Consider the following 113675-nt stretch of genomic DNA (forward strand, 5'->3'; position numbering starts at 1 on the left):
TGCGTCTTTCTCCGATCCGATCAGCCCGGCGCGTTTCTTCCACGCCTGCGGGGTCACCAGCGTCACCGGCAGCATCATGGCCGCGGCCACACCCTCCACAACCCCGGCCGCGTGCCCGAAGGTGTAGACGCTCGACACACCCTGCTTCGGCATCGCATGCACCTGCTCAATGAAGACGTGGCCGGTGTCGAAGTCCTGAAGGAAGCGGGCCACTGCTGCGGCGTCTACCCGCGTTGACTGGCCGACCTTGAGGGTCGGCATGCGGATCCACTCGACAGGCAACGGCTGGGCGGCGCTTTGCAGCACGACCAAAGCACCCGAGCAGCCCGGATCGATACCAATGACGTAGCTCATGCGTTGCTCCTATCGCGGATGTGCTGCTCAATGCCCGGCAAGCGGACCACCTGCCCGCCGGCGCGGATGAACTCTTCGACGCTCTGCGCGCGCGCGCGGGGCGCCATAGGGGCCGGCCTGGTAACGACAGGAGCCGAGGCCTTGCGCACCGCGATCACGGCCTGAGCTGTGGCCTTCGCCCGCCGCTGCACGCGCGCCGCAGCGGCCTGACGCTGGCGCTCCTTCACAACCTTGCGCCTCGCGCGCGCGTCGGTCCGCTGCTGTTTCTCCAGCGCCATCCGCTCCAGCCGGGCGGACTTGCGCAGTGCTTCGTCGATCCGGCGCTGTTCCTGAGTGCGCCCGCCCTGAGCCCAGTGCCGAGCGTTCATGTAATCGCGCTTCTGCTTGGCCCTGGCTGCGATCACAGCTTTGTCGGTCGGCGCGATACGCGGGTTTGGATCGGCAACGAACGAATACGCCGTGCGCCGCCCGGTACCGGTGCGATCCAGGTATCCCGCGTCAGCGTTGTCCTTCATCGCGCTGTAGTACGCCCGGCGCCGTTTCGCGCCAGCGGGCACACCCATCGCATCGAGGATCACCTGCGGCGTGTGGGCGCCTGGATTGGCCTTGAGCCATTCGCGAATGCGTGCGGGATAGGCCTTCATGCCTGCACCGCCGTTGCGTCGCCAAGCTCCGCGGCTGCACGCTCCAACGCCGCACGCGCCGCGTCGCGGTCCACCACTTCCGGCACCTTCGCGGGCGGCGGCAGCGCCGTGGCGGCCGGCTCCGGCACCTCGCCGCCGCGCATGACGTGCTCACGTGCCAGCTCGTACGCCTCACGCACCATCCGGTCAGCGTCACTCGCGCTGGCGCCGCGGTAACGGTATCCGTCCAGCTTAAAGCCCACCAGCACAGTGAAGCCGCTGCGGTCGCCGCCATTGCGCAGCTCGTTGGACACCTGCGCCAGGCTCGGCACGCCCAGGCAGCGCGCGCGAAACTCGGGCAGCGTCGGCGGCCACGGATCCGCGGAGGCAATGCACGCCGCAATACCGGCGCCCAGCCGCTCAGCCGTCAAGCCAGCGAGCGCTTTCGCCCAAGTGTTGCCCGCGCCCTTCGATGCGTCAGCGCCGTACTCGCGCGTCCACTTCAACCCGTAGATCTCAGACATGCGAGTCCAAACGGTGGAAATCAGCGTCAAGGAAATCGGCGCCGGCGCCGCTGGTCCGCTCGCGTTCGATGGCTTCGAGCGAAAGGCGGAGGGTGCGCTCGGAAGCGCTCTCGCGAGGGATTGCATGGGCGGATGCTCCGGAGGTGATGGTGTTGGCGCCGGTGGCGCGCTGGCGGCGAGCCGCGGTGATCAGGTAGCCGGCCGGCTTGTCCGGGTAGACGTCGGACAGCTCGAGCAGGTGCTGGGCGGTGACGCCTTCAGCCGCTGCGGCGATCAGGTCGGGGTGCTGGCTGGTGGTGCGCAGGCCTGGCCGGTTGAGCGACAGGGCTGCTCGGTTCAACGCTGCTGCGATGGAACCTGCCTGTGTTCCACACACACCCTGCGCAGCACCAACGAAGCCTTCGACGATGTGTGGTGTGTGGTTATTGCTCTTGGTTGCTTTTGGTTGCTCTTGGTTCGGGTGCAAAAGCTTTGCACCCTTTTCAGCACCGTTTTGCACCCTTTCGGACGCTGTTTTGCACCCTTTTGCTCCGCGTTTTGCACCCTTCAACGGTGCAAAATCTGCACCCTTTCCCGTGGAACATTGACCGCCACCCAAGGGTGCAATATCTGCACCCTTCATCCATTCGGGATTGATGCGGTACTGGCGGGTCTTGCCGCCCTCTTTGAATCCGTTGCTTCGACCGCCGAGCCCGTCATTTATGAGGATCAGCCAACCCGAAGCCTCCATGCGGCGCAGCTGGTACTGCACGGAGCGCTCTGACTGCCGCGTCTTCGCTGCAAGAAGTGCGATCGATGGATAGATGTGCGTGCCGTCGTCGTGCGCGTGGTCTGCCAGCGCAAGCGCGAGCAACATCTCGCCGCCACCGGTCGGATAGCGCTCGAAAACCATGCCGGTCACCTTGGCGCTCATAGGCTGATCACCACACCGCCGAGCGCATGGCCCACTCGATGGTCTGCAAGCTGCCGATCCTGCTCGCGCAGCGACTCACCGCGCACGCGGCCCAGCGCTTCATCAATCATCGAAGCGGCGACCGCATCGCTGACATGCGCAGCGGCCGCAATCTCGGCCGCGTTGCAGCCCTGCTTCAGGAGATTCCACACCTGACGTCTCGACATGTTTCGCACCGGCTCTTGATGACGGCGCGCATCATGCAAAACACCCTTGGTTGCTGGTACGGCCAGCTGCTGGGGATAACTTGTGGACTTCATTTCCGGCCGCCCTGCTGCGTTTCCAGCTCTTCGGCGCGCGCTTCCCAATACGCGATCCGCTGATCGAGGTGCTTTAGGCGCACTGCGAGCTGGTCGCGCTTGAAGAAGCTCACTGTCGCGGCACGTTGACAGCTCACGGATTCGCGGATGCAGCGCGTGGTTTCCACCATGGAACGCAGGGACTCAAGCGGCGACAGCTCTTTGCCTCTTAGCCCTTCCGGCGTCATCTGGTTCAACTGCTGCACCAGCGGATGCTTGGATGCCCAGGACATCACTGCACCCCTGCTTGCGCGGCAGCGCGCGCGTGCTGGGCGACCTGTGCCAACTGCGCCTGCGCGTCGCCACAGGCGGCAGCAATCTCGGCAGCCTCGTTGGCGGTGATGCGGCCGTCGTCGATCGCCTCGCCGATGATCTGCGACAGCTTGCCCTTGGCAGACGATGCCGAAAGCAGAGCGGCCAGCATCGAGCCGCTTGTCGGTGCCTCAGTGCGCGTCAGCGTGTAGCCGTGTTCGGCGGCCAGCGCGTGCAGGATCCGGTCATCGCCGGTGACGCCCATGATCTGGCTGGCCTCGGCCAGCGTCAGGTGGTGCGTGCTGGTGTTCGGGTTGACCTTGCTACGCAGCACCGCGTCGGACATGGCGCGCTCGCGGCCGTCGTCCTTCGTGGTGATCAAGCGCGTTGCAAGTGCAACGCTGCCGCCCGGATAGGAGTGAACGGTGTGGTATGCGGCGTCGGTGATGTTCATCGGGTTTCTGCCTGAACGTGGTTTCGAGTGACGGCGGCCGGCAACATCACGGCCATGGAGAACAACTGCGCGGGAAATGCGCCGGCCGAGGCCGGCGGGGTCAAGGAGGGTCGGAACGCATTACGCCGTAGACCTCCATCAACTCGTCTCGATCTGCACGATTCGGTCTGCGTCCAGATCGGACGGAGCCTTGGGTGCGTTGATCGGCGGCGGCTCGACCAGCGCCAGGACGGCGGGCAGCGCGGGCAGGTGCTCGTCCTCGCCCCAGGCGTCGACCTGGTCGCGTGGCAGCTTCAGCAACACGGCCAGGCCTGCGTCGTTCGCAAGGCCGAGCTTTGCGCGCAGCGAGCGTTTGGTGATGCCCGCGCTGACCTGTTTGACGCTATCGCCCTGCTCACAAGCGGCCGGAGCTGGGTTGGGGCCAAAGATGTCGGGTCTCAGCTCGTGCTTGCTGATTCCGGTCACCGACTCGATCAATCGAACGCGCTCAACCGGAATGCGGCCGCGCGATTTCCATTCGCTGATGGATGCCGATCGAATGCCCAATTGGTTCGCCAGGTTCTGCTGCGAACCTGCGGCGACGATTGCTTTCTGCAAGGGGGTTTGGCTGTCCATGCGGACCATATTAGGTCTGCCCTAATAAACAAGCAACAGGGCAAACCTAATATTTCTGAAGGCATCATTTAGGCTATGCCTAAGAGACCCCCCGACAAGGACGCGCCGGACTTTGGCCGCCGCCTGGTAGAGCTGCTTTCGAGCCACAACGTGCCCCGGCGCGGGGCTGGCGCTTACCTGCAGCGCCAGTACAAGGTGTCGAACGTGACCGCCAATGACTGGCTGAACGGCAAGTTCCGCCCGGAGATAGACACGGCGAGGCGCATCGCGGCTGATCATGGCGTGAGCTTCGACCAGCTGTACTTTGGCGATCGCAGCCAGCCGGACGTCGACGATGACTATGCGGACGTGACCGGCTGGTCGCAGGCCGCCGGCCTGGGCGCGGGCGCGGAGGCGCAGGAGTACGCCGAGACCCACAGCCTCAAGTTCAAGAAGACCAGCCTTCGCCGCCGCGGCATCCTCGGCCGCGACCTGGCCGTCTACTACGGCAAAGGCGATTCCATGGAGCCGACGATCCAGGACGGCGACGCCATCTTGTTCGATACCTCGGACACCCGCCCTGTCGATGGCACCCTGTACGTCATTCAGGTCGACGGCATGGCCAACCCCGAGTACTACGTCAAACGCGCCCTCGTGCTCGAGGCCGGCGTCTACTTCCAAAGCGACAACCCGTCAGGCGACCACCAGTGGCGCAAGCCCAAGCCCATGGCCTCCAAGAAGCACCCGATCACTATCATCGGCCGAGTCCACTGGGTGGGCGGCTGGCGAGATTGACTGTTCCGCCCACCTGTTTCGGCTGGCAGCGAGGCCTCAAGGAACCTAGCATTTGGCCGATACAGCTGGTGATCCCAGAGTTGGCGCGTCAGTTTGTGACGCGTTTTGACAACTTGTTAATTCGACAAATCGTGTAACGAAAGTTCATTTCGTTTTATCGAAACATCTGTACACTGCGCGACATGTCAACTCTGGTTGACACCCAGGACCCATGGGATGGAGTCCTAGCCGTCACAAAAATTAGAAGGGATACCTCATGGCTAATGCTCAGGTAATCGACTTTTCCGCCCGGCAGCAGAGCGACGCTCTCGATGGGCAGTTCCTCACTTTGATCGACTCTGATATGGCGGGCAACCCCCACCATGTCCGCCCCCTGTCTGCTGCTCTTTTGCAGGAGTTGCAGGCTTTCTGCGACGAGGCTGAGATCTGCCACGAGCACGAGCTTCTCCAAGGCTAAGGAATAGCGCATGGCTCAGGATGAGTTGACCCAAATTAATGGCTGGGCGCTTTACAGCTTCGACTTGTTTGCTGATCGCCTTAGGGGGTTGCTCGAGGAAGCTAAGCGCGTTCGTTCTGCAGATCCGGATGGCTACCGGTCACATCCGGTCGTCAAGCTGGTGGTTTGCGTCAACAAGGCCATAACCCAGGTGGTGCCGGCCAATCCTATGCACAACGATTTCCTTCAGGGGAACACCCTGGGTAAGGATCTGAGGCATTGGCGGCGCGTGAAGAAGCATATCCCCGAGCGGTACCGCCTGTTCTTCCAGTTCAGGTCATATGCTCCGCAGACAGTGATCTATGCTTGGCTAAATGACGACTTCACCCTGCGAAAAGAAGGCGCGAAGACAGATTGCTATGCCGTTTTCAAGGCAATGGTTGAAAACGGCACGGTTCCCAATAGCTTCGAATCCCTGCGCAGCGCCTCAAAGGCGCTGCAATCAGCGTCCTGACTCGACAACGACCCCGCCCCGGCGGGGTTTTTGCTTTGTGGGGTCTGGTGCTTCTTGGCTAGAGCACTGGCTCGATCGTGGCCTCGCCCTCCAGCCTGGTGTGGATCCGGTAGGAGCGCACTTGGCCCGCTTCAACAAAGATCTCTGCGCTATGGCTGCGCGCCACCTGACGACTCTCGCTGTTTGCCCCGCAAAGCCCTTTCCCACCCACCGATCGCGACGTGATGACGTGCCGGCCAGCGCTCAGTGAGATCACGGCTCGCTCGCCTGTCTCGAAGTGAGCGGCTGGCTTGCCGTCGACGTAGAGCCCCAGATAGCAGCCCGCGCCGACCAGACCCACGTCACGCGTCACCGCGATCGATCCGGTAGGAGCGGCCTGTGCGCCGAAGTCGAACAGCCGATCTGAAGGTACGGCACTGACCTGATCCGGGCGTGGTTGCTTGGTGGGCTGCACGCAGCCGGATAGCGTTCCTACTGCCAGGGCAGCCGCGATTGTCAAAACCTTGCGCATAGCTGGTTCCTCTTCTTGGCTTGGGCGCTGCCTGTTAGCGGATCTTTCGTACGCGTGTGGAGCCACATTCAGTGCATCTCCACCCACCAAACTTGATCGCCGAAAGCACCCAGATGATTAGCCAGAAGCCCGCTGTCACGACCGACATGAGCAGGTGCAGGATGTGGTTTGTCCCCTTCCTAAAGACAACAACCGACTTCTCGCAGTTGTCGCAGTAACCACCCTTTTTGTCCTCAGCCATCGCACTTCCTGTCGTCTGCCCGGCGGCAAGGGGCCGCATCCCTCCAGCTAACGAGATAGTAACAAACAGCGGAATCTTGGTACGAATGAACCACTTCATAAAATATTAGGTTGAACCTATTGACGGCATATTAGGTTTGACCTAATTTAATCCCGTCGCCCCAGTAACACGGCATTCCGCCGCGGGGCACGGAGACTCAGATGCGCGCCGTCACCGCTCGCCTCACCTGCCTGGCACTCGCCGCCGCACTGGCCGCAGGCTGCGCCGTCACCGGCCAGCCCGCCGCAGAGCCCACCACCGCCACCGGTGAGGGCATCCCCGAACAGCTGTCGATCACCTCGCCGCGCTTCTGCGCCGCGCTGTCCGTCTACGAGCTGGCCACCGTTGACGACTGGAGCCTGCGCGCAGGCATCGCCCGCGCCGCCCTCAATGGTTTCGCCACCGCCGGCCGCGTGCCGGACTGCGCCGAGGGCGTGGCCGCTGCCCTCACCGGTGGCGACTTCACCCCACGCCGCTGGCAGGAAGCGCTCGACGCCGTGGACGCAGTGGATGCCGGCGACTACGCCCTGCCCGACTCCTGCGCCCGCGCCAACGCGGTGATGCCGGCCGATGCCGCTGCCTTCCCGGCCACCGCGCATGCGCAGTGCGTCATGCATGGCCTGGCCTTCGTCGAGGTGCAGCCGTGAGCGCGTCCGTCGATGTTCTGGAGGTGCTGGATCGCGCCAACGGTCAGGCAAGGATGGTCGCTGGATTGGCCGGCGATCCGAAGGCCCGGGAGCTGCTGCAGGATCTCGCCTCTGCCCGGGACGCTGTGGCCGACCTTCTCGATGCAGCGCGACGCTGCGCAGATGGCACAGGAGATCTGGCCGACCTTCGCACCGCGCTGGCCCGCGCAGGCGGTGCCGCATGAGCGCATCGGTTGATGTGCTGTCGGTGCTGGTCCAGGCAGGCCAGCGCGAGGCAGACGCCGGCCAGGCCAGCATCGCCCAGATGGCGGCACACGCAGCGGTGGCCGACCTGTTCGAGAAAGGCCGCCAGCTCTCCGCCGACCTTGAGCACGCCATCGCGATCGCCAACGTCAGCAGCCCCGACGCCGTGCACGTCCGCCACCCCATCCGCGTGGCGTTCGACGAATTCGACGAGGCGCTGCGCGCCGCCGGGGGTGCCGCATGAGCCGCCAGTCCTACCGCCACACGGTGAAGGGCTTCCACTACGACGTGGACCTGCGCTGGAACGGCACCAGCAATAGCTGGCTGCTGCAGTCGCTCGTGCGCGGCGTGCCGTCCGTGTCGATTGTCATCGGCCGCACCCACGGTATCGACTTCGTGGCGCCCGAACCGGACGTCGCCAAGGGTTATTACATCTACGTGCGCGGCGCCTTCATCGACTTGCCGGAAGAAAGCTGGCGGGAACTGAAGTGCTGGTATGAGGCGATCGCCGATGCCGTCGCGCCGGTGCTGCCGGCCGAGGACCTGCCGCGCAACCTCCCGCCGATCGCGCCGCCGCTGGCGCCCTACGCACAGCGTGCGCACGCATGAGCACCACGCAGACCCCGGCACAGCGCGCGGCGATTGAGCGCGCCAAGAAGCCCGGCGCCCACCCGTGGCGCATCTGGCAAGGCACCGCCAGCCAGGAGCGCGCCGTCGCGCGCCGCGCCGAAACCATCGTCCCCTACACCACCAGGTTGATCACGAAGTGAACACCCCTCATGGCTTGGAACAGGACGCACCCATGGCTATTGGCTGCCTGCCCTTCCAGTGTGCCGCCCTTTATCGATGGTTACTCAGATCGTGCGCCGGCAGTGATCGGTCCAGCCTTCTGAAGTCAAATTTTAATTTTGGGCTTCGTTCCCGGACCCCAGTTTGGTCCGTTGGAGTGGGCGACTACTTGATACGCGTCAACGAGGTCTTTGGACGTGCATTCAAGACTGCCAGACGCGTAGTTGTCGTCGGCAAGAGTGCTCAATATTTCGTCTGTCTTCCCTTCAACCCCCGGCACTTGGTCGCTCGAAGCAACTGCATCTGGAGCTGGCTCAAATTCAACTTCCGCCTCCCGGCTAGCCAGTCGGAAAAGCTCATTTTTCCCTTCGAACGTAATCCCGAATTGCTGGTCATTATCGATGGATTGCCATGCAAGCCCCTCGGCTCCAAGGCTCTTCATAGCCGTCGGGCCCGGATAAAGACCTCGTGCCAATTTTCCAAGACTTACCATGCGCACGATTTCATCCGAGCTCAACCGCATGCGATCTCTCCAAGTGGGCGTGACGGCCAAAGCTGGACCAATACCAAAGGAACCACAAGTCCTAGATTGCGCCAACTAATAGGCGCACTGCTTTGCGGGCGGTCACATAGCCGTCCACCTGCTCACCGCTTTAGCGCGATTGCCCTCCTCGGCCGCGGCCTCGACGCCATCGTGCAGCACGACCTCGCCGGCATGGCGCCGGACATCACCGCCGCCGCGCGCCTCCACCGCTACGAGAACGCCCGGCAGCTGCGTCGCGCCCTCCTCTCGCCCGAAGCCCGCGAGATCGAACAGCTCCGCGAGCAGTTCGGCCGCCACTACCAGACCGCCTGGCGCAACGGCCAGCGCCCAGACCTCACACAGCTGCCGCAGCACTTCGCGGCGATCGACAAGGAGCAATCCCATGCGTGACCTCACGCCCGCGGAACTGCATGTCCTGCGCCACTCGCTGGGCACCGGCGAGGACGGACGCAACCCGAGCTACCGAAACCACTTCGTCACCGGCGCTGGCAGCAGTGACCACCCCACGTGCATGCAACTGGTCGACCTCGGCCTCATGCAGCGACGCAACGGCGGCGCCCTCTCTGGTGGCGACGACATCTTCACCGTGACCGCCGAGGGACGTGTGGCGGCGCGCCCCGCTCCAGCCGCCCCGCTGACAGCCGGTCAGCGCCGTTATCGAGCATTCCTGGCTGCGGACTCGGGCCTGACCTTCGGGCAGTGGCTGACGAGCCGAGGACCCGCCCATGCGTGAGCGCCCCATCCGCCTCAAAGCACACGAGGTGCGCGCCATCCTGTCCGGCGCGAAGACGCAGACCCGGCGCGCGGTGAAACCGCGATATTCGTGGCAGCTCGAGGAGCGCGACGACGGCTCACTATGGCCGTGGTATCCCGATTACGTCACAGGCGGTGAGTGGGATGGCTGGGTGCCCTGCCCCTTCGGCCAGCCCGGCGACCGGCTGTGGGTTCGGGAGACGACCCACGTAGACCGCACCACCAGCGATTCTGCAGAGCTCGCGCGCTACAGCGCTGATCAGGAGCCGGTCTGTTACCCGACTGGAACGGGCAACGGCTACGACGGCGCCTGGCAGCTCTGGTGGTACACCCGCGACACCTGCCCAAACATCCACATGCCGCGCTCCGCATGCCGCTTGCTGCTGGAGATCACCGACGTGCGCGTCGAGCGGCTGCATGCAATCAGCGAGGCCGATGCGCTGGCCGAGGGCGTGGCCCCAAGCAGCGTCGAAGGGTTCGCGAATGCCCGCGTGGAGCGACCGGCCGGCTTCGCCTTCCGCGACATCTGGACCAGCACCGGCGGCGACTGGGACGCCAACCCCTGGGTGTGGGTCATCGGCTTCAAGCAGGTGACGCCATGAGCTGGGCTGTCGGTTATTCCGCGCGGTGGAAGCGGGACGTCGGCTACGGCGTGCCGGCGACGTGCGACCACCCTGGCTGCACTGCAGAGATAGATCGCGGCCTGGGCCACATCTGCGGCGGTGAGCCCGACGGCGGCACGCACGGGTGCGGCCTCTTCTTCTGCGCGGAGCACAGACAGTTCGCCAACAGCCGCCGCAGCAACGCCGAGCTCTGCATCGCCTGCCTCTATATGCATCGCGATCCCTTCAAGCCCACGCCCGACGTCGACGAGTGGCTGCGCTGGAAGCTCACCGACCCCAGCTGGGCGCCGTGGCGCGCCGAGCACCCCGACGAAGTTACGCAGATGCGCGAGCGCATCGCCCTCTCCGAATCCAATTAGGACCGCCCATGTTCTTTCGCAACCTCACCATGTTCCGCTTCCCCGCCTCCCTCGACCTCTCCGCCGTCGAGGAGCTGCTGCCGCAGTGCGCCCTCAAGCCGGTCGGCCCGCTGGAGATGTCATCGCGAGGCTTCATCTCGCCCTTCGGCCGCGAGGAGACCGAGCAGCTGTCACACCGGATCGGCGACTTCCTGTGGCTGGCCGTCGGCGGCCAGGACAAGATGCTGCCCGGCGCCGTCATCAACGACGCGCTCGAGCAGAAGTGCGCGCAGATCGAGAAGGCAACAGGTGGCCGTGTCGGCGGCCGCTCGCGCAAGCGCCTCAAGGACGACATCATCCACGAGCTGCTGCCTAAGGCCTTCGTGCGCAACTCGCGCACCGACGTGATCCTCGACCTCGCCCACGGCGTGGCCATCGTCAACACGTCCAGCCGCAAGGTCGGCGAAAGCGTGGTGTCGGAGATCCGCGGCATGCTCGGCAGCTTCCCGGCCCTGCCCCTCAACGCCGAGGTCGCGCCGCGCGCCGTGCTCACCGGCTGGATTGCCGGCGAGCCGCTGCCGGCATCGCTGAGCATCGGCGAGGAGGCCGAGCTGCGCGACCCGATCGAGGGCGGCGCCATCGTGAAGTGCCAGCACCAAGAGCTGCGCGGTGATGAGATCGAGAAACACCTGGAGGCCGGCAAGCAGGTCACCAGGCTGGCGCTGGTGCTGGACGACAACCAGTCGTTCGTCCTGGGCGAGGATCTGGTGGTGCGCAAGTTCAAGCTGCTGGACGACGCCATGGATCAACTGGAGACCGCAGAGGGCGATGGCGCGCGCGCCGAGCTGGATGCGCGCTTCGCCTTGCAGTCGGCCGAGATACGCCGCCTGTTCCTGGTGCTCGAGCAGGCGCTGCGCCTGTCGAAGGTGGAGGGCTAAGCGATGAACGAACAATTCGGCAATTCCGGACAGTTGCAGTCGGCGGTCGCGCGTATGGAGCGTGGCTACGTCGCTGGAATCGACGAAGAGTGGCGTGACGACCTGCGCGTCGTGCTTGATGCCTTGCACACCCGCCAGTTGGTGGATCGGGGGTTTGTTGATCTGCTTGTGAGCGTCATCAACGATGTGCAGAACGAGCTCGGATTCACAGACGAAGAGAAAGAATGCTCAAATGGAAGTGCTGAAATCGTTATCGCCATTCGTGAGTTGAAAGACGCCGCCCGCCAGCCGGTGGGGCAGGAGCCTTTCGGCCATATATTCCGAGTTGTGAGCAGCGACCCCGATAGTCAAAGCGCGCAGCGTGAATGGTCTGGCCCCGGCTGTGTGTTTAAGTTCGGGCCCGCTCCCGCTGAATCAGCGCAGTTGCCGCTGCGAAGCCAGATACAATATTTGGACCTCTACACCGCCCCGCCCCCGCCTGCTGCTGTGCCGGTGGATGATGAGGGTTGGAGTGGATGGGCGACGCAGTACCCAGGAAAGGCCCCGGTATTGCGCGGCGCCCGCGAGATTGCTGAGCTGAATTACTACCCCGAAGAGGGCCAGCGTTTGCTGTTCCTCACCAGCGCCACCCCGCCCGCGCCTGCTGCTGTGCCGGTGGAGCTAGAGACAATCGGCGAATTGATCCGCACGCAGAACAACCGGAGCACCGATGCGCCGATTTTCATCGTGCAGCAGAAGCGCATGTATGCCGCTGACCCTGAGTGCGACCACGACCGCATGGTGTGGGTGGATGGGGATGGCGAGGCCTGCGCGGAGGATGCAGCACGCCTGGATGCCGAGTTTGCCGAGACCGGGGAAACCCCTGATGGCTGGCGCCGCGCGGCCGAGGCGCACTACTGGGATTTTGTCACCGCCTGCTTCACCGAACAGGGCTGCAAGGACTTCATTGCGCGCGACGGCCATAACTTGTGCGAACCGCGAATCTACGCCGCCGGCAGCTATCGCAACAGTGAGTGGCGGCAGGTTCGCTCGTTCCTTGCAGACCTCGCCACCCACCCCCAGCCGGCAGCGGCGAAGGAGCAGCGCAATGGCTAAGCCGACCATCCGCACGTCCACCTCTGCACTAGTGCAGGTGACCGTCGAGGTCCGTGCCGGATCCTGGGGAGACGGTTGCGACCTGGCGCAGGTCTACCGGCAGGCATCGGAAAGCGCCATAGGCAAGTTGCGTCGCGCGCTGCAGAACGAGAACGTGCGCATCGTGGGCGTGGCGTCCATCAAGGCGATCACGACCAACACAGAGGTGCGTAATGGCTGACGGCTCCCGCTCCCTGCCCCGCCAATCGCGCAACAACGGCTTGGCCGTGGGCGGCCGTCCCATCCGTGTGCCGGTGGGCAAGGCCACCGTGCGCCAGCTCCTGAAGCGACATCTGTTGGAAGAGGGAAAACGCATCCAGGATCTGGCCGCGCCGTGGCAGTGCTGCGTACAGAACGTCTACGACCGCTTCTGCAAGGGCGGCGCCATTGCCCCGGGCCACATCGATGCGGCTATCGCGTTCCTGCGGCTGGACGAGTTCGACGCGGCCGAGCTGCGGCTGCTCGGCGCGCGCGAGGCCGGCTGGAACATCGACACGCAATACCTGCTCCCGGAGAAAACACGATGAGCGAGCTGTGCCTATCTCGCGATGAGGTAGCCGACTTGTGTCGCACGCCCCAGCGCGCGCGCCAGATCGCGTTCTTGCGGCAGAACGGCATTCGGCACTATCTCGACGCGCACGGGCGACCCGTGGTGCTGCGGTCAGCGATTGACCCAGCAGCGTCGAAGTCCGCCGGCGCCGCTGCCGCACCATGGAAATCGAACAAGGTAGCCTGACGTGGGAAGACGACCAACGAAGCCCGGCGCCGTGCCGCGGCTGCGCGCGCGCCGGCAGAAGTCCGGCGTCGTGCACTACTACTACGACTTGGGCGGCCGGCCGCGCAAGGAAACGCCGCTGGGCAGCGATTACGGCCTGGCTATCAAACAGTGGGCAGAACTTGAGCAGGCAAATCGGATTCCTACCGAGGCAGCGGTTACGTTCCGGCAGGTGGCCGATCGCTACCGCGTCGAGGTGATCCCCACGAAGGGCGAGAAGACCCAGCGCGTCAACATCAATGAGCTCGGCCGCCTGCTCGCCTTCTTCGACGATCCGCCAGTTGCTTTCGAGACGATCCGGCCGCTGCACGTGCGCCAGTACATGGATTGGCGCAAGACAGCCAAGATCGCTGCCAACCGTGAGAAGGCGCTGCTGTCGCATATCTGGAACTGGGCACGCAACAAGGGATACACCGACCTGCCCAACCCGTGCGCCGGCGTCAGCCGCAACCGCGAGAAGGGCCGAGACGTGTACATCGACGACGAGCTCTACTCGAAGGTGTACGACGCCGCCGACCAGGTGCTGAAGGACGCAATGGACCTGGCCTACCTCACGGGCCAGCGGCCATCGGACGTGTATGTCATGGATGAGCGGAACCTGCAGGGCGGCGTGCTGCGTGTTCGCCAGTCGAAGACCCGGGCCATGGTCGACATGACGGTATCGGGCGAGCTGGAGAAGCTGATCACCGCGATCATGGAGCGCAAGCGCAGACACTCCGTGCGCAGTACGCGTCTGCTGGTGGACAGCAACGGGATGCCGATCGGCCGGGACGCTCTCAGGTATCGATTCGATCAGGCGCGGCTCGCGGCCGGCATCGTCAAGGCCGATTTTCAGTTCCGGGATCTGCGCGCCAAGGCGGGCACGGACAAGGCAGATTCGAGCGGTGACATGCGGCAAGCGCAGTCTCAGCTGGGCCACAAGAACATCACAATGACGGAGCACTATGTGCGAAAGCGCCGCGGCGCGCGCACCACACCAACGCGATAATTGCGGAGCGGATGCCGGATTGCGGAGCGTGGTAGATGCCGGAAAGGCTTGCTGTATATGGTGGGCCGTGATGGATTCGAACCATCGACCAAAAGATTAAAAGTCTTCTGCTCTACCGACTGAGCTAACGGCCCACTGACCCGACTGCGCGTCGGGGTGCGCATTCTACCCTACACGGGCGTCAAGACGAAATCGTGTAATGCGTGGGGTCCTGAACGCCGGCATCGGCGAAGCCGGCTGCGCGCAGCCGGCAGGCGTCGCAGTGGCCGCAGGCGCGGCCGGCGGCGTCGGCGCGGTAACAGGACACGGTCAGGCCGAAGTCCACGCCCAGGCGCACGCCTTCGCGCACGATGTCGGCCTTGCTGAGGAACTGCAGCGGCGCGTGCACGCGCAGCCCGGCGCCCTCCACGCCGGCCTTGGTGGCGAGGTTGGCCAGCACTTCGAAGGCGCGTACGAACTCGGGGCGGCAGTCGGGATAGCCGGAGTAATCCACCGCATTGACGCCGCAGAACAGGTCGTTGGCGCCGACCACTTCGGCCCAGCCCAGCGCCAGCGACAGCATGATGGTGTTGCGGGCCGGTACATAGGTGACCGGAATGCCATCGCCGCCTGCGTCCGGCACCTCGATGTCGTCGGTGAGCGCCGAGCCGCCGATGCTGCGCAGATCCACGTCGACCACTTTGTGCGCGACCACGCCCTGCGCTGCGGCAACGCGTGCGGCGGCATCCAGCTCGGAGGTATGACGTTGACCGTAGCGCACGCTCAGCGCGTACACGGCAAAACCCTGCTCCTGCGCAAGCGCAATGACGGCGGCGGAGTCCATGCCTCCGGACAACAGAACGACAGCTTTTTTCATTTCAGGAAGGCATCGACAACATCAAGACGCAAAGGCTAGCAGGGTCGGCGCCAGGCCGCGACGGCGTCGTCCATTCGGCGTGCACATCGGCACGCGAGGTGCCGGCTGTTTGCCGCCCTTAGCGGCCCGGCTCGTCGTCCCAGAGGATCTTGTGCAGCTGCATCTGAAAGCGCACCGGCAGGCGATCGGCGACGATCCAGTCGGCCAGCTCCCGAGGCGTGACCTCGCCCTTGCTGGGCGAAAACCACACCGTGCAGCGGCGGTCCAGCGCATGCGCGGCGACAATCTCGCGCGACCACTCGTAATCTGCGCGGCTGCAGATCACGAACTTGATCTGGTCGCGTGCGGTCAGCAATGCCAGGTTGTCCCAGCGGTTGCGCTGTGCTTCGCCGGAGGCGGGGGTCTTGATGTCGACCACACGCGAGACGCGCGCATCGACCTCGGAGACATCCAGTGCGCCGGAGGTTTCCAGCGAGACATCGAAACCGGCATCGCAGAGCTTCTGCAGCAGTACCAGGCAGCGCTTTTGCGCCAGCGGCTCACCGCCGGTCACGCAGACGTGCCGCACGCCATGGCTGGTGACTTCGGCCACGATCGCGTCGATGTCATGCCACTGGCCGCCATGGAAGGCGTAGGCGGTGTCGCAGTAGGTGCACCGCAACGGGCAGCCGGTCAGGCGCACGAACACGGTGGGCCAGCCAGCCGCCTCGGCTTCGCCTTGCAGGGACAGGAAAATTTCGGTGATCTTCAATCGCGGCAATGGCGACTGGACGATCTCGCTGGGGACGGCGGCGGCGTTCATGGGCAAAGTATGCGCCGCGCCAACGGGCGGCGGCGCGCGGGCTCAGCGCAGTTGCTGGCCTAGGCGGATGGACTGCAAGCGTTCCTGGGCCACACGTGCTGCATCGGAGCCGGGATACTGCGAGACGACCTGCTGCAAGGTTTGCTGGGCTTCGTTGTTCTTGCCTTCGCCGTACTGCGACAGGCCGAGCTTCAACAGACCGCCAGCGGCCTTGTCATGCGTGGGATAGCGGCTGACGAGATCGCGGAACTGCGCCTCGGCAAGCTGGAAATTGCGTGTGGCGTAATAACTCTCACCAAGCCAATACAGCGCATTGGGGGTGTAGACACCATTGGGATAGAGCTCGAGAAAGCTCAGGAACAGCTGCGACGCGTCGTCGTACTTGCCGTTCTTCAATGCATCGAACGCGACGTTGTAGGCGGTGCGCTCATCGTTGCTGATGGCCAGCGTACCTGCATCGCCATGCACGGACGGCGGCTTCTCGGAAGTGGCCGCCGCTGCAGGCCGCGCGGCCGGAGCCGGGGCGGGTGTGACGCTGCCGGTGGGCGATGGCAATGGCGGGGTTGCGCCACCTGCACCTTCCAGCCGATTCAGGCGTCCGTCCAGATCCAGATACTGATCCTTGGACTGCTGCTTGAGTTGCTCGTTGTCGTGCTGCAGCTGCTCCACGGTCGCTCGCAAGCCCTGCAGGTCCGAACGCGCCTGCTGCAGCTGATTGAGGAGATCGTTGTTGGCCTGACTGTTGGCCTGCTGCTGCTCGAGCACCGCCACACGATCAGCGAGACTGGCTCGCTGGGCGTATGCCGGCGCGGCGACCACAAGGGCCGCCGCGACGAACAGAGATGTCACTCGAAAGCGCATCGTTTCTTACTGAGCCGTGTACACGATTTCAACGCGACGGTTCTGCGACCAGCAGCTTTCGCTGGTTTCGGTGCAGACCGGACGCTCTTCACCGTAGCTGACGACGGTCAGCTGGCTGGCCGAGCCACCGGCAGCCTGCAGCGACGACGACACAGCGTTGCCGCGGCGCTCGCCCAGGCCCATGTTGTACTCGCGCGAACCGCGCTCGTCAGCATTGCCCTGCAGGGTGATGCGCGAGGAAGGACGGTCGCGCAGGTACTTGGCGTGGCACGCCATGATGGCCTGGAATTCCGGCTTCAGGGAGTCCTGGTCCAGATCGAAGTAGACCACGCGCTGGCGCAGGCAGGCATCGGTATCCAGGTCGCCCGGGCCGTACAGGCCGGAGGTGGACGGGCCGGTGGGAACGGAAGAACCGGCGGTGGTATCGGTTGCGGGAGGCGGAGTTTCCTTCACCTTCTTCGAGCAACCAGCCAGCACGGCAACGGACAGCAGGGAGACAAGCAAGACGCGGGTGGACTTGTTCATGGGATACCTATGGAGGCTCTGGGCCAATGAGTGGTTTAACGCAGCGAAATATTAACATTAATGCGCGGTTCGGTAAGGCCCCCAAGCGGGTTCTCTCACATCACCATCGGCCAGAACCAGACGCTGGCGGACCCGAGCGTCGGCGGATACGGCGTAAAGCACACCCCGGCCACCCTCACGTGCGGCGTACAACACCATGCTGGCGTTGGGCGCGAAGCTCGGCGATTCGTCCAGCGAACCCGGCGACAGCGTGCTCCAGCTAGGCGAACCCAGGCTGCGATCCATCATCGCAATGCGGTAGCTGTTGCCGCTGCCCTGCGCAACGGCAATCTTCTTGCCGTCGAACGAGACACTGGCGGTCGCGTTGTAATTGCCCTGAAAGGTCACGCGGTTGGCGCTGCCACCGCTGGCAGCCACCTGGTAGATCTGCGGACGGCCGCCACGATCGGAGGTGAAATAGATGCTGCCGCCATCCGGCGCCCAGGTCGGCTCGGTGTCGATGCCGAAGTGGTTGGTCAGCTGGGTCAGCTGCTTGCTGCCCAGGTCCATCACGTAGATCTCGGGGTTGCCGCTGCGCGACAGCGCCAGGGCAAGCCGGCGACCGTCCGGCGAGAACGACGGTGCACCGTTGATGCCGCGGAAGCTGGACACCAGCTCACGTGCGCCGGTGGCGATGTCCTGCAGGTAGATCGAGGAATTGCCGCGCTCGAAGCTCACATAGGCCAGCTTCTTGCCGTCCGGGCTCCAGTTCGGCGACAGCAAGGGCTCGGCCGAGCGCACGATGGTCTGCGGGTTGTAGCCGTCCGAATCGGCGACCATCAGCGCATAACGCATCGCGCCGCCCTTGCCGCTGGCGGTCACGTAGGCGATCCGGGTCCAGAACGCGCCACGCACGCCGGTGATTTTTTCGTAGATCGCATCGGCCATCTGGTGCGAGACGTCGCGCATCGCATTGGCGCGCGCGGTCATCGCCAGACCGAGCATGCGCTCGCCCTTGGCCACGTCGAACAATTCGTACTCGACGCGGTACGCGCCCTCGCCCGCATCCATCACGCGGCCGACGACGATGTAGTTCTGCTTGAGGGTGCGCCAGGTCTGGAACTGCACCTCCGTGCCGCGGGTCGGCTTTTCGACGATCTGCGCAACTGGCAACGTGCGGAATTGCCCGGAGCGATCCAGGTCGGCACCGACGACGGCCGACACATCCGTCTGCGGCGCGGTGCCCGAGCCTTGGTAGGGCATGGGGACAACGGTGATCGGCGTCGCCGAGGCGCTACCGCCCACGATGTCGATGGTGAGCCCTTGCTGTTGCGCGAGTGCGCTCAGCGGCAACAACAGGGCGGTCAGGGCAGCTAGCCAACGCAGCGGTTTTTTCATGGACGGCTCGGATCGGGCAGGAAAAGTGTGCAAGGGATACCAATCAGCGAGTGAACATACTCGCAATCATGAACGAGACAACGTGAAAATGGGGCGAGCGGTCGAGCGGCCGGGCAACTCGGCCAGGCCCGGAGCCGGTCGGGCGCTGCCCTGCCGCAATCGAAGCCGGCATGGGGAGAGAGCGCATCGCCCGATTGTCATCGGACGCCTCGCCCGCCCCGCTGCAGCGCTCGCACGCTGCCGCAGCGCAATCCATCACCGCACTACTGATCCTGCGCAGTGAACACGAAGGTCAGATTGCGCTGGAACACCGACTCGAAGCCGCGATACGGCAATGGCTGTGCGCTCAACACCGCAGCCTCGATCGAACGCTGGCCGGCCTCGTCGTACGGGCAACCCGGCGCGACCTTGGCCTCCATCACGCTGCCACCGGGCAGCTGACGGATGTTGATGGTGCACTTCTGCCCCGGCGGCACCGATGGCGGGCGCACCCACTGCGCCAGCACCTTTTGCTGGATCGCGGCGGCGTACTTGGCCGACAGGTCGGTACTGGTGCCGCCCTGGCCTGCCGTGGGCTGCGCGCTGGTCGCCGCAGCGGCAGAGGCCTGCTGGGCGCGCGCGGCGGCGACCTGGCGCAGCTTCTGTTCGGCCAGCGCGGCTTCCTTGGTGGCCTGTTCGCGCTGCCGGCGGATGTCGGCGATCTTCTTCTGGCGCTCGGCGTCTGCAGCCTGCTCGGCAGCGGCCTGCTTCTTCTTGGCGTCGGCTTCTTCCTGCTGCTTGGCCAGGCGCAGCTTCTGCTCGGCCTCTTCCTGGCGCTTGCGCTCGGTCAGGTCGATCTGCTCCTGGCGACGCTTGGCTTCCTGTTCCGCCTTGGCCTTTTCAGCGGAAATGGCCAATGCATCGACCTTGTCCTGGTCGACCTTGTCCGGCTGGGCCACGCGCTCCTGCGCCTGCGCCTGCTGCGGGGTGGGCGCATCCTGCGGGTGCGGCTCGGGAATCGGCTGCGGTGGCGGCACGCTGTCTTCCGGGGCGGGCTCGGGCAACGGTGCCGGCGGCGGCGGCGCTTCCACCGGGGTGGCCTTCAGCGCCTGGCGGGCGACACGCGCCTCGGCGGCGGAGACGTCCAGCGAGGCTTCCATGCTCGGGTCGCCCGCGGCCGGTTCGACCGAGCGTTCGGGCGACCACAGCCAGCCGGCAATGAACACCAGCGCGACCAGAATATGCACGACCAAGGCCAGCATGACCGGTCGCAGCCAGCCCTCCTCGCGCGCGCCCTGGGTGGGGAGTGCGTCAGCGTGCATCGCTGCCTGCGGTGCCGCCGGAGTCGGAGATCAGGCCGACCTTCTCGACCTTGGCCTGCTTGAGCACGTCGATGGCATCCATGATCTTTTGATACGGCGCGGCGCGATCGCCGGCCACGACCACGCGCGCATCCTTGTCCTGCGCCACGATGGCAGCCAGTTGCGCCTGCAGCGCATTGACGTCCATTGCCTGCGGCTTGCCCTTGGGCAATTGCAGGGCCAGCTGACCATCGGCGGCGACCACCACCACCACCGGGTCCTGCTTGCTCTCCAGCGCTTTGGCGCGCGAGCTGGGCAGGCTGACGTCGGTGCTCAGGGTCAACAGCGGCGCGGTCACCATGAAGATGATCAGCAGCACCAGCATCACGTCGATGTACGGCACGACGTTGATGTCGGATTTGAGCTTGCGCTTCTTGCGGCGGGAAATACCGGAGATCATCGCGAAACGTTCCTAATTAATCCTCGGCGCCGGGCGGCAGCGGAGTCGCGCGGCGCCCGGGTGAGGGACAGCCGCGCATGACGCTGTGCATCGACGCGACTGGCTCGCCCGGCCACGTCCCGCATCAAATCGTGCGGGTGCATGCCGGGAGCGCGCATCACTCGTCCGCGCCAGCCTGGCGCTGCAGGATGGAGCTGAACTCGTCGGCGAAGGTTTCGTAACGCACCGACAGCCGTTCCACGCGGGTGGTGAAGCGGTTGTAGGCCCACACCGCCGGAATCGCCACGAACAGGCCGATGGCGGTGGCGAACAGCGCTTCGGAAATACCGGGTGCGACCGCAGCGATACCGGCCTGCTCGCCGCTGCTGACCATGTCGTGCATGGTCACCATGATGCCGAACACGGTGCCGACCAGGCCGACGTATGGCGCGGTGGAACCGATGTTGGCCAGCAATTCGAGATTGCGCTCCAGCTGATCGACCTCACGGGTGAAGGCGGTGCGCATGGCGCGCTGTGCACCTTCGAGCTGCACCCGCGCATCCAGGCGACGGCGATCGCGCAGCCGCGAGAACTCGCGGAACCCGCTTTCGAACATCGATTCCAACCCACCGACGGTGCGGTTGCGGTCGGTCGCCGAGGCGTACAGCTTGGCCAGATCCGCGCCGGACCAGAAGCGGTTTTCGAACTCGTCGGCCTCGCGGTTGGCCTGCTTGAACGCACGCGCCTTGCGGAAAATGATCACCCAGCTGATGAACGAGCCGATCAGCAGCAACAGCACGATGATCTTGACCGGGATGCTGGCCCGCAGGATCAGGTCCACATAGTTGATGCTGCTGTTGTGCGCCGCCGTGGCAGTTTGCGCCGCGGCCGCGGTGACTTCCTGCGGTAGTGCTTCCACTACCGTGTCCTGCAGGGCCAGGAGCAATGCAATCGACATCCGTTCGTTCCTCAGTAATCGGAATCTGGGGTTTCTAGAGCTTTCAACACGTCGTACAGCGCATCGTCCATGCCGCGCGGGCGAAAGTCGCTGGTGCCGAGTGCGGCGATGCGCACCTCGGCAGTCAACAGCACTTCGCCCTCGCGACGGACAGACTGCGCAAACAGCAGGCTGGCCCGCCTGCATTTCAGCAGGACCGCCGACACTGACAGCGCGTCGTCGAGCCGGGCCGGCTTGAGGAAATCCAGTTGCATCGAGCGGACCGCAAACACCAGACCGTGGTCCTGGCGCATCAGATCCTGCCCGTAGCCGGCCGCGCGCATCCACTCTGTGCGCGCACGTTCCATGAAGGCAACGTAGCGCGCGTGGTAGACCACCCCGCCGGCGTCGGTATCTTCCCAGTACACGCGTGTCGGCCAACTGAATACAGGCGGGGATTGGGGATTCGGGAATCGTGATTCGGTGGTCATGGGCACGGAATGTCGGTCGGGACGGCCCGGGTGGGCGACCAATGGAGCACCATCAGAACAGGTCTCCCGGCTCGCCGATGCCCGGGGCACGATCGCGTGGCGGCTTCAGGCCCAGGTGCAGGTAGGCCTTGGTGGTGACCATGCGGCCGCGCGCGGTGCGGATCAGAAAACCCTGCTGGATCAGATAGGGCTCGATCACGTCTTCCAGCGTGCCGCGCTCTTCCGACAGCGAAGCGGCCAGGGATTCCACGCCCACCGGGCCGCCGTCGAAATGTTCGACGATGGTGCGCAGCATGCGGCGGTCGAGCTCGTCAAAGCCCTCCGGATCCACTTTCAGCATCTGCATGGCGGCCTGCGCCACCGGCAGATCAATGTGCCCCGCCGCCTTGACCTGCGCAAAGTCGCGCACGCGGCGCAGCAGCCGGTTGGCGATACGCGGGGTGCCACGCGCGCGACGCGCGATCTCGGCCGCACCTTCGGGCGTGCAGTCGATCCCCAGGATCGCGGCCGAGCGGATCACGATGCGGGTGAGCTCTGCGGGCGAATAGAACTCCAGCCGCTGCACGATGCCGAAGCGGTCGCGCAGCGGCGCGGTCAGCAGGCCGGCACGGGTGGTGGCGCCGATCAGCGTGAACGGCGGCAAATCGATCTTGATCGAGCGTGCGGCCGGGCCGTCGCCGATCATGATGTCGATCTGGAAGTCTTCCATCGCCGGGTACAGCACTTCTTCCACCACCGGCGAGAGGCGATGGATCTCATCGATGAACAGCACATCGTGCGGTTGCAGGTTGGTCAGCAGCGCGGCCAGATCGCCGGCCTTTTCGATCACCGGTCCGGAGGTGGAGCGCAGATTGACGCCCAACTCGTTGGCGATGACGTGGCTGAGCGTGGTCTTGCCCAGGCCGGGCGGGCCGAAGATCAGCACGTGATCCATCGCTTCGCCGCGCGCCTTGGCGGCCTGGATGTAGATCTCCATCTGCTCGCGCACCGGCTGCTGGCCGAGATAATCAGCCAGGCGCTTGGGGCGGATGCTCGCATCGGCGGCATCGTCTTCGCGGGTGGCGCTGCTGGCGATGATGCGCTGTTCGGTCATCCCGCCATCTTCGCATGCCGCGCGCGGATGGCCCAGGGTCTAGAAATCAAGCTCGGCCTGCCGCAGCACGCTGAAGAACGCATCGAAGCTCGGCGCGCGCCAGGTGGGCACCAGTTGCTCCCAAAGCTCGAAATAGACCACCTCCGGCTCGCATTGCGGGCCGTGTGCGCGGTAGTCCAGGCACAACAGGCTATCCACGTTGTGGCACGACAGCACCAGGACCTGATCCAGACCGGCATGCAGGCACGCCGCAGCACGGAAGTCGTCCGGGTCTTCGAACGCAGCAGCCAGATCCAGCACGCTGCCGATGCTCGCCAACGGCGTCAGGTAGCGATCCACCAGCACGCACTCCCAATCCACGTAATGCTCGGACGGAAAACGGGTACGCGGCACCCAGCACCAGCCGGTATCTCCGCCGTCCTGGACACTGTAGAGACGCTTGAACAATGCCGGCAGGCGCACGCCCAGGCGTGCTTCGGCGGCAGCGAAGGCATCGGCGTCCGCCGCGGCTCTGCCGTCGTTCCGGTTCCCGGCGCCGCTCCAGAACGTGGTCAACGCGGGCGGCTGCGGCTGCCACTGCACCACCTCTGCGTCGTGCCTGGCCTGCAACGCGGGCGACCAGTAGTGGACATCGACCAACTGCGCCAGCAGCTCGTCCACGTTGGCGTACACCGCCAGCCGGCGATTGTCGCCTGCATCGACGTAGACCAGGGTGGGCTCGGCATCCGATGCCGAATAGTCCAGGCACAGCGCCCGGCTTGGCGAACGGTCATCGGCGGCGATGACGATCAGATGGCGATCATCGCCGCCGGCAGCAAGACCGGCAAACGCGTCGTCGCGGTACTCCTCGCGGGCACGGACCTCGGCGAAAGAAAACAGCTCCGCGCTGCCCAGCAGGCGCGCACGCGGGATCAGCCATTCGGCCTTGAGCCAGTTGTCCGGCTCCGCAAGCGACTGACCACGCGCCATCTGCACCGCGCCGCCGTCGTAGCGTGCGTACAACTCGCACAGCCAGGCTGGCAGGCGGACACCGAGCCGCGCTTGCGCCGCAGCGATCGCTGCATCGGTGGCCGGCACGCGCCCGAGGTTGAGCGCTTCATCCCAGAAGGTATCCAGGCTCGGCGAGCGCCCGTAGACCATCCACTTGAGCGCGGCCACGCTCAGATCTCCACTTGCGCGCCCAACTCGACCAGGCGGTTACCGGGGATGCGGAAGAAGCCGGTCGCCGGAGCGGCATTGCGATGCATCAGCGCAAACAGCTTGTCGCGCCAGATCGGCATGCCGCGGTTGGCGCTTGCCACGATGGTCTCGCGGCTGGCGAAGAAGGTGGTGTCCATCGGGTCGAAATGGATGCCGCCCTGGTCGCAGGAACGCATCAGCGCCAGCGGCACGTCGGGCGTTTCCATGAAGCCGAAGCGCACGTAGACGCGGTAGAACTCGTCGCCGATCGACTCGATCTGCAGGCGCTTGTCCACCGGCGCGTAGGGGATCGGCAAGGTATCGACGTTGAGGAAGATGTTGCGTTCGTGCAGCACCTTGTTGTGCTTGAGGTTGTGCATCAACGCATGCGGCACCACCATCGGGTCGGCGGTCAGGAACACCGCCATGCCCGGCACGCGCGCCGGCGGTGCCAGCATCAGACCCGGCAGGAAGCTGTCGATGCGGATGCCGTCCTTGCGGATTTCCTCGCGCAGCAGCGCGCGGCCGCGGCGCCAGGTACGCATCAGGGTAAACACCACGATGCCCAGCGCCAGCGGGAACCACGCGCCCTGCAGCAACTTGGCGCCGTTGGCGATCACGAACGCCAGCTCGATGATGAAGAACACCACGCACAACGGCAGCACCCAGTTGCGCCAGCGCGGCCACAGCGAGCGCGCCACCAGCGCCAGCAACAAGGTGTCGATCAGCATGGTCATCGACACCGAGATGCCGTAGGCCACGGCCAGATTGGTGGAGCTGCGGAAGATCAGCACCAGCGCGATCACCATCACCATCAACAGCCAGTTGATGCCGGGCACGTAGATCTGGCCGATGGTGGTGCGCGAGGTGTGCTTGATCAGCATGCGCGGGATGTAGCCCAGCTGCATGGCCTGGCGGGCCACCGAATAGGCGCCGGTAATGACTGCCTGCGACGCGATCACCGCCGCCAGCGTGGCCAGGATGATCATCGGATACAGCGCCCAGCCCGGCACCGCCTCGAAGAACGGGTTCTTCAGCGCGGAGGGGTGGTTGAGCACCAGCGCGCCCTGCCCCAGGTAGTTGAGCAGCAGCATCGGCAGCACGAAGAAATACCAGCCATGGCGGATCGGCTTGGCGCCGAAATGGCCCATGTCCGCGTACAGCGCCTCGCCGCCGGTCACCGCCAGCACTACCGCGCCGAGGATGAACACCCCGTGCCAGCCGTGCTCGATGAAGAAGCGGATCGCCCACCATGGATTGAAGGCCTTCATCACCTCCGGCGCATCAACGATGTTCCAGGCACCGATCGCTCCCAGCGACAGGAACCACAGACAGGTGATCGGGCCAAACACCTTGCCGACCTTTTCGGTGCCGAAGCGCTGCACCATGAACACGATCAGCAATACCACCACGGTGATCGGCACGATGAAGGGGTGCAGGCTGGGCGCGGCGATTTCCAGGCCTTCCACCGCGCCCATCACCGAGATGGCCGGCGTGATCACGCCGTCGCCGAAGAACAGCGAAGCGCCGAAGATGCCGAGGATGCCCACCACATACGCCGAGCGCGAGCCCTGCTTGAGGGTGCGCTGGGTCAGCGCCATCAACGCCATGATGCCGCCTTCGCCCTCGTTGTCGGCCCGCATGATGATGGTGACGTACTTGAGCGTGACGGTGATCATCAGCGCCCAGAACGCCAGCGACAGCACGCCCAGCACGGTGTCGTGATCGCTGGTCAACCCGTAGTGCGGCGAGAACGCCTCCTTGAGGGTGTACAGCGGACTGGTGCCGATATCGCCGAAGACGACGCCGATGGCGCCGACGACCAAGGCCATATGGCTGTTGGCAGGCGCGTGGCCGTGGCCAGCTGCGGGAGTGGAGGTCTGTGACATGAGGGGGCAGGGTATCGCCGAAGGACGTGAAGAATGAGAAAGGCCGAGCCCGCTTAACGCAGCGCGGCCTGGAGTGCCTTGCGAATGACCGTAGCGACTTCGTCGCCTTCTGCCCCGGCCTCGCGTGCCATGCGCGCGGCCTCGGCCGGCTTGTAACCCAGTTGCTGCAAGGCGACGGTGGCTTCGGATACCGCATCCGGACCCAACTGGCCGGTGATCGGCGCGCCACTGCTGAAGTCGGCCGCCCGGTCGCGCAGCTCCACCACCATGCGCTCGGCGGTCTTCTTGCCGATACCCGGAATGCGCGTGAGCGCGGTGATGTCGCCACTGGTGATCAGGCGGGCGAATTCATCCACACTGACCCCGGACAGCACCGCCAGCGCGATCTTGGCGCCGATGCCGGTGACCTTTTGCACGTCGCGGAACAGCCGCCGCTCGCCCTCGCGCAGGAAGCCGTACAGCGCAACGCTGTCTTCCTTCTGCGCGTAATGGGTGAACAGGATGACGTCGCGGCCGACATCGGGCAGGTCGTAGAAGGTGCTCATCGGCGCCTCCAGCTCGTACCCCACCCCGCCCACGTCGATCACCAGCCACGGCGGCTGCTTGTAGGCCAGGATCCCGCGCAGACGGCCGATCATTGGGCACCGCCGGGGCGGTGCCGGGAATGGGGAATCGGGAATGGGGAATCGCAAGAGCGCTCGCTGCCCTGGACTCTGCTATTCCCGATTCCCGATTCCCGATTCCCGATACTCATTTCTTGCGGCTCCAGGCCTGTTGGGTATTGACGCCCAGGCGCTGCGCGGTGGCGCGCACGTGGGCGTGGGTGATGGCGACCGCCAGTGCATCGGCGGCGTCGGCCTGCAGCTTGCCTTTCAGGTTGAGCATGATGCCGACCATGTGCTGCACCTGCACCTTGTCCGCCCCACCCTTGCCGACCAGCGCGAGCTTGATTTCGGTGGCAGCGTACTCGTGCACCGGCAGATCGCGCATGACGACCGCGCAAATCGCCGCGCCGCGCGCGTGGCCGAGCTTGAGCGCCGAATCGGCGCTCTTGCCCATGAAGACCTTTTCGATCGCCACTTCGTCCGGCTGGTAGGTCTCGATCAACTCGCCCAGCCCGTGCAGCAGGCGCTTGAGTCGCTGGGCAAAATCGCCCTCGCCCAGCAGCAGCAGCGGTGCGTGATGCACATGCCGGCTGCGACCGCCCTCGTCGACGTCGATGATGCCGACCCCGGTGCGCTGGGAGCCGGGATCGATGCCCAGGATGCGGGTCATTGAAAGGCCGGGAATGGGGAGTCGGGAATCGGGAATGGGTAGAGCTGCCTACTGGCGTGCCCGGCGCTGCCGAGCAATGCAGGGTGCAGCTTTTTCGATTCCCGATTCTCCATTCCCGATTCCCGGCGCTTCAAGCGCCGAGACTCGACTGATCGACGTTCGAATACACGTCCTGGACATCGTCCAGGTCTTCGAGCATGTCGAGCAGCTTGCGGACCTGCACGGCGGTGTCGCCGTCGACGGCGATGTCGTTTTCGGCACGGAAGGTGATTTCGGCGTGGGCCGGTTCCAGGCCGGCGGCGGTCAGGGCGTCCTTGACCTGGGCGAAGGCATCCGGGGCGGTCAGCACGTCGATGGCGCCGTCTTCCGGGTACACCACCACGTCGTCGGCGCCGGCTTCGATGGCCGCGTCGGTGAGGGTGTCTTCATCGCTACCGGCGGCAAAGCTGAGCACGCCCAGGCGCTTGAACATGAAAGCCACCGAGCCCTCGGTGCCCATGTTGCCGCCGCATTTGCTGAAGGCATGGCGCACGTCGGCCACGGTACGCACGCGGTTGTCGGTCAGGCAGTCCACGATCACCGCCACGCCGCCGGGCGCGTAGCCCTCGTAGCGGATTTCTTCGTATTCCACGCCTTCCAGCTCGCCGGTGGACTTCTTGATGGCGCGTTCGATCACGTCCTTGGACATGTTCGCCGACAGGCCCTTGTCCATGGCCGTGCGCAGGCGCGGATTGTTGGACGGATCGCCGCCGCCGGCGCGCGCGGCAACGCTGATCTCGCGGATGATCTTGGTGAACATCTTGCCGCGTTTGGCGTCGGAGGCGTTCTTGCGGCCTTCGATCGAGGGGCCTCTACCCATGAGTGGTTCCGGACTGGCTTGGATGACAGGGCGCGGATTTTACCTGATTGCTTGCACTCACCGGGGCCGCACCATCCGCCAGCGGATGTTCAAACCGCAAATCGGCCGTTGCGCAGGAACACCAGCGCCTGCCGGGCGGCCTCGGGCGAGCGCAACAGCCCGCTGTGGCTGGCTTGCACCACGCAGTGGTCGCGCAGCCCGGGCAGGCGGGTTTCGGCCAGCGCCACCGTGCCGTCCGAGTCGCCGTCCGAGTCGCCGTCCAGCGGCGCCAGCCAGCGACCGACGCCGCGCGGCACGCACCCGGCCACCTGGCCGATCTCCGCCTGCCCGTCCCAGCGCGCAAACCCTTGCTGCAGCAGGGTGGCACTGCGGCCCATCGCCCAGACGCCGCCGCGCCGCGCCAGTCCGCGCGCGGCGGCACTGCCGCACAGGGGCGAGCCCAGGCAGACCACGCGGCGCACCGGCAGGTCGGGGGTCTCGCACAAGGCCTGCAAGGCCATCAGCCCACCCAGGCTGTGGCAGACCAGCAGTTGCGCGCGGCTGGCGCGCAGGCGTTCGACCAGGCGCGGCACCGCCTGCGCCGGCCCGCCGAGCACGCTGGCATAGCCGAACAACGCGGGCGCCAGCCCGGCGGCGCGCATCCGGCGCGCGAGCGGCAACAGCCAGTGCGCGGTATTCCAGATGCCATGCACCAGCAGCACGTCGGCCGTGGCGGCGACCGCGCGCTTGCGCAGACGGCGCCGGGGCATGACCGGGATGGCGGACGATGGGCTGGACAAAGGCGTGGTTACCAGGAGGAGAGGCGGAGGTCAGGCGCGTGTCTTATGCGCGCACGGCATGCCGGAGAGTGGCTGGTGCCGATAGCGCGCATGCGCTGTGCCGATCTTGCGGCAAGCGCCGCGCACCACGGGCACACCGCCGCATCACGTCGTGCGGGCGCCGGGCTTAGTCGGCCGCAGCAATCGGCTTGCGGCGCAGGATGAACTCCCGATCGACGATCTTGCCGACCGGGAAGTCGTATTCGCCGACCTTTTCGAAGCCGTAGCGGGCATAGAAGCGCTGCGCGCCGAAATTCTCCGACCACACACCGATCCACAGCGTGCGTGGGCCGTTGCGTTCGAGCCATTCCAATGTGGTTTCGAACAGCCGGCTGCCCCAGCCGCTGCTTTGGTAGTCCTTCAACAGGTACAGGCGCTTGAGTTCCCCGTCGCCGGGGCGGACCTCAGCGTGCGGAAGGCCGCACGGGCCGGCAGCGGCGTGGCCGACCAGCAGGTTGTCCAGCTCCAGCAGCCAGATCGCGTACTCCGGATGCGCCAGCACGATGCGCGCGCGCTCCACCGCATAGGTCTCTTCCAGAAAGCCACGCAGGTCTTCTTCCGGATACAGATGCCCGAAGGTTTCGGTAAAGGTCTGCGCGGCCAGAAGCGACAGCGCTTCGGCATCGTCCGGCGTGGCGCGGCGGATGCGGGTCATGCGGGACTCTCGTGCCGGGTGGACGTGGCAGCTTCTCGCATGCGACGGCGGTTCTGCAAGATCGGGATTGGGGATTGGGGATTGGGGATTGGGGATTGGGGGAATCGGGAATCGGGAAAGCATCCGCGCTGCGTGGATTCTCCTGTGGGCAGGAGTCGGCATGGGCGCTGACGGGTTCGACCACGCACGCACGACCGGTTCCGCATGGCACCGCGCAGGAAAGATGAACACTGCGAGGTCTGGCTAGCTGCTGGCGGAGCTGGGCGCGCTTGGGACGGACCTACGGGACGCACCGCCGCCGGTGATCGGCGGCGGTTGGACGGCGGTAACCCGTGCCCTGGCACTGACGGTTCCACCAAAACACGCAGCGCTGGCCGTCTTGTACAAGCGCTGGCCGTCTTGTACAGATGACCACGCACACCGCATGGCCATCTGCCGGCGCAGGTCAGACCTGCTTGGGGCGCACCTGCACGTGTACTTCGGCCAGTTGATCGGCGGCGATCGGCGACGGGGCGTCGGTCATCAAATCCTGCGCGCCGGTGGTCTTGGGGAACGGGATCACGTCGCGGATCGAGTCGGTGCCGGCCATCAGCGCGGCGATCCGGTCGATGCCGAAGGCGATGCCGCCATGCGGCGGTGCGCCGTAGTTCAACGCATCCAGCAGGAAGCCGAACTTGGCGCGCGCTTCTTCTGCGCCGATGCCCAGCAACTCGAACACCGCGCTCTGCATGTCCGGGCGGTGGATACGGATCGAACCGCCGCCGATTTCATTGCCGTTGAGCACCATGTCGTAACCGCGCGATACCGCGGTGCGGGCGTTGGCGCGCAGGTCGGCGATGTCGTCCACCGCCGGCGCGGTAAAGGGATGATGCAGGGCCACGTAGCGCTGCGCCTCCTCGTCCCATTCGAACATCGGGAAGTCGGTGACCCACAGCGGCGCCCAGCCATCAGCGATCAGCTTGAAGTCCTTGCCGGCCTTCAGGCGCAGCGCGCCCATGAAATCGGACACCTTGTTGTAGCCGCCGGCACCGAAGAACACGATGTCGCCGTTGCCTGCACCCACGTGCTTGAGCAGCGCGGCAAAGGCTTCTTCGCTGAAGAACTTGGCGATCGGCGAGCTGACTTCGCCGGTCTCCGACAACTTGATGTAGGCCAGGCCCTTGGCGCCGTACTTGGCGGCGTGCGCTGCGTACTCGTCGATCTGCTTGCGGCTCAGCGTTGCGCCACCGGGGATGCGCAACGCGGCCACGCGGCCATCGGCATCGTCGGCGGCGGCGGTGAACACCGGGAATTCGCTGGTCTTGACCAGTTCGGCCACGTCGACCAGTTCCAGCGCGATACGCAGGTCCGGCTTGTCCGACCCATAGCGACGCATCGCCTCGGCCCAGGTCATGCGCGGGAACTGCGCGGCCAGCTGGACATCGACCACTTCCTTGAAGATGGCGCGGATCATGTCTTCGACAAAATCCTGCACGTCGCGCTCGCGCACGAAGGCAAATTCCATGTCGAGCTGGGTGAATTCCAGCTGGCGATCGGCGCGCAGCGCTTCGTCGCGGAAGCAGCGCGCGATCTGGTAGTAGCGGTCGAAGCCGGCCACCATCAGGATCTGCTTGAACAGCTGCGGGCTCTGCGGCAAGGCGTAGAACTCGCCCGGATGCATGCGCGCCGGCACCAGGAAGTCGCGCGCGCCTTCCGGGGTGGCCTTGGTCAGGATCGGGGTTTCGATGTCCTGGAAATCGCGTGCGTCCAGATGCCGGCGCAACGCCTGCACCAGCTTGATGCGGGTGCGCTGCATGCGCTGCATTTCCGGACGGCGCAAATCGAGATAGCGATACTTCAGGCGGGTTTCTTCGCCCGGGTTCTCGTGCGCATGGAACGGCAGCGGCGCGGCCTTGTTGAGGATGCTGATGCGGGTGGCGATCACTTCGACCTTGCCGCTGCGCAGTTTGTCGTTGACCGCATGCCGCGCACGCACCACGCCTTCGACCTGCAGCACGTCTTCGTAGCCCAGGCTGGCGGCCACCGGGAACACCTCGGCGTTCTCCGGCTCCACCGTCACCTGCACGATGCCCTCGTGGTCGCGCAGGTCGATGAAGCACACGCCGCCCAGGTTGCGGGCCACGTCGGTCCAGCCGGCGAGAGTGACGGTTTGGCCGATCAAGGTCTCGTCGACCAGGCCGCAGAAGTGGGTACGCATCGAAAGCTCCGCTGAAAACCCGACGCAGGCAGCGCCGGAAAGCCGGATATTCTGGGGCCGGCGGCCGGCAGGAGCAAATGCGGCGACGGTCACCGGCGCTTAAGTCAGCGCCCGGCTGAATAGGCGCCATGCCCCTCCCGTCACCAAGGACGTCACGATGCTGCGCACCGCCCTGCTGATCTCCGGCTTCAGTCTTGCCGCCCTCGCGGGCGCCCTGGCCAGCCACCCCGCCGCCGCGCAGGACCGCGGTTTCAACGGCCCCAGCATCACCTGCTCCAGCAACGACAACCGCCGCCGCGAGTGCGACACCCCGTTCCGTGGGCGCGCGGCCCTGGTGGAAAACATCTCCGGCACGCGTTGCATCGAAGGTCGCAACTGGGGCAGCGACCGCGGCCGGGTCTGGGTGGACAACGGCTGCCGTGGCCGCTTTGTCGAGGCGCGCGGCGGCTGGGGCGGTGGTGGCTGGAATGGCGGCGACGACCGCCCCGGCAATGCAGCCGCCGGCACCGTGCGTTGCGAAAGCCGCGACCAGCGCCAGGCCATCTGCAACACCGGCTGGCGGCGCGCGACGATCGTGCGCCAGCTCTCCGGCACGCCCTGCGTGGAGGGCCGCAACTGGCACCAGGAAAATGGCCGGATCTGGGTGGACGACGGCTGCCGCGCCGACTTTGCGCAGGCCCGTGGTGGTGGCTGGGATCGCGATAACGGCTACGGCGGCCGCGACGATCGCCCGCGTGGCGACTATTCGGTGACCTGCAGCAGCGACGACCGCCGCCTGCGCACCTGCGATTGGGACGTACGCGCAGGCCGCCCGGTATTGACCCGCCAGTTGTCGGACACCCGTTGCGAGGAAGGCCGCACCTGGGGATTCGACCCGCGCCGCTCGGCAGTCTGGGTCAACGACGGCTGCCGCGCACGGTTCGACGCGCGCTGAGCCGGTTCGACGCCTGGCCGCGCTGTCGCCGGGCCCCAGGCGCGCTGCCATGCACAGACACTCAGCACCGCGTTGCCGCACCACGGACATCTGCCCGGTCACGCGGCCGGGCAGCTGCACAAGGCCGCGACGAAACCGGCGCGCAGCTGCGCCAACGATCGCCAGCTCCTGATCATCTGGCGCAAACTGGCCTGCTGTCGATTCGCGGCGCCCGACGCTGGAAAGGCATCGCCTGAGTCTCCGCCAGATAGGTTGGGGCACATGCCGTGCTCACTCTCTGCCCAGCCCCAGCCATCGGGCCACGGGCCGGACCGGCGACTGCCGCACCCAGTCTTTCTCACACCGCGTGGCGCCGCATCCAGCGAACGGGCCGCTGGTGTCGCGGGGTGGAAACCCGGCCATCGCAGCGGGCGCCCGGCGCGCAGTGCTCAGCCACCCCACGGCGCGGGCGGCATTGCGACCGGCCGGGTGAGATCGAATGCCTCCCGAAACAGCCGCCCATCCGGACGACTGAGCTCGTACGCCACGCGCCGGCCTGGCTCGACCTCGATGGTCAAGGCGTTCTTCGACGAGGCCGTGCCACCCGATCGCTTGCACACTGCAATCGAGTCGGCATCCACCGGGAATTCCTGACGGCTGGCGCTGCTTGCACGCGTGCTGTCGCCACCGTAGCTGGACAGTGCATCTGCGTTGCCGTCGGCATGCCGATGGTCGTGCCTGAGCCGCACGAAGCCGGCGGACGGGGCAGCCGCCATGTGCGCGCCTGGTTGTCGCCCACATGGAAGGGCACCCGCAATCCGCGCACCGGCCCCTCGTTACCGCGCATGCATCATCAATGTCTTGCCGGCAAACAGACCAGGCGTTGCCGATGCGGGCGCATCGACCAGCACGCAACCGGCGAAGACCTGCCCGTAGGAGGCGGCGAGCGCGGCCGGAAAGCGATCGGCCGGAGTTCCCGCTTGGCGCGCAGGAACTCCGTCGCGGTGGCGCAGCCGCTAAACGCAGCGATCTTTAGCTACGGCCAGCGACGCAATTCCAGGCTGGCGACACGGCCAGGCCTGGCGGTGCTCACGCCTTGTCGGATGCCGGCTTGGCGGCGGCTGGTACGGCCGGCTTGCCGTCACTGGCGGCCGCGAGCTTGGCGTCGCCGCTGCTGCTGGTTTCGGTGAGGTTCTTTTTCCTTTCTCCGGCCGACTTGAAATCGGTTTCGTACCAACCGCTGCCCGACAACCGGAACGACGGTGCGGTGACCTGGCGCTTGATGGCGTTGGCGCTGCAGGCGGGGCAGCTCTCCGGCACCGGGTCGGACATTTTCAGCAGCCGATCGAACTGGTGATCGCAGGCGGTGCACTGGAAGGCATAGATAGGCATGGCACATCAAAAGGAAGGAACGCGAGGGCACAGATTCTAGAGCCAGTTCCACGCCGGCGCGCAGCATTGCGCGCCATCGGGTGAAACAGGCCACTGCAATCAAGCTGGTACAATTGCAAACGTGACCGACGCGCCTTTCTCCCCACGAGGGCCGCATACGTGTTGCGGTTGACTGCGCTGTTGCTCGGCGTGGCCTTGCTGCTGACCGGCAGCGGGCTGCTGGGCACCCTGCTCGCCGTACGCGGTGGCCAAGCCGGCTTCGATGCACGCGCATTGGGGTTGATCATGTCCGGCTACTTCGCCGGCTTCTTTCTGGGCACGTTCTTCGCACCGCCGCTGATCCGCCGGATCGGGCATATCCGCGCGTTCGCGTTTTACGCCGCACTGGCCGCGATCGCGGTGCTGCTACATCCGATCTGGCTCAACCCGTGGGGCTGGGGCCTGCTGCGGCTCGTCACCGGCGCTGCGCTGGTCGGCCTGTACACGGTGATCGAAAGCTGGCTCAACGCCGAGCCGAACGCGCGCCGCCGCAGCCGGGTGTTTTCGGTCTACATGGCGATCAACCTGTCGGCATTGGCCCTGGGCCAGGTGTTGCTCAGCGCCGGCGATGCCACCGCGCCGGCGATGTTCACGCTCACCGCGATCCTGATCTGCGCGGCGGTGATGCCGGTGGTGACCACGCGGCTGATTCCGCCGGAGGTACCGCACGTGTCGCGGCTGCGGCTGGTGACGCTGTATGCGCTGGCGCCGGTGGCGACGATTGGCGCCGGCCTTTCCGGCCTGGCGATGGGCGCGTTCTGGGGCCTGCTGCCGGTGTACGCCAACCGCATCGGGCTGAATGCCGACGGCGTGGCGATGTTCATGCTCACCGCCATCGTGGGCGGTGCGGTACTGCAGTGGCCGATCGGGCGCATCAGCGATGGCCACGACCGTCGCATCGGCCTGGTCGCGGTCAGTGTGCTGGCCGCCGGCATCGCCATCGCCGCCGCGCTGCCGATGGTGCAGGCGCAGACGCAGGTGCTGTTCCTGCTGTTCTTCGTGTATGGCGGACTGGCGTTTTCGCTGTATCCGTTCGCAGTGGCGCACATGCTCGATTACCTGCCGCGCGAGGAGTTGCTGTCCGGCTGCAGCAGCCTGCTGCTGGTACACGGCGTAGGCGCGGCAATCGGCCCGGCGCTGGCGGGCGGAGCCATGCAGAAGTTCGGCCCGGCTGCGTTGCCGGTCTATTTCGCGGTGATGTTGCTGGCGCTGGCCGGCTTCACGCTGGCGCGCCTGCTGCGCTTCGAGCGCCTGCGCACCCACCCCATTGCATTCCGTCCGATGCTGCGCACCACCCCCTCGGCGCTGGAACTGATGCCGGAAACCGATTCACCCTCCCCTCCCCAAAAGGAAGCACATTGATCGATCAAACACGACTCTCGAACACCTCATCCCTGACCCACCCCCGCCCGGATCCGGCCGTGATCCTGGCCACCGACCTGGACGGCACCTTCCTGGCCGGCTCCGCCGAACACCGTCACCAGTTGTATCGCCTGGTCGACCAGCATCCCGAGATCCGCCTGATCTTCATCACCGGGCGCGGACTCGAAGCGGTGATGCCCCTGCTCACCGACCCCACCATTCCCCGACCCGACTATGTGGTATGCGACGTCGGCGCCACCGTGGTGGACGGGCACACGCTGCAACCGCTGCAGCCCCTGCAATCGATGATCGACGCGCATTGGCCCGGCGAGCAGGTGGTGGCGCAGGCGATGCGCGCATTCCCGCAGCTGCAGCGCCAGGACGTGCCGCAGGAACGCCGCTGTTCGTATTTCTGCGACCCGGCCACGCTGGCGCCGCTGCGCGCGCAGATCGAGCAGGCCGCACGCGCGCTGGGCTGCGATGTGCTGTATTCGGCCGACCGCTATCTGGACATCCTGCCGCCGGACACCGACAAGGGCCGCACCCTGGGCGCACTGGCGCGCCAGCTGGACCTGCCGCGCCAGCGCATCCTGGTGGCCGGCGACACCCTCAACGACCTGTCCATGTATCTGGCCGGTTTTCGCGGCGTCTGCGTGGGAGACTCGGAAGCGGCGTTGACGCAGGCAACCGCCCACCTGGACGCCACCTATCACGCCACTGCGCCCGGCTGTGGCGGCATCCTGGAGGCGATTGCGCACTTCGGCCTGCTTGCCGACGACGACCCGCATGTGCCGGCAGCGCAGGTCCCGCGCAAGGGCGGCGCGGACCTGGTGATGGTCTACCACCGGCTGCCGTATGACGAAGTGGTCGAACACGGCGAGCTGGTACGCCGCGCGCCGCGCTCGCCCAACGGCATCATTCCCTCGCTGCTGAGCTTCTTCCAAGGCGGCCAACGCGGATCGTGGGTGGCCTGGAGCGTGGACGACCCCAAGCGCAGGCCCTTCCAGACCCATACCGAAGTGGATGCGCAGCGCTACCCCACCCTCACCGCCGCGCGCGTGCCGCTGAGCAAGAACGAGGTGGATATCTTCTACAAGCGCTTTTCCAAGGAAGCGTTCTGGCCGATGCTGCATGCGTTCTGGGAACGCGCGCGCTTCCGCGAGGACGACTGGCAGGTGTTTCTCGGCGTCAACCGCAAGTTTGCGCAAGCCACTTCGGCCGAGGCCGCGCAGGGCGCCACGGTGTGGATCCACGACTACAACCTGTGGATGGTGCCGGCGTACCTGCGGGAGTTGCGCCCGGATCTGAAGATCGCCTTCTTCCATCACACCTACTTCCCGTCGGCCGACGTGTTCAACGTGGTCCCGTGGCGACGCGAGATCATCGGCAGCCTGATGTGCTGCGACTACATCGGCTTCCATATTCCACGGCAGGTGGAGAACTTCGTCGACGTGGTGCGTGGGGTGATGCCGGTGGAGCGCCTGGCGCAGGAAAGCTGCGCGCCGCGCTTTCTGACCTACGGCTGTGCGGTGGGCCTGGACACCATGACGACCTGCCTGCGCGTGGCAGATCGCGATGTCGCGCTGGGCGCGCATCCGGTGGGCACCGACCTGCGCCGCATCCGCGCGGCGCTGGGCAAACCGGACGTGCGCAACGATATCTTCAAGCTGCGCCGCGAGATCGGTGCGCGCAAGCTGGTGTTGTCGGTGGAGCGGCTGGATTACACCAAGGGCACGCTGGCAAAGCTGGAAGCGTTCGAGCGCCTGCTCGACAGCCAGCCACAGCTGCTTGGCAAGGTTACCTTGCTGATGGTGTGCGTGCCGGCCGCACGCGAGATGACGGTTTATCGCACCTTGCAGACGCAGATCGAGCAGGCGGTGGGCCGCATCAACGGACGGTTCTCGCGGCTGGACTGGACCCCGGTGCGCTTCTTCGCCCAGGCGCTGCCATTCGAGCAGGTAGTGGCGCATTACGCCGCGGCGCAGCTGATGTGGATCACTCCGCTGCGCGATGGGCTGAACCTGGTGGCCAAGGAATTCGTCGCGGTGCAAGGCATCGAAGGCGGCAGCGGCGTGCTGGTGCTGAGCGAATTTGCCGGTGCTGCGGCAGAACTCAAAGGCGCGGTGCTGACCAACCCGCACGACCCAGCCGATCTGGCGGCCGGCCTGTTGCAGGGGCTCTCGATGCCCGACGACGAGGCGGCCGGGCGCCTGCGCCAGCTGTACGACAGCGTGGAGTACTACACCATCGATCACTGGGGGCGCGACTTCCTGGCGGCGGTGGCACGCAGCCGTGGCGCGCATGCGCGCCTGCCGGTGGCAGCAGCCAGCGCAGTGGCCGAGCCGGTCGACTAGCCACGCGCCGTTACGCGTTCGGCAATACGCGTAGTCACACGCAAACGCCTGGGCTCTCCGGGCGTTTGTGTACTTTAGGACAAGCGTGACGCTGGCCCATCGACGGCGCGGTCATGATCACGCAACGCAAGCGCGGCAGGCTGGGCGCTCTTCATCCTGCCCATGGATCGCAATGAATTCGTTGTCCTGCTCGCGCGCGCGGCGCCCGGCCACGCTGGTCCTGCTGCTGATTCCGATCGCCCTGCCCGCCTACGCGCAGCAGAGACCAGACGGCGCAGCGCCCTCGGCGCCGGTTGCCGACGGCAATGGCCAAGATGCACAGGTCTCCACGCTGGGTCAGGTGCAGGTGGTCGGCCAGGCGATGACGTACTCCAAGACGACCGTGAGCAAGGAAATGCTCGACCGCCAGTTCGTACTGGGCAGCGTCAACGACGCGCTCAACGAACTCCCGGGCGTCGTGGTCACCGAAGCCGATGCGTTCGGCTCGTCGGATTGGGGCACGCAGATCAGCATGCGTGGATTTGTCAGCAACCGCGATACCCAGCAGATCGGCACCACCGTCGACGGCGTGCCCAACGGTGGCTCGGCCTATGGCGGCGGCTCCAAGGCCAATCGTTTCATCGACATGCCGGATCTGGAAACGGTGGAAGTGAGCCAGGGCACCGCCGATATCGCCTCGCGCTCGAACGAAGCGTTGGGCGGCACCCTGAACTACCTCACCGGCGAGCCGCTGGAAGAGCAGCGCGTGCGCGTGATCGGCGGCATCGGCGACAACCAGGCGCGCAAGTACTACGCGCGCTACGACACCGGCCTGCTCGGCGGCAATACGCGCGCCTGGGTCAGCGGCTCGTCGGCGCGCAACGATGACTGGATCGACGGTAGCGGCCACACCAGCCGCGATCATCTGGCCGGCAAGTTCGTCAGTGCGTTGAACAAGTGGACGCTCAGCGGCTATGCGTCCTACGACGATGCCGACGAATCCGAATACACCAGCGTGACGCCGGAGCAGTTCGCGCGCGATCCGGAACACGATCTGCTGACCGGCACGCTCACCGGCATTCCGTATCTGGACCAGAACTATCGCTCAGGCTCGCGCGCGCTGCGCAAGAACACCTTCGGCTATCTGCGCGGCGCCTTCGATGGCGGCAATGGGTTCAAGACCACGCTGACCGGCTATGCGCACCGCATGCAGGGCCGTGGCGACTGGATTCCGCCGTATCTGGTGGATGTCAGAAACGATGGCGCCGGCGCAGCGGAATCCGAAGCGCGTGGCGGCAACACCGTGTATGCCGGCAGCGACCTGGGCAAGCTGTATTACCTCACGCCCGGCGGCGCGGCCGCGACGATGCTGGCCGGCTGCGCCGGCAGCGATGCGGTGCCGGCCGAATCCAATCCGGCCTGCTATCCGGCAGGCTCGGTACCGGTGCAGTCGTATCGCCATAGCCACTACGACAACCACCGCGCCGGCGCGATGGCCGATGTGGAATGGCGCGCCGATCTCGGCGCCATCGACAATACCGTGCGCGCCGGCGCCTGGCTGGAGCGCTATGACCGCAGCGTCACCCGCGACTGGCATCGCCTGCTCAACGTCGGCACCAACATCGGCTTCGATCATCAGCCGTACTGGGTGCAGTTCAAGGACGACTACCAGACCGACGAGCAGATGTATTACGTCGAGGATGTGATGCGCTACGGCGCATTCGCCTGGCGCGTGGGCGTCAAGCAGTTCTTCGTCGACCAGACCCGCGACCGCCGCATCGGCGACTCGCAGCATGTGGAATCGGATTCGCATTCAGACCCATTGCTGTCGGCCGGCCTGACCTGGACCACCCCGGTGCAAGGCCTGGAAGCCTTTGCCGGGTATTCGCAGAACTTCGCGGCGATTCCCTCCGGCGTCCTGGGCGAAACCGACCCGGTCGCACTCAGCCGCGTGCAACCGGAGACCGCCGATAACGTCGAACTGGGCCTGCGCATCAGCCGCTGGCCATTGACCGGCAGCGTGACCTTGTACGACATCCGCTTCGACAACCGCATCGTGTATGTGCCTGCCAACTTCGTCAGCGGCATCGACTATCTGGGCGAGACCGACGGCGTGTACGAAAACTTCGGCGGCGTGCATGCGCGCGGCGTGGAGGCGGCGCTGGGCTACGGCTGGGACAATGGCTGGCGCATCAATGGCGCCTACACCTACAACAAGGCCGATTACCTGGGCAGCGGCGATGCCGCGCGCGACACCGCCCTGGACATCACTCCCGGCGCGCAGGTGATCGGCCAGCCGCGCAACACTCTGGTGGTCTCGGCCGACTGGCGCGGGCACGCCTGGCGCTTCGGTGTGTCCGGTCGTTATCTGGGCAAGCGCTATCTGGATGCATCCAACCGCGCCGCGCTCGATGGCGTGACCACCTTCAACGCCAATCTGGGCGTGGAGCTGTCGCAACTGTCGTCGCAGCTCAAGGGCCTGCAGCTGGCGCTCAATGTCAGCAACCTCACCGACAAGCGGTATCTGGAAGGGGTGGACGGCAGCGATAGCGCGTTCATCGCCGCACCGCGCACGTTGGGGCTGACGCTGACGCTGGATCTGTAACGGCGACCTGCCATGCTATGCGACGCCCGCAGCGCACACCGGTGCGGGCATCCCTTTCGATGCGATGCGAGCACCCATGATCGACCTGCCCCGCCGCCGTTTGCTGCAAGCCGGCCTCACCAGCGGCGCGGCCGCACTCTCGCCCAGCATCGCACGTGCCGCAGCCATCGCACCGGACCGGCGCAGCGGTACGCTGGAGGATCTGCAGCATGTGGTGATCCTGATGCAGGAAAACCGCGCGTTCGATCATTACTTCGGTGCGCTGCCCGGCGTGCGCGGGTTTGGCGATCGCTTTCCGATTCCGGCCCCGCCGCTGCCGGGCGCGCCCTCGCGCACGGTGTGGCTGCAGCCCAGCGAAGACGGCACGCAGTGGCTCACCCCGTTTGCGCTGGATACCGCCGCGCAATTCGGCTTCATGCGCGTCAAGGGCACGCCGCATAGCTGGCCCGATGCACAGCAGGCCTGGGACCAGGGCCGGCTCGGGCACTGGGCGGCGGCCAAACACAATCATGCGCTGGGCTACTACGGACGCGCGGATATTCCCTTCCAGTACGCGCTCGCCGATGCGTTCACCCTCTGCGATGCGTACCACGCCTCGATCCAGACCGGCACCAATTCCAATCGCGTGTTCCTGTGGACCGGCGGCAACGATCCGCAGGCGCGTAACGGCGGGCCGGTGATCGGCAACTCGCACGACAACTTTCCGGAACTGGGCGGCTTTGCCGAGCCGTATCGCTGGACCACCTATGTCGAACAGCTGCAGCGCGCAGGCGTGTCCTGGCAGATCTATCAGGACATGGCCGACAACTTCACCGACAACCCGCTGGCCGGGTTCGAAGCGTTTCGGCAGGCCTACCGCAATGCGCCTGGCCACGATGCGCAGTTACGCGCGCGTGGCATCAGCACGCGGGGCGTTGAGCAACTGCGCGCGGACGTGATAGCCGGTCGGCTGCCATCGGTAAGTTTCGTCATCGCCGATGCGGCCGGCAGCGAACATCCGGATCCCTCCAGTCCGGCGCAGGGCGCGGCCTACACCGCACGCGTGCTGGATGCGCTGACCGCCGATCCAAAGGTATGGAGCCGCACTGCATTGCTGCTGATGTTCGACGAGAACGATGGCTTTTTCGACCACATGCCGCCGCCGGCACCGCCATCGCCGGACCCGCGCGCCGCAGGCGGGTTTGCCGGCGCCTCCAGCATCCCCACCGACGACGATTACCATTGCCACCCGGCACCGGGCGAGCAGAAAGCGGATCTGCCCGAACTGCGCGGCCGTCCCTACGGCCTTGGTCCGCGCGTGCCGCTGTATGTGGTTTCGCCGTGGAGCCGTGGCGGCTGGGTGGATTCGCAGGTGTACGACCACACCTCGGTGTTGCGCCTGCTGGAACGCCGGTTTGGCGTGCCCGCGCCGGAGATCACGCCATGGCGGCGTGCAGTGTGTGGCGACCTGACCAATGCGTTCGACTTCCGCAACGCCGATGCACGCCCATTCGTCGCCGCGTTGCCCGATGTGGGCGATGCGGCAATGCGTGCAGCAGCCTTGCGGGAGCACACGCTGCCGCCGCTGCCGGCCACCTTGCAGCCGCCCGCGCAACCGTTCGGCGTGCGCCGTTCGCGCGCCGTGCCGTACCGCCCGAGCGTGCAACTGGCGCATGTGCCCGAGCGTGGCGAGGTGCGGCTACGCATGACAAACAGCAGCGCGACGGCAGTACTGCATGTCTACGACCGCTACGACTTGGCGGCGATCCCGCGCCGCTACACGGTGGGCAACGGCGCCACACTGGACGGCGACTGGACCACCTACGACGGCCGTTACGATCTGTGGCTGGTCGGCCCCAACGGATTCCATCGTCACTACCGTGGCGACCTGAGCGCCCCGTTACTGGTGGCTGAGATCGCACAAGATCCGAACGACGCCACATCCGTGTTGCTATCGCTGCACAATGGCGGCGGCGCTGCCGTGCAGGCGGAGCTAAAACCGGGTGCCTATGCAGCCGCGCAGCCGCACGAGCGCCTCAGCATTGCGCCCGGTGCGACCGAGCAGCGCCGTTGGAAAGCGGCAGGAACCGGCGGCTGGTACGACCTGTGGGTGCACCACGACGGCGCGGCCCAGCGCCTGGCTGGTCGTATCGAAACCGGCGCCGACAGCGTCAGCGATCCCGCCATGGGTGGGCCGGCGCGACTGCAGCAGGACAGACCTGTCGTGATCCGCGCGCTGGGTTGAGTGACCGTGCCAGGTTGAATGTTGCTCCTGGCCAGCGACAACCATCGCTTTGCATCACCGCCACTGCGTGGGAGAAAGTCGCAAACTCCGTCACCGCGCCTGCCGAATCGACATGCGCCGCTATCGCCACGTGTCGCTTCGGCAGGCTCACCTTCCAAACGATTCCCGCACCGCGACCGCCACCGCCTTCAACGCCGCATCGCGTGCAGCGTCGTCGACCTTGGCACCATTCAAGTACGTGGTCAGCAACAGTGGCGGCCGGCCCTTCGGCGGCCAGAGGATGGCGATGTCGTTGCGGGTATCGGTGCCGTTGCTACCGGTCTTGTCGCCGATCTTCCAGTCGGCCGTGAGCCCCGCACGCAGGCAGTCGTCGCCGGTGCGGTTGTCGATCATCCAGTCGGTCAGCTGCGTGCGCGAGGCAGGCTGCAGGGCATCGCCAAGCAGCAGCGTACGCAGCGTCGACGCCATGGCCACCGGGGTGGTGGTGTCGCGCGGCTCGCCAGGGGCGAACCCGTTCATCTCCGGCTCGTAGCGGTCACTGCGGGTCTTGGCATCGCCGATGCTGCGCAGGAAGGCGGTCACGCCGGGCGGGCCGCCGACCAGCGGGAACAACAGGTTGGCGGCAGGGTTGTCGCTGTAGATCATCGTGGCCCGGCACAGTTCGCCGACACTCAGCGCGCCACCGACATGGCGCTCGGTGACCGGCGCATGCGACAGCATGTCCGAGGCACGGATGTTGACCGGTTGCGCCAACGACAGCTTGCCCCGGTCCACTTGCTGCAATACCGCGGCAGCCAATACAAATTTGAAGGTGCTGCACATCGGAAAGCGCTCGTTCTCGCGCTGCCCGAGGCGCCAGCCGGGGGCGCTGCCGAGCAGGCTGATGCCCAGGCGACCACCGGTACCACGTTCGATGTCCGCCCATTGTGCCCGCAGCATGTCGTCTATATTCACCGCCGGACTGAGCGCCAGTGCGGGTCTGGACGCCGCAAACAGCATGCCCGCGCCGCTTGCGTACAGGAACTCTCGCCGATTCAACATGTGTTTGCCTCCTTGAGGGAGCCCGCAGTATCGATGCGCACGGCGCAACCGACCATCGCGATGTTTCGATCACAGGCATGAATTGAACTAATCTCTCACGATGCCCCGCCCCCGCCTCCCGCTCAATGCCCTGCGCGCTTTCGAAGCGGCCGCGCGCCATCAAAACCTAACCCGTGCGGCGAACCAGCTGTGCGTGAGCCAGGCCGCGCTCAGCCACCAGATCAAGGCGCTGGAGCAACAGCTGGGCACCAGCCTGTTCCACCGCCTGCCACGCGGGGTGGCGCTGACCGACGAGGGCGCGGCGTTGGCACCGGTGCTGGGCGAGGCCTTCGACCGCATCGCCGCCACCCTGGAGCGCTTCGCCGACGGGCGCTATCGCGAGGTGCTCAACGTCGGCGTGGTGGGCACCTTCGCCACCGGCTGGCTGCTGCCGCGATTGCCGGCCTTTCATGCCGCGCATCCGGATATCGAATTGCGCCTGTCCACCCACAACAACCGGGTCGACCTGGCCGGCGAAGGGCTGGACCTGGCGATCCGGTTCGGCGATGGCGACTGGCAGGGCCAGATCGCGCATGCGCTGATGGAGGCGCCGTTTGCGCCGGTGTGCGCGCCCAGCATGGCGCGCGGCCTGCGCACGCCGGCCGATCTGGCGCAGCTGCCGTTATTGCGCTCCTACCGCCTGGACGAATGGCCGCAATGGTTTCGCGCGGCAGGCGTGGCCGAGGTTGCCGCGCGCGGGACGATGTTCGATTCGTCGTTGACGCTGGCCAGCGCGGCGGCGGCCGGTGCCGGCGTGGCGTTGTTGCCGTTGCCGATGTTTCGCCAGGATCTCGACGCAGGGCGGCTGGTGTGCCCCTTCCCGATACAGATCGATGCCGGACGCTATTGGCTCACCCGGCTGCGCTCGCGCCCGGAAGGCGATGCCGATGCGCGACTGCGCGACTGGCTGGTAGCGGAGCAACAGCGCTCCGGCTAAACGAGCGCGTTGCTGCGCTCAGCGGCGCGCGGACGCCTCGATCCCCTGCACCGCCATGCGGCGAAACGCCTCGTAGTGCGCCTGATCGGCGAACCAGTGCGGGGCGAACAGCTCGAACAAGCGGTCGTTGTGATACAGCAGCAGCACCCGCTCGTTCTCGCGGTAGCGGATGTAATCGGACCAGGGCCGGCGCAGTCGCCCGTCCGCCCAGGTGATTTCCAGCCCGGTCTCGTCCCATGCGAAGGTGTAGGTATGCCGCAGCGCGGCCTGCTGGGCGTGCAGGCGCCTGATCTTTCGTGGCAAGCCCCAGAGGTGCAGCACCGCCAGGCCGATCAAGCCGCCGCCCCCGGCGCCGATCAGCATCGGGCCGATGATTTCGCCGGCCCCGATCAGTTGAAGCAACCCCGCACCGATCAACAGCAGGACCACCAGGATCACGATCAACAGCTTGGCCGTCTGTCGCGCATGCAGGCGCTGCGCGGCCAGATGGTCTTCCAGACTGATGGTGGCGCTGATCATGTTCGCTACCTCCTTGTGCTCGGCCCGACGCGCATCGTAACGCCTGCGCGTTACGCGCCGTCGATCAACTCCATCCACGCAGCTTCCGCTGCAGCCAGCTGCTGCGCCGTCGCCTCGCGGTCGCGACCCAGCACCGCCATCTTGTCGGTGTCGGCATAGTTCCCCGGGTTGGCCAGCTGGCGGTCGAGCTCTGCCAGCGCGGCTTCCAGTTCGCCGACGCGCTTTTCGGCGCTGGCCAGCTTGTGCGGGTTGACGGCCTTTTTCGGCGGCAGCGGCTTGGTCGGCGGTGGCGGGGTCGGTGCCACTTCGGCCATCTTCTGCTTGGTGCCCTGCGCGGCCGGGCGGCTGCGCAACCAGGCGGCGTATTCGTCCAGATCGCCATCGAACGGCTCGACCACGCCATCGGCGACGCGCCAGAAACTGTCGCAGACCAGGCCGATCAGATGGCGATCGTGCGAAACCATCACGATGGCGCCTTCGAAGTCGCTCAGCGCCTCGGCCAGCGCCTCGCGCATTTCCAGGTCCAGGTGGTTGGTGGGTTCGTCGAGCAGCAGCACGTTCGGCTGCTGCCAGGCGATCAACGCCAATGCCAGGCGCGCGCGCTCGCCACCGGAGAAGCCGTCCACCACTTCGAATGCGCGGTCGCCGGCGAAATTCCATTTGCCCAGGAAATCGCGGAACGCCTGATTGGAACCGTCCGGCGACAGATCGCGGAAGTGATCCATCGGCGACTGGCCCTCGTGCAACGATTCCACCGTGTGCTGGGCGAAATAGCCGATCCGCAGGTCCGGATGCGCACTGCGCTCGCCAGACAGCGGCGCCAGCTCGCCCACCAACGTCTTGACCAGGGTGGACTTACCCGCGCCATTGGGACCCAACAACCCGATGCGGTCGCCTGCTTCCAGGCCGAAACCGACATCGTGCAGGATGACCGTGGCAGCGTCGCCCCCATCCGCCCTTCGTGCACCTTCCCCCGCACGCGGGGGAAGGGTGGTCGGAGCCGGATAGCCGGCCTGTAGATGATTCAACCGGATCAGCGAAAACGGCAGCCTGTTGGGCTGGGCGAACTGGATGCGGAACTCGCGCTCGGCGCGCACTGCCTCGGTGCCGGCCATCTTGGCCAGGCGCTTCATGCGGCTCTGCGCCTGGGTGGCCTTGCTGGCCTGCGCCTTGAAGCGGTCGATGAAGCTCTGCAGATGCGCGCGCTCGGCCTGTTCCTTGTCGTGCGCAATCTGCTGCTGGCGCAGGTGCTCGATGCGCTGGCGCTCGAAATCGGTATAGCCGCCGACATACAGCTTGGCGGTGCCGCCGTGCAGATGCAGCGTATGCGTGGCCACGTTGTCGAGGAACTCGCGGTCATGCGAAATCAGCAGCAAGGTACCCGGGTACTTGAGCAGCCACTGCTCCAGCCACAGCACCGCGTCCATGTCCAAGTGGTTGGTCGGTTCGTCCAGCAGCAGCAGGTCGCTGGGCATCATCAGCGCGCGCGCCAGGTTCAGGCGCACCCGCCAGCCGCCGGAGAACGAGGACACCGCGCGGTGGTGGGTGTCAGCCGGGAAGCCCAGGCCATGCAGCAACTTGCCGGCACGCGCCTCGGCATCGTAGGCGCCGAGTTCGGCCATCTTCTGGTGCGCGTTGGCGACCGCTTCCCAGTCCTCGCGCGCGGTGGCCGCGGCCTCTTCCTGCAGGATCGCCGAGACCTCGATGTCGCCGCCGAGCACGAACGACAGCGCCGGATCGGGCAGCGACGGGGTTTCCTGCGAGACGCTGGCGGTGCGCACCTTGCCGGGTAGATCCACGTCGCCCTTGTCGGCTTCCAGCTCGCCCTTCACCGCGGCGAACAGGCTGGACTTACCGGTACCGTTGCGACCCACCACGCCGACGCGGTAGCCGGCATGCATGGTCAGGTCGACGTTGGACAACAGCAGACGCTCGCCGCGTCGCATGGAGAAGTTGCGCAGGGAAATCATTGATGGACAGTCCGATAGAACGAAAAGGAATGAGCAGATGAGCAGCATTCCTGCGACGCCATTCTAGCGTTAACGAATAATTAGCGCCTTCAGGTTGGACGACACGTGCGCTTCGCACGGCCGTGATCGCCACCCGCCCAGTCTAGTTGGCCCCGCTCGGGCTGCCGTTTTCGGAGTTGTCATGAACATCCCCCTGTCTTCGCTTGCGACCGCCGTGGTCGCTGCACTGCTTGCCTCTCCCGCCCTGGCGCAGGATGCGGCGCCCGTCACCGCCAATACCCTGGATACGGTGATCGTCACCGGCACCCGCGTGTCCGACCGCACCGTGGCTGAATCGCAGTCGCCGATCGACATCATCAGCGCCGAGTCGCTGCAGGCTACCGGCACCCCGGAACTGGCCACCGCCCTGGCGCGCGCGCTGCCCTCGCTGAACTTCCCGCGCCCGGCGCTGAGCGATGGCACCAGCGCGATCCGCCCGGCCCAGCTGCGTGGCCTGTCGCCGGACCAGGTACTGGTGCTGGTCAACGGCAAGCGCCGCCACACCTCCTCGCTGCTCAACCTCAACGGCACGATCGGCCGTGGCGCCGCAGCGGTGGACCTGAACACCATTCCGGTGGCGGCGATCGCGCGCGTGGAAGTACTGCGCGACGGCGCCTCGGCGCAGTACGGGTCCGATGCCATCGCCGGCGTGGTCAACATCGTGCTCAAGGGCGCGGAAAAGGGCGGCAGCCTGCAGGCCGGCTTCGGCCAGTATTCGGCCGGCGACGGCAGCAACTACGAGCTGTCCGGCGACACCGGCGTGGCCTATGGTGGCGACCGCGGCTGGCTGCATGTGGCCGCCCAGCTCAACCAGCAGGACCCCACCGACCGTGCGCGCGGCTATGCCGGCGCGCCCAGTGCCTCGCAGCCGGCCGTCGGCCAGAAGGCGTTCAAGATCGGCGACCCCGACGTCAACGCGCAGGCCGCCTCGCTCAACACCGAATACCAGTTCAGCGACAGCATCACCGGCTACGCGTTCGCCACCGCCAGCAACCGCGACATCACCTCGTTCGCGTTCTTCCGCGCGCCGGGCAGCAGCCAGAACCTCCTGTCGATCTACCCGCAGGGCTTTTTGCCGGAGATCCAGAGCTATGCCAAGGACCGCTCGCTAGTGGCCGGCGTGCGCGGCTCCACCGCCAGCGGCTGGGACTGGGATGCCAGCTACAACTACGGCTACAACAAGATCGATTTCCACACCCGCAACACGCTCAACGTCAGCCTGGGCCCGACCTCGCCGACCTCCTTCTACGACGGCGCGCTGGAGACCACGCAGAACATCGTCAACCTGGACGTCAAGCGCGGCTTCGACTGGGGCCTTGCATATCCGGTGACGGTGGCCTTCGGCGCCGAATACCGCAACGAGAAGTGGAACCAGTCGCCGGGCGAAGTGGGCTCCTACTTCCAGGCCGGCACGCTGGCCGGCGGCGCGCAGGGCTACGGCGGATTCGCCCCCAGCGTATCGGGCCAGTATTCGCGCAACAGCTACGCGCTGTACGCCGACCTGGAAGCCGACTTCACCGACAAGTTCTCCGCCGGCCTGGCCGGCCGTTACGAAGACTATGACGACTTCGGCAGCCAGGCCTCGGGCAAGTTGTCAGGCCGCTATGCGTTCACCGACAAGATCGCGCTGCGTGGCACGGTAGCCTCGGGCTTCCGTGCGCCGTCGCTGGCGCAGCAGTATTTCCAGTCCACCAGCACCACCTTCCTGGCCGGCAACCCCAATCCGTTCGAGATCCGCACCTTCCCGGCCGACAGCAACGTGGCGCGCGCCTTCGGTGCCGAACCGCTGGATGCGGAAACCTCGCTGTCCTACAGCCTGGGCCTGGTGCTGCAGCCGACCGATGCGCTCTACCTCACCATCGATGCCTACCAGATCGACGTGGACGACCGCATCGTACTGTCGTCCAACCTCACCGGCACCGGCGTGCGCAGCCTGCTGGAAGCACAGGGCATCTTCGGCATCAACGGCGGGCGCTACTTCACCAATGCGGTGGATACGCGCACGCGCGGCGTGGACGTGGTCGGCAGCTACCGCTGGCAGCTCGCCGCCAGCAGCGTGGACCTGACCGCCGGCTACAACTATTCGGAAACCGAAGTGCGCAGCGTGGCGGACAACCCGGCGGCGCTGTCGGCCAACGGGCTGAGCCTGGAGCGCATCGACCGCACCGAACGCGGCCGCATCGAAGAAGGCTTCCCGCGCGACAAGTTCCTGATCAACGGCAGCTGGAATTCCGATCACTGGACGCTTGCGCTGGGCGCCACGCGCTACGGCAAGTACAGCACGCGCCCGGCGGCGGCGATCAACGACCAGACCTTCGGCGCCAAGTGGGTGGTGGATGCATCGGCCAGCTACAAGGTGGACCGTTGGACGCTGACGCTGGGCGCGGACAACCTGCTGGACGAGTATCCGGACGAAAACAACTTCGCCAACTCCACCAGTGGCCAGTTTCCGTACAGCAATCTGTCGCCGTTCGGCTTCAACGGTGCCTATGTCTACGGTCGTATCAACTACCGTTGGTAAATGCAGCCGACGCCGCTAGCTGCGGCCGACACGGGATCGCGACTGCACGCTGATGGCGTGCAGCGCTGCAGCGTCGATCTCTAATAGCGGCTGACAAAACGTAGCGAACAGTTGTCAGGTGGGGGACGGCGCGGAGGAACCGGAATGTAGCGAGTGGTACATGCCGCACCGAGCACCGGCCGCGCCCGCCTGGCGGTGAACACAGTCGTTTTTGTCAGCCACTCCAGGTTCGATTACACGCCCCGACCGGTCCGGGGCGTGTGCGTTGTTGCGACTGCACGGTTGCAACAGACGCGCAAGCAGGCGCAACCGCTCGGCCAGTAGCGCTCTCGATGCGTGATCCATGCAGGACGCGCACTGCACATGTGCCACGTGCCTGCCATGAAGCGGTGGTGCGCAGGCCTGGCTGCCAGGCTTCCGCTCGCAGTGAAACGCAACGCAACGCGATGACGAGGCATACGCCCGGCTCGTGCTATGACCGGTGCTCCTGTCCTTGCCGGAGTACGCCAATGGAAGCATCGCAGCTGAGTCGGGGCCGCCTGATCGATCACCTGCATCTGGTGGTGCACGACCTGCCGGCAAGCAGACGCTTTTATCAGGCCGTGCTCGAGGTCCTTGGCATTCCCATCGGCGGCGAAGGCGATGGCTACTTCTGGGCCGACGAACTGTTCGTCTCCGACCGCGACACGGTGGCGCAAGGCGTGTTGACCGGCCGCCATCATCTGGCCTTTCAGGCGCACGACGCTGCGATGGTGCAGGCGTTTCATCGTGCCGCGCTGGCCAATGGCGGGCGCGACAATGGCGCGCCTGGGTTGCGGCCCTATCACCCGGGTTATTACGCTGCATTCGTCCTCGACCCGGATGGCAACAACATCGAGGCGGTCTTCCACGGTCCTGCGCAACGCAGCGCCGATGCGGTGCAGATCATCTATTGATGCACAAGTTTCATAACAGGTATCGATGCCCAAAATGGGGCGTCGTAATCCGTTATGCAGCGTGGGGAACTGCAATCGACGCCTCACTTTGGTGCACGATGACAACGTTGGCATGAGCATATGCTCGATGACGGTTGCATGCGCAACGTAACCAAAATTTGACATGTGGTTACGCGTGGTTAATGGTTGAGAACGCACCGCAGCTGCCGCAACGGACGCGGCCTGGGAGGGGGCCCACTGCGTGCATCCGTTCCCCACTCGGAGTTGTTACCGCATGAATTGCAAGTCCAGTCCACTCGCAGTCGCTGTTGTTGTTGCCTTGTCGTTTTCCGCTTCAACCGCAGTTGCGCAGTCGCAAGCTCCCACCCAGAAAACCCTCGACACGCTGATCGTGACCGGTACGCGCGTGGCCGACCGCACCGTGGCCGAATCGGCATCGCCGATCGACATCATCTCGCCACAGGCACTGGAATCGACCGGCACCACCGAGTTGGCTACCGCGCTGTCCCGCGCGATCCCCTCGCTCAATTTCCCCCGCCCCGCCATCTCCGACGGCTCGGACGCGGTGCGCCCTGCGCAGCTGCGCGGCCTGTCGCCCGATCAGGTGCTGGTGCTGGTCAACGGCAAGCGCTATCACAGCACCGCGCTGATCAACCTCAACGACACCCAGGGCCGCGGCTCGTCGCCGGCCGATCTCAACACCATTCCGATCGCGGCGGTGGAGCGCATCGAAGTGCTGCGCGACGGTGCATCGGCGCAATACGGCTCGGATGCGATTGCCGGCGTGATCAACATCGTGCTCAAGGGCAGCGGCGAAGGCGGCAGCGTCAATGGCCGCTACGGCAAGTACAGCGCCGGCGACGGCGAGCAGTATCAGCTGTCCGGCGATGCCGGCTTCAGCTTCGCCGGCACCGGCAAGGTGCATCTGGCTGCACAGGCCGGACACTCGGACCAGACCAACCGCGCATTGCCGTTTGGCGGCCGCGTGGAGCAGCGTTACGGCGACCCGGAGATCGACCAGGGCGCGATCTCGTTCAACGGCGAATACAGCCCCACCGATTACCTGACCTTCTACTCGTTCGGCATGGTCAGCCGCCGCGAGGTGCTGTCCAACGGCTATTTCCGCTTTGCCGGCGACACCCGCAACCGCCCGGAAATCTATCCGGACGGCTTCCTGCCGCAGATCTACAACGTCAGCAAGGACGTGTCCTGGGTCGGTGGCTTGAAGACCTCCACCGAAGGCGGCTTGAACATCGATCTGAGCTACAACTACGGCCAGAACAATCTCACCTTCGATGTGCGCAACAGCTTGAACAACAGCCTGGGGCTGGCCAGCCCCACCGACTTCCACGCCGGTACGCTGGAAGTGACCCAGAACGTGCTAAACGCCGACTTCACCAAGACGCTCGACTGGGGCCTGGCGTATCCGGTCACGCTGGCCTTCGGTGCGGAATGGCGCGGCGAGAAGTTCAACCAGTCGCCCGGCGACGCGGCGTCCTCGGCCAACGGCGGCATTCCGTCGGCGGCCGGTACGCTGATCCCGGGCGCACAGGTATTTCCGGGCTTCAAGCTCTCCGATGCCGGTTACTACAACCGCAACAGCCACTCGGCCTATGTGGACCTGGAAGCGGATCTGACCGAAAAATTCTCCGCAGGCCTGGCCGGGCGCTACGAGAAGTACAGCGACTTCGGCGACACCGCCACTGGCAAGCTGTCGTTGCGTTATGCGTTCACCGACAAGATCGCAGTGCGTGCCACCGCCTCCACCGGCTTCCGCGCACCGTCGTTGCAGCAGCAGAACTTCCAGTCGATCGCCACGCAGTTCCTCAACGTGGCCCAGCCCAACGGCACGACCTCCGCGATTCCGTTCGAGATCGGCACCTTCCGCACCGACAACCCGGCCGCCATCGCACTGGGCGCCGAGCCGTTGAAGGCCGAGGAATCCAACAACTACGGGCTTGGCGTGGTGCTGCAGCCGGTCGAAAACCTGTACATCACGGTCGATGCGTATCGCATCGATATCGACGACCGCATCGTGCTGTCGGAGAACCTGACCTCTGACCGAGTCCGCGGCTACCTGCAGGCCAATGGTTTTCCCGGTATCGGCGGCGGGCGCTACTTCACCAATGCGGTGGATACCAAGACCCAGGGCGTGGATGCAGTCGGTACCTATCGCTGGAACCTGGACGGCGGCAGCGTCGAGCTGACCTCCGGCTACAACTACAACAAGACCGAGGTGGAACGGGTCGCCGACAACCCCGCCGCGCTGGAAGCGATCGCCCCGGGCACCGTGCGCATCGGCCGCGCGGAGCTGGGCCGGATCACCGAAGGCACGCCGCGCGACAAGTTCTTCCTGGGTGGTACCTGGTCGCCGGGCAACTGGTCGTTCACCGGCACCGCCACGCGCTGGGGCGAGTTCACCACCTTCGGCACCAACGCCGGCAGCGACCAGACCTATGCGGCCAAGTGGACGCTGGATCTGGCCGCGTCCTACAAGCTGGGTGCGTGGAACTTCACCGTCGGCGGCGACAATGTGCTCAACGAATATCCGGACCGCCAGCAAGCGGGCCTGGGCACGCGCAACTACCTGCCGTACAGCAGCGCCTCGCCGTTCGGTTTCAACGGTGCGCTGGTGTATGCCAACGTGAACTACAAGTGGTAGTCGCGGGCGCCGGCCGGTAGCGATCGGCGCTCGTCCTGTAAGGCGACGCAGCACAATGCGTTGCCGACCACTGCGTTGTGCGCCCGCACTCTCGCCAACGGGAGTGCGGGCGCTCAGCCCTTGGTTTCGCCGCTTTCGCAAGGACGCCCGGCAAGGATGCACAACGCGCTGCATGGCGCGTTGCAGATCGCCGGCATTGCCGCGGCTGCCGCTTTGCAGCTGCAAAGACCCGGCATGCATGCGCGATCACCCCACGCAGTTGTCTTCCCCCGCTTACACGCACTTCACCGCTGCGTCCTTCATCCCCTTTGAGCCTCGATTCCCATGCACACCTCCAACGCACTCTCGCTGGCGATTTCAGTCGCACTCACCGTCTGTTCCTTCGCTGCCAGTGCGCAGTCGCAACCGACCCAGCCGCAGAAAACCCTGGACACCCTGATCGTCACCGGTACGCGCGTCAGCGACCGCACCGTGGCCGAATCCGAATCGCCGATCGACATCATCACCGAGCAATCGCTGCAGGCCACCGGCGCCACCGACATCGCCACTGCGCTGGGCAAGCTGCTGCCGTCGCTGAATTTCCCGCGTCCGGCCATCTCCGACGGCAATGACGCCGCACGCCCGGCCACGCTGCGCGGGCTGTCGCCGGACGCGGTGCTGGTGCTGGTCGATGGCAAGCGCTACCACACCTCTTCGCTGATCAACTACAACCCGTACGTGGGTCGCGGCTCGGCGCCGGCCGATCTGAACTCGCTGCCGATGTCGGCGATCGCGCGGATCGAAGTGCTGCGCGATGGCGCCTCGGCCCAATACGGCTCAGATGCGATCGCCGGCGTGGTCAATATCGTGCTCAAGCACGGCGCCGCTGCGGGCAGCAACAGCATCTCGGTCAACGGCGGCATCATGGACAAGGGCGATGGCGAGCAGAACGGCATCGACGGGTCGGTCGGCCTGGCCTTCGGCGGCAGCGGCGGAGACACCGCGCCGGGCTGGGTGCGGCTGTCGTGGAACTACCAGAACACCATGAGCACCAATCGCGGCGAAAACACCAACCGCGCCACCACCGTGCCCGGCACACCCAATCCGGGCGGGGTGCCGTACCAGCGCCACGGCGACCCGGCGTCCAACTTCTATCAGGGCCTGGCCGCATTCGGCTACGAGTTCTCGCCCAATGTGGAGCTGTACGGCCACCTGAGCATGAGCCGTCGCGAAGTCACCTCCAACGGCTACTACCGCGCCGCCGACAACACCGCGCGCAATGTGCAGGCGATCTATCCCAACGGCTTCCTGCCGCAGATCTACAACCCCACCAACGACCGCTCGGCCGTGTTGGGCCTAAAGGGCAGCACCGAAAGCGAGTGGAACTGGGACGTGTCGGCCACCTATGGCAAGAACGACATGACCTTCAACATCCTCAACAGCATCAACACCAATCTGTACTACAGCACCGGCAGCTCGCCGACCGACTTCAACTCCGGCGGCTTCGAGACCGAGCAGGGCACGGTCAATGTCGACATCAACAAGTCCTTCGACTGGGGCCTGGCGTATCCGGTCAATGTGGCTTTCGGCGCCGAGCACCGCCAGGACCGCTATGAGATCACCGCCGGCTCGCCGGCCTCGTACTTCTTCGATCCCAACACCATCAATCCCGACACCGGCGCGCCCTACCCCGGCGGCGCGCAGGTGTTCTCCGGCCTGGAGCCGTCGGTTGCCGGCCGGTTCGGCCGTCATAGCAACGCGGTCTACGCCAACCTGGAAGCGGACATCACCGACAAGCTCTCCGGCGGCATCGCCGGGCGCTTCGAAAACTACAGCGATGCCGGCTCCACGCGCTCGGGCAAGCTGTCGGCGCGTTACGCCTTCACCGATACGTTCGCGTTGCGCGGCACCATCTCCAACGGCTTCCGCGCCCCGTCGCTGGCGCAGCAGAACTACGCCTCGGTGGTGACGCTGATCCAGGACGGCGAGCTGGTGCAGGTCGGTACCTACCGCACCTCCGACCCCGTAGCCGTCGCCTTGGGCGCGCGCCCGCTGAGCCCGGAGAAATCCACCAACTACGGCCTGGGCGGCGTGTGGCAGCCCACTGCCAACTTCACCTCCAGCCTGGACGTCTACCAGATCCGCATCTGGGACCAGATCCTGTATTCGGACCAGTTGCAGCTGGCGCAGCCGATCGGCCAGGTGGCGGCGGTGCAGTTCTTCGTCAACGGCGCCACCAGCCGCACCCGTGGCGTTGACTGGATCAACAGCTACCTCGCCGATCTGGGCAGCTACGGCAAGCTCAACCTCAGCGCCAGCGCCAACTACAATAAGACCACCATCCTGGAGTTGTCCAACCCCAACTTCGGCCGCGCCAGCCAGGGCCTGCTCACCGATGCCACCCCGCGCACCAAGTACATGGCCGCTGCGGACTGGTCGATCGGCGGATTTGCGCTGAACTTCAACGCAACCCGCTACGGATCGATCAAGCGCATCAGCGACCCGGCCGATGGCAGCCAGGACCAGACCTACGACGCGCGCTGGCTGTTGAACCTGGCCGCCAGCCAGACCTGGGACGCGTTCACCTTCACCGTGGGTGCGGACAACATCACCAACCAGTACCCGACCAAGGCGCAGCTGACCACCGCCTACGACGACCGCGCCGGCGGCCTGCAGTATTCGTCGTTGTCGCCGTTCGGCTTCAACGGCCGCTACTGGTATGGCCGGGTGACCTACCGGTTCTGATGGCCCAGGTGCGTTGACTGGTGGGCGCCTGCGCTGATCGAAGACGAGGATCAGCGCAGGCGTGGTGCAGGTAGCGTCGCTCGGCCGGCGCTGCCTGTTGCCGTGTTTGCGACGATGCGTGTCTGGGTCTTGGCCGTGTGGCGCATGCAGGGCGACATCCGTCGCATCACCAGGACGCCGGCAAGGCATCCACGCCGCGTAGATTGGCGCGGTCGTTCCAGGTCAGCGTCTCACGCTGCTCCAGGCGCAATGCCGGCAGCTGTTCCAGCAGTGCGGCAAGCGCTGCCTCCATCTCGATCAAGGCCAGCCGGTTGCCCAGGCAGTGGTGGATCCCACCGCCGAACGACAGCGCGCGGCCCTGCTGCCGGCGGATATCCAGTACCTGCGGGTCGTTGAATTGCACCGGGTCGTGATTGGCCGCACCCAGCATCAGATACACCATCTCGCCTTCGTGCAACACGCTCCCGGCGATCTCGAAATCCTGCAAGACCGTGCGCGTGGCCATCTGCACCGAGCTGTCGTAGCGCAGGCATTCGAGCACCGCATTCGGCAGCAACGCTGGGTTCCCCTGCAGCAGCGCCAACTGCTCGGGATGCCGATGCAGGGCGACCAGGGCATTGCAGATCATGTTGGAAGTGGTTTCGTGGCCGGCGAAGAACAGCAGGATCACATTGGAGACGATCTCATCGCTGCTCAGCCGGTGACCTTCGTCTTCTGCGCGGATGAAGCGGGAGATCAGATCGTCGCCGTCGCTGCTTCGACGCGCTTCGATCACGGCATGGAAATAGCGTTCCAGCTGTAGGTACGCCGCGCTGGTGGCCTCCAGCTCCTCGCGCGTCATCATCGGGTCGAACACCTTGGCCAGCGCGCTGGTCGCAGCGCCGACCGTGGTGGCATCGGCAGGGTCGATGTCCAGCATGCGGCAGATGATGCGGATGGGCAGCGGAAAGGCGAAGTCACGCAGCACATCGCAGTGCCCGTGTGCGCGAAAGGTCGCAATCAACGCCGCCGCGGTGTCGCTGGCCACCTGGCGCATGGACTCCATCTGCCGCGCACCGAATGCCTGGGTCATCAGCCCGCGCAGGCGCGTGTGCATCGGCGGATTGACCAGCAGGAACATGCGGCTCATGCCTTGAAACAGCGGCATCTCCACGGCGGCCTCGCCGTAGCGCAAACGGATGCTCTGCAGATAGTCGCGGCCGACGCGCCGGTCGCTGAGCAGGCTGTCGACCACTGCGTAGTGGCCGCTCATCAAGCGACGTTCTGCAACCTCCACCAGCGGCCCCTCGGCGCGCAGGCGTGCGTAGGTCGGATACGGATCCTGGCGAAACTGTTCTGTTGCGAAGTCGCTGAGGCGCATGACCGGGGCTCGTGGGCTTGATCGCGGGATGCGCGATGGGGGCGTAGGGAAAAAGTGCCGACCGCTTGCATGAAGCGACGCCCGAATTGTCGGTTGTCGTCGCGCACCCGCCTTGCGCAGGCGCGAAGCCTTGTCGTCAAACGACAAGCGCTCTGCATCGGCGTAGCTGCGTCAGCGGCTGCGCAGGCCGATGACAGTGCGTCACCGCTTGCGTTCTCGCCTGCGCACCGGTACGCGCATCGCGCAGTGCGAAAAACGAGCGCAGCCATGTGGCGCTTCATCGCGTGCGCTGCAGCGGGAAACAGCAGATGGCGTACACACGCAGACCGTCGCCAGCGCCGGTCACTCGGGAACATGCAGCACGGCATGGCCATGCAGCGGTGCGCCTCTCCAATGCCATTTCGCCCTGCAGCGCCGTCGCAGTGTGCCGTCGATGGCAGCCACTTGGGCTGCCATGCCGCGGGATGTCGCAACCGTCCAAGTCTGTCGGTCGGCATTGCTGACGCATCGCGGCGACCTGCGCGCAACCGCTTACGGCTTGCCCAACATGCCTGCATGCGCTGCGTGTCGCATCGCGTTAATCATGCGCTGTGTACTATGGGCGTCCGGCCAACCGGACCGCCTTGCGGCCCTGTTCCCCCGCGCCGGATTCCAGCACTTCATTCGCGATGCCCGCAGGCGCTGCCCGGCGCAGTTCGCTTGGCTGGTCACGCCGTTTCATCACCTCGGACACTCACACAACGGATTGGAATGCACCACGACACCAGCCTCATCGACATCATCGCCGTCGGCCTCGCGGTCGCCTTCATCCTTGGCACGCTCGCGCAGAAGGTGAAGCTCTCGCCGCTGGTCGGCTACTTGTTGGCTGGCGTGTGCGTTGGGCCGTTTACACCGGGATTCGTGGCCGATCAGACCATGGCCAATCAGCTGTCCGAGCTGGGTGTGATGTTGCTGATGTTCGGGGTGGGCCTGCACTTCTCGCTCGAAGACCTGATGGAAGTGAAGTGGATCGCGGTGCCCGGTGCGCTGGCGCAGATCGTGGTGGCGACGCTGCTCGGCTGGGCATTGGCCTGGAGCATGGGCTGGCCGTTGATTCATGGCCTGGTGTTCGGGCTGGCACTGTCGGTGGCCAGTACCGTGGTGCTGTTGCGCGCCCTGGAAGAACGTCGCTTGCTGGACACCCAGCGCGGCCGTATCGCAGTGGGCTGGCTGATCGTCGAAGACCTGGTGATGGTGTTGGCCCTGGTGTTGCTGCCGGCGCTGGCGGATGCGCTCGGTACCGGTACGCCAACCGCGCATGCAGGCGAGTCCAGCTCGTTACTGGCAGCGCTCGGGCTGACCTTGCTGAAGATGGTGGCGTTTGTCGCCGCGATGCTGGTGATCGGCCGGCGGGTGATCCCGTGGTCGCTGGAAAAAGTGGCCGCCACCGGCTCGCGCGAGCTGTTCACCCTGGCCGTGCTCGGCATCGCACTCGGTGTGGCCTTCGTGTCGGCCACCCTGTTCGGCGTGTCGTTTGCACTGGGTGCGTTCTTTGCCGGCATGCTGCTCAAGGAATCGGAACTCAGCCACAAGGCCGCCAGCGACTCGCTGCCATTGCGCGATGCGTTTGCGGTGCTGTTCTTCGTGTCGGTGGGCATGTTGTTCGACCCGATGATCCTGATCGCGCATCCGTGGCAGGTGCTGGCCACCTTCCTGACCATCACCTTGGGCAAGTCGCTGGCGGCGTTTGTGATCGTGCGCGCATTCGGCCACCCCACCGGGACGGCGCTGACCATTTCCACCAGCCTGGCGCAGATTGGTGAATTTTCTTTTATCCTGGCCGGGCTGGGCGTCCAGTTGGCGATCCTGCCGGAGACCGGGCGCGATCTGATCCTGGCTGGCGCGTTGTTGTCGATCGTGGCCAACCCGTTCCTGTTCTCGTGGCTGGACCGTTGGCAGGCCCGGCAGGCGCAGGACGCACCGGCCGCCGTGGAGCCGGAACTGCCGCCTGGCCCGCCATTGCCGGCGGATGGGCATGCCATCGTCATCGGCTACGGCCGCGTGGGCAGCGCGCTGGCGCAGCTGCTGCGCAGCCGCGGCGTCCCGGTGCTGGTGATCGACGATAACGGCGACCACGTGGCCAAGGCGCATGCGGCCGGCATCCCGGGCATACGCGGCAGTGCGGCGGCAGACCGGGTGCTGGCCGAGGCACGGCCCGAGCACGCCAAGATCGCGATCCTGGCGATCCCGCAACCGCTGGAGGCCGGCGAAGCGCTGGCCAAGCTACGCGCGATCAATCCGTCGCTGACCCTGCTGGCGCGCGCGCATAGCGATACCGAGGTCAAACATCTGCTCGAACACGGCGCCGACGGCGCGGTACTGGCCGAGCGTGAACTGGCCTACTCGCTGGCCGAAATGGTGATGTCCACGCCGCCGTACCGTGCGTTGAACGTGCCGGCGTCGTAATCGCAAGGCGGGGTGACGCAGCGCTGCACGACACGAAAACCCGCCGGCAGCGCCTGCGGGTTTTTTGTTGCCCGCAGGTGGTGCAGAGGGCAGCGGCTCGCAGCCGTGCAGTGATCAAACTGCGACCAGGGCACGGAAAACTGCCCACTAAACCCACTTGATAATCATTCCCATCCGGAGCAGGATGAGCGCCCGTTTCCTTGGCGGCCTCATCCATGGCGTTTGCGGTTGGCGTTCTCAATGCGTTGCCCAGCGTGCAGTTGTGCGAGCTGCTGGGCCGCATCGGCTACGGCTTTGTGGTGCTCGATCTGGAACACGCGCTGCGCGCGCCGGACGAACTGGAACACGCCATCCGCGCCTGCGAGCTGTCCGGCTGCGAGGCCTGGGTGCGGGTGCCGGAGGTGGACGAAAAACTGATCGGCCGGGTGCTGGATGCCGGCGCGCGCGGCATCGTGGTGCCGCGTGCCGAATCGGCGCAGCAGATCGCGCGTGCCGTCGCCGCCGCGCGCTTCCCACCGCTTGGTCGGCGCGGGATCACCGGTGGCCGCGTCACCGGCTTCGGCAACCTCGATCTGCCCAGCTACATCGCCCAGGCCAATCGCGATATCCGCATCGTGCCAATGATCGAAAGCGATGCCGGCGTCGCTGCGCTACCCGAGATTCTCGCTGAACCGGGCGTGGCCCTGGTGATGGAAGGCGCGCTGGACCTGGCGCTGGATCTGGGCCTGGGCCCGCAGCCCACCCATGCGCAGGTGTGGGAGTCGCTGCTGCAACTGCACGCGCACTGCCGCGCCGCCGATGTGCCGTTCTGCCCCAATCCACGCACCGATGCGCAACGCGCGTACTGGCTGCAACAACCGGATCTGCGCTGGCTGCTCGCCGGCGAAGACCGCGCCCTGATTCAACGCGCGCTGCGCGGCCATCTGGCCAGCTTCGACGCGCCCGCCCCCCTACCCGCCTGCAGGAGCACGCCGTAGATGTCGCCGATCCGTTTGCACACCCTGACCCTCGCCATTGCTGCGGCCTGTTGCGGCCTGTCGCAGGTGGCGCTTGCCAGCGATCCTCCGGCTGACACTGAGACCACTGTCGCCGAGGGCGATACACCGATCCGTGCGCTGGATGCGATCCAGGTGCAGGGCAGCCTGCTCGGGCGTTCCAAACCCGACGATGTGCAGCGTTATGCCGGTAGCCGCCAGGTGATCGATCGCGAGCAGCTGCGCACTGGCGGCAACCGCTCGCTCGACGATGCGCTGCAACGTGTGCCGGGTATCAAGATCTTCGACGAAACCGGCACCGGCGCGTTGCCGCAGCTCATGTTGCGCGGCCTGTACGAAAGCCGCAGCGGCCGCGTACAGGTGCTCGAAGACGGCATCCCGCTGGCGCTGGCCCCCTATGGGCAGACCAGCCTGTCGTTATTCCCGGTAGGGCTGAACCAGATCGATCGCATCGACATCGTGCGCGGCGGCGCGGCCGTGCAATACGGGCCGAACAACGTGGGCGGGGTGATCAATCTGGTCAGCAAGGAGATTCCCAGCGACTGGAGCACCACGCTGGCGCACAAGGTCACCGCCGGCGGCCAGGGCCAGTTCCTGCAGGACAGCGCGCTGAGCAGCGGTGGCTATCTCACCGACAACTTCGGCATGCAGGTCGATGCCAATCGCACCTGGGGCGAGTACTGGCGCGCGCACAGCGATACCGACATCAGCAATCTGCGCATGCGTGCGGAGTGGTGGCTGGACGACACCAAGCTGCTCAAGGCCAGCGTGCAGCGGTATCTGGTGGACATGGATCTGGCCGGCGCGCTCAGCCCGGACGATTACCGGCGCGACCCGCGTCAGTCCACGCGCCCGCTGGATACCTTCAACGGCCGTACCACGCGTGCATCGCTGAGCTATGAGCAGTTGTTTGGAGACTGGGGCCCGCTGAAGGATGTCCGGTTGTCTTGGACCAATTTCAGCGCGCGCAGCAGCCGCAACTTCATCGTCGGCATGCGCCAGGCCGCCACCGAAACCTGGCGTTCGGATCTGCCGCCGCAACTGCGCCAGACCGCACCGCGCGACTTCCGCGTGGTAGGCAGCGAGCCACGCCTGACCTGGAGCATGGGCGATGCCGGCGGGGTGCGTCAGCAGTGGACCGCCGGCGTGCGCGCGGTGCGCGAGGACATCGATTTTCTGGTGGGCAATCTGCGCCTGCGCGATGGCCTGTTCACCAGCGTGCGCGATTGGCAGTTCGAAGACCGCGCACTGGCCGCCTACGTCAGCAATGCGATCACCTTGCCGGACGAGCGCATCACCATCACCCCCGGGTTGCGCTACGAGCGCCTGGATTCGCGCTATTTCAACCGTACCACCGGAATGAGCACGCTCAACCAGACGCGCGATGTGCTGCCCGGCCTGACGGTCGGCTTCCAGGCCAACGCGCAATGGTTCTTCTATGCGGACGGGCAGCGCTCGATGCGCGCGCCGCAGGTCACCCAGATCATCTTCGGCAACAATCTGGATGCCGAGCTGGCGTGGAATTACGAAGCCGGCACGCGCTACCAACCCAACGACCGTACCCGCATCCAGGTCGGTGGCTACCTGATCGACTTCGATCAGCAGATCCAGCTGGACAACACCACCCGCGTGTTCCGCAATCTGGGCAAGACCCGTCATCAAGGTGGCGAGGTGGAGCTGCAATGGAGCCCGGAACAGCTGCGTGCGCTGACCCTCAACGCGGGCTACGCGTATCTGGATGCCAGCCAGGAATCAGGCGCGTTCCGCGGCTTCCGCGTACCGTACACCTCGCGCAATCAGATCACCCTGGGCGGCAACTACGCGCTCGGTCATACCACTATCGCGCTCTCCGGCTACTACTTCAGCAAGGCCTTCAGCGATGCGGCCAACACCGTGCAGGAGAACGCCATCGCCTCGGTGGGCCAGTTGCCGGCCTACATGGTCTGGAACACCCAGGTGAGTCATACCTTGTTCGAACGCGATGGACAAAAATTCAGCGCATCGCTGGCGATCAACAATCTGTTCGACCGGCAGTACTGGTTCCGCGGCGTGGACACCAGCCCGTGGGGCCGCCAGGCCGCACCCGGACGGACCTTCACTGCAGGCCTGGAGTACACGTTCTAAGCGCGTTTCGCGTTTGGCGGTAGCAACCAGCAATGCAACCAGTGCAATCGGGATTGCTCGCCACCACCACGCGCACCCGATCAAGGCTTGCACCGTTTTCCCAGCGTCATGCTGCACGGAGCAGCAGCGCCACACGACCGATGGACAGGGGCATCGGTCGCCCACGGCGGCAACGGCGCTCACGCCGTTGCCGGCGCCGGAACCACTGCGTGCATGAGGCACGCATCAGCGCCGCAGCACGCGGCATTGCGATCGATGCATCGCAGGCCACCCAACGCCGATCGCGGCGCCAGGCAGCCCGTTTCAGTACCGGTTTTCCCACCGCCCTGTCGAACGAGAGCTGCCATGACTGCGACATCCGCTGCACCGTTGGTGATCCTCACCCATGTCTGCCACCCGGCCATCACCGACGGCTTCCTGCCGGCCGCGCACGCGCAAGGCGTCCCGGTGTGGCTGCTGACCGACCATCGCCTCGATCACCTTGCCTACTTCCACAACCATCCGGCGCATGCGCCACAGCGGGTGATCGAATGCGACGTGTTCAATCCGCTGGGGGTGCTCGATGCGCTGCACGACACCGGCGTGCAACCGCGTGCGGTGTTCAGCAACAGCGATCATCTGCAGACCAGCACTGCGCTGGTCGCCGCGGGTCTTGGCCTGCCCGGCAAGGATTGGCAGGTCTGCTACGCGGCCAAGAACAAGGCGGCGATGCGTCAGCGCCTGCGCGCGCGCGCACTGCCATCGCCGTGGTTCTGCACGCTGGCGCCGGGCGCTGCATTGCCAGCAGACATTCCGTGGCCGGTGGTGGCCAAACCGCGCGAGGGCGTGGCCAGTCTGGACGTGCGCCACTGCGCCGATGACGCGCAGTTGCAGGCCTATCTGCACGATCTATGGCAGCGCAACCCACAGCGCACCGTGCTGCTGGAAGGCATGTTGCACGGCCCGCTGTTCACCGTGGAAACCCTTGGCGACGGCAACACGCTGCACGCCATCGGTGGCTTCAAGGTGCGGCTGTCGCCGCCGCCGCACTTCGTCGAATGCGAGGCGCAGTGGGATGCGCAGGTGCATACCCCGGTGATTGCACAGGCCCTGCAGCAGCTGCGCGCCTTCGGTGTCGGGTTCGGGCTGTGCCATAGCGAATTCGTCCTCACCGCCGACGGCCCGGTGCTGGTGGAGATCAACTATCGCAGCATCGGCGACCGCCGCGAATTCCTGCTCGATGGCATGTTCGGCGGGCAATGGTTTTCCGCTGCGCTGGCGCCGCACCTGGGCCAGCCGTTGCCGCAGCTGCGCAGCGACCGCGCGCATGCGCTGCTGCGCTACTACGTGGCCGAGCGCGACGGCGAGCTGGTCACCGCCAGCGAAGACCGCCGTCATCACGACGCGCACAGCGATGTGCACTACCGGCGCATGCGTGCACCGGGCGAGCGCATCCAGCTGAGCCATTCCAACAAGGATTACCTGGGCGTGTTGAGCGCCGTGGCCAGCGATGCGCAGACGCTGCAACAGGCCGTGGTGCATGCCGAAGCGGGCCTGCACTGGCGCATCGACAGCGCACAGGTGCGCGCATGAGCAGCGCCGCCGATCGGCGCTACATCGCCACCCGCATCATCGATGCCTGCCTGCGCGAGGACCTGCGCGCGATCGTCAGCCGTGGCACGCCAGCCACGCCCGACCCCGGCGTGTTGGCCGCGTGGACCGACCCCAGCCCGGTGGAAGGCTGGTGGCGCATCGCGCATCTGCCGAACGGAACGCTGTGGCTGCCGATCCATCGACACGGCGTGCTGCAGGACATCAGCGCCTGCGGCGATCGCTGGATCGTGCAGACCGCCGACGCTGCGCGGGTCGAACACGGCGCGCGTGCGTGGCTGCAACGCATGGGTGCCGAGCTGGATGCGCAGACCCGGCAACTGCATCGCGCCTATGCCGACGAAGCCGAGTGCGCCGCCGCGCACCGCGGTCTTGCGCAACAGGCGTATGCCGCGCAGGCACCGGCCTTGGCGCATGCGCTACAGCACGAAGAGGCGGCCGAGCGCGCATACCGCTGCGACCAGCTGGCCAGCTACCGCGATCATCCGTTCTACCCCACTGCACGCGCAAAGGCAGGGCTGGAAGCAGACGAACTGCGCCACTATGCACCGGAATTTGCGCCCACCTTCGCGCTGCGTTGGCTGGCGATTCCGCGCACACTGGCCAGTTGCACCAGCGCGCCGCCGGACGCGTTATGGCCGGACTTGGCCACCCTGGGGCTGCCGCCCGCGCTCGCCACCACGCACATCGCCTGGCCGGTGCATCCGCTGGTCTGGGAACGCCTGGAGCAACCGGGCTTTGCGCTTCCACCCGGCACGCTGCGTGCACCGCAGGCCTGGCTGGAAGTCCGCCCCACCTTGTCGGTGCGCACGCTGGTGCCGCTGCGGCATCCGCACCTGCATCTCAAGCTGCCGATCCCGATGCGCACGCTGGGCGCATTGAACCTGCGCCTGATCAAACCCTCCACGTTGTACGACGGGCACTGGCTGGAGCGCGCGCTACGCCGTATCGACGCGCACGATGCCGCATTGCAAGGACGTTGCGTGTTCGTGGACGAGTCGCATGGCGGGCATGTCGGCGACACCCGGCACCTGGCCTATCTGGTGCGACGCTATCCCCCGCTGGATGACACCACGCTGGTCCCGGTGGCCGCGCTGTGCGCGCCGATGCCCGATGGCCGGCCGATGGCACTGCATCTGGCCGAACGGTTCGCGCACGGCGACCTGCAGGCCTGGTGGCGCGAGTACACCGAGCTGCTGCTCGCGGTGCATCTGCGGCTGTGGCTGCGTTACGGCATTGCGCTGGAAGCCAATCAGCAGAACAGCGTGCTGATCTATGCGCACGGTCGGCCCGCGCGCTTGTTGATGAAGGACAACGACGCCGCGCGGATCGCCATGCCGCAGTTGCGTGCGCAGCTGCCGGATATCGACGCGCTGGGCGCGCTGCAGGACACGCGGATCGCGGTGGACGATACGCACGCGCTGGCGCAGATGTTCTGCACCATCGTGCTGCAACTGGATCTGCAGGCGGTGCTGGACGGCCTGGCCGACTGGCAGCCGGCCTTGCGCGCGCCGCTGGCGGCGCAACTGCAGGAGCAGCTTGCGCAGACGCTGGCAGCGCTGTATGCCGATGGCATCGATACCACGCCCGCGCGGCGCCTGCTGGCCGCGCCGCGGTTGCCGGTGAAGTACCTGCTCAGCGCCGGCAGCCTGCTCAGCAAGCAGCTCACCGGCGCCACCGACATCAACAAGTTCTACGGCGACAGTGCGCCCAACCCTTTCGGCGAGGCCTTCGCTGGCGCGGAACACATGCCGCGTCGGCGAGCGGATGGCCAGCGATGAAGCGCGTCCTGGGCCCGGTGCTGGCCGCGCATTACCTGGCCGCCTTCACCGCATTGGGCATGCCGTTGTTTCTGCCGCAGGTACTGGCCGAGCTGGCGCCTTCGGCAGCGGTTGGCTGGAGCGGCGTGTTGTACGTGTTGCCGACGCTGTGCACCGCGTTGACGGCGGGCACCTGGGGGCGATTGGCCGATCGCTATGGACGCAAACGCTCGTTGCTGCGCGCGCAACTGGGGCTGGCGCTGGGCTTTGCGATTGCCGGCTTTGCACCGTCGCTGAGCTGGCTGGTGCTCGGCCTGATCGTGCAAGGTACCTGCGGCGGCTCGCTGGCGGCGGCCAACGCGTATCTGGCCAGCCAACCGCAGGCCGGCCCGCTGGGGCGCGCGCTGGACTGGACGCAGTATTCGGCGCGGCTGGCGATGGTCAGCGCACCGGCGTTGCTGGGGCTGGCGCTTACCCTGGGCCCGGCGCAATCGCTTTACCGCGCGCTCGCACTCCTGCCATTGCTGGCCTTCGCGTTGACGTGGCGGTTGCCGGCGGATCAGCCCATCAGACGTCCAGGCCCGAAAGCGCAATCGTCGTCGGGCACCGAACCTGCAATACGTCCACCGGCCTCCACCGCATCGTTGTGGCCGGCCTTGTTGATCGCGCAGTTTCTGTTCTGCTTTGCGATGGTGGTGACGTTTCCGTATTTCATTCCCTACGCACTCGAACGCGGTGCCGGTCACGACGCGCTGGCCGGCCTGCTCTACAGCCTGCCGCATCTGGTCTACCTGGTGGTATTGCCGTGGTGGCGGCGCGGCGCTGGCGAGGCGTGGCTCATCCCGGGGTTGCTGCTGTTTGCGCTGGCCTGCCTGTGGCAGGCGCTGTTGCACGACGCCATCGGGCTGGCGGTGGCGCGGCTGTTGTTCGGCGTCGGCATGTTGTTGGGTCTGCGCGGGCTCAATCGCAGCCTGGCCCTGGTCGCCAGCGGCCACGGTGCCGGCCGCCTGTTCGGCGGTTTCGATGCCTGCGGGAAGTGGGCCGGTGTGGCCGCTGGCGCCGCCGCCGGTGCGCTGGCCCAGGCGGCCGGCCCCGCACTCCCTTTCCTGGCCGCCGCCGTCGCTGCGGCTGGCGCTGCGCTCACCGTTGCGGTGCGCTTTCCCTCGAGGAGAACTGCCGATGTCGCTGCACACGATGCATGACCCCTGGTACGACAGCATGGCCGACGCGCAGGCCTGCAGTTGCTGGTTGAACTGCTACCTGCGCGAGTTCGCCATCCCGCAACGCGCAGTCGATTTCGATTACCGCGGGCTGGATCGCCCCGGGCCGCGCGTGGCCGAGCAGCGTTGGCTGCGCATCGATCTCGGCGATAGCGGCGCGATCTGCGTGCGCATCGCCTACGCAGACTGCTTGGGGCGTTGCCGCTTCGCCTCCACGCCGTTTCTCAAAGGCGCCGGGCAAGCGTGGCAGGCGCTCGATGCGCATGCGCTGGCGCGCTGCCTGTTGCAGTCGCTGGGCAGCACGCAGGCGGTCAACCCGGAGTTGCTTGCGCAAAGCGCCAACAGCGTGGCGATTACCGCGGCGATCCTGCGCAAGGCGCAGCGCAGCGCAGCCATCGGCGATGCGATGATCGATGCCGAGCAATCGATGCTGTGGGGTCATGCCCTGCACCCCACACCGAAGAGCCGCGAAGGCATCGCGCTCGAGCACGTACTCGCCTGCGCACCGGAAGCGCGTGCGGCGTTTCAGCTGTTCTGGTTCCGCATCGACCCACGGCTGCTGCGCGTGCAAGGCAAGGACGTGCGCGCCAGCCTGAGGCAGCTGTCCGGCAGCGACGATCTCTACCCCTGCCATCCGTGGGAGGCGCAACGCCTGCTCGACGATCCGCTGCTGCGTACCTTGCAGGCGCGCGGTTGGATCACGCCGGTCGGCCTGCGCGGCGATGCACTGCGGCCCACCTCATCGGTGCGGACGCTGTACCACCCGCAGCTGGATTACTTTCTCAAATGTTCCGTGCATGTGCGGCTGACCAATTGCGTCCGCAAGAATGCCTGGTACGAACTGGAAAGTGCGGTGGCGCTCACCGACCTGCTGGCGCCGAGCTGGCAGGCACTGGCAGCGCAGGTCCCTGGCTTCGACGTGATGCTGGAGCCGGCGGCCACCTCGCTGGACGTCGCGCAGGTCGACCGCGCCCTGCACGATGCCGATCCGCAGGCAGCACGCGCATTGTCCGAAAGCTTCGGCATCCTGTATCGCACGACCATTCCTGCCACGCAACGCGCACGTTGGCAGCCACAGGTGGCCGCCGCCCTGTTTACCTGCGATGCACAGGGTAACAGCGTCTGCGCCCAGCGATTGCAGAGGCTGGGCAGCGCGCAGCTGGACCGCCACACGGCCACGTTGCGGTGGTTCCGCGCCTATGCGGGCCTGTTGCTGGATGGGGTGTGGAGCGCGCTGTTCCAGCATGGCATCGCGCTGGAGCCGCATCTGCAGAACACCGTGATCGGCTTTGCCGACGGCTGGCCGACGCGCGTATGGATCCGCGATCTGGAAGGCACCAAATTGCTGGCCCACCACTGGCCGGAAGCTCGCCTGCGCGGCGTGGGCGAACGTGCGCGGCAATCGCTGTACTACACGCCGGAACAGGGCTGGAACCGCGTCGCCTACTGCGCCCTGGTGAACAACCTGGCCGAAGCCATCTTCCATCTGACCGAAGGCGACGGCGTGCTGGAAATGCGGCTGTGGCAGTGCGTGGGCGAGCTCGCCGCCGGTTGGCAACAACGCCACGGCGCACAACCGGCGCTGCAGGGCCTGATCGACGGCGCCCCGCTGCCGGGCAAGAACAATCTCGGTACGCGCCTGCTGCAACGGGCCGATCGTCAATCCGACTACACGCCATTGCCCAACCCGATTGCGCACATCGCCACGGCACGACAGGTGGCCGCATGAGCCTGCGTATCGACACCGCCGCGGTCATCCACGCGTTGCCGCAGCTGCGTGCGGGCAGCGATGGCCCGCTCTGTGCGTATCTCTACGATCTGGAGGCACTGCGCGCGCATGCGGCATGGATGCGCGCGCAGCTACCGGCGCAGTGCGAGCTGTTCTATGCGGCCAAAGCCAATGCAGAACCGCAGATCCTGCAGACGCTTGCGCCGCACGTGGATGGCTTTGAAGCAGCCTCCGGCGGCGAACTGGCCTGGCTGCATGCGCAGCAACCGCAGGCAGCGCTGCTGTTCGGCGGGCCGGGAAAACTCGACAGCGAGCTGTCCCAGGCCGCCGCGCTGCCCGACTGCACCGTGCACGTGGAAAGCATCGGCGAGCTGCAACGGCTGGCCACCATTGCGGCACACGCGGGCCGCCGCGTCCCGGTGTTCTTGCGCATGAACATCGCCGTGCCCGGCGCACAGAGCACGCGATTGATGATGGGCGGGCAGCCCTCGCCGTTCGGTCTGGACCCGCAGGACCTGGACGCTGCCATGCAGCTGCTGCGGGCCAGCCCGTCGCTGCGGCTGGAGGGATTTCATTTCCATCTGATGTCGCATCAACGCGATGCCGGTGCGCAGCTGCATCTGGTTGCCGCATACCTGCGCACCGTCCAGCAATGGCGGCAGACCTATGCGCTTGGGCCGCTGCGGGTAAACGCGGGCGGTGGCTTCGGCGTGGACTATCTGGCGCCACAGTCCTCGTTCGACTGGGCCGGCTTCTGCGCCGGGTTGCCAGCGCTGCTGCGCGAGCACGGCAGTGCGTTGCGCCTGCGGCTGGAGCCCGGCCGCTACGTCAGCGCCAGCTGCGGCTGGTACCTGATGGAGGTGCTGGATATCAAGCGCAGCCACGGCCAGTGGTTCGCGATCGCACGCGGCGGCACCCACCATTTCCGCACCCCGGCCGCGCAGGCCCACGACCACCCCTTCCGCGTGCTGCGCGGCAACCGCGCTCCGGTGATCAGCGACACGCCGGTGACGCTGGTCGGCCAGTTATGCACCCCCAAGGACGTGCTGGCGCGCAACCAGCCCGTCGCCGCATTGGCAGCAGGCGACTGCCTCGCCTTCCCGCTGGCCGGTGCGTACGCATGGAATATTTCGCACCAGCAGTTTTTGATGCATCCGCCGCCGCAGAAGATGTTTTTGCCGGTGATCGACTGAGGACGACCTCACGAAGGCATCGATAGTGCGCTTGCAGCTGTTCCACGCGCAGGCAACAGCTTGCACAACCGCTCCGCACGCTCGCAGATCAGCCGCGCGCGGCGCGGCATGCGTACCCTCAACCACGCGTTTCGATCGCCACTACCGGCACCCGGATATCGGCGCGCAGGATCGCTTCGGGCGTTTCTTCCGGGTCGTCCAGATACAGGTAATGCAGCGGTGCATCGCGCAGCACATAACCGCTGTCGGGCAGCCAGGCGGCCAGCAGCTGGTCCAGCGCATCTTCCAGCCCGGCATACGAACCGACATGGCGCAGGACGGCGTGCGGCCCGCCATCCAGACGACGCAGCTGCAAGGGCGCTGCGGGCGTGACCGCCGCGTCGAAGCCCACGCCGCATTCGAACAGATGCCCGTGCGCGGGAACGTCACGGTGATCGCTCAGCGGCAATCCCACCAGGCACTGCAGGCTGTCGACGATGCCGGTGTGCGCCGCCCAGGCTACGATCCGGCCGAAGCCGCGATCCAGATCGTCGAACGCGCCGCGCTTGTGCAGCACCACCAGTTCGAACGGCTCCAGCGTCTGCACGCTGACCTGCAGCGGCGCTGACGGACGCTGTGCCCCGGCTGCCGGCGCAGATAACTGCTGCAACTTGCTGGCCCGCAATGCCGGTGTCGAGCGCAAGACGGTGGGACTGGCCTGCAGCGCGCTGCGGCAGGCACGCGCCAGCGCCTGTGGCGTCTGGTAACCGACCGCGAGTGCAACCGCAGTCACCGACGCATCTGCGCTGCCCAACAAATGCAGGGCCTGGCTCAACCGCAAGCGTGCAACGGTCTGGCCCACGGTCTCACCGGTCAGGGCGCGGTAGACCCGATGAAAGTGATACGGCGATTGATGCGCGATGGCGGCCAACTCGGCCAGATCCAGCAAGGCGGCGCCGTTGCGAATGCTGGCCTGCAGATGCGCAATGACGCGCTCCACGCCCCGTTGCCAACTGGTGACTGCTGGGTCTGCTGCATGCATGGTCTTGGCTCCCTGGTGACGGCATCAGCATCGCCTGCATCGGCTGCCGGCGCGGTCCCGATCTTGCGCAATGGTGCATCCACTGCAAGGCGTGCGACTCAGCCCGGCCACACCGCCAACGTCACCAGCAGCGCAGCTTCGGTCAGTTCCACCAGTGCGCCGCAGGTATCGCCCGTCATTCCGTCCAGGCGCTGCATGCAGGCGCGGCGCCATAGAACGAACACCACTGCGGCACTGCCGAGGCAGGCAGCCGCGATCGTGGTGCCGGCAGCCATGCAGACCACGACCGCCAGTAACAACGCCAGCCACAGGCCCCCACGCGGTGCGGCGACCAGCGCGCTGCCGATGCCGGCGGGGCGCACATATGGCGTGGTCAAAAAGGCCGCCACCACCGCGGCGCGTGCCAGCAAGGGCGCCAGCCACAACGCACCCGCTGCATGCGGCAGCAGCGTGGCCAATGCAGCGCATTTGAGCAGCAACACCAGCACCAGCGCAGTCACCGCCATCGGGCCGCTGCTGGGGTCTTGCATGATCGCCAGCGTGCGTGCGCGGTCGCCCATGCCGCCGACCCAGGCGTCGGTCGTGTCGGCCAGCCCATCCAGGTGCAGGGCGCCGGTCAGCCAGGTCCATGCGCTCAGCAGCACTGCCGCGCCAAGCAGTGGCGCCACATCGCGCAGGCACCATGCCAGGCCACACAGTAGCGCACCGAGCAGCAGGCCGACCGCCGGATACCACGGCAGCGAACGCGCCTGCGCGCCCGGCCGGGCGAACACCGCGCCGGGCACCGGAATGCGGGTCAGGAAGCCGATCGCCGCGAGCAGCCCATCGATCATCCGGCGTCGCGTGCCGACTGCGGCTCCGACGGCAGCGCCGCGGCGACGCCGTTGGCCGGCGGCCAGGCCAGCGGATGCAGCGAGGCATGCGGCACCGCCAGTTCGGTCATGCGGGCAAATCCCTTGCCGGCCACCATGCAGCGCAGCGCGCGGATCGCACCGCCGTGGGTGACCACCAGGACACGTCGGTCCGGATGGGCGCCAACGATAGCGTCGAGCGCGGCCGACAGGCGCGCGCAGAAATCGGCAAACGGCTCGGCCTGCGGCGGCGGGTAGCGCAGCGGGTCGGCCCAGAAGCGACCGAGCGCCTCGCCTTCATCGCGATCGATCTCGGCCACCGGCACGCCCTGCCAGCGGCCGAAGTGATATTCGCGCAGCCGTGCGTCCAGCTGCAGCGGCAACCCACGCGCGCCGGCCAGTTCGGTGGCGAAGGCCGCGCAGCGCTGCAAGCTGGACGACGCCACCACGTCCCATTCGCCTGCGGCGGTGGCTGCGCGCAATTGCTGCCAACCCAACGCGGTGAGCGGGTCGTCGAGCTGGCCGCGGTAGCTGCGCTGGCCGGTGTCGCCATGCCGCAACAAGCTGATCTGCGCGCTCATGCGTCCGACACCCCGGCTTCGGCAAAGGTGGCCATGCCGTTGTGCAACGCGCAGGCGCTGCGCAACAAGGGAATCGCCACCGCCGCGCCGCTGGCTTCGCCCAGGCGCAGGTCCAGTTGCAGCAGCGGCTCGGCATCCAGGGCGCGCAACAACGCGGCGTGGCCGCGCTCCTGCGAGCGGTGCCCGAACAACAGCCATTCGCGCACGCCGGGATTCAGGCGGGTGGCCACCAGCGCTGCAGCGGTGGTGATGAAGCCATCCACCAGCACCGGAATGCCGGCCTGCGCGGCGGCGATATACGCGCCGACCAGGGCGGCGATCTCGAACCCGCCGAGCCGGCGCAGCCGTTCCAGCGGGGTGGCGGCATCGGCATGCAAGGCCAGCGCGCGGCTGATCACCGTCGCCTTGTGCGCGATGCCCTCGGCGTCCAGCCCGGTGCCGGCGCCGGCCATCGCCTGCGGAAACTGCGACAACAGCGCGCAGCCCAGTGCGGCGGCGGCGGTGGTGTTGCCGATGCCCATCTCGCCGCCGACGAACAGCTGCGTGTCGCAACTCCTGGCCTGCGCGATGCTCTGCGCGCCGGCGGCCAGTGCGTCGCGCAACTGGCCGGGCGTCATCGCCGGCTGTTCGCAGATGTTGGCGCTGGACGGGGCGATCCAGGCGCGACGCACGCGCGGCAGATCGCCGGGGTCGTTGACCACGCCCAGGTTCACCACTTCCAGCCGCGCGCCCAGTTCGCGCGCCAGCACTGCGATGGCCGCACCGCCGCGTGCGAAGTTGCGCACCATCTCACCGGTGACCGCCTGCGGGAACGCCGACACGCCTTCGGCGGCGACGCCATGATCGGCGGCATACACCGCAATCCAGACGCGCTGCACTGTCGGCTGCTCATTGCGTTGCCAGGCCGCCAACTGCACGGCCAGCTGCTCCAGCCGGCCCAACGCGCCGGGGGGTTTGGTCAGTTGTTCCTGCCGTGCCAGCGCAGCCGCGCGCACGCGCGCATCCGGCACCGCGCATGCGGCAAAGATCCAGTCGCTACTCACAGCCGTTCTCCCTTCAGCACCATCGGCAAACCTGCCACGACAAACACCACACGCTCGCACTGTAGCGCCAATGCCTGATGCAGCCGGCCGGCCTCGTCCACAAACCGACGCGTGAGTTCGCCCAACGGCACGATGCCCTGCCCCACCTCGTTGCTGACCAGCACGACCTGCCCGGGCAACTGCGGCAGCGTTGCGAGCAGTGCGTCGCGTTCGCGCGCAAATGCACCCGCATCCGGGTGGCCGAGCAGGTTGCTCAGCCACAGCGTCAGGCAATCGACCAACACGCAGCGATCGGGCGCGGCCTGCGCCTGCAGCGTGGCGGCCAGCGCGACGGGTTCTTCCACGCAGTGCCAGTGCGGCGGGCGCTGGCTGCGGTGATGCGCGATACGCTGGCGCATCTCGTCATCGAATGCCTGCGCGGTGGCCACATAGTGCACCTGCCCGGCCGCGTCGGCGGCCAGGCGTTCGGCCAGTGCGCTCTTGCCCGAGCGCGCGCCCCCCAGGATCAACTGCCGCATGCCGGCTCCTTGCTGGTGAGCCGCAGCAGCGCAGCGGTATCCAGATGCGTGTGCACCGCATCGGCAAGACGGTCGAATGTGGCCTCGCGCAACGCCGCCAGATCCAGCGGCGTTGCCTGCGCCAGGCCGGCCCATGCAAGCAGCGCGGCCAGTGCCTGCGGGTGATCGAAGATGCCGTGCAGATAGGTGCCCAGCACCTGCCCGTCGTCGGACATGGCGCCATCGCTGCGGCCATCGTCCAGCTGCAGCAGCGGCCGCGCCAGGGCATCGCCGGTGCTGATGCCGCAGTGGATTTCATAGCCGACGGCCACCGCATCGCCCAGCGCCAGGCGCCCGTGCACGCGATGCAACTGCTTGTGCGGATGCAGCTGCGTTTCCAGCGCCAGCCAGCCCAACCCGGTACTGCTGCCGGCAGGGCCTTCGATGCCGTCGGGGTCGTGGATCTGCTCGCCCAGCATCTGCAGGCCGCCGCAGATCCCGAGCAGCTTGCCGCCGTAACGCAGATGACGTGCGATGGCGGTGTCCCAGCCGTGCGTGCGCAGCCACTGCAGATCCTGGCGCGTCGCCTTGCTGCCCGGCAGCACGATCAGCTCGCAGGCCGGCGGTGTCTGGCCCGGGCCGACCAGGCGCACATCGACCTGCGGATGCGCCCGCAAGGCATCGACATCGGTGTGATTGCTGATCCGCGGCAGCACCGGCACCACCACGCGCAGCTGCGCCTGCGGCTTGTGCAGCGCCTGCCGCGGCAGCGCGTCTTCGGCTTCCAGCTGCAGGCCATGCAGATACGGCAACACACCGAGCACCGGCTTGCCGGTCTCGCGTTCCAGCCAGTCCAGGCCCGGTTGCAACAACGCCAGATCGCCACGAAACCGGTTGATCACAAACCCGGCGATCCGTGCGCGTTCGCTCTCCGACAGCAAGGCCAAGGTACCGACCAGATGCGCGAACACGCCGCCGCGGTCGATGTCGGCGATCAGGATCACCGCGCAATCCACCGCCTCGGCATAGCCCATGTTGGCGATATCGTTGGCGCGCAGGTTGATCTCCGCCGGGCTGCCGGCGCCTTCCACCAGCACGACATCGAAACGCTCGACCAGCCGTGCGTGCGAGGCCAGCACCGCAGTGCGCGCAGTGGCCTTGTAGGCGTGATAGCCCACCGCATCCAGCGTGGCGACCGGGTGACCATGCACGATCACCTGCGCCCCGGTGTCGCTGGCGGGCTTGAGCAACACGGGGTTGAAATCGACCTGCGGCTCCAGCCCGCAGGCCTGCGCCTGCACCGCCTGCGCGCGGCCGATCTCGCCACCGTCGACGGTGACGGCCGAGTTCAGCGCCATGTTCTGCGGCTTGAACGGCGCCACTGCCACGCCCTGGCGATGCAGCCAGCGGCACAGCGCGGCCACCAGCGTGCTCTTGCCGGCGTCGGAGGTACAGCCCTGCACCATCAACACGCGTGCGCTCATGCCACCACCTCGCCCAACGCGACATCCAGGCGCGCTTCGGCGGTCGCATCGGGCGGCAGACCGAAGCGCAGACTGGCCGGGGTATCGAACAGGCGGGTCAGGATGCCGCGATGTGCCAGCGCTGCATGCAACGCCGCCGCATCGTCGCGCCGACACCACTGGAAAAACGCAGTGCCTGCGGTGGGTGCAATCGCATGGCGGCGCAACAGCTGCGCAAGCCGTTGCGATGCCGCGTGCAGGCGTTCGCGCGCCTGCGCGTGCCACTGGGTATCTGCCAATGCCTGCTGCAGCGCCCAGCGGGTGGGGCCGCTCACGGCCCATGGCCCCAACTGCTCGCGCAGCGCGTCCAGCAGCTGCGGCTGCGCGCAGACGAACCCGGCCCGCGCACCGGCCATACCGAAGAACTTGCCGACCGAACGCAGCACGATCAAGCCCGGCTGTGGCGTCTGCGCGCACACGCTATCGGAGGGCGTGACATCCATGAAGGCTTCGTCGATCACCAACCAACCGCCGCGTGCCGCAAGACGCGCATGCAGCTGCAACAGGACTTCGCGATCGAACCTGTCTGCACCCGGGTTATTGGGATGGATCAGCACCACCACGTCGAAGGTGTCCGCCGCCTGCAACAACGGGCCCGCCGGCAGCGGCACGACGGTATGGCCGGCACGTCGCCACGCGTGCGCGTGTTCGGCATAGCCAGGCGCCAGCACGCCCACACGGCTGCGGCTGCGCAACAGCGGCAAGGCCTGAATCGCCGCCTGCGAACCGGCGACCGGCAAGACGTGCGGCGCGCCGTAATAGGCCGCAGCGCTGTCGGCCAGACCATCGTCGTCTTCCGGCAGGCGCTGCCACACCTGCCCGGGGATGGCAGGCACCGGCCAGGCGAACGGGCTCACCCCGGTGGACAGATCCAGCCAGTGCGGCAGCGCAATGCCGTAGGCCTGCGCGGCGCGGCGCAAGCGGCCTCCGTGTTCAAGCATGAGCGGCTCCAGATGATGCTGCGTGACTGCACGCAGGTTGCCGATGGTCGGCGCAGCGCCTGCGCGCGAAGGGGGTGCGGCCCGTCATGGGATCGGCAGCGCCAATGCCAGTGCGCCGAGCAGTACCCACAGCAGCACCCCGGCACGTACCAGCACCAGCGCGCGACGCACGCTACCGGCGCTGGCCGGCAGGCCCTCGCCCAGCGGCGGCCGTATCTGCCAGTGGCCGTGGTACGGCGCCGGCCCACCCAGCTGCACCTGCAGCGCGCCGGCACCGGCCGCCATCACCGGACCGGCGTTGGGGCTCTTCCAGCCGCGTCCCTGCCGCCAGGCGCAGCGCATGCCGGCACGGCTGTGGCCGAGCAGCGCATAGGTCGCGGCGGTGCAGCGCGCGGGCAGCCAATTGAGCACATCGTCGATGCGCGCAGCAGCCCAGCCGAAGTTGGCGTAGCGCGGCGTGCGATAGCCCCACATCGCATCCAGCGTATTGGACAGTCGATACAGCACCGCACCCGGCGCGCCAAGCAGCACGCCCCAGAACAGCGCGGCGAACACCGCATCGCTGCCGTTTTCCAGCACCGACTCGGTAGCCGCGGCGGCGACCTGGGTGGCATCGAGCGCAGCGGTGTCGCGGCTGACGATGCGACCCACGGCCAGGCGCGCCGCTGCCAGGTCGTCGGCCTGCAACGCGTCGATCACCGGCTGCGCATGCTCGCCCAGGCTGCGCAATCCCAGTGCCAGATACAACAGCACGGCGGCAAAGGCGGTTGCCGCCCATACCGACCACCACCACAGCAGTGTTTGCAGCGCTGCGGCCAGGAGCGTCCATGGCACCACCGTCGCGCACCATGCGTACATTCCTGCGCCGCGATGATCGCGGTACAGGCGCGCTTCCACGCGCTGCGCCCACTGGCCGAACAGCACCAACGGGTGCGCGCGTCGCGGCTCGCCCAGCAGCAGGTCCAGCAGCACGGCGGCAACGGCAATCACCAGCGTCATGGCACGCAGCCCTGGATCATTGCAGGCAACACGCCGATGCAATTGCAAGCCCTGGCAGGTGAGTGGCCATGCCTACAACTCGATACCGAGCTGCGCCTTGATGCCGGCGTCGAAGGCATGCTTGATCAGGCGCATCTCGGTGACGGTGTCGGCGACGTCGATCAACCCGGCCGGCGCACCGCGCCCGGTGATCACCACATGCTGCCCCGGCGGACGCGCGGCCACTGCCGCAAGCACCTCATCCAGCGCGATGTAATCCTTGACCAGGGCAATATTGAGTTCGTCCAGCAGCACGAAGTCGTAGCGCGGATCGGCCAGCATGCCGCGCGCCAGTTGCCAGGCCGCCTGTGCAGCGGCGATATCGCGTGCGCGGTCCTGGGTTTCCCAGGTAAAGCCTTCGCCCATCACGTGATAGTCGAGCAGGTCCGGAAAGCGGCGGAAGAAGGCTTCTTCGCCGGTGGAAAAGGTGCCCTTGATGAATTGCACCACGCCGCAGTACAGGCCATGTCCGAGCGAGCGCGCCAGCATGCCGAAGCCGGACGAGCTCTTGCCCTTGCCGTTGCCGGTATTGACCAGCAGCACGCCGCGATCGATGACCGCCCGCGCGATGCGCCGGTCCACCAGTTCCTTCTTGCGCTGCGCGCGTTCCCGGTAATGCGCGTCGTCGTGTTCGGGGGGGCTCATGCACGTGCTCCGATCGGTGGACGCGCGGCGATGCCACGCAGTGCTGCCAGCAGCACGAAGGCGATGCCGACATAGCCTGACAGCGTGCCGAGTGCATGCGGATAATAGTCGGGCACGCGAGCGACAAAACCGCTCAGCGTGGCCAGCGGATAACGGCCGGAGAGGAAGTAGAAGCCGCCCTTGGAGAGCAGATACGCCAGGCTGCCGCTGAGCAGTACGGCGCACAGCAGGCGGGCCGCATCGCGCCAGGCGTCGGCATGCAACTGCAGGGCGTACACGCGCCCACCCAGCCACAGGACCGCATACGCCAACGCCAGCGCCCAGTAGGCCGGCGACAGGCACCAATCGCTGATGCTGCCAGAGACCAGCCCAATCAGATCCAGCGCAGATGCCACCCCGAACAGCAGCGGCAGCATCCATCGCGGGCGCAGCAAGGCCCCGGCCAGAAAGAACACCGCCCAGGATGCGCTGGGCAATGCATCCACGCTGGCGAAATGCTCGCCGCGGGTGCACACCATCAGCAACACCAACGCGCTACCGCAGGCCCATGCTGCAGCGCCTTGCAGTGGCGCACGCGCCGGCGTGCCGGTTCGCCGCGCAACCGTCACGACAGCTCCAGCGGGGCCGACAGCGGCGCCGCAGCGCGCGCGGTACGCCAGCGCACCACGCACCACGCAGCGGCAAGCGCAACCGCCAGATACAGCGCGGTGGTGCGCACGAACAATGGACCCCACTGCGCTACGCGCTGCAGATACTGCGCCCAATGCGGCTCGGCATAGCGCCCGCCCCACCAGTAGAACGCGCCATTGGAGATCAGGAACGACACCACCGCGGCCAGGCTGCCCAGCCCCCACGCAAGGCACAGCGACCTGGCGTCCGGGCGCAGGCGCGCGTGATACGCACGGCCGGCGTACCACAGCACCCCGTAGGCCAGCGGCAGCGCCGCATAGGCGGCGGTGATGCAGAAGTCGCTGACGCCGGCCAGCGTGACCGCGGCCCAATCGATGGCCACCGACACCCCCAGCAGGGCGACGAAGAACGCGTGCCGTCGCACTGCCAGACCGCCCAGAAAGAACACCGCCATCGATGCATCCGGCAGATGCAGCCAGTCGCTGACGTGATGGAAGCGGGTAGCGGTCATCACCAGCATCAAGGCGATGAAGACCGTGCGTTGGGCCGGACGGGAGAGTGGGGTCATCGGTGTTCCCTTGAAGACAGACGCAGACGCGCTAGCAATGGAGACAGTTAACCGGGTCGATGCTGCAGTGTACGAGTAGCGCATGACTGCCGATGTTGCCGGGCCGCTGGCAGCACCGCTGCAGCGGTCTGCTCACTGGTGCTCCAGGACAACCCATTGCCGCCGGTACGGGGAACTGCGCGATGTTGCGGCCGGCCGCCACCGGCGGCGTGCATCCCACCATCGCACAGTTCATCGGCTACCTCCGCGTTACTGCGCCGCCTGGTAGCGGAAGGTCAGCAGATAATTGCGCCCCGGCTGCGCGTACCAGCGTGCGGTCTCGTACTGGCGGTCGAAGACGTTGTTGGCGGTGAACTGCACCTTCCAGTCTGCGGTCATCACATAGCTCACGCGCAGATCCAGCAGGCCATAGCCGGCCAGCCGCTCGGTGTTGGCAAGATCGTCGTAACGCTTGCCGGAACCGAACAGGCTGGCCCCGACACCGAAGGCGCCGAAACTGCGGTCGGCATCGATGCGCCCGCTCTGCCGCGCCCGGCGCGGCAACCAGTTGCCATGGTTGACCTCTCCATCGTCCTGCGGCTGCAGCCAGGTCAGCGCGCTGCGCAGGGTCCAGCCGGCCAGGTCGGTGTCGTAGCCGGCTTCCACGCCGCGGATGCGCGCCTTGTCGATGTTGTTCGGCTGGCCGAAGGGGTGCGCCGCATCCACCAGCGCGGCGTCGTAGGCGATCAGATCGTCGATGCGGGTCTGGAAGGCGCTGAGCGTCCAGGTCCCCCAGGCGTAGGTGCCGCGCAGGCCCAGCTCGGCACTCTTGGAGGTCTCCGGCCCCAGCAGCGGGTTGCCGTAATCCGGGTAGTACAGCTCGTTGAAGGTGGGCGCCTTGAACGCGGTACCGTAGCTGGCGGTCAGCCGCAGATGCTCGGCAACATCCCAGCCCCACAGCAGGCTGCCAGTGGTCTTGCCGCCGAACTGGCTGTTGTCGTTGCGGCGCAGGCTGGCCTGCAACGACTGGCTGCCGAAGCCCTGCTGCCACTGCGCGAAGGCGGCGCGGTCGATGCGGCTGTCGGCGTCGTAGGTGTCGCTGCTGGCGATGGCGTCGCGCTGCCAGTCGAAGCCGACCGTAAGCAGGCCCGGCCCGGTGTTGACGTCGGCCTGCAGCGAGCCCTGCTTGCGGCGCGTATCGTAGGTGGACAGGTACGCGCCATCGTAATAGCTATCGCTCAGATCGGCACTGCTACCCAGGCTGGCAGTGAATTTGAGCGCGTCGCTCGGCGCATAGCGCACGCGGCCGCCCACGGCCTGCTGCACCCCCTTGGACAGATTACCGCCGAAGGCCGAGCCGTCGTATTCGTTGCGGCTCTGCGCACGCAAGGCGTGCACATCGGCATCCCATTGGCGATTGAAGCGCCATCCGCCCTGCATGCTCAACGAATCGTTGCGATAGCCGTCGCGGTCCGGGTCGTAGGCGCTGGAACTGGTATCCAGATACGCATTGATGCCATCGGTTTCGTCGTGCACCGCGTTCACTGCGTACCAGCCGCCGGCCTCGCCCAGATCGCCCTGGCTGCGCCCGGCGACACCGGCGCCATAACGGCGCGCATTGTCGCTGCCGGCCGCCACGCTCAGCGTGGGCACGAAGCTGCCTTGCGGGCGACGGGTGAAGATCTGGATCACCCCGCCCAGCGCCTCGGAGCCGTACAGGCTGGAAAACGGCCCGCGCACGATCTCGATGCGCTCGATCTGCTCGATCGGCAGATCCTGCAGTGCCGCGCCGCCGGCAGTAGCCGATCCGATGCGCACGCCGTCGATCAATACCACCAGATGATCCGATTCGGTGCCGCGCAGGAACAGCGAGGTCTGCTTGCCGGGACCTCCGTTGTTGGCCAGCGACACCCCGGCCTCGCCACGCAGCAGGTCCTGCAATGCGGTGACCTGGCGGCGCTCGATCTGCGCGCGGTCGATCACGGTGACCGGCGCCAGTGTCTGGTCCTGGGTCTGCGCGGTGCGCGAGGCGGTCACCACCACTTCGTCGAGATCGATGGCGGCCTCGGCCTGGGCCAGGTTGGCCAGGCACAGCGACAATCCCGCAGCCAACACGGCGCGACATGGCAAAACGGAAGAAACGGACATCGACTGCTGCTCCTGGAACCGCGCCTACCCGCGCGGGGGCAATGGGGTCGGCAGGCAGCAACGGGCCAGGCGTCCGGCGCGCGAGCACCAGATGCACAGGGCCACGCCCACCGCGTGCCGGGTCAATCCCTTCAGGCCGGTCTCCGGGCTTGCGAGCGGAAGCGGATGCCTCCCGGGTCTGCGCCTTCCCATGCACAGCACAGTGGCTTTACCTGCGGACCCTTGTCTCGCCCACCGTTGCGGGGGCAGCTCCGGAATTGCGCATCGCCCAAGGCGATGCGCGCACCGGATTCCCGTTTAAACCACCGGCCAGCCGGCAGTCACCTCAGGGGCGCGCATGGTAGCAGGCGCCTCCACGGTCTGCGACCACCGGCCAAGCCAAGCGCGTCGCCACGCGCCGGAATGGTGAATGCCGATGCCTTCTCCCCGGACATTGCCCTGTTTCATGAGCAAGAAGCTGCCCCGAAGGATCGGATGAGGGGACGGAGCGCAGCCTCATGCAGCGTAGGGAAGTAGCAGGTCGGGCTGATCCGCTGCCGAGCTTCATCGCGCACATACGTGTGGGCTTTGTCCCCGTACCCTCACCCCTCGCTCCGCGCCCCAGCCCGCGCCGGCGGCGCGGGCGCTCCGAGGCACGCGCGCCAATGGCGCGCAAGCCGTGCCTCATCGCCCTGCGGGGAGAGAGGCTTGTTCCCTTCTCATATCGAAAGCCTGTTCCTTCTCCCATCGGGACATTGTCCCCCGTCATGGGGGAGAAAGTGGCGCGCAGCGCCGGATGAGGATGCGAGCGAGGCCTTATGTGCATCTCACGCTCCCTGCAGCGCCTGCTCCAGATCGGCCAGCAGATCATCGATATGCTCGATCCCGATCGACAACCGCACGGTGTCTTCGCTCACCCCGGCATGCTCCAGTTCGGCCGGGCCGAGCTGGCGATGGGTGGTGGACGCCGGGTGCGTCGCCAGCGACTTGGCATCGCCGATATTCACCAGCCGGGTGAACAGCTGCAACGCATCCAGAAACCGCGCACCGGCCGCGCGCCCGCCGGGCAGGCCGAAGGTCAGCACGCCCGAACCATGCCCGCCCAGATACTTCTGCGCCAACGCATGCTCCGGATGGTCCGGCAGCGCGGCGTAATTGACCCAGGCAACCCGCGCGTGCTGCTGCAGATACCGCGCAATCGCCAGCGTGTTGGCGTTGATACGCTCCATCCGTAGCGGCAGCGTTTCGATGCCCTGCAGGATCAGGAACGCATTGAATGGCGACAACGCCGCGCCGGTATTGCGCAGCGGCACCACGCGCGCACGGCCGATGTACGCGGCATCGCCCAGCGCTTCGGTATACACCACGCCGTGGTAGCTCACGTCCGGCTCGTTGAGGCGTGCAAACCGCTGCTTGTGCGCGGCCCACGGGAAGCGCCCGCTGTCCACGATCGCCCCGCCGATGCTGTTGCCATGGCCACCCAGATACTTGGTCAGCGAATGCACCACGATGTCGGCACCGAACTCGATCGGCCGCAGCAGCGACGGCGTGGCCACGGTGTTGTCCACGATCAGCGGCACGCCGTGCGCATGCGCCACTGCCGCCACCGCCTCGATATCGGTAATGTTGCCGCGCGGATTGCCGATCGACTCGACGAACACCGCCTTGGTACGTTCATCGATCAAGCCGGCAAACGCCTGCGGATCGCGATAGTCGGCAAAGCGCGTGCCGATGCCGAACTGCGGCAAGGTATGCGCGAACAGATTGTAGGTGCCGCCATACAAGGCACTGGAGGAGACGATGTTGTCGCCAGCCTCGGCGATGGTCTGGATCGCATAGGTCACCGCCGCCTGCCCCGACGCCAGCGCCAACGCGCCGATGCCGCCTTCCAGCGCCGCCACGCGCTGCTCCAGCACGTCGTTGGTCGGGTTCATGATGCGACTGTAGATATTGCCCTGCACCTTGAGGTCGAACAGGTCCGCGCCATGCTGGGTATCGTCGAAGGCATAGGCAACGGTCTGATAGATCGGCACCGCCACCGCGCGCGTGGTCGGATCGGGACGGTAGCCCCCGTGCACGGCGATGGTTTCGGGCTTCCACTGCGGATCGGTCATGGCGCGGCTCGCTCTCGGAAAGAGTGCCGACCATAGCCGGGACTGCAGGTGCGTTTGCAAACCAGCGGGAATGACCTCATGCCGCCGCGTTGTGAGCGCCAACGAATGCCCCGCATGCGCCATCCATTTACGCAAACGGGCACTGCCTGCGCAGTGCCCGTTGCTTGCTTCAAGTTCTACCAGCGCTGCGGCCGGCGCCGCGTCTCAGCCCTTGGTGAACAGCAGCCGCCCACCTTCTGCACGCACGCGCACGGTGTCGCCGCTGAGATAGTGGCCGGAGAGGATCTGCTGGGCCAGCGGGTTCTCCACCTGCGACTGGATCGCGCGCTTGAGCGGGCGCGCGCCGTACACCGGATCGAAACCAACATTGCCGAGCAATTCCAGCGCTGCATCGTCCAGGTCCAGCTTGAGGCCGCGCTCGGACAGGCGTTTTTCCAGCCCATGCAACTGGATGCGCGCGATCGACTTGATCTGCGCCTTGTCCAGCGGGTGGAACACCACGATGTCGTCCAGCCGGTTGATGAACTCCGGGCGGAAGTGCGCCTGCACCACGCCCATCACCGCCGCCTTCATCTGCGTATAGGCCTCGGCGCTGCCGTCGCCGGACAGCTCCTGGATCTGGTGCGAGCCCAGGTTGGAGGTCATCACGATGACGGTATTGCGGAAGTCCACCGTGCGGCCCTGGCCATCGGTGAGGCGGCCGTCGTCGAGCACCTGCAGCAGGATGTTGAAGACATCGGCGTGCGCCTTTTCCACCTCGTCCAGCAGGATCAGCGAATACGGACGCCGACGCACCGCCTCGGTCAGATAGCCGCCCTCCTCATAGCCCACATAACCCGGAGGCGCACCGATCAGCCGCGAGACCGAATGCTTCTCCATGAACTCGCTCATGTCGATGCGGATCATCGCCTCGGTGCTGTCGAACAGGAAGTCCGCCAGCGCCTTGCACAACTCGGTTTTGCCCACGCCGGTGGGACCCAGGAACAGGAACGAGCCGCTCGGGCGATTGGGATCGGACAGGCCGGCACGCGAACGCCGCACCGCGTCGGAGACGACTTTGATCGCCTCGTTCTGGCCGACCACACGCTGGTGCAATTCGTCTTCCATGCGCAGCAGCTTGTCGCGCTCACCTTCGAGCATCTTGTTGACCGGAATACCGGTCCAGCGCGATACCACCTCGGCGATTTCCTCGGCGGTGACGCGGTCCTGCACCAGCTTGAAGTCGTGGTGTTCGACCTCGTTGGCCAGCGCCATCTGCTTTTCCAGTTGCGGCAGCACGCCGTACTGGATCTCGCTCATCTTGGCGTAGTCCTGGCGCCGTTGCGCGGCTTCCAGTTCCAGCTTGGCGTGCTCGATCTGCTCCTTGACCTTGGTGGTGCCCTGCAGCGCAGCCTTCTCCGACGTCCACAACTCGTTGAGGTCGTAGAACTCGCGTTCGAGCTTGTCGATGTCGGTCTCCAGATCGGCCAGACGCTGGCGCGAGGCCTCGTCCTTTTCCTTCTTCAGCATCTCGCGCTGGATCTTGAGCTGGATCAGGCGGCGCTCCAGGCGATCGAGCTCCTCCGGCTTGGAGTCGATCTCCATGCGGATGCGCGATGCCGCCTCGTCCATCAGGTCGATGGCCTTGTCCGGCAACTGGCGGTCGGTGATGTAGCGGTTTGACAAGGTGGCGGCGGCGACGATGGCCGGGTCGGTGATCTCCACGCCGTGATGCACCGCGTAGCGCTCCTTCAGGCCGCGCAGGATCGCGATGGTGTCTTCCACCGTCGGTTCGCCCACGAACACCTTCTGGAAACGCCGCTCCAGCGCGGCGTCCTTTTCGATGTACTTGCGGTATTCGTCCAGCGTGGTGGCGCCGATGCAATGCAGCTCGCCGCGCGCCAGCGCCGGCTTGAGCATGTTGCCGGCGTCCATCGCGCCATCGGCCTTGCCGGCGCCGACCATGGTGTGCAGCTCGTCGATGAACAGGATGATCTGGCCCTCGTTCTTGGACAGGTCGCTGAGCACAGCTTTGAGGCGTTCTTCGAACTCGCCGCGGAACTTGGCGCCGGCGATCAGCGCGCCCATGTCCAGCGACAGCACGCGCTTGCCGCGCAGCCCTTCGGGCACTTCGCCGTTGATGATGCGTTGCGCCAGGCCTTCGACAATGGCGGTCTTGCCCACACCGGGTTCGCCGATCAGCACCGGGTTGTTCTTGGTGCGCCGCTGCAACACCTGGATGGTGCGGCGGATTTCTTCGTCGCGGCCGATCACCGGATCGAGCTTGCCGCTCTCCGCACGCGCGGTCAGGTCGATGGTGTATTTCTCCAGCGCCTGGCGTTGTTCCTCGGCGTTTTCCGATTGCACGGTTTCGCCGCCTCGCAGCTTGTCGATGGCCGCCTCGATCTTCTTCTTGTCGCCGCCGGCCGCGCGCAGGGCCACGCCCAGCGGGCTGGCATCGTCAGCGGCCGCCAGTACGAACCACTCGCTGGCGATGAAGGCATCGCCGTGCTGCTGGGCCAGCTTGTCGGTCTGGTTGAGCAGGCGGTTGAGATCGTTGCCGATCGACAGGTTGCCTTCTTGCCCCGACACCTTGGGCAGCGTGTCCAGCGCCTCGCCCAGGCGCTCGCGCAGCAGCGGCACGTTGACGCCGGCCTGCGAAAGCAGCGGGCGCGTGCTGCCGCCGCTCTGGTCGAGCAGCGCAGCGAGCACGTGCACCGGCTCGATGATGTTGTGGTCGCGGCCCACGGCCAGCGACTGCGCGTCGGCCAGTGCCTGCTGGAACCGCGAGGTGAGCTTGTCCATCCGCATGGGAAATCCTCTGAACGGGTGGCCGGCAACGCCGGCGATACCGTGCAGATGCGGTTGCCAAACGGGGTTTCAAGGTTTGACCGGCGCGCAAGGCGCCGGCCAACGCCGGCGAGACCGCCTCATGCGGCCCTGCCTGTCGGGGCGCCGCAAGGGCAATCCGCGCTGGCGTTCGGCCAGCGGGCCGACCATCGCAGGCGCTAGACGATCCGTCGCAGCGGCACTGCCTGAGGGACCTCGCTGCTGCCTCCGGCACTGTCCAGCCCCGCATCGCCGCGCACGGCAGCGGCGGCCACGTCCGCCTGCGTGGAGCCCAGCAGACGCGACAGCACCTGCGCCTGGATCGCGGCGAGCGCCGGCAAGCCGGGAGTGCGCGGGTGCGCTACCGGCACTGCCACATCCAGGCCGACCTGGCCGTGCTCGATCACCACGATGCGGTCGGCCAGCGCGCTGGCTTCGGCGACGTCATGGGTGACCAGCACCAGGGTGAAGCCATGCTGCCGCCACAGCTGCACGATCAGCTGCTGCATCTCGATGCGGGTCAGCGCATCCAGTGCGCCCAGCGGCTCGTCCAGCAGCAACAGCCGCGGCCGATGCACCAATGCGCGCGCCAGCGCCACGCGTTGCCGCTGCCCGCCGGACAGCGCCGCAGGCCAGTCACCGCCGCGCGTGCCCAGCCCCACCGCATCCAGCGCTGCCTGTGCCTGCGCGCGCCCGGCACGGCCCAGGCCGAGCGCCACATTGTCGATCACCCGTTTCCATGGCAGCAGCCGCGCATCCTGAAACATCAGCCGCACCGCATCGCGCCGGCGCGCCAGCGGCGCATCGCCACTGTCCAGGCGTCCGGCATCGGCACTTTCGAGACCGGCGATGACTCGCAACAGCGTGCTCTTGCCGCAGCCGCTGCGACCGACCACGGCCACGCAGCTGCCTGCTGCAATCTCCAGATCGATGCCGCGCAATACATCGCTGCCGCCATAGCGCTTGACGATGCCGCGCAGGCTCAGCGGCAGGCCGTTGCCTGGTGTGGTCATCGCGACACCTGCGCGCGCCGTTGCTGAGCCGGATGCCAGCCCAGCCACCAGGCCTCGAGCCCGCGTGCGGCCAGATCGGCCAGCTTGCCGAGCAGTGCATACAGCACGATCGCCACCACCACGATGTCGGTCTGCAGGAACTCGCGCGCATTGGTTGCCAGGTAGCCGATGCCGGAACTGGCCGAGATGGTTTCGGCCACGATCAAGGTCAGCCACATCAGTCCCAAGGCAAAGCGCAGCCCGACCAGAATTGATGGCAGCGCGCCGGGCAGCAAGACATCGATGAACAACTGCGGCCCACGCAAGCCGTAATTGCGCGCCATCTCGATCAACGCCGGGTCCACGCTGCGGATGCCGTGGTAGGTATTGAGATAGATCGGAAAAAAGGTACCCAGCGCCACCAGAAACAACTTGGCGCCCTCATCGATGCCGAACCACAGGATCACCAGCGGAATCAACGCCAGGTGCGGCACGTTGCGCAGCATCTGCAGGCTGCTGTCGAGCACGCGTTCGGCCACGCGCGACACGCCGGTCAACAGGCCCAACACCAGGCCGAGGCTGCCGCCGATGACCAGGCCCACGGCGGCGCGCCAACTGCTGATTGCCAGGTGCTGCCACAGCTCTCCGCTTTGCACGAGCGTGGCCGCCGCACGCAGCACCGCGTCCGGCGCCGGCAGGATGCGCTGCGGCAGCCAACCGCTCGATGCCGCGCCCTGCCATGCGGCCAGCACCGTCAATGGCAACACCCACGGCAACAGCCGGTTGCCCCACCGCCATGCACGGGCGCTCATTGCATCGCCCTCGTGTTGGCCGTGCGCATCGGCGACGCAGCCACCCGCATCACTTGCCTGCCGCTTGCGCGGCAACCGCGGCCGGCGCACGCCACACCGCCGGTGCCACCAGCACACGCCTGGGCAATAAGCGCTGCGCGTAGAACAGATCGGCAGTGGCCTGCTGCGCCTTGATGACCTCGGCGCTGAGCGGCTGCACGCTGGCAGGCGGGCGATGCGCCAAGGTGCGCTCGACCACCGCAGGCGACAGCCCGCTCACCTGCGCCAGCACCTTGATGCTACCGGCGCGGTCGCGTTCCAGCAGGCCGTCGGCCTGGTTGAGCGTGCCCATCACTTGCTGCACGAACGGACCCCACGCCGTGGCATAGCGGCGCGAGGACAGAAAGAACCCGCCGGTCAACCCCAACCCCTCGCCGTTAGCGAGCAGGCGCGCACTGCCATCCAGCGTCAAGGCCGAATACCACGGGTCCCAGATCGCCCACGCGTCCACCTGGCCGGCCGCAAACGCGGCGCGCGCATTGGCCGGCGACAGGTACAGCGGCGTGATGTCGCGCAGACTCAGGCCGGACCTGGCCAACAACCGCAGCAGCAGGTTATGCGCGCTGGACCCTTTTTGAAACGCGACCCGCTTGCCCTTGAGATCGGCCACGCGCCGCAGCGTGCTCTTGGCCGGCACCAGAACGGTCTCGGCCTTCGGCGTCGGCGGCACCCAGCCCACGTACTGCAGGTCGGCACCGGCCGCCTGCGCGAACAACGGCGGAATATCGCCAGCCCCGCCCAGATCGACGCTGCCCACGTTCAGGGCTTCCAGCAGTTGCGGCCCTGCGGGAAACTCCACCCAGCTGATCTTGGTGCGCGGGAAGCGCTGCTCCAGCAGGCGATGCTGCTTGGCCAGCACCAGGCTCGACACCGCTTTTTGGTAGCCGATGCGCAACTGTGCAGGCTCGGCCGCAGACGCGCACGGCAACCACGCGACACTCATCATCAGCATCAGCGCCCAGGCAATCAGCATGCGCATCGACGATCTCCTCATTGCCAATCGGTTGACGGTTTTTCCCAAAGGTTGATGCCGCCCTCGACCGCAAAACGATCGATCTCGGCCAACTCTTCCGGGCTGAAACTCAGGTTCTGCAGTGCCGCGACGTTCTCGACCAATTGCTCCGGCCGGCTGGCACCCAGCAACGCCGAACTCACGCGCGCATCGCGCAGCACCCAGGCCAGTGCCAGCTGTGCAAGGCTTTGCCCGCGCTTCCGTGCAATGGCATGCAACCCACGTGCGCGTTGCAGGTTGTCGTCGGACAGATGCTCTGGCCGCAGCGATTGCCCACCGGGGCGATTGACGCGCGCATCGGCCGGCACGCCATCAAGATACTTGCCGGTGAGCAGGCCCTGTGCCAGCGGCGTGAATGCAATCACGCCGGCACCGATGTCTGCGGTAGTCTCCAGCAGCTCCTGCTCCGGCCAACGGTTGAACAAGTTGTAGGCCGGTTGATGGATCAACAACGGCACCTTCCACTCGCGCAGCAGTGCCGCGATCTCGCGGGTGCGCGCCGCCGAATACGACGACACGCCCACGTATAGCGCCTTGCCCTGCTGCACCGCACTGGCCAGTGCGCCGGCGGTTTCTTCCAGCGGCGTGTCCGCATCGAAACGGTGCGAGTAGAAGATGTCCACATAGTCCACGCCCAGCCGTTGCAGGCTCTGGTCCAGGCTGGACAACAGGTATTTGCGCGAGCTGCCGCCCTGCCCGTACGGGCCCGGCCACATGTCCCAGCCGGCCTTGGTGGAAATGATCAATTCATCGCGATACGGTTTGAAATCCTCGCGCAGCAAGCGGCCGAAGTTCAGCTCAGCGCTGCCATACGGCGGGCCGTAGTTGTTGGCCAGATCGAAATGGGTGATGCCCAGATCGAAGGCGGTGCGCAGCAAGTCGCGCTGCGTCTGGATCGGCGTGCTGTCGCCGAAGTTGTGCCACAGGCCCAGCGACAATGCGGGCAGGACAAGGCCGCTGCGGCCGACCCGGCGGTAGGCGATGCGGTCGTAGCGATCGGGATGTGCGAGATAGGTCATGGGTCTGTCCGGTAGATCAGCGGGCGCTGAAGCGATTGACGGGGCGTGCCAGCCCCAGATGATCGCGCAAGGTGCGCCCTGCATAGTCACGTCGGAACAGGCCGCGTCGCTGCAGCTCCGGCACCACGTGCGTCGCCACATCGGCCAGGCCGCCGGGCAGGTGCGGTACCAGCACGTTGAAGCCATCGGCGGCGCCCTGCTCGAACCACGCCTGCAACTCGTCGGCGATCTGGGTTGGCGTGCCGATCAGGCTGTAATGGCCGCGCCCACCGGCGATGCGGCGGCCGAGCTGGGCAATGCTCAACTGCTCCTGCCCGGCCAGTTCGGTGAACAACTGCTGGCGGCTGCGCTGCCCGGTTTCGGTGAGCGGCAACTCCGGCAACGGGCCATCGGGCGGATAGCCGGACAGGTCGAAGTTTCCCAGCATGCGCGACAGCAGCGCGATACCCACCTCCGGCTCCACCAACTGCTGGAACTGCTCGAATTTGTCCTGCGCTTCGGCCTGGCTTTGCCCCACCACGATGAACACGCCGGGCAGTACCTTCAGCGCATCGCGCGAGCGGCCAAACTGCTCCAGCCGCCCTTTGATATCGGCATAGAACGCCTGTGCCTTGGCCAGCGACGATTGCGCGGTGAACACCACCTCGGCCGTTTCCGCCGCCAGCGCGCGTCCGGGCTCGGACGAGCCGGCCTGCACCAGCACCGGGTGCCCTTGCGGGGCGCGCGCGATATTGAGCGGCCCGCGCACCTGGAAATGTGTCCCGCGATGATCGAGCACATGCGCACGCGCCGGGTCGTGATGCAGGCCGGCGGCCTTGTCGGCGATGAACGCGTCGTCGTCCCAACTGTCCCACAGGCCGGCGACCACCTGCTGGAACTCGCGCGCTCGCGCATAGCGCTCGGCGTGCACGTAATGCGCATCGCGATTGAAGTTGAGCGCCTCGTCGGCGGCGTCGGAGGTGACCAGATTCCACCCGGCCCGGCCGCCGGACAGATGGTCCAGCGAGGCGAACTTGCGCGCCACGTGATACGGCTCGTTATAGCTGGTGGTCATGGTGGCGATCAGGCCGATGCGCTCGCTGACCGCCGCCAATGCGCTGAGCAGCGTCAGCGGCTCGAACAGGCTGGAACGCGCCATCCGCTGTGCGATCGGCCCACCGGCTGCGGCCAAACTGTCGGCGACGAAGACCGCATCGAACTTGGCGGCCTCGGCGATGCGCACCATTTCGCGGTAGTGCGCAAAGTCCAGCGTGTCCGCGCTCGCCTGCGGGTGCCGCCAGGCCGCGACGTGGTGGCCGGTCGCCATCAGGAACGCGCCCAGCGACAGCTGCCGTGGCGCGCTCATCGCCTACCACCCGACACGATGCCCTGGCGGTCCTTGAACCCACTGTTGAAACCCATCGACTGCATCCTCAAAAATCCTTGCGCACTTGCAGGCCGAGATAGCGGCGATCATCGCGCGGTACCAGCCGGTAGACATTGCCGGTGGCATTGGCCAACAACGGCGCATACGAGCGATCGCCGAGATTGCGACCAAGCACTGCCACCCGCCAGCCATGCACGTCATCGGCCAGTGCGATACTGGCATTCCAGATCGCGTACGGGCCCTGGATGGTCTGCGCGGTCTGGCTGAGGTCGTACTGCACGCTGTCCTGCCAGCTCACATCGCCGTTGAATTCCAGCGCCAGACTGCCGCGCAACGGCACCCGGTATCCGGCGCGCAGGTTGCCTTTCCAGTCCGGCGAAAACGGCAACGGCTTGCCGTCGACATTGCAGTTGGCCGCCGCTGCCGCCGGGCACGCGAAGCGCTGGATACGCGCCTGCGTATACGCCAGCGATGCGGCCAGACTAAGCCGCTCGGTGGGCCGGTAATCCAGGTCCAGCTCCAGGCCCTGCGTACGCACCTGTCCGGCATTGATCAGGCGCGTCACCACCTGCCCGGCCACGGTGTCGAAGAAGTTGGCCTGGTAATCGGAATAGTCGGTATGGAACAGCGCCACGTTCGTACTGAGCCGGTCGTCCAGCGCGCGTGTCTTCAGTCCCAGCTCCCAGGCGTTGGAGGTCTCCGGCTTCAGCGCCGGCGTGTCGCGCGGCTGCATGTTGAAGAACACGTTATAGGCAGGGCCTTTGTAACCGCGCGAATAGGTCAGGTAGCCGGTGGTCTGCGCATCGATGTCGTATTGCAGGCCGGTGCGGCCGGACACCCCGTTTTCCGCAGTGCTGCCACTGCTTGCGGTGGACGGCTGGATACCGGTGACCGGTGCGGCCGAGCTGGATACGCGCTGATGCCGATACTCAAGCGTGTCGCGGGTAAAACGCGCACCCAGCAGCGCACGCAGATCCGGGCGCCAATGCCAGGTGGCCTCGCCGAACACCGCATAGGTCTGCGCGCGGGTGGCGTAATCGGCCACGCCCACGTTGCTGGCGGTGGGCGTCGTCACCGTACGGCGATAGGTTTCGTCGCTGCGGGCATGCAGGTAATACAGACCGGCGACCGCTTCCACCGCGCGGTCGCGTGGGGTCTGCACGCGCAATTCCTGCGAATACTGCGTGTAACCCAGCTCGCCGCGATCATGCGATGCGGGAAACGTCGCGCTGCGTTGCGCGGTGCGGTCGCCATCCTGGAATTGGGTGTTGTCCCACTGCCGCCATGCGCTGACCGAGGTCAACAGCGCATCGCCGAGGTGCTGATCCAGCTGCAGCGAGGCGCCCTTGTTGATGTCGTCCAGATGCGTGCGGTAATCGCTGTTGATCTGCCGGTTGTCGGCACTGGCAACCACTGGTGCCAGCGCCGCAGCGAAGTCCGCACGTGTGCTGGCCACGACCACGCCGCTGGGCGCGTCGCTGCTCGATTGCAGGTAGTCGGCGAGCAGCGTTGCGTTCAAGCTCGGGTTCGGCGTGAGATCCAGCCTCAGCCGCGCGCCGGCGCGCCGGTAGCCATTGACGGTCTGCCCGTCGGCCACATTGCGCACGTTGCCGCCATATTCGGCCCACAACGCAGACACGCTGGCCTTGAGCACCTCGGGCACCAGCGCACCGCCGATGCTGGCACGCACGCGGTCTTCGTCGCCGCCGCCGAAGTGGGAATAATCCACATAGCCGCCGAACACCTCAGGCGCCGGCTTGCTGACGATACTGAGCACGCCGGCCGAGGCGTTCTTGCCGAACAAGGTGCCCTGCGGCCCGCGCAGCACTTCGATGCGTTCGACATCGAGCAGGTCCAGCGTGGCCTGGCCCGGACGCCCCAGCACCACACCGTCGATCACCGTGGCCACGCTGGGCTCGACCCCTGGCGAGGTGGAGATGGTGCCCACGCCACGCAGGAACAATGAGGTGTCCTTGTTGGAGGCACCGTTGCGAAAGGTCAGGCTGGGCACCAGCGCCGGCAGGTCGGCCACGCTGTTGCGGTTTTCGCGCTCCAGTGTCTGGCCCTGCACCACCGACACCGCCACCGGCACTTGCTGCAAGGTGGTTTCGCGACGCGTGGCGGTCACCGTCACTGCGCCCAGGGTCTGCGCGGCACGCTCCGGCGTGGCAGCAGTCTCGCCTACTTCATCGGCCAGCGCTGGCGTACATGCCCACGCCAGGCTCCACGCCAAGACCTGCGGTTTGGCCAACCATCTGGAAGCAGCAAAGATCCCCGCCGGGGTCCGGTGTTGCGCAGGCATGTATGTCCTTTCGTGGCGTCGGCTGTCGTGTAGCAGCGTTGGTGAAGTTGGTTGTCCGGCAGCGCGATCAACGCGCAGCGAAGCTGGCGCAGCGCAGGCTGGGAAGGCGGTGCAGTGCAATAGCGCATGCTGTTTGCAGCTGCCGCGAGCGTCAAATAACCAATGTTTAGGTGGTTATTCACTCACGCCCTGCAGCGCCTGCAGACCACCGGTGAGCGCTGTGGAAGAGGCCCAATGCACAACGCCGGCCCTGTGGCGATAATGGCGACATGGATGTATCCACCAAGCCCTGGCACCTCTACCTGCTGCTGTGTCGCAACGGCAGCTATTACGCCGGCATCACCAACGATCTGGAGCGCCGCTTTCAGGCGCATGTGCGTGGCACCGGCGCGCGCTACACACGCGCAAATCCGCCACTGAAAGTGCTCGCCAGTCACCCGTATCCCGACCGCGCCGCCGCCTCGCGTGCCGAGTGGCAGCTCAAGCAGCAACCCCGCACGCGCAAGCTGGCCTGGCTGCTGGCGCAGCCGCCCTGCAGCGCCTGGTCACACCCTTCTGACACCCCTATCACGCCCGCCTAGCCGCCCGCTTCCTACGCTGCGCCATTCCGACACCGGAGCAGCGCATGCACTATCAGCTCTATTACTGGACCGGCCTGCAGGGTCGCGGCGAATTCGTCCGCCTGGCACTGGAAGACGCCGGCGCCAGCTACACCGACGTGGCGCGCATCGACGGCGACGAGGTCATGACCGCATTCCTGGAAGGCAAGCACGCGGGTGCACACCCATTCGCACCGCCGTTTCTGCGTGCGGGCGAGGTGGTGATCGCGCAGGTGGCAGCCATCCTGCATGCGATTGGCCCGCAATTGCAGCTGGTGCCCGCCGCCGAGGCGCAGCGCCTGCAGGCACTGCAGTTGCAGCTGACCATCGCCGACCTGGTGGCCGAAGTGCACGACACCCATCACCCCATCGGCGTGGGGCTGTACTACGAAGATCAGACAGCTGAAGCAGCCAAACGCGCCCAGGATCTGCGCGACAACCGGCTACCCAAGTTCCTCGGCTATTTCGAGCATGTACTGCAGCAGGCAGGCGGTACGCACGCGCTTGGCACCCATTCGTACGTGGATCTGTCGCTGTTTCAGCTGGTCAGTGGATTGGAATACATGTTCCCCAAGCGCATGACGACGTTGTCCAAGGAGTTGCCGGGGCTGAAGTCGCTGCAGCAGCGCGTGGCCGGGCGCCCGCGCATTGCCGCTTACCTCGCATCCGAGCGCCGCGTGGCGTTCAACACCAACGGCATCTTCCGCCACTACCCGGAGCTTGATGCGGCGTAGGCGCCGTACCGGCATCAGACGGCGGGCGGCGGGCGGCGGGCGGCGGGCGCCTAGTGATACGACGTGCTCACTGCGCAGCTGATGCTTGCGATTGGCCTGTGCTGCGCGTTCGATCCTGTCGTTAACGTTCCCGCGTGATCGGGCACCGCCATGTGTTGCCTGATATCGCAAGTGCAAGGCCGCACGGATGCGGCCTTTACTCTTGACGCAGCCGAACCGCCAGCCTCAGCCGCCCTGCAACAACGCCGCACGGATGGCATGCAGCTGCACCTTCACTGCGGCAGCCTGGGTCGGCCCCAGCCGCAGCAATGCCTTCTGCCCGACCGACGCAGATTCCAGCGCAGGATCGGCAAAGAGATAACGGCCACGCGCGTCGCGCACGACGGCGATCGGCTGGCTTGGCTCCGGCGTGCGCAGCAGATGGTCGATCACATCGATCACGCGGTCGTTGAAGTAACGGTCCGGCGCGCCCAGGTTCGCATAGGCCTGCTGAAACAATGGGTAGAAGCGCACATAGCTCCGCACCAGGGCGTGCGCATCCACGTTGGTGAACGCGGCGACGTAGGGCGCATAGCGCGCGGCATTGGCCTGGTCGATCACGCTGCGCTCGGCGGCGTTGGACACCTGCAGCTCGCCCGGCACCGGCTGCAGCACCGATGCGCGACGACTCATGCTGGGCTGGGTGAGGTTGTCCACCATCACCACCACGCGTTCGATCAGATGCGCGCGCAGCACGATCGACAGCGCGTCGTCGTGTTGCACAAGGTCCAGCAACGCCTGCCATGCGGCATAGTCGCTCTGTGCCAACGCAGGAATCGCTGCATCGGCTGCATCGACCGATGGCGTCTGCACCGGATGACGCGGCGCGGCCGGTGCAGGAGGTGACGGGGCAACAGCGGCAGCCACCGCGCTCGCGGTCTGGCTGATCGGCGCGGGCAACGCGCCCGATGGATCGGAGGGCCCGCGGAACAGCCACCAGGCGGCGCCGGCAATGAGCGGCACGGCCAACAGCCACGGCCAGCGCGAGGACTTGGTTTGCATCATGGAACTCCTGACATCGACAACATCCAGGGTGTGACCATGAGATGGTGCGGTGGTTCCATCGATGTGAGGTGGCCGCGCATTCATCAATTGCGCGCATACATGGCCAGGCGAGGCTTTGGCATGCGCACGCAGCGCAAACACGCGATCTGCGCGTCATGCACCAGGCGGTCGACGCGAGGTCGGGCGCGAACGACCAACGACGAACCGCCGACGCCAAAAACGAGGCGTCATGCGCGACAAACCGCGTTCAATTGGCGAAGTTCAACCGCGCATTCACCCAGGCCGCCACGATTGCCGCTGCCACCTGATCGGCCTGTCTTGCAGGCACCTGTTTTTCGCGCACCAGCCACGCAGCGGTGTCTGCGCGCACCTTGGGCAACAGTACGCGCACCGCCTTGCGATCTGCCGCCGGCCACTGGCTGCCATCGCCGTCCCAGGCCGCAATCGCCTTGTCCGGATCGTCGCCATAGCGCTTGCGCAATGCCGGTTGCAGGTACAGCAGCGGCGACACCGATGCGCGCAGCGCAATCACGCCCCACTCGGCGTAGCTGGCATAGCGGATGGTGCCGGCGTCCTTGCTCAGGGCGTCGATCAGGGGATCGAACCCATCGTCCAGCTGCTTCCAGCTGGCCAGCGCAAACAAGCCGCCCGGCGGCTTGCACACCGGAGCGAACGAGTCGCGTGTGGAAGCATACAGCGGCCCGAATGCCTCGTACGCTGGCTCACCTACCGCCGCGAAAATGAAGCAATGCACATAGGGCCGATTCCCGCTGTCGTCTCGCTCGATCCACATGCGCAGCAGCGTGAGCACGCGTTCCTGCTGCGGCGTTGCAGGCGTGCCGGCAGCGTCATCCAGCAACGATGCCGCAAAGTCATCGGTCTTGCGCAGGGCCTTGCGCGCACTCTCGAATCGCGTATTCGCCAATGCGGCGTCCACACCGGCGGCAGGGACGAACTGATGCAGATACGCCAGCCATGCCGATGCCAGCGGTGCGTCGTACGTCTGCAGCTGCCGCGCAGCCTCGGCAGGCTTGCCGGGGATGCTGGCGATGATGCGGTCCAGCGCCTGCTGCTGCACGGTGAGTGCCTTGGCCAGCACATCGGCCCTGGCGGTGAGGCTGCGCCGCAGGCAGTCGTCCGGCCTGGCGTCCTGCGCGCAGGCGTTGCGCTGCCGTAGCCAGGCGCGTTGTTGCTCGCGCACGCCGGCCACCGCAGCGCGCGGCGTCGTTTGCACCAGCGCCTGGTAGCTTGCGTCCAGCTGCTCGTCCAGCGCACCGAGTGCGGGCACTGCGCAGAGGCGCTTTTCGACCGGCGTACCGGCCTGTCTGCAGTCAAACGAGGCCGCCCACGCACCGCCGGCGCTCAGCACCAGCGCGCTGCCAAGCAGCAATCGGGCCACACGCGTGTGGTGTTTCACTGCATCGCCTCCTTGCGTGCCGGCAGCAGCGACAACAACAGCAACGTCACCGCCAGCGCGACGTAGGCGCCGACGAACTGCCAGCTGATCACCCGTGCCAGACCCTGCAGCGACCAGGGCAGGTAGATGCCGCCGCGCGGGTCCACCGAATGGATCAGGCCGAACAGCGTCAGGCCCGCAGCGACCAGCAAGAACACCGCACCGCGACGCAGCCGGCCATCGATCATCGCCGCCACCGTGGCGATCCACAGCATCGCGGTGATGATGAACCCATTGCCGAGCGCAAAGATCACCGCCAGTTCCGGCAGGCCGTGGCCATCCACCTTCGTGGTCAGCGCAACCAGTTGCTCCGGCGCGATCCAGCCCGGCGCCTTGATCGTCAGCAGGTACGCCACCGATGGCAGAAACCCCAGCACCATCGCGCCGGCATGCTGTTTGGGCGTGGCCTGGAACGCCTGCGTGGTGATGTCGATCGACACGTACACGATGATCGGCGCCAGCACCGCCAGCGGCAGCCACTGCACCAACCCGGAGATCACACCCAGCATGCCGCCGATGCCGACGAACACGCCGGTCAACAACGTGTAACCGGAGCGCGCGCCCATATGCTTGTAGGCCGGCTGGCCGATGTACGGCGTGGTCTGCGCCACCCCGCCGCAGACACCGGCCACCAGCGTGGCCAGGGCCTCCACCAGCAGGATGTCGCGGGTGCGGTAGTCATCGCCAGCGGCACGTGCGCTCTCGCTGACATTGATGCCGCCCACCACCATCAACAAGCCGAACGGCAGCAGCAATGGCAGGTACGCCACCGTGGCCGGCAATCCTTCGATAAAGCCCAGGTTCGGTAGCGGCAGCACGATCTGCGGTGGAGTCCACGCCGGCACGCTGAAGCCCGGCGCGCCCAACCCGGCCAGCCCCAGCCCGTAGTACAGCGCCGTGCCGATCACGAACGCCACCAGCACGCCCGGCAATTTGGTCGGCAGGCGGCCCTTGGCCAGCAGCACATACAGCAGCAGGCCCAACGTGACGAATCCAGCCACCGGCGAACGCAGGGTTTCCAGCAGCGGCAGCAGGCCCATCAGCACCAGCGCGATGCCGGCGATGGAACCGAGCAAGGCTGCTCGCGGCAGCGCGCGCGTGACCGCCTCGCCAACGAACGACAGCACCAGCTTGAGCAGGCCCATCACCACCAGCGAGGCCATGCCGAGTTTCCAGGTGGCGATGGCGGCCGCCTGCGGGTCCAGCCCCTGCGCCTTGAAGCCGACGAATGCCGGGCCCAGCACCAACAGCGCCATGCCGATGCTGGTCGGCGCATCCAGGCCCAGCGGCATCGCGGTGACGTCGTCGCGCCCGCTGCGTGCAGCCAGCCGCCGCGCCATCAAGGTGTAGAGCAGGTTGCCCACCAGCACGCCGAACGCGGTGCCGGGAAACATGCGCCCGAACACCACCTCGGCCGGGAACTGGAACATCCCGACCAACGCCATCGCGATGAAGCCAAGAATGGAGAGATTGTCGACGACCAGGCCGAAGAAGCCATTGAGGTCGCCGGCGACGAACCAGCGCGGCGATGCCGCAGTACGCGAGGAAGGGGCCGACATGGGAGCCAGGAAGCGTGGGGATCGGCCGATGGTAGCCGCTGCTCATCACGCGCGACAGCGCCGCGGTGGATCAGACCGTGTCGCCGCGACTGCGCCCGCCAGTCCTGCGTGCGGCGACCTTGAGGTGGCGACGCTACGCTACTTCATCGCCGCCTCGACCTCGATCCAGCCGACGATGTGGCCACGGTTGGCGCTGCGCTAGCGCACCGGCACCGGCACCGGCGTGGTATCGGTGCCGACATCCAGCGCGGTGGCACGCCGGTGCGTGCCGATCGTCACCTCGCACTGGTATCTCAGGCCACCACCGCGCATGACAGCCCGCCAAGTGCGGCAGACAACGCCACGCGTGCAGCGCTCACGCGCATTCGGTGCAGCGTTTCAACGCGCATGCTCACCAGAGCCGGCAGATGACCCTGCACAGCGTTGCTCGCTGGATGGGCGCAAATGAGGCGTATCACTGCAACGTACGCGCAGCACAGACAGATGCCGATTCGAGCGCCGCCTGTGCACGCGCTACCGACACACAACCGCGCTGGCAGCTGCTCCGATCGACACCTCTCAGAACGACACCTCCACCGCCTGCCGCGACCACAGCACCGACTGGTGGCCGGTGGCCTGCTTCCAGGCCAGCCGGATCGCTTCGATGTCGCGGCGCCGCTGCGGGGTGTCCTCGTGCAGGATCACCAGCACCTTGGTGCCCAGGCGGTTCGGCTCCTTGGCGCCGCGGAACAGCCACTGGCCGTAGGCATCGAACACGGTCAGCCCATCGGGGAAGCGCGGGGTCACTTCCTTGTCCAGAAACGCGCGCCATTGCGTCTGGTCGATGGTGCGGGTCTGCGGACGGTCGGCCGGGCCGGTCTCCTCGCCCACGCCAAAGTAGAGCTCGCTGCGTATCCAGCCATGCGCATCGCCGGGACGTTGCGCATCGCCCTGCATGCTGGCGGTGGTCGCCGCCGCGGGCGCCTTGCCCGGTGTGGTGGCGCACCCAGACAACGCCAGCACGGCGGCGATCAACACGGATGGCAGCAACTTCATCAATTTCTCCAACGTTTTCGGGGGGCTAAGAACGCCGATGCACACCGGCGCGGCCAGCGCGTACAAACGACCGGCGCAAGGGGGCAAGTGTACGAGCGGCACTGCTGCAGCGTTATGCCAGTCGTGCCAGCGCTCATGCGGCCGCAGCATCAGCTCATGCACGCGTGCGCACCGCGTCATCTCGCGCAGGCCTGAACAACGCGATAATATCTCTCCATCCGGATGAATGTAGGACAGTCCGACCCTTGCGCACCAGCCGGCCGGACGCCGACCCCGCTGCGCGTTTGCAGTTGCAGGAGAGAGAGCATGACCCGCCCCACCCTTTCGGCCATCGGCCTGGCCGTCGCCGTGGCATTGAGTGCCAACGCGCAGGCCCAGCAGGCCGCCCCCGGCGCCACCACGCTGGACACCGTGATTGTCACCGGCACCCGTGCCAGCGACCGCACCGTGCTGGAATCGACCGTGCCGGTGGACGTGCTCACCGCCGAAGACATCCGCAAGGCCGGCGTGGTCAATGGCGAGTTGGGCAGCGCGCTGCAGGCGCTGCTGCCCTCGTTCAACTTCCCGCGCCAGTCCAACTCCGGCGGCGCCGACCATATCCGCGCCGCGCAGCTGCGTGGGCTCTCGCCCGACCAGGTGCTGGTGCTGGTCAACGGCAAGCGCCGGCATACCTCGGCGCTGGTCAATACCGACAGCAAGATCGGCAAGGGCACCACGCCGGTGGATTTCAATTCCATCCCGATCAACGCGATCAAGCGCATCGAAGTGCTGCGTGACGGCGCCGGCGCGCAGTACGGCTCGGACGCGATCGCCGGCGTCATCAACGTGATCCTGGACGACAACCCCGAGCGCGGCGAGCTGGAAGCCAGCTTCGGCGCCTACAACACCGACGTGGAGCCGATCGATCGCCGTGTCACCGATGGCCAGACCAGCTATGCCAGCGCCAAGGTCGGCTCGCTGCTGGGCGATGACGGCGGCTTCTTCAAGGTTGGCCTGGAGCTGAAGAATCGCGAAGCGACCAATCGCGCCGGCTTCGACCAGATCCCGTCGTTCGAAGAACAGACCCCGGCCAACCTGGCCCTGGCCGGCCGGCGCAACTATGTGCTCGGCGATGGCGCCACCAAGGGCCTGAACGCCTGGCTCAACACCAAGATTCCGTTCAGCGCCAATGGCGAGTTCTACGCCTTCGGCACCTACAACCAGCGCGACACCGAAGGCGCCAACTACTTCCGCTACCCGGACGGCAGCGCCAACTGGCGCGAGATCTACCCCAACGGCTACCGGCCGATTTCCGAAGGCGAGAATCGCGACCTGCAACTCGTCGCCGGCGCGCGTGGACAGCTCGGCGACTGGGACTACGACGCCAGCGTCAACTACGGCCGCAACGACTTCACCTACCGCCTGCGCAACTCGCTCAATGCCTCGCTTGGGCCGGGCAGTACCACGCGCTTCAAGACCGGCGATTTCGCGTTTGCGCAGACCGTGGGCAATCTGGATCTGACCCGCGTGTTCGATGCGGCCGGCGCCACCCATACCTTCGGCACCGGCGCCGAGTTCCGCCGCGAGCAATACCGCACCCATGCCGGCGACCCGGCCAGCTATGCGGCCGGCCCGTTCACCGATCGCCCCACCGGCTCGCAGGCCGGCGGCGGGCTCACTCCGCAGGATGAGGCCGACCTGTCGCGCAATGTGGCCAGCGCCTATGCCAACGTCTCCAGCCAGTTCGGCGACAAGTTCTCCACCGACCTGGCCGGCCGCTACGAGCATTACCAGGATTTCGGCAGCCAGTGGACCGGCAAGCTTGCCGCACGCTACGCGTTCGCGCCGGCATTCGCGCTGCGTGGCGCCATCTCCAACAACGTGCGTGCGCCCTCGCTGAGCCAGATCGGTTACGAAGCCACGTCCACCGGTTACGACGCCGCCGGCCGGCTGACCCAGGGCCGCCTGCTGTCGGTCAACAACCCGATCGCCCGCGCGCTCGGCGCCACCGATCTGAAGCCGGAAAAGTCGGTCAACTACAGCCTGGGTTTCACCAGCAAGCTGGGCGACCACTTCGACCTGTCGCTGGATTTCTTCCAGATCGACATCGACGACCGCATCGCCTTGTCCGAAGACATCACCGGCGACACGCTGACCGATTTTGTGCAGCAGAACTTCGGCGTCGCCGGCGTGCAGAGCGCCAGCTATTTCCTCAACGCCGCCGACACCCGCACCCGCGGCGCCGAGCTGGTGGCCAACTGGCGCCAGTACGCCTTCGGTGGCGATCTGCTGCTGACCGGCACCTACAGCTACGCCAAGACCGAGCTGGAGAACATCATCGCAACGCCCGGGCAGTTACTGGCATTGAACCCGGACTACGTGCTGTTCGGCGTGGAAGAGAGCAATACGCTCACCGACGCCGCACCGCGCACGCGTGCCGCACTGGCCGCCAACTGGACCAACGAGCGCTGGAACCTGCAGACGCGCGTGAACCGCTACGGCAGCGCCACCCGCGTGTTCGACTTCGGCGGCGGCTTCGTGCCACGCCAGACCTATGGCGCCGAGTGGCAGCTGGATCTGGAAGCCGAGTATCACCTGGGCACGCAGTGGACGCTGGCCATCGGCGGCCAGAACATCCTGGACAATTACTCCGATCGTTCCATCGACGACATCGCCTACTTCGGCAACCTGCCCTACGACGTGCTGTCGCCGATCGGCAGCAACGGCGCGTATTGGTACGGACGGGTGCGGTATTCGTTTTAAGCCGGGATTGGCAAATCGGGAGTTGGGATTTGCAAGAGCAGCATCGCTGCGAATCCCTGATCCAGATTCGCCTTGTCCGCACTACCCCATCGTCTAGCCAGTCGGCAGTTGTTGGAACTTGGGATGTGGGATTGGCAAGCGCGGCTGCAACGAATCCCCAATCCCGACTCCCCAATCCCCGCCGTTCCATAACCTGAATCTCACACCGGTTTGCGCACACTAGCGCAATGGCAGACGCGCATTCCCCCCTTCCGTCGCCGCCATTGCTGGACGATGCCTGCGCATTGTTCCTGGACGTGGACGGCACCCTGATCGACTTTGCCCACAGCCCCGAGGCCGTGCGGCTCCTGCCCGAGGTACGCGAGGCCATTGGTCGCCTCAGCGAGCGCCTGCAGGGCGCCATTGCATTGGTGAGCGGGCGCCCGCTCGCACAGCTCGATGCATTGTTCGCGCCACTGCTGCTGCCGGCCGCCGGCCTGCACGGGCACGAACTCCGCAGCGACATCGCCGCACGCGCCGCCATGCCGCAGGACACCTCTGACTTCCTGCATGGCCTGCATCGGCGCGCTGCGGCACTGACGCACAAACACGCAGGCGTGCTGGTCGAAGACAAGGGCGTCGGCGTGGCGCTGCACTGGCGCGCCCAACCGGACGCCGGACCGGACGTGCTGGCCTTCGCCCAGGATGAAATCGCCCAGCTCCCCGGCTATCGCCTGCAACCGGGCGACCATGTGGTTGAATTCGTCCCCGAAGGCAGCAACAAGGGGCTGGCCGTCGAGCAGCTGATGCAGACCGCCGCGTTTGCAGGCCGCACGCCGGTGTTCGTCGGTGACGACCTCACCGACGAATTCGGTTTCGACGCGGCCAATCGTTTGGGCGGCTGGAGCATCCTGGTCGGCGATCGCGCGCAGACCAGCGCGCGTTTTCGCCTCGACGGCACCGCCGCTGTGCATGCGTGGCTCCACCACAACGCGCGCAACGCATCACCGTAGGCGCGCCTCCTCTCGTTACTTACAGGATCGTTTGCACCTCATGACCGAGCCAAACCTGGATCTGGGCGTCATCGGCAATTGCAGCTTTGGCGCACTGGTCGATCGACAGGCACGCGTAGTGTGGAGCTGTCTGCCCGCCTTCGACGGCGACCCGGCTTTTTGCAGCCTGCTTTCGCCCAAGACCGAAGGCGGCGACTTTGCCGTCGAGCTGGAAGACTTCGTCAGCAGCGAGCAGCATTACCTGCCCAACACGGCCGTGCTGCGCACCGTGTTGCGCGATAGCCACGGTGGCGAGGTGGAAGTCATCGACTTCGCACCGCGCTGGCGCAATAACGGCCGTTTTTATCGGCCTGTCAGCATCATCCGCCAGATCCGCCCGCTCGCCGGCAACCCGCGCATCATCGTGCGTGCGCGCCCGCTGGCCGACTGGGGTGGCCGCACCCCCGATACCACCTGGGGCAGCAACCATATCCGCTGGGTGTTGCCGGAATTCACCTTGCGCCTGACCACCGACGTGCCGGTGCGCTTCGTGCGCGACGGCTTGCCGTTCGTGCTCAGCCATCCGGTGAGCCTGGTGCTGGGCGTGGACGAATCGCTGACCCGCTCGCTCACCGGCTATGTGCAGGAAGCGCAGGAACGCACCGAGGAGTATTGGCGCGAATGGGTGCGTTATCTGTCCATTCCGCTCGACTGGCAGGAGGCGGTGATCCGCAGCGCGATCACGCTCAAGCTGTGCCAGTACGAAGACAGCGGCGCCATCATCGCCGCGATGACCACCTCGATTCCCGAAGCGCCCAATACCCCGCGCAACTGGGACTACCGCTACTGCTGGCTGCGCGACGCCGCCTTCGTGGTGCGCGCGCTCAACCGGCTTGGCGCCACCCGCACGATGGAGCAGTTCATCGGCTACATCTTCAACATCGCCACCAGCGACGGCACCCTGCAGCCGCTGTACGGCATCGGCTTCGAGTCGCAGTTGGAAGAGCATGAAGTCGACACGATGGAAGGCTACCGCGGCATGGGTCCGGTGCGGCGCGGCAATCTGGCGTGGATTCAAAAACAGCACGATGTCTATGGCAGCGTCGTGCTGGCCTCGACGCAACTGTTCTTCGACCTGCGCCTGAAGGATCAGGGCGACGCCGACACGTTCCGCCGTCTCGAACCGCTGGGCGAGCGCGCTTACGCGCTGCACAACGTGCCCGACGCCGGCCTGTGGGAGTTCCGCGGCCGCGCCGAGGTGCACACCTATACCGCCGCAATGTGCTGGGCCGCCTGCGATCGCCTGTCCAAGATCGCTGATCGCCTGGCATTGCCTGAGCGCAGCGTGTATTGGCGACAGCGCGCCGACAGCATCCGCGAGCGCGTCCTGCACGAAGCCTGGAGCGAAGAACGCGGCTACTTCACCGACACGCTCGGCGGCCACCGTCTGGATGCGTCGCTGCTCTTGCTGGCCGACATCGGCATCGTGGATGCCGACGACAGCCGGTTCGTACGCACGGTCGAGGCAGTCGGCCGCGTGCTCAAGCATGGCGATGCACTGTATCGCTACATCGCGCCTGACGATTTCGGCGAGCCGGAAACCAGCTTCACGATCTGCACGTTCTGGTACATCGACGCGCTGGCCGCCATCGGCCGCAAGGACGAAGCGCGGGAATTGTTCGAGCGCATCCTGGCGCGTCGCAATCACCTGGGCTTGCTCTCGGAAGACCTATCGTTCGAAGACGGCGAAGCCTGGGGGAATTTCCCGCAGACCTATTCGCACGTCGGTTTGATCATCGCAGCGATGCGCTTGTCGCGGAGCTGGCAGGAGGCGTCATGAGTCGTTTGGTGGTGGTATCCAATCGTGTTGCAGTGCCCGGCGAAACCCGTGCCGGCGGCCTGGCAGTCGGGTTGCTGGCGGCGCTCAAGGAGCGCGGCGGCATGTGGTTCGGCTGGAGCGGAAAGACCGCGCGCGGCGAGAGCGGCGGCATGCACGAGCAGACCGAAGGCGACATCACCTTCGTCACCATGGACCTCAACAAGCGCGATATCGATTCGTACTACAACGGCTTCGCCAATCGCACGTTGTGGCCGTTGCTGCACTTCCGCCTGGACCTGGTCGATTACGACCGCGCCAAGCGCGAAGGCTATCTGCGCGTCAATCGCCTGTTCGCAGAAAAGCTCGCACCGTTGCTGAAAGACAGCGACACCTTGTGGATCCACGATTACCACATGATCCCGCTGGGCGCGATGCTGCGCGAGCTGGGGGTGGGCTGCAAGATGGGCTTCTTCCTGCACGTGCCGATGCCCTCGGCCGATCTGGTGCAGGCAATGCCCGATCACGCGCGCCTGTTCAGTACCTTCTACGCCTACGATCTGGTGGGCTTCCAGACCCAACGCGACGCCGAACGTTTCAAGGCGTATGTGCGCCTGTTCGGTGGCGGCCGCATTCTCGAAGGCGATCAGGTCGAAGGTCCGGGCGGGCGGCGCTTCACGGCTTCCTCGTTCCCCATCGGCATCGACACCGATCTGATTGCCAACCAGGCAAAGGCGTCTGTCAGCAAGCAGGCGGTACGCGATCTGCGCGAGAGTCTGCGCGGGCGGCAGCTGGCGATCGGTGTGGACCGCCTGGATTATTCCAAGGGCCTGCCGGAACGTTTCCAGGGGTTCGAGCGCTATCTGGAGCGTTACCCGGATCAATCCGGCAGCCTCACCTATCTGCAGATCGCCCCGGTATCGCGCGGCGATGTCACCGAATACCGTCAATTGCGCGGGCAGCTGGAGCAGATCGCCGGCCATATCAATGGGGGGCATGCGGGGCCGGACTGGACGCCGTTGCGCTACGTCAACCAGAACTTCAGTCACGCAACCTTGACCGGTTTCTATCGCGCTGCATCGGTGGGCCTGGTGACGCCGCTGCGCGATGGCATGAACCTGGTCGCCAAGGAATTCGTCGCCGCGCAGGACCCTGAAAATCCGGGAGTACTGGTGCTTTCATTGCTGGCCGGCGCGGCCGACGAAATGAAGGAGGCGCTGTTGGTCAATCCGCACGATCTGGACGGCGTGGCCGATGCAATCGCAACGGCAGCGAGCATGCCGCTGGCAACGCGCATCGAGCGGTGGCGGGCGATGATGGATCACCTGCGCAAGAACAACATCAATCACTGGCGCCAGCGCTATCTGCAGGCACTCGCAGACGTCTGATCCTGCTCCGGTTAGGAGAAGGCGCCCGAACTCGCTGCAAGCTTTTCCTTCTCCCTCCCAACGAACAAGCCTTTCTTTCTCCGCGAAGCAAGGCACACAGCAATTCGACAGAGACAGCGATTCTTGCCTGCACACCCTTCAGCTGTCATCGCGCCTCAGCTCACGTGCCATCGCCCTTCGCCGCGCTGCTCGACTTCTCCGTAGATTCGGCGCATCCGAGCGGCAGGTTGGAACGGTGGTTCCTATTCCGTCACGGACAGGCGGTGCTCAGAGGTCTAAAATATTCGCATGATTAGCGCTGAGGACCCTGGGAGGGGCTGCGCGTTCATATCCAAGGTCGCCGGCAGCCTGTGCCAACGGGCGACCTCTCTCCCTCCACGACTTGTCGCCCATGGCGGCCCCAAGTCCTTCCTGACATCTCAAAATGACTGATCAATCCTCAAAACGTGGGCTAGGCACCTGGTTGCTGGTGGCCTATGCAGCGGTGATCGCCGTGCTCGGCGCGGTGCTCGCCTATGAAGGCGGCCGCCTGGTGGCCGTTGGTGGTTCCTGGTACTACCTGCTCGCAGGTATCGCGCTGCTGCTTGCCGGCGTGTTGCTGGCGCTGGGCAAGCGTGCCGGCCTGTGGCTGTTTGGCGCCACGCTGGCCGCCACGATCGCCTGGGCACTGTGGGAAGTGGGCCTTGATGGCTGGGGCCTGGTCCCGCGCCTGGCCTGGATCTCCGTGTTGGGCCTGGTGCTGCTGCCGTTCTGGGGCGTGGCGCGTCGGCGCATGCAGCCGCTGTCCGGCGCCGGCTATGTCGTGGTGACCGGCGTGCTGCCGATCCTGGGCGCCGCCCTGATCCTGTGGCCGCTGTTTGTGCCGCGCAACGTGGAACTGGCCGATGCATCCACGCAGCCGGCCGCCAACGCTGCCGCCTTCAGCCGCGCCACTGTGCCCAGCCCTGACGGCAACGTCGCTGCCAATCACGACGCCAGCAACTGGACCGCCTATGCCGGCTCCAACCTGTCCAACCACTACACGCCCGGTGCGCAGATCACCCCGGACAACGTCAAGAACCTCAAGGTGGCCTGGGAATTCCATACCGGCGATCTGAAACCGGCCGGCTCCAAGCTGGGCTACGCCTTCCAGAACACCCCGCTCAAGGTCGGCGAGCTGCTCTACATCTGCACGCCTACCCAGAAGGTGATCGCGGTGGAAGCGGCCAACGGCAAGGAGCGCTGGCGCTTCGACCCGCAGACCAATCCGAAGGCGATGGCCGGCGTTGCCGCCACCACCTGCCGTGGCGTGTCGTACTACCAGGCGCCGCAAGGCACCGCCGAGTGCCCGACCCGAATCTTCTGGCCGATGGTCGACGGCCGCCTCGGCGCGCTGGACGCGCAGACCGGCAAGCTGTGCGCCAGCTTCGGCAATAACGGCTACGTGGACCTCAATGCCGGTACCGGCAACACCAAGCCGGGCTTCGTCGGCCCGACCTCGCCGCCGGTGGTGATGCGCGGCGTGGTGATCCAGCCCACCGGCCAGGTGCGCGACGGCCAGGAAGGCGATGCGCCGTCCGGCGTGGTGCGCGGTTTCGATGCGCTTACCGGCCAGCTGCGCTGGGCCTGGGACCTGGGCAACCCGGCGATCACCGCCGAGCCGCCGGCCGGCCAGACCTATACCCGCTCCACCCCGAACGTGTGGTCGCTGATGGCTGCAGACGATGAGCTGGGGCTGGTCTACCTGCCCACCGGCAATGCCTCGGGCGACTTCTTCGGCAAGGGCCGCACCCCGCAGGATGAGGAATACACCGCGGCGCTGGTCGCCGTGGATGCGGCCACCGGCAAGGAGCGTTGGCACTTCCGTACCGTCAACCACGACCTGTGGGATTACGACATCGGCCCGCAGCCCAACCTGGTCGACTGGCCGGTCGCTGGCGGCGGCACTCGCCCTGCCGTGATCCAGGCCACCAAGTCCGGCCAGGTGTTCGTGCTGGATCGCGCCACCGGCGCACCGCTGATGCCGGTCAAGCAGATCGCCGTGCCGCAGGGCACCGATCATGGCGACTGGACCGCTGCCACCCAGCCGATCTCGCCGGGCATGCCCAACACCGTGGGCGCGCCTAGCCGCGAGGTGGAGACCATCATCGAATCCGATGCCTGGGGCATGACCCCGTTCGACCAGCTGGCCTGCCGCATCCAGTTCAAGCAGCTGCGCTACGAAGGCATGTTCACCCCGCCGACCCTGCAAGGCTCGCTGGCCTTTACCGGCAACCACGGCGGCATCAACTGGGGCGGCGTCTCGGTCGATCTGCAACGCGGCATCATGGTGATGAACAGCAATCGCCTGCCCTACACCCTGCAGGTCTATACCCGCGAAAAAATGAATGAGCTGGGCGTGGTGTCGGTATTCGACGGCAAGAGCAAGACGCCCGGCTACATGGCACAGAAGGGCCTGGCCTACGGCGCACGCAAGGAGCCGTGGATGTCGCCGCTCAACACGCCGTGCGTGGCACCGCCGTGGGGCTACATCTCCGGCGTGGACCTGCGCACCCAGCAGGTACTCTGGCGGCGTCCGCTGGGCACCGGTTACGACCAGGGCCCGATGGGCATCCCGTCCAAGACCAAGTTCGAGATCGGCACGCCCAACAACAGCGGCTCGCTGGCCACCGCCGGCGGCGTGACCTTCATCGGCGCGACCCTGGACGACTTCATGCGCGGCTTCGACACCCGCACCGGCAAGCAGGTCTGGGAGACCCGCGTGCCGGCCGGCCCGCAGGCCGCCCCGCTGAGCTACACCATCGACGGCAAGCAGTACATCGTGGCCGCCGTGGGCGGACACGACCGCATGGAAACCAAGTCGGGCGACAGCGTGATCGCCTGGGCACTGCCGGACGATGCGCAGGCCACGCCGGCGAAGTAATCGCAGGCGCGCTCACGCAGTGACACAACAGACCGGCCGTCGCGAGACGGCCGGTTTTTTTTTGTGGGCGCGGCCTGCCGATTGAGCAGAGTGACGCTGCGCGGCTGGGGTGGAGCCATGGCGTGCGGTCGGACTCCGTGGCTGCAGCAGCAGGTCTCAACTGCACATCGTTGCGCCCGCCGATGACAGCTGTGCCGGAACCGCGGCTTGACGGCCGGAGCATCTGCATCGCCCTGACCTCTCCTCGGATTGCCGTTTTTTCCGACGCTCCCGGATCACCGCGCGCGACGTTCTGCTGCTGCGATTTCCCGATGCCCAGGGCAACGTCATGGCGTCGCTGTGTGCCGGCGCTGACGTCAGCGCGGAACCTGGCGACCGGCAGACCCTGCAAAGCGAACCGGTCGCCGCTACCAGATCACTGAGAGACAGGCCGCCCAGGTGCATTCCATCGGAGTGCAGACTGCCTCAACCGTGGCGGCATAAATTCACACGAAATTTACAAATACAGGTGCCGATTTCGCACGCCGGCCGACCGCCGGGAGCTTGCACACGCTCACTGAAACCGCTTCCAAATCAACCACATCGGCTGTTTCCCGGCTCGGCGGCCCGCATTCCGACAAACGGTCCGTTCACACCATCATGATTCAGACCCAGCCGCCGATACCCCATTGCAGCCTACTCCTGCTGCACACCGTTCCCCCTTTCCCAGAACACACGTTGGACTCAGCCTATGTTGCCTTCACACGATGCCGCACCCGTTACCCGCCCAACAGCGGGCGCAAACGTTGCGCGTACGACCTGGACTGCATGGATGCCCGCTGCCGCACACCTCGGGCTGCTGGCCTTGCTGACGTTTTATGCCGCCACGCTGATGCCCGGCGGCGTCGGTAGCGCCCTTGCGAAGCTGTTCCCGGCCCTGCTGGTGCTCGGCGCGGCCAGTGTCGGCCTGTGGTGGTGGGCGCGTCATCGCAACAGTGCGCAGCTGCAGCAGGCGATGAATGCGGTCGCTGCGCTGGGCGAAGGCCGCTTTGAGCGCCTGGACCTGCGCAACGTTTCCGGTGAACTCGCACCGCTGCTGAAGACCTTGCAGGCGAGCCAGGACAAGCTGGCCATCCGCATCGACGTGATGGAGCAAGGCCTGCGCCATGGGCAGTTCGTGATCAAGGCACTCGACGATCTGGACACCATGATCCGCATCGCCGACGACGACGGCCAGGTGCTGTTCGCCAACCGCAAACTGCTGGCGATGCTCAAGCTGATCGAGCCGGATGTGCAGAGCTTCCGCCCCAGCTTCCACGCCGAAGGCTTCGTCGGCGGCAGCATCGGCGACATCTATCCGGACAGCCAGGCCGCCATCGACCGCATGCGCGCGTTGAATGCCTCCAAGGCCGTGCGCGCCCCGTTCTTCGGCCGCCAGATCGACTTCGTCTACAGCCCGATCATCGCCGCCGACGGCACCAAGCTGGGCACCATCGCGCAGTGGGTCGACGTCACCGCGCAGGTCAACGCCGAGCAGGCGCTGATCCAGATCATCGAGGCCGCATCGGCTGGCGATTTCAGCCGGCGCATGCAGCTCGACGGCATGGACGGCGTGCTGCTGTCGTTGGCACAAGGCATCAACCGCATCTACGACTCGGTGGAGACCCACCTTGCCGCACTGGCGCGCGTGATCGGCGCACTGGCCGAAGGCGACCTCACCCAGCGCGTGGACGGCGATGCGTACGGCATCTTTGCGCGTCTGCGCGACGACACCAACCAGACCGTGGCCCGCCTGACCGAAATCATCGGCGGCATCCAGACCGCCTCCGACACCATTCGCCAGGCCGCAGTGGAAATCGCTGCCGGCAATACCGATCTGTCCGAGCGCACCGAGCAGCAGGCCGCCAACCTGGAAGAAACCGCAAGCTCGATGGAAGAACTCACCTCCACCGTGAAGCAGAACGCCGACAGCGCACTGCAGGCCAACCGTCTGGTGGTGGGCACCGGCGAAGTGGCGCAAAGCGGCGGCCAGGTCATGGACGACGTGGTCGCCACCATGAGCCAGATCAGCACCGCCTCGCGCAAGATCGGCGAGATCATCGGCGTCATCGACGGCATCGCCTTCCAGACCAATATCCTGGCACTCAACGCCGCGGTGGAAGCCGCGCGCGCCGGCGAACAGGGCCGCGGCTTTGCGGTGGTGGCCTCGGAAGTGCGCGCACTGGCGCGCCGCTCGGCCGACGCCGCCAAGGAGATCAAGACGCTGATCGCCGATTCAACGGACAAGGTGGAGCTGGGCTCGGGGCTGGTGCACCGTGCCGGCGCGACCATGCGCGAAATTGTCGGCTCGGTGAAGCATGTCACCGACATCATGAGCGAGATCACCTCGGCCAGCGCCGAGCAATCCAGCGGCATCGAACAGGTCAATCGCACTGTCGCGCAGCTGGACGAGGTCACCCAGCGCAACGCCGCGCTGGTGGAAGAAGCCACCGCCGCCGCACGCAGCCTGGAAGAACAGGCGGTGGAACTGGCCGATGCGGTATCGATCTTCCGCCTGCAGCCTGCGCACGGCGGCAACGCGAATGTCGTGCGCGCAAGTTTCAACAGCGCGGCGGCCTAAGCCGCCAGCACAGCGCATCGCACAATCACCGTAGGAGCGCCCTCGGGCGCGACCGAGCATTGCCGGTAACGCCCCTCGCGCCCAGGTGCGCTCTTACGCGGAGCAAGCGTGCCTGCCCGCCATGCTTGATCCGGAACACGCCGCAGAACGACAAGCCGCACCGCAGGCCATCGCGCAAATCCCCGGATCACCGTAGGAGCGCCCTCGGGCGCGACCGAGCATTGCCGGTAACGCCACCTTGCGCCCAGGTGCGCTCCTACGCAGAGCAAGCGTGCCTGCCCGCCATGCTTGATCCGGAACACGCCGCAGAACGACAAGCCGCACCGCAGGCCATCGCGCAAATCCCCGGATCACCGTA

General features: G+C 66.4%; 103 protein-coding genes, 1 tRNA gene, 1 other RNA gene and 1 riboswitch (1 of these 106 cut by a window edge). Of the genes, 44 read left to right on the plus strand and 61 right to left on the minus strand.

Annotated elements, in window-relative coordinates:
- The 8 genes from FHY19_RS04145 to FHY19_RS04180 all read right to left on the minus strand — a co-directional run.
- Positions 1-354 carry the 5' portion of a crossover junction endodeoxyribonuclease RuvC gene (locus FHY19_RS04145; RefSeq protein WP_259161990.1) on the minus strand. The gene continues 114 nt to the left of window position 1, outside the view, so the window shows 354 of its 468 coding nt (coding positions 1-354); the start codon lies at positions 352-354; the stop codon falls past the left edge of the window.
- On the minus strand, positions 351-998 hold the full coding sequence (locus FHY19_RS04150) for a hypothetical protein (RefSeq protein WP_259161992.1): 648 nt from the start codon (positions 996-998) through the stop codon (positions 351-353). The genes FHY19_RS04145 and FHY19_RS04150 overlap by 4 nt, the downstream gene beginning before the upstream one ends.
- Positions 995-1501 (minus strand): hypothetical protein, encoded by a 507-nt coding sequence (locus FHY19_RS04155; RefSeq protein ID WP_259161996.1) that lies wholly within the window; start codon positions 1499-1501, stop codon positions 995-997. The genes FHY19_RS04150 and FHY19_RS04155 overlap by 4 nt, the downstream gene beginning before the upstream one ends.
- Entirely contained in the window at positions 1494-2414 is a 921-nt protein-coding gene (locus FHY19_RS04160) for a helix-turn-helix domain-containing protein (RefSeq protein WP_259161998.1), read from the minus strand. Before FHY19_RS04160 ends, FHY19_RS04155 begins: the two co-directional genes overlap by 8 nt.
- Entirely contained in the window at positions 2411-2713 is a 303-nt protein-coding gene (locus FHY19_RS04165) for a hypothetical protein (protein WP_259162001.1), read from the minus strand. The genes FHY19_RS04160 and FHY19_RS04165 overlap by 4 nt, the downstream gene beginning before the upstream one ends.
- Positions 2710-2985 carry a hypothetical protein gene (locus tag FHY19_RS04170; RefSeq protein WP_259162003.1) on the minus strand — a complete coding sequence of 92 codons (276 nt, stop codon included), beginning with the start codon at positions 2983-2985 and terminating at the stop codon, positions 2710-2712. Before FHY19_RS04170 ends, FHY19_RS04165 begins: the two co-directional genes overlap by 4 nt.
- Positions 2985-3458, minus strand: a complete 474-nt coding sequence (locus FHY19_RS04175; RefSeq protein WP_259162014.1) for a phage regulatory CII family protein — start codon at positions 3456-3458, stop codon at positions 2985-2987. The genes FHY19_RS04170 and FHY19_RS04175 overlap by 1 nt, the downstream gene beginning before the upstream one ends.
- Positions 3459-3596: 138 nt before the next feature.
- Positions 3597-4073 (minus strand): helix-turn-helix domain-containing protein, encoded by a 477-nt coding sequence (locus tag FHY19_RS04180; protein WP_259162016.1) that lies wholly within the window; start codon positions 4071-4073, stop codon positions 3597-3599.
- Between the two features lie 75 nt (positions 4074-4148).
- Here FHY19_RS04180 and FHY19_RS04185 point away from each other — a divergent pair, with 75 nt between their 5' ends.
- From FHY19_RS04185 to FHY19_RS04195, 3 genes are all read left to right on the plus strand, one after another.
- A complete protein-coding gene (locus tag FHY19_RS04185; RefSeq protein WP_259162018.1) occupies positions 4149-4847 on the plus strand; it encodes a S24 family peptidase in 699 nt (232 codons plus the stop codon).
- Positions 4848-5103: 256 nt separating this feature from the next.
- Positions 5104-5304: a hypothetical protein gene (locus FHY19_RS04190; RefSeq protein WP_259162020.1), complete on the plus strand. Its 201-nt coding sequence runs from the start codon at positions 5104-5106 to the stop codon at positions 5302-5304.
- A 10-nt stretch (positions 5305-5314) separates the two neighbouring features.
- Positions 5315-5797, plus strand: a complete 483-nt coding sequence (locus FHY19_RS04195; protein WP_259162022.1) for a type II toxin-antitoxin system YhaV family toxin — start codon at positions 5315-5317, stop codon at positions 5795-5797.
- Between the two features lie 58 nt (positions 5798-5855).
- Here the strand turns inward: FHY19_RS04195 and FHY19_RS04200 are convergent, their stop codons facing one another.
- Together FHY19_RS04200 and FHY19_RS04205 are read right to left on the minus strand one after the other, a co-directional pair.
- A complete protein-coding gene (locus FHY19_RS04200; protein ID WP_259162024.1) occupies positions 5856-6308 on the minus strand; it encodes a hypothetical protein in 453 nt (150 codons plus the stop codon).
- Between the two features lie 34 nt (positions 6309-6342).
- Complete coding sequence (locus tag FHY19_RS04205) at positions 6343-6648, minus strand: hypothetical protein (RefSeq protein WP_259162026.1); 306 nt, start codon at positions 6646-6648, stop codon at positions 6343-6345.
- Between the two features lie 101 nt (positions 6649-6749).
- Here FHY19_RS04205 and FHY19_RS04210 point away from each other — a divergent pair, with 101 nt between their 5' ends.
- Genes FHY19_RS04210 through FHY19_RS04230 form a run of 5 tightly spaced genes read left to right on the plus strand, consistent with a single transcriptional unit; the run spans position 6750 to position 8248 of the window.
- Complete coding sequence (locus FHY19_RS04210; protein ID WP_259162029.1) at positions 6750-7235, plus strand: hypothetical protein; 486 nt, start codon at positions 6750-6752, stop codon at positions 7233-7235.
- On the plus strand, positions 7232-7459 hold the full coding sequence (locus FHY19_RS04215; RefSeq protein WP_259162032.1) for a hypothetical protein: 228 nt from the start codon (positions 7232-7234) through the stop codon (positions 7457-7459). The genes FHY19_RS04210 and FHY19_RS04215 overlap by 4 nt, the downstream gene beginning before the upstream one ends.
- Positions 7456-7722 (plus strand): hypothetical protein, encoded by a 267-nt coding sequence (locus FHY19_RS04220; protein ID WP_259162033.1) that lies wholly within the window; start codon positions 7456-7458, stop codon positions 7720-7722. The genes FHY19_RS04215 and FHY19_RS04220 overlap by 4 nt, the downstream gene beginning before the upstream one ends.
- A complete protein-coding gene (locus FHY19_RS04225; protein WP_259162035.1) occupies positions 7719-8087 on the plus strand; it encodes a hypothetical protein in 369 nt (122 codons plus the stop codon). Before FHY19_RS04220 ends, FHY19_RS04225 begins: the two co-directional genes overlap by 4 nt.
- Positions 8084-8248, plus strand: a complete 165-nt coding sequence (locus tag FHY19_RS04230) for a hypothetical protein (RefSeq protein WP_259162036.1) — start codon at positions 8084-8086, stop codon at positions 8246-8248. Before FHY19_RS04225 ends, FHY19_RS04230 begins: the two co-directional genes overlap by 4 nt.
- A 125-nt stretch (positions 8249-8373) precedes the next feature.
- On the opposite strand, the gene FHY19_RS04235 is transcribed toward FHY19_RS04230, so the two are convergent.
- Positions 8374-8790, minus strand: coding sequence for a hypothetical protein (locus FHY19_RS04235; protein WP_259162037.1), 417 nt, complete (start codon positions 8788-8790; stop codon positions 8374-8376).
- Positions 8791-8961: 171 nt separating this feature from the next.
- On the opposite strand from FHY19_RS04235, the gene FHY19_RS04240 reads away from it, so the two are divergent.
- Genes FHY19_RS04240 through FHY19_RS04285 form a run of 10 tightly spaced genes read left to right on the plus strand, consistent with a single transcriptional unit; the run spans position 8962 to position 14360 of the window.
- Positions 8962-9201, plus strand: a complete 240-nt coding sequence (locus FHY19_RS04240) for a hypothetical protein (RefSeq protein WP_259162040.1) — start codon at positions 8962-8964, stop codon at positions 9199-9201.
- Positions 9194-9544 carry a hypothetical protein gene (locus FHY19_RS04245; protein ID WP_259162041.1) on the plus strand — a complete coding sequence of 117 codons (351 nt, stop codon included), beginning with the start codon at positions 9194-9196 and terminating at the stop codon, positions 9542-9544. Before FHY19_RS04240 ends, FHY19_RS04245 begins: the two co-directional genes overlap by 8 nt.
- Positions 9537-10166 (plus strand): hypothetical protein, encoded by a 630-nt coding sequence (locus FHY19_RS04250; protein ID WP_259162042.1) that lies wholly within the window; start codon positions 9537-9539, stop codon positions 10164-10166. The genes FHY19_RS04245 and FHY19_RS04250 overlap by 8 nt, the downstream gene beginning before the upstream one ends.
- A complete protein-coding gene (locus tag FHY19_RS04255; RefSeq protein WP_259162043.1) occupies positions 10163-10546 on the plus strand; it encodes a hypothetical protein in 384 nt (127 codons plus the stop codon). Before FHY19_RS04250 ends, FHY19_RS04255 begins: the two co-directional genes overlap by 4 nt.
- Before the next feature lie 8 nt (positions 10547-10554).
- Positions 10555-11463 (plus strand): recombination-associated protein RdgC, encoded by a 909-nt coding sequence (locus FHY19_RS04260; protein ID WP_259162044.1) that lies wholly within the window; start codon positions 10555-10557, stop codon positions 11461-11463.
- A 3-nt stretch (positions 11464-11466) separates the two neighbouring features.
- A complete protein-coding gene (locus tag FHY19_RS04265; RefSeq protein WP_259162046.1) occupies positions 11467-12558 on the plus strand; it encodes a hypothetical protein in 1092 nt (363 codons plus the stop codon).
- Positions 12551-12778 carry a hypothetical protein gene (locus tag FHY19_RS04270; RefSeq protein WP_259162048.1) on the plus strand — a complete coding sequence of 76 codons (228 nt, stop codon included), beginning with the start codon at positions 12551-12553 and terminating at the stop codon, positions 12776-12778. Before FHY19_RS04265 ends, FHY19_RS04270 begins: the two co-directional genes overlap by 8 nt.
- Complete coding sequence (locus FHY19_RS04275; protein ID WP_259162049.1) at positions 12771-13124, plus strand: hypothetical protein; 354 nt, start codon at positions 12771-12773, stop codon at positions 13122-13124. The genes FHY19_RS04270 and FHY19_RS04275 overlap by 8 nt, the downstream gene beginning before the upstream one ends.
- Positions 13121-13333: a DUF4224 domain-containing protein gene (locus tag FHY19_RS04280; protein WP_259162051.1), complete on the plus strand. Its 213-nt coding sequence runs from the start codon at positions 13121-13123 to the stop codon at positions 13331-13333. Before FHY19_RS04275 ends, FHY19_RS04280 begins: the two co-directional genes overlap by 4 nt.
- A gap of 1 nt (position 13334) precedes the next feature.
- Positions 13335-14360, plus strand: a complete 1026-nt coding sequence (locus FHY19_RS04285; protein WP_259162058.1) for a tyrosine-type recombinase/integrase — start codon at positions 13335-13337, stop codon at positions 14358-14360.
- 58 nt (positions 14361-14418) lie between these two features.
- On the opposite strand, the gene FHY19_RS04290 is transcribed toward FHY19_RS04285, so the two are convergent.
- The 19 genes from FHY19_RS04290 to aspS all read right to left on the minus strand — a co-directional run bounded on the left by FHY19_RS04290 (position 14419) and on the right by aspS (position 31893).
- Positions 14419-14494: transfer RNA gene (locus FHY19_RS04290), tRNA-Lys, on the minus strand.
- A 47-nt stretch (positions 14495-14541) separates the two neighbouring features.
- The gene (queC, locus tag FHY19_RS04295) at positions 14542-15216 is read right to left on the minus strand and encodes a 7-cyano-7-deazaguanine synthase QueC (RefSeq protein ID WP_259152238.1); all 675 of its coding nucleotides are present in this window, start codon (positions 15214-15216) and stop codon (positions 14542-14544) included.
- 118 nt (positions 15217-15334) lie between these two features.
- On the minus strand, positions 15335-16018 hold the full coding sequence (gene queE / locus FHY19_RS04300; protein WP_259162065.1) for a 7-carboxy-7-deazaguanine synthase QueE: 684 nt from the start codon (positions 16016-16018) through the stop codon (positions 15335-15337).
- 42 nt (positions 16019-16060) lie between these two features.
- Entirely contained in the window at positions 16061-16879 is an 819-nt protein-coding gene (ybgF, locus tag FHY19_RS04305; protein WP_259162073.1) for a tol-pal system protein YbgF, read from the minus strand.
- A 6-nt stretch (positions 16880-16885) separates the two neighbouring features.
- On the minus strand, positions 16886-17404 hold the full coding sequence (pal, locus tag FHY19_RS04310) for a peptidoglycan-associated lipoprotein Pal (RefSeq protein ID WP_016904129.1): 519 nt from the start codon (positions 17402-17404) through the stop codon (positions 16886-16888).
- 57 nt (positions 17405-17461) lie between these two features.
- Positions 17462-18781 (minus strand): Tol-Pal system beta propeller repeat protein TolB, encoded by a 1320-nt coding sequence (tolB, locus tag FHY19_RS04315; RefSeq protein ID WP_039423448.1) that lies wholly within the window; start codon positions 18779-18781, stop codon positions 17462-17464.
- A 263-nt stretch (positions 18782-19044) separates the two neighbouring features.
- Positions 19045-20082, minus strand: coding sequence for a cell envelope integrity protein TolA (tolA, locus tag FHY19_RS04320; RefSeq protein WP_259162077.1), 1038 nt, complete (start codon positions 20080-20082; stop codon positions 19045-19047).
- Positions 20072-20521, minus strand: coding sequence for a protein TolR (gene tolR, locus FHY19_RS04325; protein WP_064510025.1), 450 nt, complete (start codon positions 20519-20521; stop codon positions 20072-20074). The genes tolA and tolR overlap by 11 nt, the downstream gene beginning before the upstream one ends.
- A 157-nt stretch (positions 20522-20678) precedes the next feature.
- Positions 20679-21458, minus strand: a complete 780-nt coding sequence (tolQ, locus tag FHY19_RS04330) for a protein TolQ (RefSeq protein ID WP_005996093.1) — start codon at positions 21456-21458, stop codon at positions 20679-20681.
- A gap of 11 nt (positions 21459-21469) precedes the next feature.
- Positions 21470-21928: a tol-pal system-associated acyl-CoA thioesterase gene (gene ybgC, locus FHY19_RS04335; RefSeq protein WP_259162090.1), complete on the minus strand. Its 459-nt coding sequence runs from the start codon at positions 21926-21928 to the stop codon at positions 21470-21472.
- 52 nt (positions 21929-21980) lie between these two features.
- Entirely contained in the window at positions 21981-23021 is a 1041-nt protein-coding gene (gene ruvB, locus FHY19_RS04340) for a Holliday junction branch migration DNA helicase RuvB (RefSeq protein ID WP_046965311.1), read from the minus strand.
- Positions 23022-23060: 39 nt separating this feature from the next.
- Positions 23061-24179 carry an SMI1/KNR4 family protein gene (locus FHY19_RS04345; protein ID WP_259162096.1) on the minus strand — a complete coding sequence of 373 codons (1119 nt, stop codon included), beginning with the start codon at positions 24177-24179 and terminating at the stop codon, positions 23061-23063.
- 2 nt (positions 24180-24181) lie between these two features.
- Positions 24182-26089 carry a potassium transporter Kup gene (locus FHY19_RS04350; RefSeq protein ID WP_259152261.1) on the minus strand — a complete coding sequence of 636 codons (1908 nt, stop codon included), beginning with the start codon at positions 26087-26089 and terminating at the stop codon, positions 24182-24184.
- 53 nt (positions 26090-26142) lie between these two features.
- The gene (gene ruvA / locus FHY19_RS04355) at positions 26143-26727 is read right to left on the minus strand and encodes a Holliday junction branch migration protein RuvA (RefSeq protein ID WP_046965300.1); all 585 of its coding nucleotides are present in this window, start codon (positions 26725-26727) and stop codon (positions 26143-26145) included.
- A gap of 112 nt (positions 26728-26839) precedes the next feature.
- Entirely contained in the window at positions 26840-27364 is a 525-nt protein-coding gene (gene ruvC / locus FHY19_RS04360; RefSeq protein WP_259162102.1) for a crossover junction endodeoxyribonuclease RuvC, read from the minus strand.
- A gap of 130 nt (positions 27365-27494) precedes the next feature.
- Positions 27495-28223 carry a YebC/PmpR family DNA-binding transcriptional regulator gene (locus FHY19_RS04365; protein ID WP_259162108.1) on the minus strand — a complete coding sequence of 243 codons (729 nt, stop codon included), beginning with the start codon at positions 28221-28223 and terminating at the stop codon, positions 27495-27497.
- An 89-nt stretch (positions 28224-28312) separates the two neighbouring features.
- Positions 28313-28972, minus strand: coding sequence for an alpha/beta hydrolase (locus tag FHY19_RS04370; protein ID WP_259162111.1), 660 nt, complete (start codon positions 28970-28972; stop codon positions 28313-28315).
- Between the two features lie 196 nt (positions 28973-29168).
- Entirely contained in the window at positions 29169-29696 is a 528-nt protein-coding gene (locus FHY19_RS04375) for an N-acetyltransferase (RefSeq protein ID WP_259152268.1), read from the minus strand.
- 445 nt (positions 29697-30141) lie between these two features.
- Positions 30142-31893 carry an aspartate--tRNA ligase gene (aspS, locus tag FHY19_RS04380; RefSeq protein WP_259162118.1) on the minus strand — a complete coding sequence of 584 codons (1752 nt, stop codon included), beginning with the start codon at positions 31891-31893 and terminating at the stop codon, positions 30142-30144.
- Between the two features lie 157 nt (positions 31894-32050).
- Here aspS and FHY19_RS04385 point away from each other — a divergent pair, with 157 nt between their 5' ends.
- Entirely contained in the window at positions 32051-32827 is a 777-nt protein-coding gene (locus tag FHY19_RS04385; protein ID WP_259162119.1) for a DUF3011 domain-containing protein, read from the plus strand.
- 428 nt (positions 32828-33255) lie between these two features.
- Here FHY19_RS04385 and FHY19_RS04390 read toward each other — a convergent pair whose 3' ends face one another.
- Together FHY19_RS04390 and FHY19_RS04395 are read right to left on the minus strand one after the other, a co-directional pair.
- Positions 33256-33582, minus strand: coding sequence for a hypothetical protein (locus FHY19_RS04390; RefSeq protein WP_259152273.1), 327 nt, complete (start codon positions 33580-33582; stop codon positions 33256-33258).
- 313 nt (positions 33583-33895) lie between these two features.
- Entirely contained in the window at positions 33896-34198 is a 303-nt protein-coding gene (locus tag FHY19_RS04395) for a zinc ribbon domain-containing protein (RefSeq protein ID WP_259162121.1), read from the minus strand.
- A 159-nt stretch (positions 34199-34357) separates the two neighbouring features.
- Between FHY19_RS04395 and FHY19_RS04400 the strand changes: the two genes are divergently transcribed.
- The 4 genes from FHY19_RS04400 to FHY19_RS04415 all read left to right on the plus strand — a co-directional run bounded on the left by FHY19_RS04400 (position 34358) and on the right by FHY19_RS04415 (position 42761).
- Positions 34358-35599 (plus strand): MFS transporter, encoded by a 1242-nt coding sequence (locus FHY19_RS04400; protein WP_259162124.1) that lies wholly within the window; start codon positions 34358-34360, stop codon positions 35597-35599.
- A 59-nt stretch (positions 35600-35658) separates the two neighbouring features.
- The gene (gene ggpS, locus FHY19_RS04405) at positions 35659-37953 is read left to right on the plus strand and encodes a glucosylglycerol-phosphate synthase (RefSeq protein ID WP_259162129.1); all 2295 of its coding nucleotides are present in this window, start codon (positions 35659-35661) and stop codon (positions 37951-37953) included.
- A 172-nt stretch (positions 37954-38125) separates the two neighbouring features.
- Positions 38126-40537, plus strand: coding sequence for a TonB-dependent receptor (locus FHY19_RS04410; RefSeq protein WP_259162137.1), 2412 nt, complete (start codon positions 38126-38128; stop codon positions 40535-40537).
- Between the two features lie 76 nt (positions 40538-40613).
- Entirely contained in the window at positions 40614-42761 is a 2148-nt protein-coding gene (locus FHY19_RS04415; protein WP_259162146.1) for a phospholipase C, phosphocholine-specific, read from the plus strand.
- 147 nt (positions 42762-42908) lie between these two features.
- On the opposite strand, the gene bla is transcribed toward FHY19_RS04415, so the two are convergent.
- Positions 42909-43802 carry a class A beta-lactamase gene (bla, locus tag FHY19_RS04420; RefSeq protein WP_259162157.1) on the minus strand — a complete coding sequence of 298 codons (894 nt, stop codon included), beginning with the start codon at positions 43800-43802 and terminating at the stop codon, positions 42909-42911.
- A gap of 100 nt (positions 43803-43902) precedes the next feature.
- Here bla and ampR point away from each other — a divergent pair, with 100 nt between their 5' ends.
- The gene (gene ampR / locus FHY19_RS04425; protein ID WP_259162160.1) at positions 43903-44778 is read left to right on the plus strand and encodes a LysR family transcriptional regulator AmpR; all 876 of its coding nucleotides are present in this window, start codon (positions 43903-43905) and stop codon (positions 44776-44778) included.
- A gap of 18 nt (positions 44779-44796) precedes the next feature.
- Here ampR and FHY19_RS04430 read toward each other — a convergent pair whose 3' ends face one another.
- Both FHY19_RS04430 and FHY19_RS04435 read right to left on the minus strand, forming a co-directional pair.
- Positions 44797-45297 (minus strand): YcxB family protein, encoded by a 501-nt coding sequence (locus FHY19_RS04430; RefSeq protein WP_259162161.1) that lies wholly within the window; start codon positions 45295-45297, stop codon positions 44797-44799.
- Between the two features lie 50 nt (positions 45298-45347).
- Positions 45348-47267 (minus strand): ABC-F family ATP-binding cassette domain-containing protein, encoded by a 1920-nt coding sequence (locus FHY19_RS04435; RefSeq protein WP_259162162.1) that lies wholly within the window; start codon positions 47265-47267, stop codon positions 45348-45350.
- Positions 47268-47448: 181 nt separating this feature from the next.
- Here FHY19_RS04435 and FHY19_RS04440 point away from each other — a divergent pair, with 181 nt between their 5' ends.
- Positions 47449-49827: a TonB-dependent receptor gene (locus FHY19_RS04440; protein WP_259162163.1), complete on the plus strand. Its 2379-nt coding sequence runs from the start codon at positions 47449-47451 to the stop codon at positions 49825-49827.
- A gap of 88 nt (positions 49828-49915) precedes the next feature.
- On the opposite strand, the gene FHY19_RS04445 is transcribed toward FHY19_RS04440, so the two are convergent.
- Positions 49916-49989, minus strand: a non-coding RNA gene (locus FHY19_RS04445) — sX9 sRNA.
- A 347-nt stretch (positions 49990-50336) separates the two neighbouring features.
- Between FHY19_RS04445 and FHY19_RS04450 the strand changes: the two genes are divergently transcribed.
- From FHY19_RS04450 to FHY19_RS04460, 3 genes are all read left to right on the plus strand, one after another.
- Positions 50337-50762, plus strand: coding sequence for a VOC family protein (locus FHY19_RS04450; protein ID WP_259152284.1), 426 nt, complete (start codon positions 50337-50339; stop codon positions 50760-50762).
- Between the two features lie 274 nt (positions 50763-51036).
- Positions 51037-53424: a TonB-dependent receptor gene (locus FHY19_RS04455; protein WP_259162166.1), complete on the plus strand. Its 2388-nt coding sequence runs from the start codon at positions 51037-51039 to the stop codon at positions 53422-53424.
- A gap of 324 nt (positions 53425-53748) precedes the next feature.
- The gene (locus tag FHY19_RS04460; RefSeq protein ID WP_259162167.1) at positions 53749-56148 is read left to right on the plus strand and encodes a TonB-dependent receptor; all 2400 of its coding nucleotides are present in this window, start codon (positions 53749-53751) and stop codon (positions 56146-56148) included.
- A 166-nt stretch (positions 56149-56314) separates the two neighbouring features.
- Here the strand turns inward: FHY19_RS04460 and FHY19_RS04465 are convergent, their stop codons facing one another.
- A complete protein-coding gene (locus FHY19_RS04465; RefSeq protein ID WP_259162170.1) occupies positions 56315-57508 on the minus strand; it encodes a cytochrome P450 in 1194 nt (397 codons plus the stop codon).
- Between the two features lie 750 nt (positions 57509-58258).
- Here FHY19_RS04465 and ybaL point away from each other — a divergent pair.
- The 8 genes from ybaL to FHY19_RS04505 all read left to right on the plus strand — a co-directional run bounded on the left by ybaL (position 58259) and on the right by FHY19_RS04505 (position 70564).
- A complete protein-coding gene (gene ybaL / locus FHY19_RS04470) occupies positions 58259-59953 on the plus strand; it encodes a YbaL family putative K(+) efflux transporter (RefSeq protein WP_259152293.1) in 1695 nt (564 codons plus the stop codon).
- A 215-nt stretch (positions 59954-60168) separates the two neighbouring features.
- Positions 60169-60930 carry an aldolase/citrate lyase family protein gene (locus tag FHY19_RS04475; RefSeq protein WP_259162180.1) on the plus strand — a complete coding sequence of 254 codons (762 nt, stop codon included), beginning with the start codon at positions 60169-60171 and terminating at the stop codon, positions 60928-60930.
- Complete coding sequence (locus tag FHY19_RS04480) at positions 60931-63072, plus strand: TonB-dependent siderophore receptor (protein WP_259162184.1); 2142 nt, start codon at positions 60931-60933, stop codon at positions 63070-63072.
- 345 nt (positions 63073-63417) lie between these two features.
- Positions 63418-64644 carry a siderophore biosynthesis protein PvsA gene (locus FHY19_RS04485; protein ID WP_259162185.1) on the plus strand — a complete coding sequence of 409 codons (1227 nt, stop codon included), beginning with the start codon at positions 63418-63420 and terminating at the stop codon, positions 64642-64644.
- Positions 64641-66443, plus strand: coding sequence for an IucA/IucC family protein (locus tag FHY19_RS04490; protein ID WP_259162186.1), 1803 nt, complete (start codon positions 64641-64643; stop codon positions 66441-66443). The genes FHY19_RS04485 and FHY19_RS04490 overlap by 4 nt, the downstream gene beginning before the upstream one ends.
- The gene (locus FHY19_RS04495; RefSeq protein ID WP_259162187.1) at positions 66440-67624 is read left to right on the plus strand and encodes an MFS transporter; all 1185 of its coding nucleotides are present in this window, start codon (positions 66440-66442) and stop codon (positions 67622-67624) included. The genes FHY19_RS04490 and FHY19_RS04495 overlap by 4 nt, the downstream gene beginning before the upstream one ends.
- Positions 67602-69371 carry an IucA/IucC family protein gene (locus FHY19_RS04500; RefSeq protein WP_259162188.1) on the plus strand — a complete coding sequence of 590 codons (1770 nt, stop codon included), beginning with the start codon at positions 67602-67604 and terminating at the stop codon, positions 69369-69371. Before FHY19_RS04495 ends, FHY19_RS04500 begins: the two co-directional genes overlap by 23 nt.
- Positions 69368-70564: a type III PLP-dependent enzyme gene (locus FHY19_RS04505; protein ID WP_259162190.1), complete on the plus strand. Its 1197-nt coding sequence runs from the start codon at positions 69368-69370 to the stop codon at positions 70562-70564. The genes FHY19_RS04500 and FHY19_RS04505 overlap by 4 nt, the downstream gene beginning before the upstream one ends.
- A gap of 118 nt (positions 70565-70682) precedes the next feature.
- Here FHY19_RS04505 and FHY19_RS04510 read toward each other — a convergent pair whose 3' ends face one another.
- The 20 genes from FHY19_RS04510 to FHY19_RS04605 form a co-directional block, all read right to left on the minus strand.
- Complete coding sequence (locus FHY19_RS04510; RefSeq protein WP_259162194.1) at positions 70683-71585, minus strand: GyrI-like domain-containing protein; 903 nt, start codon at positions 71583-71585, stop codon at positions 70683-70685.
- Between the two features lie 98 nt (positions 71586-71683).
- The gene (locus FHY19_RS04515; protein ID WP_259162205.1) at positions 71684-72418 is read right to left on the minus strand and encodes an adenosylcobinamide-GDP ribazoletransferase; all 735 of its coding nucleotides are present in this window, start codon (positions 72416-72418) and stop codon (positions 71684-71686) included.
- Complete coding sequence (locus tag FHY19_RS04520; RefSeq protein WP_259162208.1) at positions 72415-73017, minus strand: histidine phosphatase family protein; 603 nt, start codon at positions 73015-73017, stop codon at positions 72415-72417. The genes FHY19_RS04515 and FHY19_RS04520 overlap by 4 nt, the downstream gene beginning before the upstream one ends.
- Positions 73014-74060 (minus strand): nicotinate-nucleotide--dimethylbenzimidazole phosphoribosyltransferase, encoded by a 1047-nt coding sequence (cobT, locus tag FHY19_RS04525; protein ID WP_259152311.1) that lies wholly within the window; start codon positions 74058-74060, stop codon positions 73014-73016. The genes FHY19_RS04520 and cobT overlap by 4 nt, the downstream gene beginning before the upstream one ends.
- The gene (cobU, locus tag FHY19_RS04530; RefSeq protein ID WP_259162214.1) at positions 74057-74578 is read right to left on the minus strand and encodes a bifunctional adenosylcobinamide kinase/adenosylcobinamide-phosphate guanylyltransferase; all 522 of its coding nucleotides are present in this window, start codon (positions 74576-74578) and stop codon (positions 74057-74059) included. Before cobU ends, cobT begins: the two co-directional genes overlap by 4 nt.
- Entirely contained in the window at positions 74566-76041 is a 1476-nt protein-coding gene (locus FHY19_RS04535; protein WP_259162223.1) for a cobyric acid synthase, read from the minus strand. The genes cobU and FHY19_RS04535 overlap by 13 nt, the downstream gene beginning before the upstream one ends.
- Positions 76038-77021: a threonine-phosphate decarboxylase CobD gene (cobD, locus tag FHY19_RS04540; RefSeq protein ID WP_259162234.1), complete on the minus strand. Its 984-nt coding sequence runs from the start codon at positions 77019-77021 to the stop codon at positions 76038-76040. Before cobD ends, FHY19_RS04535 begins: the two co-directional genes overlap by 4 nt.
- An 84-nt stretch (positions 77022-77105) precedes the next feature.
- Positions 77106-78020 (minus strand): adenosylcobinamide-phosphate synthase CbiB, encoded by a 915-nt coding sequence (cbiB, locus tag FHY19_RS04545; RefSeq protein ID WP_259162237.1) that lies wholly within the window; start codon positions 78018-78020, stop codon positions 77106-77108.
- 72 nt (positions 78021-78092) lie between these two features.
- Positions 78093-78704, minus strand: a complete 612-nt coding sequence (gene cobO, locus FHY19_RS04550; protein ID WP_259162238.1) for a cob(I)yrinic acid a,c-diamide adenosyltransferase — start codon at positions 78702-78704, stop codon at positions 78093-78095.
- On the minus strand, positions 78701-79222 hold the full coding sequence (locus FHY19_RS04555; RefSeq protein ID WP_259152560.1) for a hypothetical protein: 522 nt from the start codon (positions 79220-79222) through the stop codon (positions 78701-78703). Before FHY19_RS04555 ends, cobO begins: the two co-directional genes overlap by 4 nt.
- 86 nt (positions 79223-79308) lie before the next feature.
- Positions 79309-79902: a hypothetical protein gene (locus FHY19_RS04560; protein ID WP_259162240.1), complete on the minus strand. Its 594-nt coding sequence runs from the start codon at positions 79900-79902 to the stop codon at positions 79309-79311.
- Between the two features lie 249 nt (positions 79903-80151).
- Positions 80152-82029: a TonB-dependent vitamin B12 receptor gene (gene btuB, locus FHY19_RS04565; protein WP_259162245.1), complete on the minus strand. Its 1878-nt coding sequence runs from the start codon at positions 82027-82029 to the stop codon at positions 80152-80154.
- Positions 82030-82145: 116 nt separating this feature from the next.
- A riboswitch (cobalamin riboswitch) is annotated at positions 82146-82372 on the minus strand.
- Between the two features lie 463 nt (positions 82373-82835).
- Positions 82836-84122 (minus strand): aminotransferase class I/II-fold pyridoxal phosphate-dependent enzyme, encoded by a 1287-nt coding sequence (locus FHY19_RS04570; RefSeq protein ID WP_259162247.1) that lies wholly within the window; start codon positions 84120-84122, stop codon positions 82836-82838.
- A 204-nt stretch (positions 84123-84326) separates the two neighbouring features.
- On the minus strand, positions 84327-86912 hold the full coding sequence (gene clpB / locus FHY19_RS04575; RefSeq protein ID WP_259162248.1) for an ATP-dependent chaperone ClpB: 2586 nt from the start codon (positions 86910-86912) through the stop codon (positions 84327-84329).
- 197 nt (positions 86913-87109) lie between these two features.
- Complete coding sequence (locus FHY19_RS04580) at positions 87110-87943, minus strand: ATP-binding cassette domain-containing protein (RefSeq protein WP_259162252.1); 834 nt, start codon at positions 87941-87943, stop codon at positions 87110-87112.
- A complete protein-coding gene (gene ssuC / locus FHY19_RS04585) occupies positions 87940-88734 on the minus strand; it encodes an aliphatic sulfonate ABC transporter permease SsuC (protein WP_259162256.1) in 795 nt (264 codons plus the stop codon). The genes FHY19_RS04580 and ssuC overlap by 4 nt, the downstream gene beginning before the upstream one ends.
- 49 nt (positions 88735-88783) lie before the next feature.
- Positions 88784-89746, minus strand: coding sequence for an aliphatic sulfonate ABC transporter substrate-binding protein (locus tag FHY19_RS04590; RefSeq protein WP_276580758.1), 963 nt, complete (start codon positions 89744-89746; stop codon positions 88784-88786).
- Positions 89747-89763: 17 nt separating this feature from the next.
- On the minus strand, positions 89764-90804 hold the full coding sequence (gene mgrA, locus FHY19_RS04595; RefSeq protein ID WP_259152328.1) for an L-glyceraldehyde 3-phosphate reductase: 1041 nt from the start codon (positions 90802-90804) through the stop codon (positions 89764-89766).
- Between the two features lie 16 nt (positions 90805-90820).
- On the minus strand, positions 90821-92149 hold the full coding sequence (locus FHY19_RS04600) for an LLM class flavin-dependent oxidoreductase (protein ID WP_259162262.1): 1329 nt from the start codon (positions 92147-92149) through the stop codon (positions 90821-90823).
- Between the two features lie 67 nt (positions 92150-92216).
- The gene (locus tag FHY19_RS04605; protein ID WP_259162263.1) at positions 92217-94472 is read right to left on the minus strand and encodes a TonB-dependent receptor; all 2256 of its coding nucleotides are present in this window, start codon (positions 94470-94472) and stop codon (positions 92217-92219) included.
- 269 nt (positions 94473-94741) lie between these two features.
- Between FHY19_RS04605 and FHY19_RS04610 the strand changes: the two genes are divergently transcribed.
- Together FHY19_RS04610 and FHY19_RS04615 are read left to right on the plus strand one after the other, a co-directional pair.
- Entirely contained in the window at positions 94742-95053 is a 312-nt protein-coding gene (locus FHY19_RS04610) for a GIY-YIG nuclease family protein (RefSeq protein ID WP_259162264.1), read from the plus strand.
- 44 nt (positions 95054-95097) lie between these two features.
- Complete coding sequence (locus FHY19_RS04615; protein ID WP_259152332.1) at positions 95098-95805, plus strand: glutathione S-transferase; 708 nt, start codon at positions 95098-95100, stop codon at positions 95803-95805.
- A 225-nt stretch (positions 95806-96030) separates the two neighbouring features.
- Here FHY19_RS04615 and FHY19_RS04620 read toward each other — a convergent pair whose 3' ends face one another.
- From FHY19_RS04620 to FHY19_RS04635, 4 genes are all read right to left on the minus strand, one after another.
- Positions 96031-96846 (minus strand): DUF3014 domain-containing protein, encoded by an 816-nt coding sequence (locus FHY19_RS04620; RefSeq protein ID WP_259162265.1) that lies wholly within the window; start codon positions 96844-96846, stop codon positions 96031-96033.
- Between the two features lie 250 nt (positions 96847-97096).
- On the minus strand, positions 97097-98266 hold the full coding sequence (locus tag FHY19_RS04625; protein WP_259162274.1) for a lysozyme inhibitor LprI family protein: 1170 nt from the start codon (positions 98264-98266) through the stop codon (positions 97097-97099).
- Complete coding sequence (locus FHY19_RS04630) at positions 98263-99864, minus strand: hypothetical protein (RefSeq protein ID WP_259162276.1); 1602 nt, start codon at positions 99862-99864, stop codon at positions 98263-98265. Before FHY19_RS04630 ends, FHY19_RS04625 begins: the two co-directional genes overlap by 4 nt.
- A gap of 558 nt (positions 99865-100422) precedes the next feature.
- Positions 100423-100899 (minus strand): DUF3574 domain-containing protein, encoded by a 477-nt coding sequence (locus tag FHY19_RS04635; protein WP_259162277.1) that lies wholly within the window; start codon positions 100897-100899, stop codon positions 100423-100425.
- A 306-nt stretch (positions 100900-101205) separates the two neighbouring features.
- Here FHY19_RS04635 and FHY19_RS04640 point away from each other — a divergent pair, with 306 nt between their 5' ends.
- From FHY19_RS04640 to FHY19_RS04665, 6 genes are all read left to right on the plus strand, one after another.
- Complete coding sequence (locus FHY19_RS04640) at positions 101206-103641, plus strand: TonB-dependent receptor (protein WP_259162279.1); 2436 nt, start codon at positions 101206-101208, stop codon at positions 103639-103641.
- 227 nt (positions 103642-103868) lie between these two features.
- Positions 103869-104633 carry a trehalose-phosphatase gene (otsB, locus tag FHY19_RS04645; RefSeq protein ID WP_259162290.1) on the plus strand — a complete coding sequence of 255 codons (765 nt, stop codon included), beginning with the start codon at positions 103869-103871 and terminating at the stop codon, positions 104631-104633.
- A 40-nt stretch (positions 104634-104673) separates the two neighbouring features.
- Positions 104674-106452: a glycoside hydrolase family 15 protein gene (locus FHY19_RS04650; RefSeq protein WP_259152340.1), complete on the plus strand. Its 1779-nt coding sequence runs from the start codon at positions 104674-104676 to the stop codon at positions 106450-106452.
- Entirely contained in the window at positions 106449-107816 is a 1368-nt protein-coding gene (otsA, locus tag FHY19_RS04655; RefSeq protein ID WP_259162292.1) for an alpha,alpha-trehalose-phosphate synthase (UDP-forming), read from the plus strand. Before FHY19_RS04650 ends, otsA begins: the two co-directional genes overlap by 4 nt.
- A 463-nt stretch (positions 107817-108279) precedes the next feature.
- On the plus strand, positions 108280-110718 hold the full coding sequence (locus tag FHY19_RS04660) for a membrane-bound PQQ-dependent dehydrogenase, glucose/quinate/shikimate family (protein WP_259163960.1): 2439 nt from the start codon (positions 108280-108282) through the stop codon (positions 110716-110718).
- A 730-nt stretch (positions 110719-111448) separates the two neighbouring features.
- The gene (locus FHY19_RS04665; protein WP_259162307.1) at positions 111449-113317 is read left to right on the plus strand and encodes a methyl-accepting chemotaxis protein; all 1869 of its coding nucleotides are present in this window, start codon (positions 111449-111451) and stop codon (positions 113315-113317) included.
- Positions 113318-113675 lie beyond the last annotated feature (358 nt).

The organism is Xanthomonas sp. 4461 (assembly GCF_024806475.1).
GTDB classification, from domain to species: domain Bacteria; phylum Pseudomonadota; class Gammaproteobacteria; order Xanthomonadales; family Xanthomonadaceae; genus Xanthomonas; species Xanthomonas arboricola_F.

Coding starts and splice junctions, on each gene's coding strand:
- FHY19_RS04150 (WP_259161992.1), bottom strand. CDS start 998: ATGAAGGCCTATCCCGCACGCATTCGCGAATGGCTCAAGGCCAATCCA.
- FHY19_RS04155 (WP_259161996.1), bottom strand. CDS start 1,501: ATGTCTGAGATCTACGGGTTGAAGTGGACGCGCGAGTACGGCGCTGAC.
- FHY19_RS04160 (WP_259161998.1), bottom strand. CDS start 2,414: ATGAGCGCCAAGGTGACCGGCATGGTTTTCGAGCGCTATCCGACCGGT.
- FHY19_RS04165 (WP_259162001.1), bottom strand. CDS start 2,713: ATGAAGTCCACAAGTTATCCCCAGCAGCTGGCCGTACCAGCAACCAAG.
- FHY19_RS04170 (WP_259162003.1), bottom strand. CDS start 2,985: ATGTCCTGGGCATCCAAGCATCCGCTGGTGCAGCAGTTGAACCAGATG.
- FHY19_RS04175 (WP_259162014.1), bottom strand. CDS start 3,458: ATGAACATCACCGACGCCGCATACCACACCGTTCACTCCTATCCGGGC.
- FHY19_RS04180 (WP_259162016.1), bottom strand. CDS start 4,073: ATGGACAGCCAAACCCCCTTGCAGAAAGCAATCGTCGCCGCAGGTTCG.
- FHY19_RS04185 (WP_259162018.1), top strand. CDS start 4,149: ATGCCTAAGAGACCCCCCGACAAGGACGCGCCGGACTTTGGCCGCCGC.
- FHY19_RS04190 (WP_259162020.1), top strand. CDS start 5,104: ATGGCTAATGCTCAGGTAATCGACTTTTCCGCCCGGCAGCAGAGCGAC.
- FHY19_RS04195 (WP_259162022.1), top strand. CDS start 5,315: ATGGCTCAGGATGAGTTGACCCAAATTAATGGCTGGGCGCTTTACAGC.
- FHY19_RS04200 (WP_259162024.1), bottom strand. CDS start 6,308: ATGCGCAAGGTTTTGACAATCGCGGCTGCCCTGGCAGTAGGAACGCTA.
- FHY19_RS04205 (WP_259162026.1), bottom strand. CDS start 6,648: ATGAAGTGGTTCATTCGTACCAAGATTCCGCTGTTTGTTACTATCTCG.
- FHY19_RS04210 (WP_259162029.1), top strand. CDS start 6,750: ATGCGCGCCGTCACCGCTCGCCTCACCTGCCTGGCACTCGCCGCCGCA.
- FHY19_RS04220 (WP_259162033.1), top strand. CDS start 7,456: ATGAGCGCATCGGTTGATGTGCTGTCGGTGCTGGTCCAGGCAGGCCAG.
- FHY19_RS04225 (WP_259162035.1), top strand. CDS start 7,719: ATGAGCCGCCAGTCCTACCGCCACACGGTGAAGGGCTTCCACTACGAC.
- FHY19_RS04230 (WP_259162036.1), top strand. CDS start 8,084: ATGAGCACCACGCAGACCCCGGCACAGCGCGCGGCGATTGAGCGCGCC.
- FHY19_RS04235 (WP_259162037.1), bottom strand. CDS start 8,790: ATGCGGTTGAGCTCGGATGAAATCGTGCGCATGGTAAGTCTTGGAAAA.
- FHY19_RS04245 (WP_259162041.1), top strand. CDS start 9,194: ATGCGTGACCTCACGCCCGCGGAACTGCATGTCCTGCGCCACTCGCTG.
- FHY19_RS04250 (WP_259162042.1), top strand. CDS start 9,537: ATGCGTGAGCGCCCCATCCGCCTCAAAGCACACGAGGTGCGCGCCATC.
- FHY19_RS04255 (WP_259162043.1), top strand. CDS start 10,163: ATGAGCTGGGCTGTCGGTTATTCCGCGCGGTGGAAGCGGGACGTCGGC.
- FHY19_RS04260 (WP_259162044.1), top strand. CDS start 10,555: ATGTTCTTTCGCAACCTCACCATGTTCCGCTTCCCCGCCTCCCTCGAC.
- FHY19_RS04265 (WP_259162046.1), top strand. CDS start 11,467: ATGAACGAACAATTCGGCAATTCCGGACAGTTGCAGTCGGCGGTCGCG.
- FHY19_RS04270 (WP_259162048.1), top strand. CDS start 12,551: ATGGCTAAGCCGACCATCCGCACGTCCACCTCTGCACTAGTGCAGGTG.
- FHY19_RS04275 (WP_259162049.1), top strand. CDS start 12,771: ATGGCTGACGGCTCCCGCTCCCTGCCCCGCCAATCGCGCAACAACGGC.
- FHY19_RS04280 (WP_259162051.1), top strand. CDS start 13,121: ATGAGCGAGCTGTGCCTATCTCGCGATGAGGTAGCCGACTTGTGTCGC.
- queC (WP_259152238.1), bottom strand. CDS start 15,216: ATGAAAAAAGCTGTCGTTCTGTTGTCCGGAGGCATGGACTCCGCCGCC.
- queE (WP_259162065.1), bottom strand. CDS start 16,018: ATGAACGCCGCCGCCGTCCCCAGCGAGATCGTCCAGTCGCCATTGCCG.
- ybgF (WP_259162073.1), bottom strand. CDS start 16,879: ATGCGCTTTCGAGTGACATCTCTGTTCGTCGCGGCGGCCCTTGTGGTC.
- pal (WP_016904129.1), bottom strand. CDS start 17,404: ATGAACAAGTCCACCCGCGTCTTGCTTGTCTCCCTGCTGTCCGTTGCC.
- tolB (WP_039423448.1), bottom strand. CDS start 18,781: ATGAAAAAACCGCTGCGTTGGCTAGCTGCCCTGACCGCCCTGTTGTTG.
- tolA (WP_259162077.1), bottom strand. CDS start 20,082: ATGCACGCTGACGCACTCCCCACCCAGGGCGCGCGCGAGGAGGGCTGG.
- tolR (WP_064510025.1), bottom strand. CDS start 20,521: ATGATCTCCGGTATTTCCCGCCGCAAGAAGCGCAAGCTCAAATCCGAC.
- tolQ (WP_005996093.1), bottom strand. CDS start 21,458: ATGTCGATTGCATTGCTCCTGGCCCTGCAGGACACGGTAGTGGAAGCA.
- ybgC (WP_259162090.1), bottom strand. CDS start 21,928: ATGACCACCGAATCACGATTCCCGAATCCCCAATCCCCGCCTGTATTC.
- ruvB (WP_046965311.1), bottom strand. CDS start 23,021: ATGACCGAACAGCGCATCATCGCCAGCAGCGCCACCCGCGAAGACGAT.
- FHY19_RS04350 (WP_259152261.1), bottom strand. CDS start 26,089: ATGTCACAGACCTCCACTCCCGCAGCTGGCCACGGCCACGCGCCTGCC.
- ruvA (WP_046965300.1), bottom strand. CDS start 26,727: ATGATCGGCCGTCTGCGCGGGATCCTGGCCTACAAGCAGCCGCCGTGG.
- ruvC (WP_259162102.1), bottom strand. CDS start 27,364: ATGACCCGCATCCTGGGCATCGATCCCGGCTCCCAGCGCACCGGGGTC.
- FHY19_RS04365 (WP_259162108.1), bottom strand. CDS start 28,223: ATGGGTAGAGGCCCCTCGATCGAAGGCCGCAAGAACGCCTCCGACGCC.
- FHY19_RS04370 (WP_259162111.1), bottom strand. CDS start 28,972: ATGCCCCGGCGCCGTCTGCGCAAGCGCGCGGTCGCCGCCACGGCCGAC.
- FHY19_RS04375 (WP_259152268.1), bottom strand. CDS start 29,696: ATGACCCGCATCCGCCGCGCCACGCCGGACGATGCCGAAGCGCTGTCG.
- aspS (WP_259162118.1), bottom strand. CDS start 31,893: ATGCGTACCCACTTCTGCGGCCTGGTCGACGAGACCTTGATCGGCCAA.
- FHY19_RS04385 (WP_259162119.1), top strand. CDS start 32,051: ATGCTGCGCACCGCCCTGCTGATCTCCGGCTTCAGTCTTGCCGCCCTC.
- FHY19_RS04390 (WP_259152273.1), bottom strand. CDS start 33,582: ATGGCGGCTGCCCCGTCCGCCGGCTTCGTGCGGCTCAGGCACGACCAT.
- FHY19_RS04395 (WP_259162121.1), bottom strand. CDS start 34,198: ATGCCTATCTATGCCTTCCAGTGCACCGCCTGCGATCACCAGTTCGAT.
- FHY19_RS04410 (WP_259162137.1), top strand. CDS start 38,126: ATGAATTCGTTGTCCTGCTCGCGCGCGCGGCGCCCGGCCACGCTGGTC.
- FHY19_RS04415 (WP_259162146.1), top strand. CDS start 40,614: ATGATCGACCTGCCCCGCCGCCGTTTGCTGCAAGCCGGCCTCACCAGC.
- bla (WP_259162157.1), bottom strand. CDS start 43,802: ATGTTGAATCGGCGAGAGTTCCTGTACGCAAGCGGCGCGGGCATGCTG.
- ampR (WP_259162160.1), top strand. CDS start 43,903: ATGCCCCGCCCCCGCCTCCCGCTCAATGCCCTGCGCGCTTTCGAAGCG.
- FHY19_RS04430 (WP_259162161.1), bottom strand. CDS start 45,297: ATGATCAGCGCCACCATCAGTCTGGAAGACCATCTGGCCGCGCAGCGC.
- FHY19_RS04435 (WP_259162162.1), bottom strand. CDS start 47,267: ATGATTTCCCTGCGCAACTTCTCCATGCGACGCGGCGAGCGTCTGCTG.
- FHY19_RS04440 (WP_259162163.1), top strand. CDS start 47,449: ATGAACATCCCCCTGTCTTCGCTTGCGACCGCCGTGGTCGCTGCACTG.
- FHY19_RS04450 (WP_259152284.1), top strand. CDS start 50,337: ATGGAAGCATCGCAGCTGAGTCGGGGCCGCCTGATCGATCACCTGCAT.
- FHY19_RS04455 (WP_259162166.1), top strand. CDS start 51,037: ATGAATTGCAAGTCCAGTCCACTCGCAGTCGCTGTTGTTGTTGCCTTG.
- FHY19_RS04460 (WP_259162167.1), top strand. CDS start 53,749: ATGCACACCTCCAACGCACTCTCGCTGGCGATTTCAGTCGCACTCACC.
- FHY19_RS04465 (WP_259162170.1), bottom strand. CDS start 57,508: ATGCGCCTCAGCGACTTCGCAACAGAACAGTTTCGCCAGGATCCGTAT.
- ybaL (WP_259152293.1), top strand. CDS start 58,259: ATGCACCACGACACCAGCCTCATCGACATCATCGCCGTCGGCCTCGCG.
- FHY19_RS04475 (WP_259162180.1), top strand. CDS start 60,169: ATGGCGTTTGCGGTTGGCGTTCTCAATGCGTTGCCCAGCGTGCAGTTG.
- FHY19_RS04480 (WP_259162184.1), top strand. CDS start 60,931: ATGTCGCCGATCCGTTTGCACACCCTGACCCTCGCCATTGCTGCGGCC.
- FHY19_RS04485 (WP_259162185.1), top strand. CDS start 63,418: ATGACTGCGACATCCGCTGCACCGTTGGTGATCCTCACCCATGTCTGC.
- FHY19_RS04490 (WP_259162186.1), top strand. CDS start 64,641: ATGAGCAGCGCCGCCGATCGGCGCTACATCGCCACCCGCATCATCGAT.
- FHY19_RS04495 (WP_259162187.1), top strand. CDS start 66,440: ATGAAGCGCGTCCTGGGCCCGGTGCTGGCCGCGCATTACCTGGCCGCC.
- FHY19_RS04500 (WP_259162188.1), top strand. CDS start 67,602: ATGTCGCTGCACACGATGCATGACCCCTGGTACGACAGCATGGCCGAC.
- FHY19_RS04505 (WP_259162190.1), top strand. CDS start 69,368: ATGAGCCTGCGTATCGACACCGCCGCGGTCATCCACGCGTTGCCGCAG.
- FHY19_RS04510 (WP_259162194.1), bottom strand. CDS start 71,585: ATGCATGCAGCAGACCCAGCAGTCACCAGTTGGCAACGGGGCGTGGAG.
- FHY19_RS04515 (WP_259162205.1), bottom strand. CDS start 72,418: ATGATCGATGGGCTGCTCGCGGCGATCGGCTTCCTGACCCGCATTCCG.
- FHY19_RS04520 (WP_259162208.1), bottom strand. CDS start 73,017: ATGAGCGCGCAGATCAGCTTGTTGCGGCATGGCGACACCGGCCAGCGC.
- cobU (WP_259162214.1), bottom strand. CDS start 74,578: ATGCGGCAGTTGATCCTGGGGGGCGCGCGCTCGGGCAAGAGCGCACTG.
- FHY19_RS04535 (WP_259162223.1), bottom strand. CDS start 76,041: ATGAGCGCACGCGTGTTGATGGTGCAGGGCTGTACCTCCGACGCCGGC.
- cobD (WP_259162234.1), bottom strand. CDS start 77,021: ATGCTTGAACACGGAGGCCGCTTGCGCCGCGCCGCGCAGGCCTACGGC.
- cbiB (WP_259162237.1), bottom strand. CDS start 78,020: ATGACGCTGGTGATTGCCGTTGCCGCCGTGCTGCTGGACCTGCTGCTG.
- cobO (WP_259162238.1), bottom strand. CDS start 78,704: ATGAGCCCCCCCGAACACGACGACGCGCATTACCGGGAACGCGCGCAG.
- FHY19_RS04555 (WP_259152560.1), bottom strand. CDS start 79,222: ATGGTGTGCACCCGCGGCGAGCATTTCGCCAGCGTGGATGCATTGCCC.
- FHY19_RS04560 (WP_259162240.1), bottom strand. CDS start 79,902: ATGACCCCACTCTCCCGTCCGGCCCAACGCACGGTCTTCATCGCCTTG.
- btuB (WP_259162245.1), bottom strand. CDS start 82,029: ATGTCCGTTTCTTCCGTTTTGCCATGTCGCGCCGTGTTGGCTGCGGGA.
- FHY19_RS04570 (WP_259162247.1), bottom strand. CDS start 84,122: ATGACCGATCCGCAGTGGAAGCCCGAAACCATCGCCGTGCACGGGGGC.
- clpB (WP_259162248.1), bottom strand. CDS start 86,912: ATGCGGATGGACAAGCTCACCTCGCGGTTCCAGCAGGCACTGGCCGAC.
- FHY19_RS04580 (WP_259162252.1), bottom strand. CDS start 87,943: ATGACCACACCAGGCAACGGCCTGCCGCTGAGCCTGCGCGGCATCGTC.
- ssuC (WP_259162256.1), bottom strand. CDS start 88,734: ATGAGCGCCCGTGCATGGCGGTGGGGCAACCGGCTGTTGCCGTGGGTG.
- FHY19_RS04590 (WP_276580758.1), bottom strand. CDS start 89,746: ATGCTGATTGCCTGGGCGCTGATGCTGATGATGAGTGTCGCGTGGTTG.
- mgrA (WP_259152328.1), bottom strand. CDS start 90,804: ATGACCTATCTCGCACATCCCGATCGCTACGACCGCATCGCCTACCGC.
- FHY19_RS04600 (WP_259162262.1), bottom strand. CDS start 92,149: ATGAGCGCGCCACGGCAGCTGTCGCTGGGCGCGTTCCTGATGGCGACC.
- FHY19_RS04605 (WP_259162263.1), bottom strand. CDS start 94,472: ATGCCTGCGCAACACCGGACCCCGGCGGGGATCTTTGCTGCTTCCAGA.
- FHY19_RS04610 (WP_259162264.1), top strand. CDS start 94,742: ATGGATGTATCCACCAAGCCCTGGCACCTCTACCTGCTGCTGTGTCGC.
- FHY19_RS04615 (WP_259152332.1), top strand. CDS start 95,098: ATGCACTATCAGCTCTATTACTGGACCGGCCTGCAGGGTCGCGGCGAA.
- FHY19_RS04620 (WP_259162265.1), bottom strand. CDS start 96,846: ATGCAAACCAAGTCCTCGCGCTGGCCGTGGCTGTTGGCCGTGCCGCTC.
- FHY19_RS04630 (WP_259162276.1), bottom strand. CDS start 99,864: ATGTCGGCCCCTTCCTCGCGTACTGCGGCATCGCCGCGCTGGTTCGTC.
- FHY19_RS04635 (WP_259162277.1), bottom strand. CDS start 100,899: ATGAAGTTGCTGCCATCCGTGTTGATCGCCGCCGTGCTGGCGTTGTCT.
- FHY19_RS04640 (WP_259162279.1), top strand. CDS start 101,206: ATGACCCGCCCCACCCTTTCGGCCATCGGCCTGGCCGTCGCCGTGGCA.
- otsB (WP_259162290.1), top strand. CDS start 103,869: ATGGCAGACGCGCATTCCCCCCTTCCGTCGCCGCCATTGCTGGACGAT.
- FHY19_RS04650 (WP_259152340.1), top strand. CDS start 104,674: ATGACCGAGCCAAACCTGGATCTGGGCGTCATCGGCAATTGCAGCTTT.
- otsA (WP_259162292.1), top strand. CDS start 106,449: ATGAGTCGTTTGGTGGTGGTATCCAATCGTGTTGCAGTGCCCGGCGAA.
- FHY19_RS04665 (WP_259162307.1), top strand. CDS start 111,449: ATGTTGCCTTCACACGATGCCGCACCCGTTACCCGCCCAACAGCGGGC.